Source organism: Polaromonas sp. YR568 (assembly GCF_943369415.1).
GTDB lineage: Bacteria > Pseudomonadota > Gammaproteobacteria > Burkholderiales > Burkholderiaceae_C > Polaromonas.
Map to the genome: position 1 here is coordinate 1 of NZ_CALRNF020000009.1, position 109,740 is coordinate 109,740.

Annotated in this window: 112 protein-coding genes and 1 other RNA gene; 56 read left to right on the forward strand and 57 right to left on the reverse strand. The window is 64.4% G+C overall.

Translation table 11 applies throughout. The features are described from left to right. Positions 1-251: 251 nt before the first annotated feature. The 4 genes from ACLV74_RS07860 to ACLV74_RS07875 all read left to right on the forward strand — a co-directional run bounded on the left by ACLV74_RS07860 (position 252) and on the right by ACLV74_RS07875 (position 4,240). Positions 252-629 carry a DUF2946 family protein gene (locus ACLV74_RS07860; protein ID WP_411878823.1) on the forward strand — a complete coding sequence of 126 codons (378 nt, stop codon included), beginning with the start codon at positions 252-254 and terminating at the stop codon, positions 627-629. An 85-nt stretch (positions 630-714) separates the two neighbouring features. After that, positions 715-3,057 carry a TonB-dependent receptor gene (locus ACLV74_RS07865; protein WP_411878824.1) on the forward strand — a complete coding sequence of 781 codons (2,343 nt, stop codon included), beginning with the start codon at positions 715-717 and terminating at the stop codon, positions 3,055-3,057. Positions 3,058-3,120: 63 nt separating this feature from the next. Next, positions 3,121-3,696 (forward strand): YcnI family protein, encoded by a 576-nt coding sequence (locus tag ACLV74_RS07870; protein ID WP_411878825.1) that lies wholly within the window; start codon positions 3,121-3,123, stop codon positions 3,694-3,696. Between the two features lie 58 nt (positions 3,697-3,754). Beyond that, positions 3,755-4,240 carry a copper chaperone PCu(A)C gene (locus ACLV74_RS07875; protein WP_411878826.1) on the forward strand — a complete coding sequence of 162 codons (486 nt, stop codon included), beginning with the start codon at positions 3,755-3,757 and terminating at the stop codon, positions 4,238-4,240. A gap of 9 nt (positions 4,241-4,249) precedes the next feature. Here the strand turns inward: ACLV74_RS07875 and ACLV74_RS07880 are convergent, their stop codons facing one another. Together ACLV74_RS07880 and crcB are read right to left on the reverse strand one after the other, a co-directional pair. Continuing rightward, complete coding sequence (locus ACLV74_RS07880; RefSeq protein ID WP_411878827.1) at positions 4,250-5,410, reverse strand: GAF domain-containing protein; 1,161 nt, start codon at positions 5,408-5,410, stop codon at positions 4,250-4,252. 84 nt (positions 5,411-5,494) lie between these two features. Further along, a complete protein-coding gene (gene crcB / locus ACLV74_RS07885) occupies positions 5,495-5,881 on the reverse strand; it encodes a fluoride efflux transporter CrcB (protein WP_411878828.1) in 387 nt (128 codons plus the stop codon). A gap of 48 nt (positions 5,882-5,929) precedes the next feature. On the opposite strand from crcB, the gene ACLV74_RS07890 reads away from it, so the two are divergent. Beyond that, a complete protein-coding gene (locus ACLV74_RS07890) occupies positions 5,930-6,643 on the forward strand; it encodes an aspartate/glutamate racemase family protein (protein WP_411878829.1) in 714 nt (237 codons plus the stop codon). Positions 6,644-6,658: 15 nt separating this feature from the next. On the opposite strand, the gene ACLV74_RS07895 is transcribed toward ACLV74_RS07890, so the two are convergent. From ACLV74_RS07895 to ACLV74_RS07905, 3 genes are read right to left on the reverse strand one after another with little or no spacing between them, the layout of a single operon-like run. Next, entirely contained in the window at positions 6,659-7,954 is a 1,296-nt protein-coding gene (locus ACLV74_RS07895; RefSeq protein WP_411878830.1) for a TRAP transporter large permease, read from the reverse strand. Between the two features lie 18 nt (positions 7,955-7,972). Further along, the gene (locus tag ACLV74_RS07900; protein ID WP_411878831.1) at positions 7,973-8,482 is read right to left on the reverse strand and encodes a TRAP transporter small permease; all 510 of its coding nucleotides are present in this window, start codon (positions 8,480-8,482) and stop codon (positions 7,973-7,975) included. Between the two features lie 2 nt (positions 8,483-8,484). Next, positions 8,485-9,468 (reverse strand): TRAP transporter substrate-binding protein, encoded by a 984-nt coding sequence (locus tag ACLV74_RS07905; protein WP_411878832.1) that lies wholly within the window; start codon positions 9,466-9,468, stop codon positions 8,485-8,487. 121 nt (positions 9,469-9,589) lie between these two features. Here ACLV74_RS07905 and ACLV74_RS07910 point away from each other — a divergent pair, with 121 nt between their 5' ends. The 10 genes from ACLV74_RS07910 (at position 9,590) to ACLV74_RS07955 (ending at position 21,640) form a co-directional block, all read left to right on the forward strand. Beyond that, positions 9,590-10,543, forward strand: a complete 954-nt coding sequence (locus tag ACLV74_RS07910) for a LysR family transcriptional regulator (RefSeq protein WP_411878833.1) — start codon at positions 9,590-9,592, stop codon at positions 10,541-10,543. 121 nt (positions 10,544-10,664) lie between these two features. Continuing rightward, positions 10,665-11,930, forward strand: coding sequence for an ABC transporter substrate-binding protein (locus ACLV74_RS07915; RefSeq protein ID WP_411878834.1), 1,266 nt, complete (start codon positions 10,665-10,667; stop codon positions 11,928-11,930). 34 nt (positions 11,931-11,964) lie between these two features. Continuing rightward, complete coding sequence (locus ACLV74_RS07920; RefSeq protein WP_411878835.1) at positions 11,965-12,831, forward strand: branched-chain amino acid ABC transporter permease; 867 nt, start codon at positions 11,965-11,967, stop codon at positions 12,829-12,831. A gap of 29 nt (positions 12,832-12,860) precedes the next feature. Next, entirely contained in the window at positions 12,861-13,853 is a 993-nt protein-coding gene (locus tag ACLV74_RS07925) for a branched-chain amino acid ABC transporter permease (protein WP_411878836.1), read from the forward strand. Continuing rightward, positions 13,850-14,560, forward strand: a complete 711-nt coding sequence (locus ACLV74_RS07930; protein ID WP_411878837.1) for an ABC transporter ATP-binding protein — start codon at positions 13,850-13,852, stop codon at positions 14,558-14,560. The genes ACLV74_RS07925 and ACLV74_RS07930 overlap by 4 nt, the downstream gene beginning before the upstream one ends. Positions 14,561-14,562: 2 nt before the next feature. Beyond that, the gene (locus tag ACLV74_RS07935; RefSeq protein ID WP_411878838.1) at positions 14,563-15,267 is read left to right on the forward strand and encodes an ABC transporter ATP-binding protein; all 705 of its coding nucleotides are present in this window, start codon (positions 14,563-14,565) and stop codon (positions 15,265-15,267) included. A gap of 46 nt (positions 15,268-15,313) precedes the next feature. Next, a complete protein-coding gene (locus ACLV74_RS07940; protein WP_411878839.1) occupies positions 15,314-16,081 on the forward strand; it encodes a putative hydro-lyase in 768 nt (255 codons plus the stop codon). A 63-nt stretch (positions 16,082-16,144) separates the two neighbouring features. Then, positions 16,145-17,122, forward strand: a complete 978-nt coding sequence (locus ACLV74_RS07945; protein ID WP_411878840.1) for a TRAP transporter substrate-binding protein — start codon at positions 16,145-16,147, stop codon at positions 17,120-17,122. Positions 17,123-17,224: 102 nt separating this feature from the next. After that, on the forward strand, positions 17,225-20,884 hold the full coding sequence (locus ACLV74_RS07950; protein WP_411878841.1) for a hydantoinase B/oxoprolinase family protein: 3,660 nt from the start codon (positions 17,225-17,227) through the stop codon (positions 20,882-20,884). Positions 20,885-21,094: 210 nt separating this feature from the next. Continuing rightward, entirely contained in the window at positions 21,095-21,640 is a 546-nt protein-coding gene (locus ACLV74_RS07955; protein ID WP_411878842.1) for a DinB family protein, read from the forward strand. Between the two features lie 49 nt (positions 21,641-21,689). Here ACLV74_RS07955 and ACLV74_RS07960 read toward each other — a convergent pair whose 3' ends face one another. From ACLV74_RS07960 to gyrA, 13 genes are all read right to left on the reverse strand, one after another. Beyond that, on the reverse strand, positions 21,690-22,226 hold the full coding sequence (locus ACLV74_RS07960; protein ID WP_411878843.1) for a ComEA family DNA-binding protein: 537 nt from the start codon (positions 22,224-22,226) through the stop codon (positions 21,690-21,692). 143 nt (positions 22,227-22,369) lie between these two features. Continuing rightward, positions 22,370-23,374: an ADP-glyceromanno-heptose 6-epimerase gene (gene rfaD, locus ACLV74_RS07965; protein WP_411878844.1), complete on the reverse strand. Its 1,005-nt coding sequence runs from the start codon at positions 23,372-23,374 to the stop codon at positions 22,370-22,372. 36 nt (positions 23,375-23,410) lie between these two features. After that, positions 23,411-24,355 carry a D-glycero-beta-D-manno-heptose-7-phosphate kinase gene (rfaE1, locus tag ACLV74_RS07970; RefSeq protein WP_411878845.1) on the reverse strand — a complete coding sequence of 315 codons (945 nt, stop codon included), beginning with the start codon at positions 24,353-24,355 and terminating at the stop codon, positions 23,411-23,413. A 156-nt stretch (positions 24,356-24,511) separates the two neighbouring features. Further along, entirely contained in the window at positions 24,512-25,657 is a 1,146-nt protein-coding gene (gene lapB / locus ACLV74_RS07975; RefSeq protein ID WP_411878846.1) for a lipopolysaccharide assembly protein LapB, read from the reverse strand. Continuing rightward, entirely contained in the window at positions 25,647-25,928 is a 282-nt protein-coding gene (locus ACLV74_RS07980; RefSeq protein ID WP_411878847.1) for a lipopolysaccharide assembly LapA domain-containing protein, read from the reverse strand. Before ACLV74_RS07980 ends, lapB begins: the two co-directional genes overlap by 11 nt. A gap of 62 nt (positions 25,929-25,990) precedes the next feature. Then, positions 25,991-26,305 (reverse strand): integration host factor subunit beta, encoded by a 315-nt coding sequence (locus tag ACLV74_RS07985; RefSeq protein WP_007869491.1) that lies wholly within the window; start codon positions 26,303-26,305, stop codon positions 25,991-25,993. Positions 26,306-26,368: 63 nt separating this feature from the next. Continuing rightward, positions 26,369-28,054 carry a 30S ribosomal protein S1 gene (gene rpsA, locus ACLV74_RS07990; protein WP_411878848.1) on the reverse strand — a complete coding sequence of 562 codons (1,686 nt, stop codon included), beginning with the start codon at positions 28,052-28,054 and terminating at the stop codon, positions 26,369-26,371. A 151-nt stretch (positions 28,055-28,205) separates the two neighbouring features. Continuing rightward, positions 28,206-30,188, reverse strand: a complete 1,983-nt coding sequence (locus tag ACLV74_RS07995; RefSeq protein WP_411878849.1) for a bifunctional 3-phosphoshikimate 1-carboxyvinyltransferase/cytidylate kinase — start codon at positions 30,186-30,188, stop codon at positions 28,206-28,208. 10 nt (positions 30,189-30,198) lie between these two features. Next, entirely contained in the window at positions 30,199-31,077 is an 879-nt protein-coding gene (locus tag ACLV74_RS08000) for a prephenate dehydrogenase (protein ID WP_411878850.1), read from the reverse strand. Positions 31,078-31,110: 33 nt separating this feature from the next. Further along, positions 31,111-32,193 (reverse strand): prephenate dehydratase, encoded by a 1,083-nt coding sequence (gene pheA, locus ACLV74_RS08005; RefSeq protein WP_411878851.1) that lies wholly within the window; start codon positions 32,191-32,193, stop codon positions 31,111-31,113. An 82-nt stretch (positions 32,194-32,275) separates the two neighbouring features. After that, positions 32,276-33,382 (reverse strand): 3-phosphoserine/phosphohydroxythreonine transaminase, encoded by a 1,107-nt coding sequence (serC, locus tag ACLV74_RS08010; protein WP_411878852.1) that lies wholly within the window; start codon positions 33,380-33,382, stop codon positions 32,276-32,278. Further along, positions 33,379-33,948 carry a DUF2059 domain-containing protein gene (locus tag ACLV74_RS08015; protein WP_411878853.1) on the reverse strand — a complete coding sequence of 190 codons (570 nt, stop codon included), beginning with the start codon at positions 33,946-33,948 and terminating at the stop codon, positions 33,379-33,381. The genes serC and ACLV74_RS08015 overlap by 4 nt, the downstream gene beginning before the upstream one ends. After that, positions 33,948-36,596 carry a DNA gyrase subunit A gene (gene gyrA / locus ACLV74_RS08020; protein WP_411878854.1) on the reverse strand — a complete coding sequence of 883 codons (2,649 nt, stop codon included), beginning with the start codon at positions 36,594-36,596 and terminating at the stop codon, positions 33,948-33,950. Before gyrA ends, ACLV74_RS08015 begins: the two co-directional genes overlap by 1 nt. A gap of 254 nt (positions 36,597-36,850) precedes the next feature. On the opposite strand from gyrA, the gene ompA reads away from it, so the two are divergent. The 4 genes from ompA (at position 36,851) to ssrA (ending at position 39,360) form a co-directional block, all read left to right on the forward strand. Next, positions 36,851-37,486, forward strand: coding sequence for an outer membrane protein OmpA (gene ompA / locus ACLV74_RS08025; RefSeq protein WP_411878855.1), 636 nt, complete (start codon positions 36,851-36,853; stop codon positions 37,484-37,486). Positions 37,487-37,552: 66 nt separating this feature from the next. Next, on the forward strand, positions 37,553-38,260 hold the full coding sequence (gene ubiG / locus ACLV74_RS08030) for a bifunctional 2-polyprenyl-6-hydroxyphenol methylase/3-demethylubiquinol 3-O-methyltransferase UbiG (protein ID WP_411878856.1): 708 nt from the start codon (positions 37,553-37,555) through the stop codon (positions 38,258-38,260). A gap of 35 nt (positions 38,261-38,295) precedes the next feature. Beyond that, positions 38,296-38,961: a phosphoglycolate phosphatase gene (gene gph / locus ACLV74_RS08035; RefSeq protein WP_411878857.1), complete on the forward strand. Its 666-nt coding sequence runs from the start codon at positions 38,296-38,298 to the stop codon at positions 38,959-38,961. A 12-nt stretch (positions 38,962-38,973) separates the two neighbouring features. Beyond that, positions 38,974-39,360, forward strand: a transfer-messenger RNA (tmRNA) gene (ssrA, locus tag ACLV74_RS08040). Between the two features lie 131 nt (positions 39,361-39,491). On the opposite strand, the gene ACLV74_RS08045 is transcribed toward ssrA, so the two are convergent. Next, positions 39,492-40,910: a PLP-dependent aminotransferase family protein gene (locus ACLV74_RS08045; RefSeq protein ID WP_411878858.1), complete on the reverse strand. Its 1,419-nt coding sequence runs from the start codon at positions 40,908-40,910 to the stop codon at positions 39,492-39,494. Between the two features lie 207 nt (positions 40,911-41,117). Here ACLV74_RS08045 and ACLV74_RS08050 point away from each other — a divergent pair, with 207 nt between their 5' ends. The 5 genes from ACLV74_RS08050 to ACLV74_RS08070 all read left to right on the forward strand — a co-directional run bounded on the left by ACLV74_RS08050 (position 41,118) and on the right by ACLV74_RS08070 (position 47,241). After that, complete coding sequence (locus ACLV74_RS08050) at positions 41,118-42,401, forward strand: hydroxymethylglutaryl-CoA reductase, degradative (RefSeq protein ID WP_411878859.1); 1,284 nt, start codon at positions 41,118-41,120, stop codon at positions 42,399-42,401. A 75-nt stretch (positions 42,402-42,476) separates the two neighbouring features. After that, positions 42,477-43,688 carry an ABC transporter substrate-binding protein gene (locus ACLV74_RS08055; RefSeq protein ID WP_411878860.1) on the forward strand — a complete coding sequence of 404 codons (1,212 nt, stop codon included), beginning with the start codon at positions 42,477-42,479 and terminating at the stop codon, positions 43,686-43,688. Positions 43,689-43,789: 101 nt separating this feature from the next. Further along, the gene (locus ACLV74_RS08060; protein ID WP_411878861.1) at positions 43,790-44,707 is read left to right on the forward strand and encodes a branched-chain amino acid ABC transporter permease; all 918 of its coding nucleotides are present in this window, start codon (positions 43,790-43,792) and stop codon (positions 44,705-44,707) included. Between the two features lies 1 nt (position 44,708). After that, positions 44,709-46,523: an ABC transporter permease subunit gene (locus ACLV74_RS08065; protein WP_411878862.1), complete on the forward strand. Its 1,815-nt coding sequence runs from the start codon at positions 44,709-44,711 to the stop codon at positions 46,521-46,523. Positions 46,524-46,530: 7 nt separating this feature from the next. Beyond that, on the forward strand, positions 46,531-47,241 hold the full coding sequence (locus ACLV74_RS08070; protein WP_411878863.1) for an ABC transporter ATP-binding protein: 711 nt from the start codon (positions 46,531-46,533) through the stop codon (positions 47,239-47,241). A 126-nt stretch (positions 47,242-47,367) separates the two neighbouring features. On the opposite strand, the gene ACLV74_RS08075 is transcribed toward ACLV74_RS08070, so the two are convergent. Continuing rightward, on the reverse strand, positions 47,368-48,306 hold the full coding sequence (locus ACLV74_RS08075; protein WP_411878864.1) for a LysR substrate-binding domain-containing protein: 939 nt from the start codon (positions 48,304-48,306) through the stop codon (positions 47,368-47,370). Positions 48,307-48,427: 121 nt separating this feature from the next. On the opposite strand from ACLV74_RS08075, the gene ACLV74_RS08080 reads away from it, so the two are divergent. The 4 genes from ACLV74_RS08080 to ACLV74_RS08095 all read left to right on the forward strand — a co-directional run bounded on the left by ACLV74_RS08080 (position 48,428) and on the right by ACLV74_RS08095 (position 51,871). Continuing rightward, positions 48,428-49,201: an Asp/Glu racemase gene (locus ACLV74_RS08080; RefSeq protein ID WP_411878865.1), complete on the forward strand. Its 774-nt coding sequence runs from the start codon at positions 48,428-48,430 to the stop codon at positions 49,199-49,201. A 93-nt stretch (positions 49,202-49,294) separates the two neighbouring features. Beyond that, on the forward strand, positions 49,295-50,287 hold the full coding sequence (locus tag ACLV74_RS08085) for a Bug family tripartite tricarboxylate transporter substrate binding protein (RefSeq protein ID WP_411878866.1): 993 nt from the start codon (positions 49,295-49,297) through the stop codon (positions 50,285-50,287). A gap of 141 nt (positions 50,288-50,428) precedes the next feature. Continuing rightward, positions 50,429-51,166: a pseudouridine synthase gene (locus ACLV74_RS08090; RefSeq protein WP_411878948.1), complete on the forward strand. Its 738-nt coding sequence runs from the start codon at positions 50,429-50,431 to the stop codon at positions 51,164-51,166. A gap of 108 nt (positions 51,167-51,274) precedes the next feature. Next, positions 51,275-51,871 (forward strand): molybdopterin-dependent oxidoreductase, encoded by a 597-nt coding sequence (locus ACLV74_RS08095; RefSeq protein WP_411878949.1) that lies wholly within the window; start codon positions 51,275-51,277, stop codon positions 51,869-51,871. 4 nt (positions 51,872-51,875) lie between these two features. On the opposite strand, the gene ACLV74_RS08100 is transcribed toward ACLV74_RS08095, so the two are convergent. Beyond that, positions 51,876-52,673: an alpha/beta fold hydrolase gene (locus tag ACLV74_RS08100; protein WP_411878867.1), complete on the reverse strand. Its 798-nt coding sequence runs from the start codon at positions 52,671-52,673 to the stop codon at positions 51,876-51,878. Between the two features lie 193 nt (positions 52,674-52,866). Between ACLV74_RS08100 and ACLV74_RS08105 the strand changes: the two genes are divergently transcribed. The 9 genes from ACLV74_RS08105 to ntrC all read left to right on the forward strand — a co-directional run bounded on the left by ACLV74_RS08105 (position 52,867) and on the right by ntrC (position 62,618). Continuing rightward, positions 52,867-53,832, forward strand: a complete 966-nt coding sequence (locus tag ACLV74_RS08105) for a YncE family protein (RefSeq protein ID WP_411878950.1) — start codon at positions 52,867-52,869, stop codon at positions 53,830-53,832. After that, on the forward strand, positions 53,798-54,655 hold the full coding sequence (locus ACLV74_RS08110; protein WP_411878868.1) for a polysaccharide deacetylase family protein: 858 nt from the start codon (positions 53,798-53,800) through the stop codon (positions 54,653-54,655). Before ACLV74_RS08105 ends, ACLV74_RS08110 begins: the two co-directional genes overlap by 35 nt. A gap of 5 nt (positions 54,656-54,660) precedes the next feature. Further along, positions 54,661-55,719: a sterol desaturase family protein gene (locus ACLV74_RS08115; protein WP_411878869.1), complete on the forward strand. Its 1,059-nt coding sequence runs from the start codon at positions 54,661-54,663 to the stop codon at positions 55,717-55,719. Between the two features lie 43 nt (positions 55,720-55,762). Further along, positions 55,763-56,692, forward strand: coding sequence for an EI24 domain-containing protein (locus tag ACLV74_RS08120; RefSeq protein ID WP_411878870.1), 930 nt, complete (start codon positions 55,763-55,765; stop codon positions 56,690-56,692). Between the two features lie 12 nt (positions 56,693-56,704). Next, complete coding sequence (locus ACLV74_RS08125; protein WP_411878871.1) at positions 56,705-57,529, forward strand: competence/damage-inducible protein A; 825 nt, start codon at positions 56,705-56,707, stop codon at positions 57,527-57,529. A 228-nt stretch (positions 57,530-57,757) separates the two neighbouring features. Further along, positions 57,758-59,173 (forward strand): type I glutamate--ammonia ligase, encoded by a 1,416-nt coding sequence (glnA, locus tag ACLV74_RS08130; protein ID WP_411878872.1) that lies wholly within the window; start codon positions 57,758-57,760, stop codon positions 59,171-59,173. Between the two features lie 175 nt (positions 59,174-59,348). Beyond that, positions 59,349-59,870 (forward strand): hypothetical protein, encoded by a 522-nt coding sequence (locus tag ACLV74_RS08135; RefSeq protein ID WP_411878873.1) that lies wholly within the window; start codon positions 59,349-59,351, stop codon positions 59,868-59,870. A 30-nt stretch (positions 59,871-59,900) separates the two neighbouring features. Further along, the gene (glnL, locus tag ACLV74_RS08140) at positions 59,901-61,004 is read left to right on the forward strand and encodes a nitrogen regulation protein NR(II) (RefSeq protein WP_411878874.1); all 1,104 of its coding nucleotides are present in this window, start codon (positions 59,901-59,903) and stop codon (positions 61,002-61,004) included. 93 nt (positions 61,005-61,097) lie between these two features. Further along, on the forward strand, positions 61,098-62,618 hold the full coding sequence (gene ntrC, locus ACLV74_RS08145) for a nitrogen regulation protein NR(I) (RefSeq protein ID WP_411878875.1): 1,521 nt from the start codon (positions 61,098-61,100) through the stop codon (positions 62,616-62,618). A gap of 329 nt (positions 62,619-62,947) precedes the next feature. On the opposite strand, the gene xth is transcribed toward ntrC, so the two are convergent. From xth to ACLV74_RS08175, 6 genes are all read right to left on the reverse strand, one after another. Next, positions 62,948-63,724 (reverse strand): exodeoxyribonuclease III, encoded by a 777-nt coding sequence (gene xth / locus ACLV74_RS08150; RefSeq protein WP_411878876.1) that lies wholly within the window; start codon positions 63,722-63,724, stop codon positions 62,948-62,950. A gap of 39 nt (positions 63,725-63,763) precedes the next feature. Further along, complete coding sequence (locus ACLV74_RS08155; RefSeq protein WP_411878877.1) at positions 63,764-64,366, reverse strand: DUF4337 domain-containing protein; 603 nt, start codon at positions 64,364-64,366, stop codon at positions 63,764-63,766. Between the two features lie 38 nt (positions 64,367-64,404). Next, positions 64,405-64,875 carry a dihydrofolate reductase gene (locus ACLV74_RS08160; protein ID WP_411878951.1) on the reverse strand — a complete coding sequence of 157 codons (471 nt, stop codon included), beginning with the start codon at positions 64,873-64,875 and terminating at the stop codon, positions 64,405-64,407. A 32-nt stretch (positions 64,876-64,907) separates the two neighbouring features. Next, positions 64,908-65,738: a thymidylate synthase gene (locus ACLV74_RS08165; RefSeq protein WP_411878878.1), complete on the reverse strand. Its 831-nt coding sequence runs from the start codon at positions 65,736-65,738 to the stop codon at positions 64,908-64,910. 73 nt (positions 65,739-65,811) lie between these two features. Beyond that, complete coding sequence (locus tag ACLV74_RS08170) at positions 65,812-67,233, reverse strand: FAD-binding oxidoreductase (protein ID WP_411878879.1); 1,422 nt, start codon at positions 67,231-67,233, stop codon at positions 65,812-65,814. A 15-nt stretch (positions 67,234-67,248) separates the two neighbouring features. Beyond that, entirely contained in the window at positions 67,249-67,623 is a 375-nt protein-coding gene (locus tag ACLV74_RS08175; protein WP_411878952.1) for a DUF2069 domain-containing protein, read from the reverse strand. A 33-nt stretch (positions 67,624-67,656) separates the two neighbouring features. On the opposite strand from ACLV74_RS08175, the gene ACLV74_RS08180 reads away from it, so the two are divergent. The 5 genes from ACLV74_RS08180 to ACLV74_RS08200 all read left to right on the forward strand — a co-directional run bounded on the left by ACLV74_RS08180 (position 67,657) and on the right by ACLV74_RS08200 (position 70,227). Beyond that, a complete protein-coding gene (locus ACLV74_RS08180; protein WP_411878880.1) occupies positions 67,657-68,871 on the forward strand; it encodes a YihY family inner membrane protein in 1,215 nt (404 codons plus the stop codon). A 107-nt stretch (positions 68,872-68,978) separates the two neighbouring features. Continuing rightward, positions 68,979-69,215 carry a hypothetical protein gene (locus tag ACLV74_RS08185; RefSeq protein WP_411878881.1) on the forward strand — a complete coding sequence of 79 codons (237 nt, stop codon included), beginning with the start codon at positions 68,979-68,981 and terminating at the stop codon, positions 69,213-69,215. Positions 69,216-69,389: 174 nt separating this feature from the next. Next, positions 69,390-69,542 carry a hypothetical protein gene (locus tag ACLV74_RS08190; protein WP_411878882.1) on the forward strand — a complete coding sequence of 51 codons (153 nt, stop codon included), beginning with the start codon at positions 69,390-69,392 and terminating at the stop codon, positions 69,540-69,542. 236 nt (positions 69,543-69,778) lie between these two features. Next, entirely contained in the window at positions 69,779-69,988 is a 210-nt protein-coding gene (locus ACLV74_RS08195; protein WP_411878883.1) for a DUF3606 domain-containing protein, read from the forward strand. 5 nt (positions 69,989-69,993) lie between these two features. Next, positions 69,994-70,227, forward strand: a complete 234-nt coding sequence (locus tag ACLV74_RS08200; RefSeq protein ID WP_411878884.1) for a hypothetical protein — start codon at positions 69,994-69,996, stop codon at positions 70,225-70,227. A gap of 1 nt (position 70,228) precedes the next feature. On the opposite strand, the gene ACLV74_RS08205 is transcribed toward ACLV74_RS08200, so the two are convergent. Next, on the reverse strand, positions 70,229-70,597 hold the full coding sequence (locus tag ACLV74_RS08205; protein WP_411878885.1) for an Mpo1-like protein: 369 nt from the start codon (positions 70,595-70,597) through the stop codon (positions 70,229-70,231). Between the two features lie 103 nt (positions 70,598-70,700). On the opposite strand from ACLV74_RS08205, the gene ACLV74_RS08210 reads away from it, so the two are divergent. Continuing rightward, positions 70,701-71,105, forward strand: a complete 405-nt coding sequence (locus ACLV74_RS08210) for a thioredoxin family protein (protein ID WP_411878886.1) — start codon at positions 70,701-70,703, stop codon at positions 71,103-71,105. Here ACLV74_RS08210 and ACLV74_RS08215 read toward each other — a convergent pair whose 3' ends face one another. Genes ACLV74_RS08215 through ACLV74_RS08225 form a run of 3 tightly spaced genes read right to left on the reverse strand, consistent with a single transcriptional unit; the run spans position 71,106 to position 74,526 of the window. Beyond that, a complete protein-coding gene (locus ACLV74_RS08215; protein ID WP_411878887.1) occupies positions 71,106-72,392 on the reverse strand; it encodes a cytochrome P450 in 1,287 nt (428 codons plus the stop codon). Beyond that, complete coding sequence (locus ACLV74_RS08220; RefSeq protein ID WP_411878888.1) at positions 72,389-73,198, reverse strand: alpha/beta fold hydrolase; 810 nt, start codon at positions 73,196-73,198, stop codon at positions 72,389-72,391. Before ACLV74_RS08220 ends, ACLV74_RS08215 begins: the two co-directional genes overlap by 4 nt. Positions 73,199-73,200: 2 nt before the next feature. After that, positions 73,201-74,526 carry an O-acetylhomoserine aminocarboxypropyltransferase gene (locus ACLV74_RS08225; RefSeq protein WP_411878889.1) on the reverse strand — a complete coding sequence of 442 codons (1,326 nt, stop codon included), beginning with the start codon at positions 74,524-74,526 and terminating at the stop codon, positions 73,201-73,203. A gap of 154 nt (positions 74,527-74,680) precedes the next feature. Here ACLV74_RS08225 and ACLV74_RS08230 point away from each other — a divergent pair, with 154 nt between their 5' ends. Both ACLV74_RS08230 and ACLV74_RS08235 read left to right on the forward strand, forming a co-directional pair. Continuing rightward, positions 74,681-75,136 carry a CBS domain-containing protein gene (locus tag ACLV74_RS08230; RefSeq protein WP_411878890.1) on the forward strand — a complete coding sequence of 152 codons (456 nt, stop codon included), beginning with the start codon at positions 74,681-74,683 and terminating at the stop codon, positions 75,134-75,136. A 74-nt stretch (positions 75,137-75,210) separates the two neighbouring features. Continuing rightward, positions 75,211-76,398 carry an MFS transporter gene (locus ACLV74_RS08235; protein ID WP_411878891.1) on the forward strand — a complete coding sequence of 396 codons (1,188 nt, stop codon included), beginning with the start codon at positions 75,211-75,213 and terminating at the stop codon, positions 76,396-76,398. A 646-nt stretch (positions 76,399-77,044) separates the two neighbouring features. On the opposite strand, the gene ACLV74_RS08240 is transcribed toward ACLV74_RS08235, so the two are convergent. After that, positions 77,045-78,265 (reverse strand): polyhydroxyalkanoate depolymerase, encoded by a 1,221-nt coding sequence (locus ACLV74_RS08240; RefSeq protein ID WP_411878892.1) that lies wholly within the window; start codon positions 78,263-78,265, stop codon positions 77,045-77,047. A gap of 158 nt (positions 78,266-78,423) precedes the next feature. On the opposite strand from ACLV74_RS08240, the gene ACLV74_RS08245 reads away from it, so the two are divergent. Continuing rightward, positions 78,424-79,080 carry a glutathione S-transferase gene (locus tag ACLV74_RS08245; RefSeq protein ID WP_411878893.1) on the forward strand — a complete coding sequence of 219 codons (657 nt, stop codon included), beginning with the start codon at positions 78,424-78,426 and terminating at the stop codon, positions 79,078-79,080. 123 nt (positions 79,081-79,203) lie between these two features. Here the strand turns inward: ACLV74_RS08245 and ACLV74_RS08250 are convergent, their stop codons facing one another. Further along, positions 79,204-79,626 (reverse strand): cupin domain-containing protein, encoded by a 423-nt coding sequence (locus tag ACLV74_RS08250; protein ID WP_411878894.1) that lies wholly within the window; start codon positions 79,624-79,626, stop codon positions 79,204-79,206. A gap of 126 nt (positions 79,627-79,752) precedes the next feature. Here ACLV74_RS08250 and aroC point away from each other — a divergent pair, with 126 nt between their 5' ends. After that, positions 79,753-80,853, forward strand: a complete 1,101-nt coding sequence (gene aroC, locus ACLV74_RS08255; protein ID WP_411878895.1) for a chorismate synthase — start codon at positions 79,753-79,755, stop codon at positions 80,851-80,853. A gap of 10 nt (positions 80,854-80,863) precedes the next feature. On the opposite strand, the gene ACLV74_RS08260 is transcribed toward aroC, so the two are convergent. Genes ACLV74_RS08260 through ACLV74_RS08270 form a run of 3 tightly spaced genes read right to left on the reverse strand, consistent with a single transcriptional unit; the run spans position 80,864 to position 82,854 of the window. After that, positions 80,864-81,391 carry a chromate transporter gene (locus ACLV74_RS08260; protein WP_411878896.1) on the reverse strand — a complete coding sequence of 176 codons (528 nt, stop codon included), beginning with the start codon at positions 81,389-81,391 and terminating at the stop codon, positions 80,864-80,866. Next, the gene (locus tag ACLV74_RS08265; RefSeq protein ID WP_411878897.1) at positions 81,388-81,957 is read right to left on the reverse strand and encodes a chromate transporter; all 570 of its coding nucleotides are present in this window, start codon (positions 81,955-81,957) and stop codon (positions 81,388-81,390) included. The genes ACLV74_RS08260 and ACLV74_RS08265 overlap by 4 nt, the downstream gene beginning before the upstream one ends. A gap of 12 nt (positions 81,958-81,969) precedes the next feature. Beyond that, complete coding sequence (locus ACLV74_RS08270) at positions 81,970-82,854, reverse strand: DMT family transporter (RefSeq protein ID WP_411878898.1); 885 nt, start codon at positions 82,852-82,854, stop codon at positions 81,970-81,972. 187 nt (positions 82,855-83,041) lie between these two features. Between ACLV74_RS08270 and ACLV74_RS08275 the strand changes: the two genes are divergently transcribed. Then, positions 83,042-84,076: an SDR family oxidoreductase gene (locus ACLV74_RS08275; RefSeq protein WP_411878899.1), complete on the forward strand. Its 1,035-nt coding sequence runs from the start codon at positions 83,042-83,044 to the stop codon at positions 84,074-84,076. Between the two features lie 81 nt (positions 84,077-84,157). Here the strand turns inward: ACLV74_RS08275 and arfB are convergent, their stop codons facing one another. The 14 genes from arfB to ACLV74_RS08345 all read right to left on the reverse strand — a co-directional run bounded on the left by arfB (position 84,158) and on the right by ACLV74_RS08345 (position 96,247). Beyond that, a complete protein-coding gene (gene arfB, locus ACLV74_RS08280) occupies positions 84,158-84,571 on the reverse strand; it encodes an alternative ribosome rescue aminoacyl-tRNA hydrolase ArfB (protein WP_411878900.1) in 414 nt (137 codons plus the stop codon). A gap of 28 nt (positions 84,572-84,599) precedes the next feature. Then, complete coding sequence (gene aroQ / locus ACLV74_RS08285; protein ID WP_411878901.1) at positions 84,600-85,049, reverse strand: type II 3-dehydroquinate dehydratase; 450 nt, start codon at positions 85,047-85,049, stop codon at positions 84,600-84,602. Further along, entirely contained in the window at positions 85,046-86,176 is a 1,131-nt protein-coding gene (locus ACLV74_RS08290) for a Gfo/Idh/MocA family protein (protein ID WP_411878902.1), read from the reverse strand. The genes aroQ and ACLV74_RS08290 overlap by 4 nt, the downstream gene beginning before the upstream one ends. Position 86,177: 1 nt before the next feature. Further along, a complete protein-coding gene (pcaD, locus tag ACLV74_RS08295; protein WP_411878903.1) occupies positions 86,178-86,960 on the reverse strand; it encodes a 3-oxoadipate enol-lactonase in 783 nt (260 codons plus the stop codon). A gap of 34 nt (positions 86,961-86,994) precedes the next feature. Further along, positions 86,995-87,402: a carboxymuconolactone decarboxylase family protein gene (locus ACLV74_RS08300; protein WP_411878904.1), complete on the reverse strand. Its 408-nt coding sequence runs from the start codon at positions 87,400-87,402 to the stop codon at positions 86,995-86,997. Next, positions 87,399-88,631: a 3-carboxy-cis,cis-muconate cycloisomerase gene (gene pcaB / locus ACLV74_RS08305; protein ID WP_411878905.1), complete on the reverse strand. Its 1,233-nt coding sequence runs from the start codon at positions 88,629-88,631 to the stop codon at positions 87,399-87,401. The genes ACLV74_RS08300 and pcaB overlap by 4 nt, the downstream gene beginning before the upstream one ends. A gap of 128 nt (positions 88,632-88,759) precedes the next feature. Continuing rightward, positions 88,760-89,653, reverse strand: coding sequence for a sugar phosphate isomerase/epimerase family protein (locus tag ACLV74_RS08310; protein WP_411878906.1), 894 nt, complete (start codon positions 89,651-89,653; stop codon positions 88,760-88,762). 17 nt (positions 89,654-89,670) lie between these two features. Beyond that, positions 89,671-90,573, reverse strand: a complete 903-nt coding sequence (locus ACLV74_RS08315; protein WP_411878907.1) for a 4-hydroxyphenylpyruvate dioxygenase — start codon at positions 90,571-90,573, stop codon at positions 89,671-89,673. 13 nt (positions 90,574-90,586) lie between these two features. After that, positions 90,587-91,351, reverse strand: coding sequence for an ABC transporter ATP-binding protein (locus ACLV74_RS08320; protein WP_411878908.1), 765 nt, complete (start codon positions 91,349-91,351; stop codon positions 90,587-90,589). Between the two features lies 1 nt (position 91,352). Next, positions 91,353-92,111, reverse strand: a complete 759-nt coding sequence (locus ACLV74_RS08325) for an ABC transporter ATP-binding protein (RefSeq protein WP_411878909.1) — start codon at positions 92,109-92,111, stop codon at positions 91,353-91,355. After that, positions 92,108-93,121 carry a branched-chain amino acid ABC transporter permease gene (locus ACLV74_RS08330; protein WP_411878910.1) on the reverse strand — a complete coding sequence of 338 codons (1,014 nt, stop codon included), beginning with the start codon at positions 93,119-93,121 and terminating at the stop codon, positions 92,108-92,110. The genes ACLV74_RS08325 and ACLV74_RS08330 overlap by 4 nt, the downstream gene beginning before the upstream one ends. Further along, positions 93,118-93,993, reverse strand: coding sequence for a branched-chain amino acid ABC transporter permease (locus ACLV74_RS08335; RefSeq protein WP_411878911.1), 876 nt, complete (start codon positions 93,991-93,993; stop codon positions 93,118-93,120). The genes ACLV74_RS08330 and ACLV74_RS08335 overlap by 4 nt, the downstream gene beginning before the upstream one ends. Positions 93,994-94,100: 107 nt before the next feature. After that, positions 94,101-95,249: an ABC transporter substrate-binding protein gene (locus ACLV74_RS08340; RefSeq protein WP_411878912.1), complete on the reverse strand. Its 1,149-nt coding sequence runs from the start codon at positions 95,247-95,249 to the stop codon at positions 94,101-94,103. Positions 95,250-95,284: 35 nt separating this feature from the next. Next, the gene (locus ACLV74_RS08345) at positions 95,285-96,247 is read right to left on the reverse strand and encodes a shikimate dehydrogenase family protein (RefSeq protein WP_411878913.1); all 963 of its coding nucleotides are present in this window, start codon (positions 96,245-96,247) and stop codon (positions 95,285-95,287) included. Positions 96,248-96,415: 168 nt separating this feature from the next. Here ACLV74_RS08345 and ACLV74_RS08350 point away from each other — a divergent pair, with 168 nt between their 5' ends. Next, the gene (locus ACLV74_RS08350) at positions 96,416-97,231 is read left to right on the forward strand and encodes an IclR family transcriptional regulator C-terminal domain-containing protein (protein ID WP_411878914.1); all 816 of its coding nucleotides are present in this window, start codon (positions 96,416-96,418) and stop codon (positions 97,229-97,231) included. Between the two features lie 161 nt (positions 97,232-97,392). On the opposite strand, the gene ACLV74_RS08355 is transcribed toward ACLV74_RS08350, so the two are convergent. Continuing rightward, positions 97,393-98,418 carry a zinc-binding alcohol dehydrogenase family protein gene (locus ACLV74_RS08355; protein ID WP_411878915.1) on the reverse strand — a complete coding sequence of 342 codons (1,026 nt, stop codon included), beginning with the start codon at positions 98,416-98,418 and terminating at the stop codon, positions 97,393-97,395. Positions 98,419-98,532: 114 nt separating this feature from the next. On the opposite strand from ACLV74_RS08355, the gene ACLV74_RS08360 reads away from it, so the two are divergent. Continuing rightward, a complete protein-coding gene (locus ACLV74_RS08360; RefSeq protein WP_411878916.1) occupies positions 98,533-99,435 on the forward strand; it encodes a LysR family transcriptional regulator in 903 nt (300 codons plus the stop codon). Between the two features lie 188 nt (positions 99,436-99,623). Beyond that, on the forward strand, positions 99,624-99,992 hold the full coding sequence (locus ACLV74_RS08365; protein WP_411878917.1) for an HPF/RaiA family ribosome-associated protein: 369 nt from the start codon (positions 99,624-99,626) through the stop codon (positions 99,990-99,992). Between the two features lie 6 nt (positions 99,993-99,998). Here ACLV74_RS08365 and ACLV74_RS08370 read toward each other — a convergent pair whose 3' ends face one another. Continuing rightward, a complete protein-coding gene (locus ACLV74_RS08370) occupies positions 99,999-100,478 on the reverse strand; it encodes a GNAT family N-acetyltransferase (protein ID WP_411878918.1) in 480 nt (159 codons plus the stop codon). 4 nt (positions 100,479-100,482) lie between these two features. Beyond that, a complete protein-coding gene (locus ACLV74_RS08375; protein ID WP_411878919.1) occupies positions 100,483-100,989 on the reverse strand; it encodes a DUF1993 family protein in 507 nt (168 codons plus the stop codon). Between the two features lie 145 nt (positions 100,990-101,134). Here ACLV74_RS08375 and ACLV74_RS08380 point away from each other — a divergent pair, with 145 nt between their 5' ends. Together ACLV74_RS08380 and ACLV74_RS08385 are read left to right on the forward strand one after the other, a co-directional pair. Beyond that, complete coding sequence (locus ACLV74_RS08380) at positions 101,135-101,887, forward strand: metallophosphoesterase family protein (RefSeq protein ID WP_411878920.1); 753 nt, start codon at positions 101,135-101,137, stop codon at positions 101,885-101,887. Next, complete coding sequence (locus tag ACLV74_RS08385; protein WP_411878921.1) at positions 101,884-103,317, forward strand: protein kinase domain-containing protein; 1,434 nt, start codon at positions 101,884-101,886, stop codon at positions 103,315-103,317. The genes ACLV74_RS08380 and ACLV74_RS08385 overlap by 4 nt, the downstream gene beginning before the upstream one ends. Here ACLV74_RS08385 and ACLV74_RS08390 read toward each other — a convergent pair. Further along, the gene (locus ACLV74_RS08390) at positions 103,314-103,871 is read right to left on the reverse strand and encodes a LuxR C-terminal-related transcriptional regulator (RefSeq protein ID WP_411878922.1); all 558 of its coding nucleotides are present in this window, start codon (positions 103,869-103,871) and stop codon (positions 103,314-103,316) included. The two genes, ACLV74_RS08385 and ACLV74_RS08390, sit on opposite strands and share 4 nt — an antisense overlap. Positions 103,872-103,978: 107 nt before the next feature. Here ACLV74_RS08390 and ACLV74_RS08395 point away from each other — a divergent pair, with 107 nt between their 5' ends. After that, entirely contained in the window at positions 103,979-104,686 is a 708-nt protein-coding gene (locus ACLV74_RS08395; RefSeq protein WP_411878923.1) for a CoA transferase subunit A, read from the forward strand. 1 nt (position 104,687) lies between these two features. Then, positions 104,688-105,323 (forward strand): 3-oxoacid CoA-transferase subunit B, encoded by a 636-nt coding sequence (locus ACLV74_RS08400; RefSeq protein WP_411878924.1) that lies wholly within the window; start codon positions 104,688-104,690, stop codon positions 105,321-105,323. A 77-nt stretch (positions 105,324-105,400) separates the two neighbouring features. On the opposite strand, the gene ACLV74_RS08405 is transcribed toward ACLV74_RS08400, so the two are convergent. Genes ACLV74_RS08405 through ACLV74_RS08415 form a run of 3 tightly spaced genes read right to left on the reverse strand, consistent with a single transcriptional unit; the run spans position 105,401 to position 108,194 of the window. Continuing rightward, complete coding sequence (locus ACLV74_RS08405; protein ID WP_411878925.1) at positions 105,401-106,009, reverse strand: MarR family winged helix-turn-helix transcriptional regulator; 609 nt, start codon at positions 106,007-106,009, stop codon at positions 105,401-105,403. Then, on the reverse strand, positions 106,006-107,205 hold the full coding sequence (locus ACLV74_RS08410; RefSeq protein WP_411878926.1) for a Gfo/Idh/MocA family protein: 1,200 nt from the start codon (positions 107,203-107,205) through the stop codon (positions 106,006-106,008). Before ACLV74_RS08410 ends, ACLV74_RS08405 begins: the two co-directional genes overlap by 4 nt. Next, entirely contained in the window at positions 107,202-108,194 is a 993-nt protein-coding gene (locus tag ACLV74_RS08415; protein ID WP_411878927.1) for a PDR/VanB family oxidoreductase, read from the reverse strand. The genes ACLV74_RS08410 and ACLV74_RS08415 overlap by 4 nt, the downstream gene beginning before the upstream one ends. Positions 108,195-108,351: 157 nt before the next feature. Between ACLV74_RS08415 and ACLV74_RS08420 the strand changes: the two genes are divergently transcribed. Next, positions 108,352-109,659 carry a Rieske 2Fe-2S domain-containing protein gene (locus ACLV74_RS08420; RefSeq protein ID WP_411878928.1) on the forward strand — a complete coding sequence of 436 codons (1,308 nt, stop codon included), beginning with the start codon at positions 108,352-108,354 and terminating at the stop codon, positions 109,657-109,659. Positions 109,660-109,740: the final 81 nt, after the last annotated feature.

The window sequence follows — 109,740 nt, forward strand, 5'->3', positions numbered from 1 at the left end:
AGCACCCTAACCATACAAGCGAAGCGCAGCGTAGCGAGTTTAGCCAGACCCCGGCTGGACCGAGCACCGCAGGTTGCCCGTAGCGAAGCGGAGGGACGCAGGAGCCAGGGTCGCCTTTTCTTTTGCTTACTTTTCTTTGGCGAAGCAAAAGAAAGTTACTGGCCGCCGGGCCACTCCCGGCCAGCAAGCCCATGCAAAGGCCACATGCGCGCAAAGGCCGGCGCAAGACCCGGCCTGCCTATAATTGCCCCGTGCCCCACCACCCCGCCACCCGCCTGACCCTGCCCGTATGGGAACGCCTTGCCGCCTGGCTGGCCTTCCTGGCCGTGCTGTCGGCGCTGTGGGCGCCGCTGTCCATGCTGGCGCAGGACGTGAAAACCGGCAAGCTGGGCGGTATTTGCAGCGTCAACACCGCTTCCTCCCATGCCGGTGGTGATGCCGCCGATGACGACGCGTCCACCGGCTTGCGCTGCGACCTCTGCGGCTCGCTGGGCCTGGTGCTGCCGCCTTTGCCGGTGGCCGCTTCACCTTGTTTCGCCGGCACCGCTGTTGCCGTGGCGGATGTCCCGGCGGCCGCCGGCGCCGCCGTGCCGGGGCTGCCTTTCAGCCGTGGGCCTCCCGCACTCTGAGCTGAACCGCCTCGCCTGAGGCATTCCCGCGTGCGGGCCTGGCGGCCTGTGCGCCCGTCCGTTCAATTCAAAGTGTGAGTTTTCCATGAACCTTTCCCGCACACCGTGCGCGCTCGCCTGGCGCGGCGCGACTGCGCTGGCCTTCCCCCTGGCGGCGTTCGCGCAGGCGCCGGCAGCCGAATCACCGGTCAAATCCCTGGGTGTGGTGACCGTCAACAGCGGCCAGCCGACTTCCCTGCCCACGCAAATTCCCACCACCATTGAGGGCATCACGCGCGAGCAGATCGCGCAAACCATCAACGCCACCGACAGCGAAGACGCGCTCAAGTACTTCCCCAGCCTGCTGGTGCGCAAGCGCTACATCGGCGACTACAACCATGCCATCCTGTCCAGCCGCGCCTCGGGCACCGGCAACAGCGCGCGCTCGGCGGTGTATGCCGACGGCATTTTGCTGTCCAACTACCTGGGCAACGGGATTGCCAACGGCACCAACTTTGCGCCGCGCTGGGGCCTGGTATCTCCGGAGGAGATCGAGCGCGTCGACGTGCTCTACGGCCCGTTCTCGGCCGCTTATCCTGGAAACTCGGTCGGGGCGGTGGTCGACTATGTCACCCGCATGCCCACGCAGCTGGAAGCGCACGCCAAGCTCAGCGGCTTTACGCAGAATTTCAAACTCTACGGCACCGACAGCAGTTTCAGCGGCAGCCAGGCCAGCGCCTCGCTCGGCAACCGCAATGGCGACTGGTCGTGGTTCGTCAACGTCAATCGCACCAAAAGCGCAGGCCAGCCTCTGACATTTGCAACCAGCCCCGTCAGCACCACGGCAGCGGCGCCGGGCGCGCAGGCTGTCACGGGCGCCGTGCCCGGCCTGAACACGAGAAACGTGCCGTGGCTGCTGCTGGGCGGCGCAACGCAGTACGACACCACGCAGGAGCACGCCAAGCTCAAGGTGGCCTATGATTTTTCGCCCACCATCCGTGCCAGCTACACGCTGGGCTATTGGTCGACCGACACGCAGAACCGTTCGGAGTCTTACCTGCGCAATGCCGCCGGTGCGCCGGTCTACAGCGGCAATGTCAGCATCGACGGCCGGGGGTATGCGCTGGCACCAACGCTGTTTGGCGTGAGCAACGAGACGCTGGAGCACGTGATGCACGGCTTGTCGGTCAAGTCCAACACCCAGGGCGTGTGGGACTGGGAAGTGGCGGCCAGCCTCTACGACTACCAGAAGGACCAGGCTCGCGCGGCAGGCACCGCCTTGCCGGGCGCTCTCAATGGCGGTGCCGGCACCCTCCAGGACCAGGACGGCACCGGCTGGAATACCCTGGCGCTCAAGGGCATCTGGCGGCCCGAAGGCATCAAGGGCGCGCACATCGTCGATTTCGGCTTCCAGCAGGACAGCTACAAGCTCAGGATCCTGAAATCCAATACCGTCGGCAGCTGGCTCACGGGCGGCGCCGGTACGGTGGTCAGCGACGTCGGGGGGAAGACCCAATTGCGCAGCCTTTATGCGCAGGACGCCTGGTCGTTTGCGCCCAAATGGAAGACCGTGTTGGGTGCCCGTGTCGAGAACTGGACCGCCTCCAGCGGGTTCACCAATTTTGGGCCCGGCAACGCGGCCAACACGAACTACGCCTCGCGCAGCGACAGCGCCGTGTCACCCAAGGGCGCGCTGTCTTACCAGTGGTCGGCGGATACGGTGCTCAAGGCATCGGTAGGCCGCGCGGTGCGCTTTCCGACGGTCGGGGAGTTGTATGGCGCGACGGCCACGGTCAATTCCCAGTACATCAACGACCCGAACCTCAAGCCGGAAAAGTCCTGGACGACGGAACTCACCGCGGAGAAAGACCTCGGCAGCGGGATCTTGCGCTTCACCTTCTTCGCGGAAAACACACGCGATGCGCTTTACTCCCAGCAGACTTTTGATGCGGCGGCCAATACCAATATCAGCCGCGTGCAGAACGTCGGGCGGATCGCTACCCAGGGCGTTGAAGTGGCCTACAGCGGCAATGACGTGTTCCAAAAAGGCCTGGACCTGAGCGGCAGCGTGACTTACGCTGATTCACGCATCAAGGAGAACAAGGGCTTTGTGCTGGTGGCCGGTGATACGGTCGGCAAGTACCAGCCGCGGGTGCCGGTGTGGCGCGCCACGGCCCTGGCCACCTACCGCTTCACGCCGCAGCTGTCAGGCACTTTTGCGGCCCGCTACAGCGGCAACCAGTATTCCAGTCTCGACAACGCCGACGTGAACGGCTTTGCCTACCAGGGCACCAGCAAGTACTTCACCACCGACGTGCGCGTGCGCTACCAGGTGAACAAGCAGTGGAGCGCGGCGGTCGGCATCGACAACCTGAACAACTACCAGTACTGGAATTTCCACCCCTATCCCCAGCGCACCTTCATGGCCGAACTCAATTTCAGCCTTTGAAGCCGCCGTTTTTTGCTTTTTTGATTTTTGATTTTTGATTTTTATCGCCACCAAGGATGAACCATGAAACACCCCAACGCTTTTAAAACCATCGCTGCCTGCGCGCGTCCCTGCCTGGCGGGCGCCCTGTTCCTCGCGGCCTCGCTGCCTGCCGCGGCCCACGTCACCCTGGAATACCAGGTGGCCAATGCCGGCAGTTATTACAAGGGGACCTTCAAGGTCGGGCACGGTTGCGGCAGCTCGCCCGTCAAGCAGATCGTGGTGACGATTCCCGCGGGTGTGCAGGGCGCCAAGCCCATGCCCAAAGCCGGCTGGACGCTGGAAGTCACGCGCGAAAAATTGGCCCAGCCGCGGCAGGACCACGGGAAAGCCATCACCGAAGAGGTGGCGCGCATCAGCTGGACGGCCAAAACACCCGCCGACTATTTGCAGGACGACTGGTATGACGAGTTTGTGCTGCAAGCCAAACTGCCCGCCAGGGCCGGCATGCTGTACTGGCCGGTTCTGCAGGTTTGCGAGGGCGGCAAGGTCGACTGGGCGGAAGTGCCCAAGCCGGGCCAGAAACTTTCGGAGCTGAAAAACCCCGCCGCCGCACTGGAACTGATGCCGACGGACGGTGGCGGTGAGCACAATCACTGATCGCGCCGGCTGCTTCCCGCTGTTAAATCCCCTTCATCGCTTCAAGGAGCACTTCGACATGACATCCGCAAAATTTTCCAAAGCCGCACTCGCACTCTCGTTGCTGGTGGGCAGCATGGCCGCCCTGGCGCAGTCCGCCGCCGTCCAGGTCGATGGCGCCTGGGCACGCGCCACCGTGCAGGGACAAAAGGGCACAGGCGCCTTCATGAGCCTCACCGCCAAGGACGCCACCCGGCTGGTTGGCGTGTCCTCACCGGTGGCAGGTGTGGCCGAAGTGCATGAAATGAAGATGGAAGGCGACGTCATGAAGATGCGCGCCGTGCCGTCGCTTGACCTGCCCGCAGGCAAGAAAGTGGAGTTCAAGCCGGGCGGTTACCACGTCATGCTGATGGACCTGAAAGCGCCGCTGGCCAAGGACAGCACCATTCCCGTGACTCTGCTGTTCAAGGATGCCAAGGGCGTGGAAAGCAAGCTGGAGCTGAAACTGCCGGTGGCAACTGCGGCGCCGGGTGCGGCGGGTGGCACGGCTGAACACAAACACTAGTGCTGGGCCTTAGCCGCGTTTGCCCGGGCTCAGCCGCCGGTACACCGTGGCCCGGCTCACGCCCAGCGCCTTGGCGGCCTGCAGCACGTTGCCGCGCGCGTCGCTGACGGCCTTGCGGATCAGTGCTGTCTCGAGTTCCTTGAGCGGCCGGCCGCAGTCGCTGGAAGGCGGCAGCGGCAGCGAGGCGGACGTGGCGTCCCGGCCCGCCATCACCGGCATCGCATGCAGGCGCAGGCCCGACCACAGCGGCGCCTCCAGCACGCCGCCGCTTGCGGGGCTGCGGCGCTGGGCCGCGTCGAACAGCATCTCAAAGGGCATGGCGAACAGTTCGCTGCAATGCGGCGCATCGGCGGCCGTTGTGCCCAGGCGCGGGAGCATTTGCCGCGCCGCCGGGTTGGCGCCGGTGATGCAGCCGTCGGCATCCACGCAGACCAAGCCGTCGGTGTCGTCGCCCAGCACCCGGCCCGGCCAGTTGAGGCGGATCAGGAGGGCATGGGGCCGGCCCAGCGTGAGCGCGTTTTCGATGCTGCGGGCGGACTGGGTGACCAGGTGCTTGAGTTCGGGCCGCTCGGCCGCTTCTATGCCCGTCAGGTCCAGCATGCCGGCGCAGCGCCCGTCGGGGCCGAACAACGGCGCGCCGGCGCAGCTGTAGACCGAGGTCGCGTCAAAAAAGTGTTCGCCCCGGTGCAGCCAGACCGGCTGCTGCTCGGCCAGCGCCGCGCCTATGGCGGAGGTGCCTATGCGCGATTCCGACAGGTCGGTGCCTATGCGCGTGATCACGTCGGCGCGGCTGTCGCTGCGGTCTATGGGGCCGTTCACGTCGACCACCACGCCGGCCTGGTTGGTCAGGATGGCGAAGTAACGGGTGTCTGCAATCGCGCGGCCCAAGCGCTCCAGCGCGGGCCTGGCGGCTTGCACCAGCAGATGGTTGGCCTCGCGGTGGCGCCGCATCGCGGCAGCCGGCACCACATCGAAGGAGGGTGATTGCTCGGGGCGCTGGCCGACGGCCAGGCAGCGCTGCCAGGAGCGTTCTATCCAGGCCTCCAGGGCGGGTGCGGCAGGGTCACGGGTTTCACCGTACAGCACTGCCTGGCGCGCGCGCCCTATGCGTGCCAGCCGGTCCTGGCCGCCGGTTGGCGGCGCCGGGTGAAAAGGGGTCATGGAAGCCATGGCCCATTGTGGCCAATTCCGGCGGCTTGCGGTAGCTGGGGGTTTTGCCTGGCTGCGCCGTTGCGGAAAACCCGGTGAGCCGGCTCAGCGCGCGTGGGCGGCGATCACGAACATGGCGGACTTGAGCCCGGCCACCGTCAACAGCAGCGAACCCAGCACGTGCACCGTGGCCGTGAAGGCCGCCAGGCCGTAGCGCGCGTCCATCAGGAAGATCACCACCTCGGCCGAGAACGAAGAAAAAGTGGTCAGCCCGCCCAGGAAGCCGGTCACCAGCGCCAGGCGCCAGACCGGGTCCAGCTGCGGCATCGCCTGGAACACCGCGATGCAGATGCCGATCAAATAGCCGCCTATGAGGTTGGCCGCCAGCGTGCCCCAGGGGATGACGCCGCCGGGCGTGAGCCAGAGGCCGAGGCCCCAGCGGGCCAGCGCGCCCAGCGAGGCGCCTATGGAGATGGCAAGGACAGTCAGCATGGTGTGTACCGGGGCTAGGGGTGGTTTGTTTGGCGGGACAATGCAGCCATGACTTTAACCGCAGCCCCGGCCACAGGCGCTCCCGGCTTCCTGGGGGTGGTGATGCTCGATACCCGCTTTCCGAGGCCGCCCGGTGACGTGGGCCATCCCGGCGCCTTTGGCGTGCCCGTGCGCCGGCATGTCGTGCAGGGTGCCTGGCCCGGCACGATTGTGCAGACGGCGGCCGGCCTGCGCGCCGCGGGTGTGGCGCCGGCCTTTGCGCGGGCCGTGCAGGCGCTGCAGGCCGAGGGCGCGCGGGCCGTCACCACGAGCTGCGGCTTTCTGGTGCTGCTGCAGGACGAGTTGCAGGCTGCAGCGCAGGTGCCCGTCATCACCTCCAGCCTGCTGCAATTGCCGGCGCTGCTGGCGCGGCATCCCAAGGTCGGCGTGCTGACCATCAGCGCGGCCGCGTTGGGGCCTGAGCATCTGCTTGCGGCGGGCGTGCCGGCGAATCGCCTTGGCGACGTGGTGGTTCAGGGTGTTGAGCCGGCGGGTGAGTTTGCGACGGCCATCCTGGGCAACCGCGACACCATGGACCTTGAACGGGCCGGCCGGGATGTGGTGGATGCGGCGATGGCGCTGAAGCGGCGCGAGCCTGCGCTGCAGGCCGTGGTGCTGGAGTGCACCAACATGCCGCCCTACCGGCAGGCCGTGGAAGCGGCCACAGGCCTGAAGACCTGGGCGCTGGCCGATGATGAAAGATTGTTGCGCCCGTGGAAATGAGGGCGCCGCGGGCCCCTACATCTTGCCCGGCAGCCAGGTGGCGATCTGCGGGAAAAACCAGAGCAGCAGCACCATGCCGCACATCAGGAAGAAAAACGGCAAGGTCACGCGCGCGATGTAGGTGATTTCTTTCTTGGTCATGCCCTGCAGCACAAACAGGTTGAACCCCACCGGCGGCGTGATCTGCGCCATCTCCACCACGATGACGATGAAGATGCCGAACCAGATCAGGTCCAGCCCGGCAGCCTGCACCGTCGGCAGGATGACGCCCATGGTCAGCACCACCATCGAAATGCCGTCCAGAAAGCAGCCCAATACGATGTAGAAGATGCTCAACACGACGATGAGCATGAAGGGGCTGAGCCCGAGGCCGGAGACGAATTCCGCCAGGTGTCGCGGCAGCCCGATGTAGCCCATGCTCAGCGTCAGGAAGGCGGCGCCGGCCAGGATCAGCGCGATCATGCAGTACAGCCGCGTCGCGCCCAGCAGGGATTCCTTGAAGGTGTTCCAGCTCATGGATCTCTGCACGACGGCCAGCACCAGCGAGCCGACGACACCGATGGCCGCGGCCTCGGTCGCGGTGGCCACGCCGGTGTAAATGGAGCCCAGTACGGCGCCGATGAGGAGCACGACCGGTATCAGGTGGCGCGACTCGTAGATTTTTTCGCCAAAAGTCATTGCGGCATCGGGCGGCGGGATCTTGCCCTTGTTGAGCAGGGCCCAGACGATGAGGTAACCCGAGAAAAGAGAGGCCAGCAGCAGGCCGGGAAAAACACCGGCGATGAACAGCCGGGCAATCGACACGTCGGCGCTGACGCCGTAGACGATCATGATGATGGACGGCGGGATCAGAAGGCCCAGCGTGCCGGCGCCCGCGAGGGAGCCTATCGTGATGTCCTCCGGGTAACCGCGTTTGGCCAGTTCAGGAAGCGTCATCTTGCCGATGGTGGCGCAGGTCGCCGCCGAGGAACCCGAGACGGCGGCAAAGATGGTGCAGCCGATGACGTTGGTATGCAGCAGGCCGCCCGGCAGCCGGCTGACCCAGGGGGCAAGGCCCTTGAACATGCTTTCGCTGAGCTTGGTGCGAAACAGGATTTCGCCCATCCAGACAAATAGAGGCAAGGCCGTCAGTGTCCAGCTGGACGACGACCCCCAGATGGTCACGGCCATGGCGTCGCCGGCGGCGCGTGAAGAGAACAGCTGCATGCCTATCCAGGCCACACCTGACAGCGTGAGGCCGATCCAGACACCGGAACCCAGAATCAGGAAAAGCGAAAGAATCAGCAGCGAAGTGATGGCGAGATCGGACATGAAGGTCTTTTTTGTTATTTATTCGTGATGCAGTGCTTCATCGCTGCCGGCCTGGGTGCGCTGGCCCCTGATTTCCAGCACCAGCTCGTCGATGAAGGCGATCATCAGGATGACGGCGCCCACACCCATGGTGATCTGCGGAATCCACAGCGGCGTGGCGTCATTGCCGGTGGAAATGTCGTGGTAGGCATAGGAGTTGACCGACAGCATGACGCTGTACCAGGCGAACAGCATGGAAAGCGCGGTGGCCGCGGCCAGGGCCCAGATTTCCAGCGCGCGCCGGGCGCCGCCGCGAAGGCCGTTGAGGATCAGCGTGACCCGGATGTGTTCACCCTTCTTGAGGGTGTGGGCCAGCGCCAGAAAGCCGCTGGCCGCCATGCAGTAACCGGCATACATGTCGGTGCCGCGCAGCGACCACGCGAACTGGCGGTCCAGCACGCCGGCCAGCACCGACACCAGCGTGCCGACCATGAACAGGGCGCCCAGCCAGGCCGCGCCGTCGTACAGCGCATCGAGCATGCGGCGCATGCTTACTTCTTCGCCGCGTTGGATTTGTCGAAAGCCGACAGCAGGGCTTCACCCTCGGGGCCGGCGCGCTTGATCCAGTCGGCCTTCATGATGCCGCCCACCTGGCGCAGGTCGGCCACCAGTTTGGGCGAGGGCGTCATGATCTTCATGCCTTTTTCGGCCAGGGCTTTTTTGTAGAACTCGTTTTTTTCCTCGCTGACTTTCCAGCCGCGGGTCTCGGCGTCCGCGGCGGCCTTCAGCACGGCGGCCTGGGTGGCCGCATCAAGCGCATCGAAAGATTTTTTGTTGACGATGACCGCATTCTTGGGCAGCCAGGCCTGCACGTCGTACCAGTACTTGATGCTTTCATAGGTCTTGGTGTCGTAGCCAGTCGATCCCGAGCTCATGTAGCTGTTGACGACGCCGGTTGCCATGGCCTGGCTCAGTTCCGCCGCCTGGACGGTCACAGGCTGCGCGCCCACCAGTTCGGCAATCTTGCTGGTGGCCGGGCTGTAGGCGCGCCACTTGAGGCCTTTCATGTCGGCGACGGCCGAGATTTCCTTGTTGACATAGATGCCCTGGGGAGGCCATGCCACGGTATAGAGCAGCTTCATGCCCTGCGCGCCCAGCAGCTTTTCAAGCGCGGGCTTTTGCGCTTCGGCCAGCTTGTGGGCCGACGCATAGCTGGAGGCCACGAAGGGCAGGCCGTCCACACCGTAAATCGGGTTCTCGTTTTCAAAATTGACCAGCAGCACCTCGCCGATCTGGGCCTGGCCGCCTTGCACCGCGCGCTTGATTTCGTTGGCCTTGAACAGCGAGGCGTTGGCGTGCACCGTGATCTTGAGCTTGCCGCCGCTGGCCTTGTCGACGTCGGCCGCGAACTGCGTGAGCGTTTCGGTGTGGAAGTTGCTGGCCGGGTAGGCGGCGGGAAGGTCCCACTTGGTCTGGGCGAAAGCATTGGCGCCGAAGGCAAGGGCGGCGGCCGTCAGGGTGATCTTGAATTTCATGAAAGGCTCCAGGGCGAAGAATTGGTAAGTGGTAATAGGATAGACGCAAATCCCGCGCCAGTTCCCCGGACATACCCCGAAAAACTGCGCCCACCTGTTTCCCGTGATGCCGAGGCCCGCCATGAACCTGCGTTTTGTTGAAGCTTTCTACTGGGTGGCCTCGCTCAAAAGCATCTCGCGCGCGGCCGACAAGCTCTACCTCACGCAATCGGCCATGTCCAGCCGCATCGCCACGCTGGAGGAGGAACTGGGCATCCTGCTGCTGGACAGGCGCGACAAGCAGTTCAAGCTCACGGTGGCGGGCGCGCGCTTCCTGGTCTATGCGCAAAAACTGCTGGACCTGCAGCGCGAGGTCAAGCAGGAGATGGGCTCGGGCGCGCCCATGGCCGTCTCCATGCGCATAGGCGCGATCGAGTCGGTGCTGCATTCGTGGCTGATCCCCTGGCTCGAAAAACTGCGCGGCGACCATCCGGGCCTGGAGCTGGAACTCACGGTGGAAACCACGCCCATCCTGATGGACCAGATACAGCGCGGCACGCTGGATCTGGTGTTCGCGGTGCTGCCCGCGTCGGCCGACGGCGTGCGCAACCAGGCCCTGCCGCCCATGGACATGGCCTTTGTGGGCAATCCGGCACTGCACAAAAAAAGAAATTACCGGCTCGACGAGCTCGCCGAGATGGAGTTGCTGACCTTCCAGAAGGGCTCGCAGCCGCATGTCACGCTGCTGGACCTGTTCAAGCAGAACCGCATGGAGCCCAAAAAGGTGCACGCGATTTCCTCGATCTCTGCCATGGTCCAGCTGGTGCAGGGCGGCTTCGGCGTGGCCCTGCTGCCGCGCGCGGCGGTGCAGCGGCTGACGGGCTTTGCCAGCCTCAAATTGCTCACCTGCGACAAGAAGCTCAAGGCCCTGCCCATCCATGCCAGCTACCGCACGGACCCGACCTCGTCGACCGTGGAAACGGTGGTGAAGTCGGCCGTGGAATTCGCCGGCGAGGGATCGGGTGGCGGCACCAAAACAGGTCGCAGGCCGGCCGCCAAGCTTGCAAAAACCGCCAAAAAAGGTGCATCAGGGTAAATCCTGAGCATCGAAAAAATCGATGACGTAAGCAAAAAATTACTTGTTTGATTTCGTCATTTGCTGATCGCACACTTCGCCACATGTCATCCATCTGTCATGTTTTTACGAGGAGTGCGAAATGAAGAAGTCATGGTGGGCCCGAGTGGCCGCGGTACTGGCCGGTGCGGGTTTCTGCCTGTGCGCGCAGGCGCAGCAGGAAATCAAGATCGGCGTGCTCTATCCGCTGACCGGCCCCGGCGCCTCGGTGGGCGCCGAGCTGCGCAGTGCGCTGGAGCTCGCCGCCGACATCATCAATAACGGCGCACCGGGTGTGTCCGAGCTGCCGCTGTCCGCCGGCAAGGGCCTGCCCAACCTCAAGGGCGCGAAGATCAAGCTGGTGTTCGCCGACCACCAGGCCAACCCGCAAACCGGCGCGACGGAAGCCGAGCGCCTGATCACGCAGGAAAAAGTGGTGGCACTGGTCGGCGCTTACAACAGTGCCGTGACCGCAACGGCCAGCCAGGTCGCCGAGCGCGCCGGCATTCCTTTCCTGAACCCGGAATCCTCGTCGGCCTCGCTCACGCAGCGCAACTTCAAGTGGTTCTTCCGCACCACGCCGCATGACGACCTGTTCGTGCACAACGCCTTTGACTTCCTGAAAGAACTCGAAGCCAAAAAAGGCATCAAGGCCGGCGTGGTCGCCAGCCTCAATGAAAACGGCCTGTGGGGCACGGAAACCACCAAACTGCAGAGCAAACTTGCACCCGAGTTCAAGCAGAACCTGGTCAAGCAGGTGATGTACCCGGCCAAGACCACGCAGCTGACCTCCGAAGTGCAGACGCTCAAGGCGGCGAATCCCAACCTGGTGCTGCAGTCGTCTTACACGGCCGATGCCATCCTGTCGATCAAGACGTATAAAGAACTGGGCTTCTCGCCGGACATGATCCTGGCCAACAACGCCGGCTTCACCGACACCGACTTCATCAGGACCCTGGGCAAGGATGCCGACTACATCATCACGCGTGAAGTCTGGGCGCTGGACCTGGCCAACCGCAACCCGCTGATCAAGCAGGTCAACGACCTTTTCAACAGCCGCTACAAGATCAACTTCACCGGCAACTCGTCGCGCACTTTCACCGGCCTGATGGTGATGGCCGATGCCATCAACCGCGCCGGCTCCACCGAGCCCGAGGCCATACGCAAGGCGCTGGCCGCCACGGACATGCCGGGCAGCAAGCTCATCATGCCGTGGAAGGGCGTGAAGTTCGACGCCACCGGCCAGAACACCCTGGGCCAGGGCATCCTGGTGCAGATCATGGGCGGCAAGTACAACACCGTCTGGCCTTTCGACATGGCCTCGCGTGAGGTGACCTGGCCCATGCCCAAGTGGGACCAGCGCAAGTAAGCCGCGCGCATTGACTTAAAGCCAGGAGAAAACCATGACCACGGACATATTGCTTCAGACGCTGGCCTCCGGCGTCCTGATCGGGCTGATCTACGCGCTGGTGGCTATCGGCCTGACCATGATTTTCGGTGTCATGGATATCGTGAACTTCGCGCACGGGGAGTTCCTCATGCTCGGCATGTACTCGGCCTTCTGGCTGTTTTCGCTGTACGCGCTGGACCCGATGCTCACCCTGCCGCTGACGGTCCTCATGCTGTTCGCCTTCGGCGTGCTGCTCTACAAGCTGGTGATCGTGCGCATCATCAACGCGCCCATGCTGTCGCAGATCTTCACCACCTTCGGCATCATGATTTTGCTGCGCGGCGTGGCCCAGTTCCTCTGGAAACCGGACTTCCGCTCCATCGAGAACTCGGCCGTCAGCGGCACGGTCAAGCTGCTGGGCATACAACTGGGCAAGCCGCAGCTGGTGGCGGGTGTCGGCGCCATCGTGGTCACCGGCCTCATCTACTTCTTCCTGAACAAGACCCGGCTGGGCGCGGCGCTGGAAGCCACCGCCTCCGACAAGGAAGCCGCGCGCCTCATGGGCATCGACTCGCACAAGATGTTCTCGCTGGCCTGGGGCATAGGCGCGGCCTGCGCCGGCGCGGCCGGGGTGCTGCTGTCGACCTTCTTCCCCATCTTTCCGGACGTCGGCGCCAACTTCATCCTGCTGGCCTTTGTGGTGGTCAACCTGGGCGGCTTCGGCAGCGTCACGGGTGCCTTCTGGGCCGGCATTCTGGTCGGTGTGATTGAAGTCATGGGCGGGCTGCTGCTCGGGCCGCAATACAAGACGGCCATCGTGCTGGTGCTCTTCCTCGGTGTGCTGATGTTCCGGCCCCAGGGCCTGATGGGTAAAGCATGAACACCACGAAGCATTTTATTTTCGCAGGCATGGCCCTCGTCGCGGCGCTGCTTGTGCCGGCGCTAACGGACGCCTCGCACCTGAACATGGCCATCCTGGTGCTGATGGCGGCGCAGGCCGGTGTCGCCTGGAACATGGTGGGCGGCTACGCCGGCCAGGTGTCGCTGGGCCATGCGGCTTTTTACGGGCTGGGCGCCTATGCCTCGACGCTGCTGCTGGTCAAGTTCGGCGTCAACCCGTGGATAGGCGTGCTGGCCGGCGGTTTCATCGCCGCGTTGCTGAGCCTGGGCTTTGGCTGGTCCTGCTTCCGGCTCAAGGGCCACTACTTCGCGATGGCCACGATCGCGGTGGCGGAGCTGGTGCAGATTTTCTTCACCGAATGGGAGTACGGCGGCGCGGCGGTGGGTTTGTATGTGCCCATGGACAGGCAGGGCTGGCTGTGGATGAACTTCGCCACCAAGCTGCCTTACTACTGGCTGGCACTGGGCCTGCTGGTCATCACGCTGGCCGCCAACTGGTGGATAGAGCGCAGCTACCTGGGTTACTACTTCCGCGCCATCAAGGACGAACCCGACGCGGCGCGCAGCATAGGCGTCAACATCGCGCGCTACAAGCAGGTGGCGCTCTCCGTCAGCGCTTTCTTTACCGCCGCCGGCGGCAGCCTCTATGCGCAGAAGGAGCTCTACATCGACCCGAACTCGGTGCTGTCGACGGCCCTCTCGATCAAGATGGCGCTGGTGTCCATCCTGGGCGGCGTCGGCACGCTGTTCGGCCCGGTGATAGGCGCCGTGGTGCTGACCAGCATCGAAGAGTTCACCCGCATCGCCTTCGGCGGCACCGGCCGCGGCACCGACGTCATCATCTACGCCAGCCTGATCATCGTGATCGCGGTGTTCTACCCCACGGGCCTGATGGGCTGGCTGCGCAGTTTCCGCGAACGCCGCGAGGCGCGCGCCCATGCCGATCGCCAGATGGCTGCGCCATCGGCCGCGGTACAAACCCTGGGCAAGGAGGCCTCATGAAGCTGCTTGAAGTCAAGAGCGTCAGCAAGCAGTTCGGCGGGCTGACGGCCAACCAGGACGTTTCCTTCAGCGTGGAGACCGGCCAGGTGGTCGGGCTGATAGGCCCCAACGGCGCGGGAAAGACCACGATGTTCAACTGCGTGGCCGGCTATTTCGCGCCGACGGCGGGCAGCATCGTGCTGGGCGGGCGCAACATCGCCGGCCTGCCGCCCGAGGCCTGCGCCCGCGCCGGTGTGGCGCGCACTTTCCAGATCGCGCGCACCTTTGCCAGCATGACGGCCTGCGAGAACGTGATGACGGCCGCCATGCTGCTGCAGCACAACGTGGCCAGGGCCCGCAAGGCGGCGCTGGAGTGGCTGGCCTTCGCCAACCTGGAACGCTTTGCCGACCGCCCCGCGGCCAGCATGACCATCAGCGAGCAGCGGCGCCTGGCCGTGGCGCGCGCGCTGGCGATTGAGCCGCGCATCCTGCTGATGGACGAAGTCATGGCGGGGCTCAATCCCTCGGAAGTTCGCGAAGCCGTGGACGTGGTGCTCAAGATTCGCGACAAGGGCATTGCCTGCCTGATCGTGGAGCACGTGCTGGAAGGCATCATGCCGATTGCCGACAAGATCGTGGTGCTGGACCGCGGCGTGAAGATTGCCGAAGGCACGCCGAAAGAGGTCTCCAGCGATCCCGTTGTCATTACCGCTTACCTGGGGGATTGAAGATGCTGGAGATCAAAAACCTCAAGGTCTGCTACGACGACGTGCTGGCGATTTCCGACGTCAGCCTCAAGGTGGAGCCCGGGAAAATCGTGGCGCTGGTAGGCGGCAACGGCAACGGCAAGTCCACCACCCTGCGCGCCGTGGCGGGGCTCAACGCCGCCGCGGCCGGCAGCATCAGCTTCAACGGCGTGGACATCCAGCGCATGCCGGCGCACAAGCGGGTGCCGCTGGGCCTGTCGCTGGTGCCCGAAGGCCGGCGCCTGTTCCCGCGGCTGACGGTGCTGCGCAACCTGGAGCTGGGCGCCTTCACGCGCATGGACAAACATGAAGTCGCCGGTGGCATCGCCGAGATGCTGGCGCTGTTTCCCATCCTCAAGGAGCGCGCCGCGCAGCTGGCCGGCACCATGAGCGGCGGCGAGCAGCAGATGCTGGCGATCGCGCGCGGTCTGATGGCACGGCCCAAGCTGCTGATGCTGGACGAGCCCTCCTGGGGTATCGCGCCCAAGTTCGTCACTAAGGTGCTGGAAGTGATTCAGCAGGTCAACGCCACCGGGGTGTCCATCCTGCTGGTGGAACAGAACCTGCAGAAAGCCCTCAACATTGCGCATTACGGCTACGTCATCCAGACCGGCCGCATCGTGATGCAGGGCAGCGGGCAGGATCTGCTCAACGACGACAGCATCAAGAAGGCTTACCTGGGACTGTGATTCCCTTGAAACCACGAAACAACAACCCGATTCACGATTTGACCGTATGACCAAGATCTTTGACATTCCCGCGGACCTCCGCCTGGCCAGCCGCAGCGGCGGCTTCACATTGCCCACGGCGGGCCACGCGCCCGGCTATATCCAGGCCAACCTGATGATCGTGCCGCAGGCCCAGGCTTTTGACTTTCTGCTGTTCTGCCAGCGCAACCCCAAGCCCTGCCCGCTGGTCGAGGTGCTGGAGCCCGGCCAGTGGGAGCCGGCCTGCGCGCCGGGCGCCAACCTGGCGACCGACCTGCCGGGCTACCGCGTCTACCGCGACGGCGAGTTTGTGGAAGAGCGGGGCGACATCTCGGCGCTGTGGCAGAAAGACTTTGTGCCTTTCCTGATCGGCTGCAGTTTTTCGTTTGAAGACGCCGTCATCCGCGAGGGCGTGCCGCTACGCCATGTGGCGCAGGGCCGCAACGTGGCCATGTACCGCACCAGCCTGGCCTGTGTGCCGTCGGGCCCCTTCCACGGTGACATGGTGGTCAGCATGCGGCCCATCAAAAGCCGCGACGTGGCCAAGGTGGTCGAGGTGTCGGGCCGCTTCGCGCTGGCGCACGGCGCGCCGCTGCACATCGGCAACCCGGAAGAGATAGGCATACAGGACCTGTCCAGGCCCGACTACGGCGACGCGGTGGACATCATGCCGGACGAGGTCCCGGTGTTCTGGGCCTGCGGCGTGACACCGCAGTGGATCGCGCAATCGAGCCGGCTGTCGCTGTGCATCACACATGCGCCCGGCAAGATGTTTGTCACCGACACCCGGGGCTGAGCATGCGCTTCGCCTGTTCCAGCCCGCCTTCGAGCCAGCCTCCTTAACCTCCCGGGAGTTCCCATGAAACCCATTTGGACAGCCGCGCTGTGCGCGGTATTGGCAAGCCACGCCCCTGCGCTTCTGGCGCAGACCACCTGGAAGCTCGCCACGGGCTACCGGGCCGAGTCTTTCCACACGCAGAACATCTACCAGTTTGCACGCGAGGTCGAAAAAGCCAGCGCCGGCCAGCTGGTGATCGAGGTGCACCCGAACAACACCCTGTTCAAGCTGAACGACATCGGCCAGGCGGTGCAACAGGGCAAGGCCGAGGCCGGCGAGACCATCATGTCCAGCATGGTGAAGGACATTCCCATTGCGGGCGCGGACTCCATCCCCTTTGTGGTGGGCTCCTACAAGGACGCGCAGCGCCTGTGGAAGCTGCAGCGCCCCGGCATTGAAAAGCACTTCGCCGCGCGCGGCATGAAGCTGCTCTACGCCGTGCCCTGGCCGCCCCAGGGTCTGCATTCGAGCAAGCCGGTGCGCGGCCTGGCCGACTTCAAGGGCACGCAGATGCGCACCTACAACCAGACCACCACCCGCATTGCCGAAATGCTGGGCGCCAGGCCGGTGGACGTGGCCATGGTGGACGTGGGCAAGGCGCTGGCCGAAGGACGCATGGACAACATGATCACCTCGGCGCTGACCGGGGTGGAGAACAAGGTCTGGGGGCCCATCAAGTACTACTATGAGATCAACGCCTGGTTTCCCAAAAATGTGGTGTTTGTGGGCAGCAAGGCTTTTGAGGCCCTGACGCCGGAGGCCCGGGCCAGTGTGCTGAAGGCGGCGGCCGACGCGGAAGCCCGCGGCTGGCAGGCCAGCCAGGCGCTGGCCTACGGCGCCACCGAGGAATTGCGGCAGAACGGCATCAAGATAGAGCGCATTCCGCCCGATCTGGACCAGGAAATCAAGCGCATGGGCGAGAAGTTCTCGCGCGAGTGGATACGATCCGTGGGCAACGAGGCCAATGATATTTTTGTGCCTTACTACATGCCGCAGTAAGCGGCAAGCAAGCAGCAATCACACAGCCAAAAACAGGCAAGCAGCCCGGCCAGGCCCGCAAGGCGGATTTGCCGGTATTCTTCAGACAACAGTTTTAAAAACATGACGCAAAACAACACATCGAAAACGGGCGGCACGGGCACGACGGGCACGGGCAGCGGGCGCTGGCAGTTCTGGATAGACCGCGGCGGCACCTTCACCGACATCGTGGCCAAAAAGCCCGACGGATCGCTGCTCACGCACAAGCTGCTGTCGGAAAACCCCGAACAATACCGCGATGCGGCGGTGGCCGGTATACGCCACCTGCTGGGCCTGAAGCCCGGCGAGCCGATACGCGCCGACGTGGTCGACTGCGTGAAGATGGGCACCACGGTGGCCACCAATGCGCTGCTCGAACGCAAGGGCGAGCCCACGCTGCTGGTGACCACGCGCGGCTTCCGTGACGCGCTGCGCATCGCCTACCAGAACCGCCCGCGGCTGTTCGACCGCCACATCGTGCTGCCTGAGCTGCTGTACAGCGCCGTGGTCGAGGCCCAGGAGCGCGTGGGCGCGCAGGGCGAGGTGCTGCAGGCGCTGGACGAGGCTCTGCTCAAAAAAGAACTGCTGGCGCACTACCAGAAGGGCTTGCGCAGCCTGGCCATCGTGTTCATGCACGGCTACCGTTTCACCGGGCACGAAAAGGCTGCCAAGCGCATCGCGGCCGAGGTGGGTTTCACGCAGATCAGCACTTCGCATGAAACCAGCCCGATGATGAAGTTCGTGAGCCGCGGCGACACCACCGTGGTCGATGCCTACCTGTCGCCCATCCTGCGCCGCTATGTGGAGCAGGTCGCCGCCGAGATGCCGGGCGTGCGCCTGTTCTTCATGCAGTCCTCGGGCGGCCTGACCGATGCGCACGTGTTCCAGGGCAAGGACGCCATCCTGAGCGGCCCGGCCGGCGGAATTGTGGGCATGGCGCGCACGGCGGCGATTGCCGGCCATGCCAAGGTCATAGGCTTCGACATGGGCGGCACGTCCACCGACGTCTCGCATTACGCCGGCGAGTTCGAGCGCGAGTTCGAAACCCAGGTGGCCGGCGTGCGCATGCGCGCGCCCATGATGAGCATCCACACCGTGGCGGCGGGCGGAGGATCCATCCTCAAGTTCGACGGCGAGCGTTTTCGCGTCGGCCCGCAGAGCGCGGGCGCCAATCCCGGCCCGGCCAGTTACCGCCGCGGCGGCCGCCTGGCGGTGACCGACGCCAACGTGATGGTCGGCAAGGTCCAGCCGCGTTACTTTCCCAAGGTGTTCGGCCCGAATGCCGACGAGCCGCTGAGCTACGAAGCGGTCGAGGCCCAGTTCAACGAGCTGGCCGGCCAGACCGGCCGCAGCGCCGAGGTGGTGGCCGAGGGCTTCATCAACATCGCGGTGCAGCAGATGGCCAATGCCATCAAGAAGATTTCAGTCGCGCGCGGCTACGACGTGACGCGCTACACACTGCAGTGCTTTGGCGGCGCGGGCGGGCAGCACGCCTGCCTGGTGGCCGACGCGCTCGGCATGACCAAGGTGTTTGTGCACCCGCTGGCGGGCGTGCTGAGCGCCTACGGCATGGGCCTGGCCGACCAGAACGTGATCCGCGAACAGGCGGTGGAGCTGAAGCTTTCCGGCGCCGCGCTGCCCGAGATCGCCGGCAAGCTCGAGGAACTGGCCTCGCATGCCGGGGCCGAGCTGCAGCGCCAGCAAGTCAGTACCGGGAACATCACCACGCACAGGCGCGTGCACGTGCGCTATGAGGGCAGCGACTCCGCGTTGATCGTTCCTTTCGGCACGCTGGACCAGATAGAGGCCGGCTTCGAGGCTGCCTACCGCCAGCGCTTCGCCTTTTTGATGCAGGGCAAGGGCCTGGTGGTGGAGGCGGTGTCTGTCGAAGCCGTGGTGGCCGGCGACGCGCCGGCCGAGCCGCGCCATGCCACGCACGAGCCGCGCGAAGTGCCGCGCCGCGAAACCGTGCGCATGTATTCGGGCGGCCAGTGGCACGATGCGGCGCTTGTGGTGCGCGAAGACCTGCGGCCCGGCGACATCATTTCGGGCCCGGCCATCATTGCCGAGAAGAACGCGACCACGGTGGTCGAACCGGGCTGGGAGGCGGCGCTGACGGCGCTGGACCACCTGGTGCTGGACCGCCGGGCAGAGCGCGCCGTCACCTTCGCCGCCGGCACCACGGTGGACCCGGTGCTGCTGGAGGTCTTCAACAACCTCTTCATGAACATCGCCGAGCAGATGGGCCTGCAGCTGCAGAACACCGCCTACTCGGTCAACATCAAGGAGCGGCTGGACTTCAGCTGCGCGCTCTTCGACACCGAAGGCAACCTGATCGCCAACGCGCCGCACATGCCGGTGCACCTGGGCTCCATGGGCGAGAGCATCAAGACGGTGATCCGCGAGAACGCGGGCAGCATGCAGCCGGGTGACGTCTATGTGTTGAACGACCCGTATCACGGTGGCACGCATTTGCCCGACATCACGGTCATCACGCCGGTCTACCTGGGCACCGCCACGCAGCCGACGTTTTATGTTGGGTCCCGTGGTCATCACGCCGACATCGGCGGCATCACGCCGGGTTCCATGCCGCCGTTCTCCACGCTGATCGAGGAGGAGGGCGTGCAGATCAACAACGTCAAGCTCGTGGAGCGTGGCGTGCTGCGCGAGACCGAAATGATTGCGCTGCTCAAAAGCGGCAAATACCCCAGCCGCAATCCGCAGCAGAACATGGCCGACCTGAAGGCGCAGATCGCCGCCAATGAAAAAGGCGTGCAGGAGTTGCGCAAGATGGTCGACAGCTTCAGCCTGGAGGTGGTGCTGGCCTATATGCGCCACGTGCAGGACAACGCCGAGGAGTCGGTGCGCCGCGTGATCACGCGCCTCAAGGACGGCGAGTTCACGCTGCCGCTGGACAACGGCGCGCAGATCAAGGTGGCGATCCGCGTCAATGCGAAAGGCCGCAGCGCCGAGATCGATTTCACCGGCACCTCGGCGCAGCAGAGCAACAACTTCAACGCGCCGACGGCGGTGTGCATGGCGGCGGTGCTGTATGTGTTCCGCACGCTGGTGGACGACGACATCCCGCTGAACGCGGGTTGCCTCAAGCCGCTCAAGGTCATCATCCCGGCGGGCTCCATGCTCAACCCGAATCCGCCGGCCTCGGTAGTGGCGGGCAATGTGGAGACCTCCACCTGCATCACCAACGCGCTCTACGGCGCGCTGGGCGTGATGGCGGCCAGCCAGTGCACCATGAACAACTTCACCTTCGGCAATGCGCGCCACCAGTATTACGAGACCATCTCTGGCGGCTCGGGCGCGGGCGGCAAGCTCGACGAAGCCGGCAAGCTGGTGTCGGGTTTTGACGGCACCAGCGTGGTCCAGACCCATATGACCAACTCGCGGCTGACCGACCCCGAGGTGCTGGAGTTCCGCTTCCCGGTGCGGCTGGAGAGCTATGAGATCCGTGAAGGCTCGGGCGGCGCGGGCCGCTGGCATGGCGGCAACGGCGGCGTGCGCCGCGTGCGCTTCCTGGAGGCCATGACGGCCAGCATTTTGTCCAACGGCCGCAAGCATGGCGCCTTCGGCATGGCCGGTGGAGAGCCCGGCCAGGTGGGGCGCAACCTCGTGGTGCGAGCCCAGGGGCAGGTCGAGGCGCTGGACCACATAGGGCAGGCCGACATGCAGCCGGGCGACGTGTTTGAAATCCACACGCCGGGCGGCGGGGGATTCGGCAAACTGTAGACCACCCCCGTCCAGACTCACTTCGTGTAGTCTGTTCCCCCCTTCCAGGGGGCGGCGCCTGCGGTCTGGCAGAGCCAGTCCCGCGGCCCCCGTTGGTTGCCCCTTTGTGGCGCTTCATCCCAGCATGAGCCGTGGACCCGGCAGCAGATGCAAAATACCGTGAATCTGGTGACAACGCACCCGCAGTCACCCTTTTCTGGAGCGCTTCCCATGACCCGCGAGTTCTGCGACAACTACCGCCTTATGGCCCGCTACAACCGCTGGATCAATGAGCGCCTGTACGAGGCCTGCGAAGCCTTGACGGACGAAGCGCGCAAGCAGGAGCGCGGCGCTTTTTTCGGCTCGATCCACCGCACGCTGGGCCACCTGCTGGTGGCCGACCAGGTCTGGCTCAGGCGCTTTGCGCAGTGTGGTGTGGAGAACGCCATCGCTTTCGCGTCGCTGGGCCCGGATGTGCTGGACATGCCCGAGGCTTATACGCTGGACATGGTGCTGTTTCAGGACTGGGCGGGCCTGAAGGCCAAGCGCGCGCAACTGGATGCTGCGATTGAACAATGGGTGGCCGACATGCCGGATGCCTATCCGCAGTTGACCATGCGCTACGCCAATTCAAAAGGCGTGCAGCGCGAGCACGCGGCCTGGAAGGCGATCACGCATTTTTTCAACCACCAGACGCATCACCGGGGCCAGGCCAGCACGCTGATCACGCAGGCGGGCGGCACGGTGGGTGTGACGGACCTGATCGCATTGTTGTAGCGCGCAAGAAAAAACCCGCGCAAGGCGGGTTTTTTGGGGGCGGGCCGGTTTACTTCTTGGCGGCGCTGGCGGCGGGCTTGGCAGCCTCCACCTTGACTTCGGCTTTGGTTTCCTTCTTGGACGTCACGGCTGCCTTGGCATCCTTGGCCGTTTCTTTCACGGCGTCTTTGGTGGCGATGGCCGCGCCCTTGACGGCGTCCTTGGTGGCCACTGCGGCATCTTTGGCTTTTTCCGTCACGGGCTTGTCGGTTTTCTTGTCCGCTTTGGCATCGGCCTTGGCCTCCACCTTGGCTTTTGCCTTGGCATCCGCCGCGCCCGCGCCGGTGTAGGCGGCGCCACCTACCGTCAGGCCCGCGGCGGAAAATTCGGCTGCGCGTTTTTCCCCGACGCCTTTGACGCGGGTGATGAAGTCTTCCCAGTTTTTGAATTCGCTTTTCTTGCGTTCGGAAATGATCAGCTTGGAGGTGGCGGGGCCGATGTGCTTGACGCTATCGAGTTCGGCCTCACTGGCTTTGTTGACGTCGACGGCGGCAAAGGCCGCGGCGAGGGACATGGCGGCGAAAAACGCCAGTACTTTCTTGAACATGGGAAGCTCCTCAAAGATGGATGAGACGGGGCGCGTGATGCATCCTGTTAAACAGGATGCTGCTTTGACAACGGCCTGGACTCACCCCGGGTTGACCACCCGAAGATCCGTTTGAGATGGGGAAACCCTAGGGTTTCAGTTGCTCAGCTGTTCTTCGCCAGCCACTGCATGTAAGCAGTTACACCTGTTTGCACGTCGGCAAAAACATGGTCGCAACCGGCCGCGCGCAGGGCGCGTGGATCGGCCTGGGTGTAGCTCTGGTATTTGCCGACCAGCGCGGGCGGGAAGGGGATGTAATCGATCATGCCGCCGCGCACGGCTTCTTCGAGGCTCAGGGGCGCGGCGTTTTGCCCCTTGCGCAAGGTGTTCACGACGGCAATGGCCACGTCGTTGAAAGGCTGCGCCTTGCCGGTGCCGAGGTTGAAGATGCCCGACTTTCCGGGGTTGTCGAAGAACCAGAGGTTCACGGCCACCACGTCGTCGATGAAGATGAAGTCGCGCATCTGGCCGCCGGCGCCGTAGCCGCCGTATTCGCCGAAGAGTTTCACCTTGCCTTCGGCCTGGAACTGGTTGAACTGGTGGAAGGCGACGCTGGCCATGCGGCCCTTGTGCTGCTCGTGCGGGCCGTAGACGTTGAAATAGCGAAAGCCCGCGACCTGGGTGGCGGCGTTCTCGAACCGGGCGCCGAGTTCGCGCCGCAGCCGCTGGTCGAACAGCAGCTTGGAGTAGCCGTAGACGTTGAGCGGGCGCTCGAACTCGGGCGATTCGGTGAAGGTGTCGGACCCGCCGTAGGTGGCGGCCGAGGAGGCGTAGAGCAGGCGCGTGCCCTGGTCCTGGCAGGCATGGAACAACTCGCAGGACAGCGTGTAGTTGTTGTCCATCATGTATTTGCCGTCGGTTTCCATGGTGTCGCTGCAGGCGCCTTCATGGAACACCGCCTCGACCTCGCCGTAAGCGCCTTCGGCGAACAGTTCGTAGAAATCGTCGCCGTCGACGTAGTCGGCGATCTTCAGGCCGGCCAGGTTGCGGAATTTGTCGCCTTGGGTCAGGTCGTCGACAGCGATGATGTCATCAATGCCGCGGGCGTTAAGGCCCTTGATGATGTTGCTGCCGATAAACCCCGCGGCGCCGGTGACTACGATTTTCATGATGGATCCTTGGCTTGTGCTGTGATGCGCGATGGCTCAGTGCGCGGCGAACAGCTCGCTGTAATTGACGGTGGCGGTGCCGAACTTGCCGACCACGATGCCGCCCGCGCGGTTGGCGATCGGCACGGCATCGCGCAGGCGCATGCCGGTGGCGGTCATCGCGGCCAGCGTGGCGATCACGGTGTCACCGGCGCCGGTCACGTCGAACACTTCGCGCGCCACGGCGGGAACGTTGAGTTCGCCTTCGGCGTCGAACAGGGTCATGCCCTCTTCACTGCGCGTGAGCAGCAGGGCTTCCAGGTTGAGCGCGGCGCGCAGGTTGTGCGCCTTGGCGCGCAGGTCGGCTTCGCTGCTCCAGGTGCCGATCACGTGCTCGAGTTCGGCGCGGTTGGGCGTGATGACGCTGGCATTTTTGTAGCGCGCGTAGTCCGAGCCCTTGGGGTCGACCAGCACCACTTTCCCGGCGGCACGGGCCTGGGCGATCATCAGCACGATGTGCGCGAGGCCGCCTTTGCCGTAGTCGGAAAACAGCACGGCGTCGTGCTGCGGGTACAACTTTTCAAAGGCCGCGGACTGCGAGGCCAGCACTTCGTTTTCCGGTGTGTTCTCGAAATCCAGGCGTATCAGCTGCTGCTGGCGGCCGATGACACGCAGCTTGACGGTGGTCTTGAGCTGCGCATCGCGGCCGAAGTAGGGGGTGATGCCGGTCTTGGCGACCAGCGCCTCCAGCTGGTGGCTGGCTTCGTCCTCGCCCACCACGCTCAGCAGCGAGGCTTGTGCGCCCAGCGTGACGATGTTGTAGGCCACGTTGGCGGCGGCGCCTATGCGCTCCTCGGTGCGCGTGACACGCACCACGGGCACGGGCGCTTCGGGCGAGATGCGGTCCACCGCGCCGTACCAGTAGCGGTCCAGCATGGCGTCGCCGACCACGAGGACGCGGGCTTTGGCGATCTGTTGAGGGGAGAGTGAGGGTGTTGTCATGTCTGCTTGTTCTATACGGATGAACGCTGCGCTACCGCTTTGTCTTTTCCAGCGGGCGCCGCGGAACTGGCTTTGCCAGGCCTCAGGCGTCGCCCCTTGCAAGGGGGAGGGAGGCGAAGCCTCCACGGGGGTGTGCCAAACCTGTCCACGGGGTGTTCATAATTCTTCAATACGGCGTGTCGGGTAACTGTCCCAGGCCTGGCAGCCGGGGCAGTGCCAGAAGTGCTGGGTGGCCTCGAAGCCGCAAGCGGCGCAGCGGTAACGCATCAGCGGTTTGGTGGCTTGGTCGAGGGCACGCTGGACCAGCGCGTGGTGCTGCTCGTCCTGCAGCTTTTCGCCGGCGATCCATTTGCCCGCCGCGACCAGCGAGGCCTGGCGCTCCAGGTGCTTCACATACCACTGCCGTGCCGAAGCCGGGTCTTTTTCGAGCTTGACGATGGCCTCGATCACGTCGATGGACGGCACGTTGGCGTAACTGGTCTTGAGCAGTTCCAGCGCGGTGGCTTCCTGGCCGCTGGCCTGCGCGATGTTGGCCAGCAGGCCGGCGGCCAGCGGCAGGCCTTGCGGTGCGGTTTTTTCGAGCTTGAGCAGGGTTTGCAGGGCTTCCTGATGCCTGCCTAGCTGGTTCTGCAGCTTTGCCAGGTCGATCAGAGGGCGGGCCAGGGCGGGTGCCATGGCGATAGCTTCCTGCAGTGCGCCCAAGGCGTGGGTGGTATCGCCGGCGGCGACGGCGGCGCCGGCCTGCTCGCACAGGTAGTGCGCCTGCCGGGTGCTGAAGCTGCCGTGGCTGGAACTGCCCAGGCGGGCCGCGATTTCGGTGGCATTGGCCCAGTCGCGCGAGCGTTCGTAAATCGACAGCAAGGCCAGCCGGGCCTCTTCTTCAAAGGGCGTGCCTTCAAGCTTGCGCAGGGCGGCCTCGGCGCGGTCCAGCAGGCCGGCCTTCAGGAAGTCGAGCGCCAGGGCGTGCTGGGCGCGGTCGCGCTCGGGCTGCGTGAGGTCGCCGCGCGACATGAGGTGCTCGTGCACGCGCACGGCGCGCTCGTACTCGCCGCGGCGGCGAAACAGGTTGCCCAGGGCGAAGTGAAGCTCGGAGGTGTCCGGGTCGTTCTGCACCGCCTCGATAAAGGCGTCTATGGCCTGGTCCTGCTGCTCGTTGAGCAGGAAGTTCAGACCCTTGAAATAGGCCTTGGGCGCCTGGCGGTTTTCAATGCGAAGCTGCCGCAAGTCCAGCCGGGAGGCCAGCCAGCCGAGGGTGAAGGCGATGGGGAAGCCGAGCAAGACCCAGGTGAAGTCAAATTCCATGGTGGAGTGTGGAGGGGTCGTCTGTCACGGTATGGGGGCCGCCGGATGAGGTGTGTTTGGCCGATCTGCGTTTCTTCCACCAGCGCGGCATCATGACAAAAATGCCGAGCGCCAGCCCGCAGGCGAAGGCCGCCAGGACGACCAGCACCAGGGGTGCCTGCCACATGGTGCCAAAAAAGAAATACACCGAAACCGTTTGCTGGTTATTCAGTGCAAAAGCGAAGAGTGTAAAAAAAATGGCTGCTTTAAGCAGCCACATGAGGTATTTCACTTGGTAATCCCCCGGGTGGTCTGGCGATTGTAGCCAGCCCACCGAGGGAAACCAGTAATGCCCTATTTGGGTTCCGTGACCGCCAGCAATTCCTGGGTGCGGGCATCGACGGCTTCGCGCAATGCCTTCCCGGGCTTGAAGTGCGGCACCCGTTTTTCCGGGATCGCCACGCTTTCGCCGGAACGCGGGTTGCGCCCCATGCGGGGCGGGCGCCGGTTGATGGAAAAACTGCCGAAACCACGGATTTCAATGCGATGGCCGCGCACCAGCGCGTCGCTCATGGCGTCAAGAATCGTCTTGACGGCATATTCGGCGTCGCGGTGCGTCAGCTGGCTGAATCGGGCCGCCAGTTCTTCGACGAGGTCGCTTCGGGTCATGGATAAAGTAGCTGCACAGAGATGCGACCCGCCCGGGGCGCGTCACACCGCTGCACGATTGCCTTACTTTTCGTTGTTGTCCAGCTTGGCGCGCAGCAGTGCGCCCAGGCTGGTCGTGCCGGCGTTTTCGCGCGAAGACTGCTGGCTCAGGCTGGCCATGGCCTCCTGCTGGTCGGCGTTGTCCTTGGCCTTGACCGACAGCTGGATGTTGCGGGTCTTGCGATCCACGTTCACCACGACTGCGGAAACTTCGTCGCCTTCCTTCAGCACGTTGCGCGCGTCTTCGACGCGGTCACGGCTGATTTCGCTGGCGCGCAGGTAACCGATGATGTCTTCGCCCAGGTCGATTTCAGCGCCCTTGGCGTCAACCGTCTTGACCTTGCCGGTCACGATCGCGCCCTTGTCGTTGATCGACACGAAGGTGGTGAACGGATCGGAATCCAGCTGCTTGATGCCCAGGGAGATGCGCTCGCGGTCGACGTCAACTGCCAGCACGATGGCTTCCACTTCCTGGCCCTTTTTGTAGTTGCGAACGGCGGCTTCGCCGGGTTCGTTCCACGAGAGGTCGGACAGGTGCACCAGGCCGTCGATGCCGGCAGCCAGGCCCACGAAGACGCCGAAGTCGGTGATCGACTTGATCGGGCCCTTGACGCGGTCGCCGCGCTTGGTTTCCTGCGCGAACTCTTGCCATGGGTTGGCCTTGCACTGCTTCATGCCCAGGCTGATGCGGCGCTTGTCTTCGTCGATCTCGAGGACCATGACTTCGACTTCGTCGCCCAGCGCCACGAGCTTGCTCGGGGCCACGTTCTTGTTGGTCCAGTCCATTTCGGACACGTGGACCAGGCCTTCGATGCCGGGTTCGAGTTCCACAAACGCACCGTAGTCGGCGATGTTGGTGATCTTGCCGAACAGGCGCGTGCCTTGGGGGTAGCGGCGGTTCACGCCCATCCATGGGTCGTCGCCCATTTGCTTCAGGCCCAGCGAGACACGGTTCTTTTCGGTGTCGAACTTCAGGATCTTGGCAACAATTTCCTGGCCGGCCGTCACCACTTCGCTTGGGTGACGCACGCGGCGCCATGCCATGTCGGTGATGTGCAGCAGGCCGTCGATGCCGCCCAGGTCAACGAACGCACCGTATTCGGTGATGTTCTTGACGATGCCCTTGACGGCAGTGCCTTCCTTGAGGGTTTCCATCAGCTTGGCGCGCTCTTCGCCCATGCTGGCTTCGACCACGGCGCGGCGGCTCAGCACCACGTTGTTGCGCTTGCGGTCGAGCTTGATGACCTTGAATTCCATGGTCTTGTTCTCGTACGGAGACAAGTCCTTGATGGGGCGGGTGTCGATGAGCGAGCCGGGCAGGAAGGCGCGGATGCCGTTGACAAGGACGGTAAGGCCGCCCTTGACTTTGCCGCTGGTCTGTCCGGTGACGAACTCGCCGGATTCCAGGGCTTTTTCCAGGCTCATCCACGAAGCCAGGCGCTTGGCCTTGTCGCGGGACAGCAGGGTGTCGCCATAGCCGTTTTCGACAGAGTCGATGGCCACGGAAACAAAATCGCCGACCTGGACTTCGAGTTCGCCCTGGTCGTTCTTGAATTCTTCGAGGGGGACGTAAGCCTCGGATTTGAGTCCGGCGTTCACAACGACGTGGTTGTGATCGATACGCACTACTTCGGCGGTGATGACTTCGCCGGTACGCATTTCAGAGCGTTGCAGCGATTCGTTAAATAGGTCGGCAAAAGATTCAGACATGATTTTCCTAGTCCACACAACAGGATTCCAATAGCGGGATTGCTACTGTTTTTATAGCTGCTTGCGGCGGTTTTGTGCGGCCGGACGTCTAGCGTGGCCGCGGGTTACGTTATTGAACCTGCTGACCCAAGCGCAGGTCGCGCGTCGGGGGTCAGAAGGGCCGGGTGCCTTGCCACCAGTCAATCACCTGGCTCACCGATTTTTCAATCGACAGGTAGGAGTTGTCCAGGAGGCGGGCGTCATCAGCAGGCTTCAAAGGTGCGGCTTTTCGCGACGAATCGCGCGCATCACGTGCCTCTAAATCTTGCTGAATCTCGGCGATTGTAGCCGAATTTCCCTTTGAAATCAACTGCTTATGCCGACGTTCCGCCCGGTGAAGGGCGCTGGCCGTCAGGAAGATTTTCAGCGGGGCATCGGGAAAAATCACGGTTCCCATGTCGCGGCCGTCGGCGACCAGCCCGGGCAGCTTGCGAAAGCTGTGCTGGAGCTCCAGCAGGGCGGCGCGAACTTCCGGATGCGCCGACACCCGGGAAGCAGCCATGCCGGCAGCTTCGGTGCGGATGGCGTCGGAGACGTCATGGGCGCCGAGGAAGATGTGGTTATGGCAAAATTGCACCGGCATGGTGCGCGCCACGAGGGCTACACCGGCGCCGTCGTCCAGCGAGACGCCGGCCAAGGCTGCGGCATGGGCGCTCAGGCGGTACAGCGCGCCCGAATCCAGGTAGTGATAGCCCAGCCGCTGGGCCGTCAGGGCCGCCAGCGTGCCCTTGCCGGAGGCGGTCGGGCCGTCGATGCAGATGACGGGAATACGGGCGATGCCGGCCTGTGCCACTTCAAACAGGGCTTCGAAGTAGTCGGGGAAGGTCTTGGCGACGCATTTGGGATCCACGATGCGTACCGGAAGTTGCGCCGGGTTGAAAGCCGCCAATGAAAAGCACATGGCCACGCGGTGGTCGTCGTAGGTATGGATCGCGCCCGTCGTCCACTGGACCGGTGGGGTGATCTTGAGGTAATCAGCCCCTTCTTCGACCACCGCGCCGAACTTTTGCAGTTCGCAAGCCATGGCGGCGATGCGGTCGGTCTCCTTGACGCGCCAGCTCGCGATATTGCGCAGGGTGGTCGTGCCGTCGGCATACAGGGCCATCACGGCCAGGGTCATGGCGGCGTCGGGGATGTGGTTGCAGTCGAGGTCAATGGCTTTGAGCGGCCAGGCGCCGCGTGAGATGCGCAGCGAGTTTGGCGAGCTCTCTACCCGCGCGCCCATCATTTGCGCGGCCTCGATGAAGCGGATGTCGCCCTGGATGGAGTCGGCGCCCACGCCCAGGATTTCGATGCCGGCGTGGCCCGGGGACGCTGCCGCGATGGCGCCCAGCCCGACGAAATAGCTGGCGGAAGAGGCGTCGCCCTCGACATGGATTTCGCCGGGCGACTGGTAGCGGCTGCCGGCCGGGATGGTGAAACGTTCCCAGCCGTCGCGCCGGACGTCTATGCCGAAGCGCTGGAGCAGCTTGAGCGTGATTTCAATATAGGGCCGGGAGATCAGTTCGCCGACCACTTCGATGCGGATGTCCTGTTGGGCTACCAGCGGCAGGGCCATCAACAGGGCTGTCAGGAACTGGCTGGAGACGTCGCCGCGCACCCGTATGGGCTCCTGCAGTTTCAGTTGCCCGGGGCGCAGGCGCAGCGGCGGAAAGCCTTCATTGCCGAGGTAGTCGATGGCGCAGCCGAGTTGCCTGAGCGCGTCGACCAGGTCGCCTATGGGCCTTTCGTGCATGCGCGGCACGCCGGACAGCTCGAACTCCCCGCCCAGCAGCGCCAGCGCGGCCGTCAGGGGTCGCATGGCCGTGCCGGCATTGCCCATGAAGAGCTTGGCCGGGGACTGCACGGGCCGGCCGCCCAGCCCGCTGATGACGGCGGTGTTGCCGTCCTGCGTGACGCTGCAGCCCAGTTGCCTCAGCGCGACCAGCATCACGGCGGTGTCGTCGGAGGCAAGAAGGTCGTGGACCGTGGTGTCGCCGTGGCTCAAGGCGGCCAGCAGCAGCACACGGTTGGAAATGCTTTTGGAGCCGGGCAGGCGGACCGTGCCCCCCGCGCTGCTGAGGGGCGGAATGTCCAGGAACTCGATATCGAACATGGAGCGCGGATTATTTGTGCGATTTCGGCGAGGAGATGCGCCAGTTGGCGCGGGTCTCGCTGGCTTGCTCGATCAGTGCTTCCAGGGCATCGCCGCTGCCGGTGGAAATCAACTTCTCGAGGGATTGCAAGGTTTCCTGGAAAATCTTGGACTGGGCCAGCAGCTCCTCGCGGTTGGCGGTCAGGATGTCGCGCCACATTTTTGGGTCGCTCGCGGCGATGCGCGTGAAGTCGCGAAAGCCCGGGCCGGCCAGCGACATGTAGTCTTTGCCGTGGTCCTGCCCGGTGATGCCGTTGATCAGGGCGAAGGCGATCAGGTGGGGCAGGTGGCTGACGGCGGCATAAGCGGCATCATGGGCCTGGGGCGACATCTTGAGGACGTTGCAGCCCAGTGCCGTCCAGACGTCCACGGCTTTCTGGAGCTGGACCGTGAAGGTGCGCTCAATCGGCGTCAGGATGACCTGCTTGCCGGCATAGAGATCCACGTCGGCATGCTCGACGCCCGAGACTTCCTTGCCGGTGATCGGATGGCAGGGCACGAAGGAGCCGACGTTGTCGCGCAGCACGCGGCGGGCGGCATCGACGACGTCGCGCTTGGTCGAGCCAACGTCCATGATCAGCGTGTTCGGGCCGACCAGATGCCGGATCGCCTTGAAAGTGGCTTCGGTCGCGGAAACCGGCACGGCCAGCAGCACGATGTCCGCACCGGAGACCGCCAGCAGCGCCGAGGGGGCTTCCACGTCGATCACGCCCATCTGGCGTGCCCGTTCCGTGGTGGAGGGGGATTTGCTGTAACCGACGACGCGCTTGACCAGGCCGGCGCGTTTGAGCGCCAGCGCGAAAGAGCCACCCATCAGGCCGCATCCAATGAGACCTAATTGTTCAAACATGTCGTGGCACCAGGAGGTTGGTAAGTCGTTGCATTAATCGCCAATGGGATAGGTTCCGAGGACCTTGTAAAAGGCGCACAGGCGCTGCAGGTCGGCCAGCGCGGCTTTGACATGGTCCTGGGACGGGTGACCTTGAAGGTCAATATAAAAGTAGTATTCCCACTGGCCCGAACGTGCCGGGCGGGATTCAAAGCGGGTCATGGAGACGCCGTGGGCCTTGAGCGGCATCAGGATGTCGTGGACGGCGCCGGGGCGGTTGGGCACGGACACCACCAGGCTCACGCAATCCTTGCCGGAGGCCGGCGGGGAGGGCAACGTCTGCGGCAGGCACACCACGGCAAAGCGCGTGCGGTTGAAAGCGTCGTCCTGGATGGCGTGGGCCGCCGTGTAAAGGCCGAACTGGGTGGCGGCGCGCTCGCCGGCAATGCCTGCCCAGGCCGGGTTGGTCGTGGCCAGGCGCGCGCCTTCGGCATTGCTGGAGGCGGTGCGGCGTTCCACATGGGGCAGGTGCGTGGTCAGCCAGCCCTGGCACTGGGCCAATGCCTGTGGATGCGCATAGACGGCTTCGATGCCTTCGAGGGACTCCGAAAGCCGCAGCAGGTTGTGTCGCACCATCAGGCTGATTTCGCCGACGATATGCAGCGGAGAGTTCAGGAACAGGTCGAGTGAGCGCGATACCACGCCTTCGGTGGAGTTCTCCACCGGCACGACGCCATAGCTGGCGCTGCCGGCCGCCGTCGCGCGAAAGACTTCGTCAATGCTGATGCATGGCACATGTTCGATGCTGGCACCGAAAAACTGCAGCGCGGCCTGCTCGCTGAAGGTGCCCGCGGGGCCCAGGTAGGCCACCCGGACAGGGGACTCCAGGGCCAGGCAGGCAGACATGATCTCGCGCCAGACCGCGGCCACATGTTCGTTTTTGAGAGGCCCCGTGTTGGCTTTCTGGATTTGCTCGATCACCTGGGCAACCCGGTCGGGGCGGAAGAAGGGCGTGCCTTCAAGTTTTTTGACCTCTCCGACCTGCTCGGCGACCTGGGCGCGGCGGTTCAGGAGGGCAAGCAGTTCCCTGTCCAGGGCATCGATCTGGACGCGTAAATCAGCAAGGTTGGCAGTCATATCAGAGGCCGTTCGGCTGCGCCGGGAGCACTGGGCACCCCTTCAGGGGCCGTGAACGCGGCGGGCATGCAGGCATTTTTTCCTAGGCGTGTTTTTGTTCGAATTCTCGCATGTACGCCACCAGCGCCTGCACGCCGGCCAGCGGCATGGCGTTGTAGATGCTGGCCCGCATGCCGCCCACCGACTTGTGGCCCTTGAGCTGCAGCAGGCCGTTGGCCTTGGCGCCGGCCAGGAAAGCGTCGTTGCGCGATTCGTCGCGCAGGAAAAACGGCACGTTCATGCGCGAGCGGCAGTCCTTGCCGACCTTGTTCAGGTAGAACTGTGACCCGTCAATGGCGTCGTAAAGCAGCTGCGCCTTGGCGAGGTTGCGGCTTTCCATGGCGGCGATGCCGGTGGCCGCGCCTTCTTTCTGGCGCTTGAGCCACTGGAAGGTCAGGCCCGCGATGTAGATGGCATAGGTGGGCGGCGTGTTGTACATCGACTGGTTGTCCGCCACCGTCTTGTAGTCGAAAGCGCTGGGGCATATCGGCAGGGCGTGGCCTAGCAAATCTTCACGGACGACCACCAGCGTCATCCCGGCGGGACCGAGGTTTTTCTGCGCCCCGCCGAAAGCCAGGCCCACGCGGGACCAGTCGACGGGACGGGAGGCCACATGGGACGAAAAATCAATCACCAGGGGCGCATCGCTTCCCAGTGCCTTGAGGTCCGGCAGGCTGTGGAATTCCACACCGTTGATGGTTTCGTTGGTACACAGGTGCACGTAGGCCGCATCGGGCCGCAGTTTCCAGGCCGATGGCGACGGCAAAAGGGTGTGGCCGTTGTCCGCATTGCTGGCGGCGACCTGCACGTCGCAGTACTTGCGCGCTTCCTTCTGCGACTTGTCGCTCCAGCTGCCGGTCACCACAAAATCGGCGGAACGCCCGTGCGAGAGGTTCAACGGAACGATGGCATTTTCGGCCAGTCCGCCGCCCTGCATGAACAGGATCTTGAACTCGGGCGGGACGGCCATGAGTTCGCGAAAATCGGCTTCAGCGGCTTCATAGATGGAGATGAATTCCCTGCCGCGATGGCTCATCTCCATCACGCTCATGCCGCTGCCGTGCCAGTCCAGCATTTCGCCCGCCGCCTGCTGCAAAACCTCCTCGGGCAGGTTTGCCGGGCCGGCGGAAAAATTGAAGGGCCGGGTCATTTCTTCGCAGGTGGCTTGGCTGCTCCCGGGGCGGGGCTGGTGCCGACGATTTTCACCGCCGTGTCGTCGAATTGCTTGATGCGCGAGACCACGTCGGCGCGCGAGGCTTCCACCAGTTTCTGCACGAAAAGACTGCCGAGTTCAGGCGCCGCAGCCTGGTATTTCTTGATCGCGGGAGATTCAAAGAAGGCGACAAGCTGCTGGAGTTCCTCCTGGGTGAAACGCTCCGCGTAGGCGGGCACCAGCGAGTCGGCGCTGACCGTGGCGACCTGCTTGCCGATGAGCTGGCTGGCGTCATCGGCGTACTTTTTGAGTTCGGCATTGAGGTCTTCGGAGGCCTTGGCCTGCTTGGCTTTGGGCACATTGGCTTGCAGTTGCGGCCCCCATTTGTTGATCAGGTCCTGGGCCGTGCTGCCGGCCAACTGGCTCACCAGCCGGTCGAGCTCGGGCCCCTGCTGCAGCGCGACCACTTTTTTGGCCAGTTCGGTCTTGGCGTCCGCCTGGGCGTGGACGGCGGTGGCACAGGCCATGCCGGCGATCGCGAGTGCGGTGATCAGTTTTTTCATCAATTGCTTTCGGTGTTGGAGGCGTCTGTGCCGGTGTCGTTTTCGGTGTCGATGTCGTCCAGCGTGGCATCGTTTTCGACGATGCGCTGAAGGCCGCTCAATTGTGAGCCTTCATCCAGGCCGATCAACGTAACACCCTGTGTAGCCCTTCCCATCTCGCGGATTTCGCTGACGCGCGTGCGCACCAGGACGCCCTTGTCGGTGATGAGCATGATCTCGTCGTCGACGTGGACCAGCGTGGCGGCCACGACCTTGCCGTTGCGCTCACTTTGCTGGATGGCGATCATGCCCTTGGTGCCGCGGCCGTGGCGTGTGTACTCGGTGATGGAGGTGCGCTTGCCGAAGCCGTTCTGGGTGGCGGTCAGCACGCTTTGCTCCTCGTCCTCGGCCACCAGCATGGCGATCACGCCCTGGCCGTCTTCGAGCATCATGCCGCGCACGCCGCGCGCAAGGCGGCCCATGGGGCGCACGTCGTTCTCGTCGAAGCGCACGGCCTTGCCGCCGTCGCTGAACAGCATCACGTCGTGCTTGCCGTCCGTCAGCGACGCGCCTATCAGGTAGTCGCCCGCATCCAGGTCCACGGCGATGATGCCGGCCTTGCGCGGGTTGTTGAACTCGTCCAGGGCGGTCTTCTTCACGGTACCCATCGAGGTGGCCATGAAGACGTACTGGTCGGCAGGGAAGCTGCGCTTATCGCAGGTCAGCGGCAGGACCACGGTGATTTTTTCGCCTTCCTGCAGCGGGAACATGTTCACGATCGGCCGGCCGCGCGAGCCGCGCGAGCCCGCGGGAACTTCCCAGACCTTGAGCCAGTAGAGCCGGCCGCGGTTGGAGAAGCACAGGATGTAGTCGTGCGTGTTCGCGATGAAGAGCTGGTCGACCCAGTCGTCTTCCTTGGTGGCGGTGGCCTGCTTGCCGCGGCCGCCGCGTTTTTGCGCCCGGTATTCGGACAGCGGCTGGCTCTTGATATAGCCGGTGTGCGAAAGCGTCACCACCATGTCGGTGGGAGTGATCAGGTCCTCGGTGCTGAGGTCGAAGGAGCTGTGCTCGATCAGGCTGCGGCGTGCGCCCAGCTTGGTCTGGCCGAACTCCAGTTTGATCGCGGAGAGTTCTTCGCCAATGATGATGGACACGCGCTCGGGCTTGGCCAGGATGTCGAGCAGGTCGTCGATCTCGGCCATGACTTCCTTGTACTCGGCCACGATCTTGTCCTGCTCCAGGCCGGTCAGGCGCTGCAGGCGCATCTGCAGGATTTCCTGGGCCTGGGTTTCCGAGAGCCGGTACAGGCCGTCGTTGCCCATGCCGAATTCCTTTTCGAGGCCGTCGGGACGGTAATCGTCGGCATTGACGACACCTCCGTCGGCGCGCGTGCGGGTCAGCATTTCACGCACCAGGGTGCTGTCCCAGGGGCGCAGCATCAGTTCGGCCTTGGCCACCGGCGGCGTGGGCGCGTTGCGGATGATGGCGATGAAGTCGTCGATGTTGGCCAGGGCGACCGCGAGGCCTTCGAGCACGTGGCCGCGCTCGCGCGCCTTGCGCAGCGTGAACACCGTGCGGCGGGTCACCACTTCGCGGCGGTGCGACAGGAAGACCTGGATCAGGTCCTTGAGATTGCACAGTTTGGGCTGGCCGTTGACCAGCGCCACCATGTTGATGCCGAAGGTGTCCTGCAACTGGGTCTGCTTGTACAGGTTGTTCAGCACGACTTCGGGCACTTCGCCGCGCTTGAGATCGATGACCAGGCGCATGCCGGATTTGTCGCTCTCGTCCTGGATGTGGCTGATGCCTTCGATTTTTTTCTCGTGCACCAGTTCGGCCATGCGCTCCTGCAGCGTCTTCTTGTTGACCTGATAGGGCAGCTCGTCGACGATGATGGACTGGCGCTGGCCCTTGTCGATGTCCTCGAAGTGGCATTTTGCGCGCATCACCACCTTGCCGCGGCCGGTGCGGTAACCGTCCTTGACGCCGTTGATGCCGTAAATGATGCCGCCCGTGGGGAAGTCCGGCGCCGGGACGATTTCCATCAGCTCGTCGATGGAGGCCTCGGGGTTCTTCAGCATGTGAAGGCAGGCGTCGACCACTTCATTGAGGTTGTGGGGCGGGATGTTGGTCGCCATGCCCACCGCAATGCCGCCTGATCCGTTGACCAGCAGGTTGGGCAACCGGGTCGGCATGACCAGCGGCTCCTGCTCGCTACCGTCGTAGTTGGGGCCGAAATCGACGGTCTCCTTGTCCAGGTCCGCCAGCAGTTCGTGGGCGATTTTCGCCAGCCGGATCTCGGTGTACCGCATGGCCGCGGCGTTGTCCCCGTCGACCGAGCCGAAGTTGCCCTGGCCGTCGACCAGCAGGTGGCGCAGGGAAAAATCCTGCGCCATGCGCACGATGGTGTCGTACACCGATTGGTCGCCGTGCGGGTGGTATTTGCCGATAACGTCGCCGACGATACGCGCTGACTTCTTGTAAGGGCGGTTCCAGTCGTTGTTCAGCTCGTGCATCGCGAACAGCACGCGCCGGTGCACCGGTTTCAGGCCGTCCCGCGCATCGGGGAGCGCCCGGCCCACGATCACGCTCATGGCGTAGTCGAGATAGCTGCGCCGCATTTCCTCTTCAAGACTGATGGGCAGGGTTTCTTTAGCGAACTGGGTCATGAGCGGCCTGGTTGGGATTTCGGGATTCTTGAGGGAAAGCCTGCAATTTTAAGGCTTGAGTTTATAGCGGGCACTTGTGGCGGGCCAGCAACAAATGCTCAAGAATCTCATGTCTGTGTCAGACGAAGCCGATAGCGTGCTTGAAGGTTCGAACAGGTGTGGCACAATCGATGTAACGCTTTGAGTGATGGTCACTTACGGCGTGTAATATTACTAATCGCAGCAAGTCTGCGGCTTTTCTCTAGAGGAGAACCATGAAGAAACTCAACAAAGTGGCAATGTTGTTTGCTTCCGCAGCGCTTGTTACCGCCGCTGGTGCACAAACTATCGACAACTGGAAAAACGGCAACAACGAACTGGTCTGGAAAAACGGCACCAACGAACTGTGCTGGCGTGATGCCAACTGGACGCCTGCTACTGCAGCGCCTGGTTGCGACGGCGCAATTGCCCCTGCGATGGCTCCTGCTCCTGCCGCTACTCCTGCTGCCCCTGCGGCAGTTGCTCCTGCGGCTCCTCAGCCTCAAGTGACGGCATCGAAAGTCACCTACGCTGCTGACGCGTTCTTTGACTTTGACAAGTCCGTGCTGAAGCCAGAAGGCAAAGCCAAGCTGGATGACCTGGTCGGCAAGATCAAGGACATCAACCTGGAAGTCATTATCGCCGTGGGTCACACCGACTCCGTTGGTAGCGATGCTTACAACCAGAAGCTGTCGGTCCGCCGTTCGGAAGCTGTCAAGGCATATCTCGTGTCCAAGGGCATCGAGAAAAACCGCGTCTACACTGAAGGCAAGGGCGAGAAACAGCCAGTTGCTGACAACAAGACCGCTGAAGGCCGCGCCAAGAACCGTCGCGTGGAAATCGAAGTGGTCGGTACCCGCGCCACCAAGTAATTCTTCGGAATCACTTCAAAAACCGCGCTCAGGCGCGGTTTTTTTATGCCTCAACGATAATGACCCATGTCTACAAGCGATAACTTTGATCCTGCCGAGCTCGCCAAATTCTCCGACCTGGCCCACCGCTGGTGGGACACCGAGAGCGAATTCCGTCCCCTGCACCAGATCAACCCCCTGCGCCTGGGCTGGATTGACGGCCAGATTCCCCTCAGAGGGCAGCGCGTTCTGGACGTGGGCTGCGGCGGCGGCATCCTGGCGGACTCGATGGCCCGCAAGGGCGCCGACGTTTTGGGCATAGATCTGGCCACCAAAGCCCTGAAAGTCGCCCAACTCCATGCGCTGGAGGCCCAGACAGAAGGCGTGCAGTACCGGGAAATCAGCGCCGAAGCGCTGGCGGCCGAGCAGCCGGGCAGCTTTGACGTCGTCACTTGTATGGAAATGCTCGAACACGTGCCCGATCCCTCTTCCATCGTCAAAGCCTGCGCGGCGCTGGTCAAACCCGGTGGATATGTGTTTTTCTCCACCATCAACCGCAACGCCAAGGCTTTTCTGTTTGCCATCGTGGGCGCGGAATACGTGCTGAACATGTTGCCCCGCGGTACCCACGAGTACGCCAAACTGGTCAAACCCAGCGAATTGGCCGGTTACTGCCGGGCTTCCGGCCTGTCGCTGCAGCAGACCCGCGGCATGGAATACAACCCGCTGACACGCCATTACTGGCTCAGTGCCGATACCAGCGTCAACTACCTGCTGGCCACCCAAAAAAGCTGAATTCCGGCGAATTCAACCTAATTCATAACCCTGACATGTTCAAAGATGTAGCGGCCGTGCTGTTCGACCTGGACGGCACCCTGATAGACAGTGCGCCCGACCTGGGCGCCGCAGCCGACAAAATGCGCACCGACCGGGGGCTGGAATCGCTTCCTTTGGCGCTTTATCGTCCCATGGCGGGTGCCGGCGCGCGCGGCATGATCGCTGTGGCCTTCGGCCTGACGCCGGACGATGCCCGCTTCGCTGAACTCAAGGAAGAATTCTTTCGCAATTACGAGTCGCGCATGACTGAACACACGACGGTGTTCGACGGAGTGGCTGAATTGATCGGCCAAATTGGCCGGGCCGGCTTTAAATGGGGTGTGGTCACCAACAAATCTGCCCGTTTCACCCTGCCACTGACCAAGGCCATGCCGCTGTTCGACACGGCCCAGACCATCATCAGCGGCGACACCACCCCGCATTCCAAGCCGCATCCGGCACCCTTGCTTGAGGCGGCACGCCAGCTTGACGTGGCGCCGAATCGCTGCATTTACGTCGGCGACGACGAGCGCGACATCGTTGCGGGCCGCGCCGCGGGCATGCCGACGGTAGCTGCCGCTTACGGTTATCTGGGTAAAACCGCCGATACCGGGGGCTGGAAAGCCGATGCAACCATCGCCGCGCCCGGCGCGCTCTTGAATTTGCTGCGAATGGCGTAAACTAGTCCTCCTGGGGCTGCATTGGTTTCGACGTGGGTTCGGACGCGGTGTGGTGCATGTCGAGCTGAGTGCGCTCGTAAAACAGATTCAAACAAACTAACTGCAAACGACGAACGTTTCGCACTCGCTGCTTAATTGCCAGTGAGCTTTACAACAGCAGGCCGATGGGCTGGGCAAGGGGTGTTTAGCGCAAGTTAAACGCTCCCGGCTGTAAAGATAATTTCATCGGCTGGCTCCGGGCTGGGTACCTTAACCCGGGGCAAGAAAATAGGGTGCTGGCGTCCTGTGTAGCGTGCGACTGCGCGACACAGGTGGCGAGACTCAAATCAGACCGCTAAACATGTAGATCTGCCCGAACAAGGCTTGCGGACGGGGGTTCAAATCCCCCCAGCTCCACCACCATCACGACCAAGGCCGCTTGCTGAATTCAGCAAGCGGCCTTTTTCTTTTGGCGCATCGCTATTTCACGCATGGACAGCTTGCCGGGACCGCACTCCATGCCCGAACGCGCGCCGCATGCGGGCGAATGCTCATCCGGTTTCATCCAGCCTGCGCAGGACCACTCGCAGTGCTTTTGCAAAACGTGGGTCTGCGACCGCTCCCACGTTGAAGCGCGACCACTTAGAGCGTTGCGACGAGTCCACGCAGAACACCTTGCCCGGGGCTGAAACGATTTTCTCGCTGAGCATCTCCTGCGCCAGCTTCAATGAATCCGGCACGCCCGGCAGCGCGGCCCACAAATAAAGTGTCTGCGGCGGCTTGGCGAAAATTTCGCCGCCCACACCCTCGAACAGGCGGACCGCCTTGGCGGTGGCTTCGGTGATGCGGTCGCGCAAGCGCGCCAGGTGGCGCTGGTAATGGCCTTCGCTCAGGATGACATCTACCGTGCGCTCGCAATATTCCGAACTGCTGACGTGGATCAGCGCCTTCAGGTCGGCCAGGTCGCTGGCCAGGTCGGCGCCGCAGGCGATGAAACCCACCCGCAGCGCGGCGGAGAAAGACTTGGAGAAACTGCCGATGTAAATCGTGCGGTTGAGCTGGTCGAGCGCCGACAGCCGCGGCATGGACATGGGCTTGAAATCGGCCAACGGGTCGTTTTCAACCAGCAGCAAGTCATATTTTTCGGCCAGCTGCAGAACACGAAACGCCTTGGCGGCGCTGATGTCCGACCCCGTCGGGTTGTGGCCCACCGACTGCGTGAAGAACAGCCGCGGCCGGTGCGTGATGAGCAACTGTTCCAGCGCCTCGAGGTCGGGCCCGTCGGCCAGGCGCGGCACGCCGACGATGCGGGCGCTCGCCAGCTTGAGTTTGCCGAACAGCGGGTAATAGCCCGGGTCGTCCGCCAGCACCGTGCCGCCTGGCGGCACAAAGTAGCGGATGACGATGTCCATGGCCTCGTTGGCGCCGTGCGTCAGCACGATCTGCCGCGCTTCTGCGCCTATGCCCAGGTCGGCCAGCTTGCGCACCAGGTGGTGGCGCAGCGGTTCATAGCCGAAGCGGCTGCCGTAGCGGAAGAGGGCGCCCAGCCCGGTGCGCACGACCTTGTGGTGAAACTTGTCCAGCCGCGCGCCGGCCAGCCATTCCACAGGCGGAAAACCGTCGCCCACGCTGAGCTGGTCGGCCTCCCACTTGAGCTGTTCGCGCATCAGCCAGACGATGTCCATCGCCCGGCCCAGCGAGCCGGCTTCTTCTTCCGCCGGCTTGGGCGCCGCGGCGCCCAGCACGTAATAGCCCGAACCCCGCCGCGGCTCGACGATGCCGCGTGCCACCAGCAGTTCAAAGGCCGCCACCACGGTGTTTTTTGCGTAGCCGTGCAGCTCGGCCAGCTCGCGCAGCGACGGCAGCTTTTCGCCGGCCTTGAAAGCGCCTTCCGCGATCTGCCTTTCCAGCGACGCGGCCAGTGTGGCGGCAATGGTGGTGGGCTGCGGTGGTGATTGGGTTCTGGGCATGGACGCTGTGAGCAATCGTGTTGGATCGTGATGAATGGGTCCCGACGCCACTATCGCCGCCGGCGCCTGTCCGGCGCCGTTAGAGGCCGCTGTCCCGCCAAACTGTACCTTTATCTGATGGTACAGATTACCTACAGTGTCCTGACCGTACTGCTTCCCCGAGCCCGATTTTTGCGGGCAATGCCGTGACACCAGGAAAAAAGAGACATGACCGTTGATTCCCGCCTCCCCAACTTTCGCGCCCTGAGCCCCACCGGGCGGCTCGCGCATCTCGTGCGCGCCGCCGGCCTGACCGAAGCCGATGCGGCCTTGCTGGCCCAGCCCGGCGCGCTGGGCGTGGACCGCGCCAACGGCATGATTGAAAACGTCATCGGCACCTTCGAGTTGCCCTTTGGCGTGGCCGGCAATTTCACGGTCAACGGCAAGGACGTGCTGGTGCCCATGGTGGTCGAAGAGCCGTCGGTCGTGGCCGCGGCCTCCTTCATGGCCAAACTGGTGCGGGAATGCGGCGGCTTTGAAACGTCGAGCAGCGAGCCGCTCATGCGCGCGCAGGTCCAGGTGCTGGGCTGTACCGACCCCTATGGCGCGCGCCAGGGCTTGCTTAAGCGCCGGGCTGAAATCCTTGAGGTCGCCAACAGCCGCGACAAGGTGCTCATCGGCCTCGGCGGCGGCTGCAAGGACATCGAGGTGCACGTCTTCCCCGACACCGCGCGCGGGCCAATGGTAGTGATGCATTTGATTGTGGACGTGCGCGACGCGATGGGCGCCAACACCGTCAACACCATGGCCGAATCCGTCTCACCGCTGGTGGAAAAAATCACCGGCGGCACGGTCCGCCTGCGCATCCTCTCCAACCTGGCCGATCTGCGCCTGGCCCGCGCCCGCCTGCGCGTCACGCCCGAAGCGCTGACGACTCCTGAGCGCCCAGGCGCCGAGGTGATTGAAGGCATCCTCGATGCCTACACCTTCGCCGCCATCGACCCCTACCGCGCCGCCACGCACAACAAGGGCATCATGAACGGCATCGACCCCGTCATCGTCGCCACCGGCAACGACTGGCGCGCGGTGGAAGCCGGCGCCCATGCCTGGGCCTGCCGCAGCGGCCAATACACCTCGCTCACCACCTGGGAAAAAGACCGCAGCGGCGCACTGGTCGGCACGATTGAAATGCCGATGCCGGTGGGCCTGGTCGGCGGCGCGACCAAAACGCATCCGCTGGCGCAGCTCTCGCTGAAGATCATGAAGGTGCGGTCGGCCCAGGAGCTTGCCGAGATCGCCGTCGCTGTGGGCCTGGCGCAGAACATGGGCGCGTTGCGCGCGCTGGCCACCGAGGGCATACAGCGCGGCCACATGGCACTGCACGCCCGCAACATTGCCCTGGTCGCCGGCGCCACCGGCGATGAAGTCGACAAAATCGCCAGCCGCATGGCCGGCGAAAAGGATGTCCGCACCGACCGCGCCCTGCAGCTGCTCGCAGAGATCAGGGCTTAGACCGCGGTTTTTTTGCTTTTTTGTTTTCCGTCCCGCTTCCCCTTGCATCAATAATCAAATCAGGAGACAAGCATCATGTTCAAGCAGTGGATTCAGTCCAGGACCCTTTCCGTGCTGGCCGCGGCCCTCACGGCCGCCTATGCGCTGGCCGCTCCGGCGCACGCGCAGGACATCAAGGTCGGCTTCAACGCCGACCAGTCCGGCACGGCCGTGGCCGAACTCGGCATTGCCGCGCGCCACGGCTTTGACCTGGCCATCGAAGACATCAACAAGGCCGGCGGCGTGCTGGGCCGCAAGCTGGTGGGCGTGATCCGCGACGACACCGGCGCGCCGCCCAAGTCCATCCAGAACATGACCGAGCTCATCGACAGCGAAAAAGTGGTTGCCGTCCTCGGCCCCGCCAATTCGGGCAACGCACTGGCTTGGCTGCACCTGCCGCAGCAAAAGAAAATTCCGGTGATCGTTCCGGTGGCCACGGCTACCGACATCACGCGCCGATATGCCAACGAGTCGCAAAACTACATCTACCGCATCTCCATGGTGGACCGCGAGCAGGTGGCGCTGCTGCTGGCCTACGCCGTCAAAGCCACCAGGAACAAAAAGATCGCCTTCATCGCCGACTCCACCGGTTTCGGCCAGCAGGGCGTGAAGGACTTGACCGAAGTGCTCGCCATGCATGGCCAGCAACCGGTCGCGGTGGAGAAGTTCGGCCCCAAGGACACCGACATGACCTCGCAGCTCGCCAAGATCCGCGATTCGGGTGCCGACACCGTCATCGTCTACGGGCTGGCCGACGCCAATGCGCAACTGCTGCGCAGCATGGAGAAGATCAATTATTTCCCGACCACGCTGGGAACCTGGGGCAATATGAGCACGCCGCTGCTCAACATCGCCGGCAAGAAGCTCTCCGAGCACATCATCTTCGCGACCTCCACCGCCGAAGACAGCAATCCGCGTGCGGTGGCCCTGGCCGCCCGCGTGCGCGAGCGCTACCCGCAAATGCCGACCTTCGTGGCCGCCGCGCAGTCTTACGATTCGATGATGCTGCTGGCCGCCGCCATCAAGCAGGCCGGCACGACGGACGGCGCCAAAGTCGCCGCCACGCTGGACGCCGGCGTGCCCGACACGCAAGGCATCATCAAGCTCTACAAAAAGCCCTTCAGCAAGACCGAGCATGACGCGCTGTCCGTGTCCGACTTCAACCTGGCGCGCTGGAAAGACGGCAAGGTCACGGCATACAGTGACGCCATCACCAAGGCCATGACGCCCGCGGACCTGAAGAAGTAAGCGGGTTTTCCAGCCGTCAAGCCGCGGCAGCCAGGCTTGCCGCGGCGGCACAATCAGGCAACTTCGCCAGGCCGGCGGCGTTGCCACAGGAGACATACCGGATGATCAACTTGCTGCAGGCACTGCTCAGCGGACTGGCGCTTGGCGGCATTTACGCCCTTGTCGCGCTGGGCTTCAGCATCACGCACACCACCACCAAAACGCTGAATTTCGGCCAGGGCGAATTCCTGGTGGCCGGGTCGCTGGTCGCGGTCGGCACGCTGCTTTTGATTTCCGGCAAGAGCCAGACCGGCGTGCTGACCAGCGCCGACGTGAGCCTGCTGAATTACGGCGTGGCCTTGCTGGTGTCGCTGGTCGTGCTGGGGGTGCTGGGCGTCATTCTTTATTTCACGGCGGTGCGGCCTTTCTTCGGGTCGGCCGGCATGTCGTGGGTGATGAGCACCATAGGCTTCGGCATCATCCTGCAGAACACCGCACTGGCGATCTGGGGGCCTGGGTCCATGAGCATGCCTTCGCCGCTCGGCGAGTCGGTGATTCGCATTGGCGGGGCGGGGATCAGGCCGCAGGAGATATTGGTGCTGGTGGTCACGGCCGTTGTCATGCTTGCGCTGGACCACGTGCTGCGCCGCACCCGCATCGGCAAGGCGGTGCGCGCTGTGGCCGCCAACCGGCAGGCGGCGGCATTGATGGGCATCAACGTGGCGGCCATCGTGGTGCTGGCCTTTGTGGTGTCCTCAGGCCTGGCCGGGCTGGCGGGGCTGCTGATTGCACCCATCACCACGGCCTCGGTGTTCATGGGCCTGTCGATTGCGCTCAAGGCTTTTTCAGCCGCCATCGTCGGCGGTTTGACCAGCCCGCGCGGCTGCATCGCGGGCGGCTTTCTGCTCGGTTGCGTCGAGGCGCTGGTGGGTTTGTGGCGCGCGGAGATGCGCGAGATCACGATCTTTGCGCTCATCATCCTGGTGCTGGTGATCAAGCCTGAAGGCCTGTTCGGCCAAAAACCGTTCGAGAAAGTCTGACGTGAAACCGCACTCCATCGGACTGGTGATCGCCGCCGTGCTGGCCGCGGCGGTGCCGGCTTTGCTCACCAACGAGTTCTACCTCAAGATCATCTTCACGGCCGGCCTGTATTACCTGGCCGCCTGCGGCCTCAACGTGCTGGTCGGCTGGAGCGGGCAAAAGTCGCTGGGCCATGCCGGGCTGTTCGCGGCCGGTGCTTATACCGTCGCATTGCTGACCACAAAGGGCGGCTGGAACCCCTGGCTGGCGCTGGCGGCCTCCGGGGTGGCTGCCGGCTTGTTTGGTGTATTGATCGCCTTGCCCTCGCTGCGCGTCAAGGGCCCGTCGCTGGCCATGGTGACCATAGGCTTCGGCATCGTGGTCGAAAAAATCGTCACCGAATGGCAGGACGTCTTCGGTGGCCAGCAGGGAATTTACGGTGTGGTGCCGCCCAGTTTTGCCGGCCACATGCTGGGCACGCGTGAATGGGCCTGGCTGGTGCTGGCGTTTGCTTTTTCCGCCCACCTGCTGCTGCGCACGCTGCTGTCCGGCAAGTACGGCCGCGCGTTCCAGGCCGTGCAGGCCGCCGAGGTCGCGGCTGAAAGTGTGGGCATCAATGTCTACCGCATGAAGGTGCTGGCTTTTGTCATCAGCGCCGTCACCTGCGGGCTGGCCGGCGCCTTGCTGGCGCAGCAGAACCAGTACATCAACTCCGACTTCATCACCTTCAACCTGTCGATCTTCCTGCTGCTCATCGTGCTGTTCGGCGGGCCGTCCTGGTACGGCCCGGTGCTCGGTGCGGTGGTGCTGACGCTGCTGGATGCTTTCCTCGCGCGCTGGCCGCACCTGCAGCATTTCACTTACGGCGCTCTGCTGCTGTTTGCGCTGTACGCCATGCCGCAAGGGCTGGCGGGCGCGCTGTCGAAAGCGGTGCGCAAGCTCTGGCCCCGGCATTCCGCGGCCTTACCGCCGGCGCCCCCGCAGGGCGAATGGCAGCCGAAGTTCGCGTCCGCGCGCGACGAAGCCGGCGTCATGCTGCGCGCCCAGGGTTTATGCAAGGCCTATGGGGGCGTGGTTCCCACCAACGATGTCAGTTTTGAATTGCGGCCCGGCCACGTGCATGCGCTGATAGGCCCCAACGGCGCGGGAAAGACCACGCTGCTCAACATCCTGTCGGGCGTGATTCCGGCGGACAGCGGGCGCATCGAGTTTTGCGGCGCAGACATCACCCGCACCGGCCCGAGCGCCGTCTGCGCGCTCGGTGTAGGGCGCACCTTCCAGAACCTCAGGCTCTTCCCGCACATGAGCGTGCTCGACAACGTGCTGTCGGGCCTGCACCCGCACCTGAAGGTGGGCTTCTGGGCCAGCCTGCTGGGCCTGCCCGCGGCGCGGCGTGAAGAAGCCTGGGCGCGCAGCGAGGCAGTGCGCCTGCTGGAGTTCGTCGGCCTGCTGGCACGCGCCGGCGACGAGGCCGGCAGCCTGCCGTACGGCCTGCAGCGCCGGCTTGAACTGGCGCGCGCCCTGGCCACCCATCCGCGTCTCTTGCTGCTGGACGAACCGGCGGCCGGATTGAACCCGCAGGAAACGCAGGACCTGACCCGCCTCATAGGCCGCATCCGGGACAAAGGCATGACGGTGCTGCTGATCGAGCACCACATGGACCTCGTGATGGAGGTGTCAGACCACGTGCTGGTGCTGGACTACGGCGCCAAAATCGCCGAGGGAACTCCCGCCGCCGTGCAAGGCAATCCACGCGTGATTGCCGCCTACCTTGGCGTGGAGGACGATGATGACGGCGACCTTCTGCCATCCACCGCCAACCTGCAGCCTGCCTGAGCCCACCATGCTGAAGATCAATAACCTGGCCGTGCGTTACGGCGCGATTGAAGCCCTCCGGGGCGTGAGCCTGGAAGTGAAGATCGGCGAAGTCGTCACCATCATAGGCGGCAACGGCGCCGGTAAAAGCACGCTGATGAAAGCCATCTCCGGCCTGGAGCCCGCCTTTGCGGGCGGCATCGCGTTTGAAGGTCGCGACATCACCCGCATGCCGGCGCACCACCGCGTAGCGCTGGGCATTTCGCAGTCGCCCGAAGGCCGGCAGGTGTTCGCCGACCAGAGCGTGCGCGACAACCTGCTGCTGGGCGCTTACCTGCGCAAGGCTTCCGACCCGTCGATAGCCCTTGATGTCGAGACGCAGTTCACCACCTTCCCGCGCCTGCGTGAGCGGCAGCATCAACTGGCCGGCACGCTGAGCGGCGGCGAGCAGCAGATGCTGGCGATTGCACGTGCCTTGATGGCGCGGCCGCGCCTGCTGCTGCTTGATGAACCTTCGTTGGGCCTGGCGCCGCTCATCGTCAAGGAAATCTTTGCCGTGATCCGCGCGCTCAAGCAAAGCGGTGTGACGATTCTGCTGGTGGAGCAGATGGCCAACCAGGCGCTCAAAGTCGCTGATCGCGCCTATGTGCTCAAGACCGGCGAGATCACCTCATCGGGCGGCGCACGCGCCATGCTGGACGATCCCGCGGTTCGCGAAGCCTATCTGGGGAAACACTGAGCCAGTTGTCCCGGGATACTGTGGGCTACGTTGTGGATAAGTTTGTGAACAGGACGCCAAGGCCGCGCCGGCGCTGGGTTTGCCGGGGCTGCCTGTTTTTGTCGCATTCACCGGCCCGGCGCCCGCTTAAGGTGAAAGGCCGCCAGCCCACTCCACCAGCAGCCTGGTGAACTCCGCCACGGCCGGCGCGACGTGGTCGGTGCGCCAGAGCACATACACGTCCCCATTGATATCCGGCGCTTTTGTCCGGCGGGTTCGCGATTCTTTGGCATCGGGCTGTGACGTGGGGCCGAGCCGGCAAATGCCCACGGCATCGGACCTCAGTTGCGCCATCGACGCGGGCACCAGCGCCACCCCCAGGCCGGCGGCCACCAGGTTCAGCGCCGCCGGCACCTCGACCACCTGTTGCGCGATGCGCGGCGCAAAACCCGCCCACAGGCAGGCTTCGAACAGGCGTGCAGCAAAAGGCGAGGAGTCCAGCCGCAAAAACACAAAGTCCTCGTCGCGCAAATCGGCCAGGCTGAGCCGGCGGCGGCTGGCCAGCCTGTGGCCGGGCGGCAGGGCCACCACGACGGGGTCGCGCCACAGCAGGGCGGCGCTGACCTGCGTGTCGCTGAGCGGGTTGCGCGAGACGCTCAGGTCCAGGCGCCCGTCGCGCAGGGCCTGCAAATGGTCGGACGGTTTCATCTCATGCAGCACGACCTCGACGGCAGGCCGCTGCAAACGAAATTGCTGGATGAACTTGGGAAACGGCCCCAAAAAATGCGAGCCCGCCAGCCCGACTTGCACCCGTCCCTGCAGGCCGCTGGCCACGCGTGTCACGTGGCTGCGCGCTTCTTCCAGCCGTGCCAGCACCGCTTGCGCATGGGGCAAAAAGGCTTTGCCGGCTTCGCTGAGCACCACGCTGCGGCTGGTGCGCTCAAACAGCCGCGCGCCCAGCTCGGCTTCCAGGCTGGCGATCTGGAAACTCAGGGGCGGCTGCGACACATGCAAACGCTTTGCCGCGCGGGTAAAGCTGAGTTCGTCGGCGAGCGCGGTGAAATAACGGATCTGGCGCAGTTCCACGTGTGGCCCTTCAGGAGAGGATCTATCTGGTTTTGGTATGGGTCTATCCTGATTATGTATTTGTTTGTATGGATCAGGCGGCAAAGAATCGGGGGCTTGAACCCGCCACCAGGAGACATGCATGCAAGCCGCTGAAGGCCAGACGCCAAAAAACTACCGGATCGGGCTGATCGTGCCCAGCTCCAACACCACCATGGAGACGGAAATCCCGGCCATGCTGCGCGCGCGCGAACAGGTTTTGCCCGAGCGCTTCACCTTTCATTCCAGCCGCATGCGCATGAAGTCGGTGACCAAAGAGGAGTTGGCGGCGATGGACCGTGATTCCGACCGCTGCGCGCTGGAGCTGTCGGATGCGCGCATGGACGTCATGGGTTACGCCTGCCTGGTCGCCATCATGAGCATGGGCAGGGGCTACCACCGCGAGTCGCAGCGCCGCTTGCACGAAGTCACCGTGGCCAACGGCCTGCCCGCGCCTGTCATCACCAGCGCCGGCGCCCTCGTCGAAGGCCTGCAGGCCCTGGGGGCCAAGCGCGTGGCCATCATCGCGCCTTATATGAAACCACTGACGCGCATGGTGGTCGACTACATCGAGAACGAAGGCATCGAAGTGATCGACAGCATTTCGCTGGAAATCCACGACAACCTCGCCGTGGGCGCGCGCGATCCCAAGGCGCCCGCCGAACTGTGGAAGCAGCTCAACGTCAAGGGTGCCGACGCCATCGTCGCCTCGGCCTGTGTGCAGATGCCTTCGCTGGCCTCGGTGCCGTTGATCGAGGCGGCCAGCGGCCTGCCGGTGGTGTCCAGCGCCGTGTGCACCACCTACGCGCTGCTCAAAAGCCTGGGGCTGGAGCGGCGTGTACCCGGCGCGGGTACGCTGCTGTCGGGCCGCTATTAATCTTTTGTGAGTGACCGGCCGTTAGTCATTCACCATTCATCACCATTCATCGATATCAATCGATACCACTCATCACAACAAGGAGGCTGAACCATGAACGCTTTTTCCCCGACATCCTTTCGCCGCCTGCTTGCCGGCACCGGTGCCGCGCTGCTCGCAGGCCTCGTCACCGGCGCCGCGATGGCCCAGGCCTATCCCAGCAAGCCGGTCACGCTGGTGGTGCCCAACCCGCCGGGCGGCTTTGTCGACGCTTCGGCCCGCATCCTGTCGGACTCGCTGGCCAAGGTCACCAGCCAGCCCGTCATCGTCGACAACCGCGGCGGCGGCAGCGGCAACGTGGCCTACCAGTACGTGGCGCGCGCCAACCCCGACGGCTACACGCTGCTCAACTCCTACTCGGCCTACCACGTCGGCAACCCCAACCTCACCCCCAAGCTGCCGTGGGCGCAAAAGGACTTCGTGCCGGTCGCGCTGATCACGGTGGCCACCAACGTGATTGCCGTGCACCCGTCGATCCCGGTGAACAACCTGGCCGAGTTCATCAAATACCTCAAGGCCAACCCCGGCAAGCTCAGCTACGCCAGCCAGGGCAACGGCTCGCTCTCGCATATCGGCACTGAAATGTTCAAGCTGCAGACCCAGACCAGCATGGTGCACATCCCCTACCGCGGCTCCGGCCCGGCGCTGCAGGACGTGCTCTCCGGTCAGGTGCAGGTCTTCATCACCACGCCGCCTTCGGTGATGGGCCAGGTGCAGATGGGCAAGCTCAAGGGCCTGGCCGTTGCTGGCAAAGCCCGCCACCCCGGCCTGCCCGGGGTGCCCACCACGGCCGAGGCGGGTTTGAAAGGTTTTGAGCTCGAGGCCTGGGTCGGCATCTTCGCCCCCGCGGGAACGCCTGCCGACGTCGTGACCAAACTCAGCAGCCAGATCAAGGCCGCCCTGGAGTTGCCGGAGACCAAAACCCGTGCCGACGGCGCCGGCGTTGAGCTGCGCTACCAGCCGCCCGCCGCGCTGGACGCCCTGGTCAAAAAAGACACCGAATTCTGGGCCAAGACCATCAAGACGGCAGGCATCAAGGCTGAATAGGTTTCAGTCGGCCAACCCACCACAGCCCAACCCTTGCCGGTTGGGCTTTTTTCTGTGCGCTCGCGGTTTGCATCCCGATGGCGTCGGACCATGTCTGCCGGCCCCCCCTGGCTGCCCGGCGACAATACGCCCATGTCAAGCATGCAACTTCAGGAAATCCTCTTCTCCCAAGGCTTCGGCACACGGCGTGTGTGTGCGGGGCTGGTTCAACAGGGCCACGTGGCCGTGGACGGTGTGCCTTGCACCGACCCGGCCGCCGAATTCGAGGCTATCGAAGGCCTGCGCTTCACGGTGCAGGGCGTGGCCTGGGAGTACCATGAAAAAGCCTATTTGATGCTGCACAAGCCGGCGGGTTATGAGTGCTCGCAAAAACCCAGCACCTACCCGAGCATCTATACGCTGCTGCCGGCGCCGATTCGCCAGCGCGGCGGCGGGGCGGCGGCGGGGGTGCAGGCGGTGGGGCGGCTGGACCAGGACACGACGGGCTTGCTGCTGCTGTCGGACGACGGCAAGTTCATCCACCGCATGAGCTCACCCAAGCACCATGTGCCCAAGGTCTACGAAGTGCTCGCCAAGCACCCGGTGGACGACCAGCAGGTGGCCAAATTGCTGGCGGGTGTGGTGCTGGACGACGACCCCAAGCCGGTGCGGGCCGCGGCCTGCGAAAAGACCGGTGAAAACCGGTTGAGCCTGACGCTGACCGAAGGCAAATACCACCAGGTCAAGCGCATGATCGCCGCCGTGGGCAACCGGGTCGAAGAGGTGGGCGGCCTGCACCGCTCGCGCATAGGCTCGCTGGGCTTGCCGGCTGACTTGAAACCCGGCGAATGGCGCTGGCTGACGCTGGAAGACATGGCCAGCATTTCGGCGAAAACCTGAAGCAGAAGGCCTGAAACCCGGGGAAGACCTGAGTCGCCCGCGCGCAAGAGGTGGTTAGGCTGGCGGCCTGGGAATACACACACCACTCTGAGGAGCTGATTCATGACCATGAACAAACGCCGTCAATTCTTTCTGGGCGCCGCCGCGCTGGGGGCCGTCAACCTGCCGTCCGCAGCACTTGCGCAGAACGCGCCCAAGGCGCAAAAGGGGCCGACCCTGCTGACCGTCAGCGGCCTGATAGGGGCGGGCAACCGCGGCGCGCTGGACCCGTTGCTGGACCGGATGATGGCCAAACAGAAGATCAAGTTCGACAAGGCGCAGGCTTTTGACTTTGCCGCGCTGGCCGCGCTGCCGGCCGTCACCATCAAGCCCACGCTGGAATACGACAGCAAGCCGCACACGCTCAAGGGCCCCCTGCTGGCCGACGTGCTGAAGGCCGGCGGCGTGAAGATGACCGACAAGACCACGGTGTTCCTGCGCGCGGTGGATGGCTATGCCGCCCAGGTGACGGCCGCCGAGATTGCCAAATACCGCTTTATCGTCGCCACCCACATGGACGGCCAGCCGCTGTCCTTGGGCGGGCTGGGCCCGCTCTGGGCCGTGTATGACGCGGACCGTTTCCCCGACATGGCGGCCAAGCCGCTGCCTGCGCGTTTTGCCTGGTGCCCGTGGGCGACCTATCACATCGAGGTCAAGGAAGCCTGAAGGTTCAGTCCGCCGCCTTCAGGAAGTCGGCGATCGCCTCCACGGTCTGGCCGGGCTGGTCGCGGTGCGGGGAGTGCCCGCAGGCAGCCAGCCGCAGTTGCCGGGCATGGGGCGCGGCCAACGCGATCTCGTCGAGCTGGCGCAGGGTGCCGTATTCGTCGTCCAGGCCCTGGATGAGGAGCAGCGGCGCGGTGATGCGGCGGCATTCCTCGCGGATGTCGAAGCGGCGAAAAGCCTCGGACAGCCAGACATCGTTCCATTGCCAGAAAGCCACGTCGACCTCGGCGTGGTAACGCGCCAGCCGCTCGCGCAGGCCGCCCGACTCATAGGCCGCCCTGGCTTCGGTGATGGCCTGCACGGCAATGTCTTCCACCAGCACGTGCGGCGCCATCGCGATGCAGGCCGATACGGGATGGCGGCTGGCGTGGAGCAGGGCGATGGTAGCCCCGTCGGAATGGCCCACCAATACCGGTTGACTGATTTCCAGGGCCTGCAGTAGCGCGGGCAGCACCTCCCAGGCCTCGCGGTGCATGTAATCCGGCGGCAGCCGGCCGGCGCCGCGCACGTCGGGCACGGGCGCCGACTGGCCGTAGCCGCGCCGCGAATACACCACGCCGGCCCGGCCTGTCGCGGCGCAGACGGCCTGCGGCCAGTCCAGGCCGCGCTGCGTCCACAGGGCGACCGAACCCAGGCCTTCGTGCAGGAAAACGATGGGGGCCGGGGCGTCCGGCCTGGCAATGCGCCTGATTTCGAGGGCTACCCCGCCAATCTCCACCGTCTTTGCCGTCGCCGTTGAATTCATCGTTGGATCGTAAGGGATGTAAACGAATCGGGTATTCCGCGCATTAGGAGGCTAAGGGGGGGTATTTGCCTGCCCTTGGTGGTTTTGCGGCAACTTCGCGCCGCTACACTAGTCCATTGCCCGTAGAAAGACCGTTTTTGTGAATGTTTCCGCCCGCTTTGCAGCCTCCTGGCTGTGTGCCTTTGCCGCCTTGATGAGTTTCCCGGCTTCTGCCCAGACCGCGGCGGCGCCTTCGGCTTCGGTTTCCGGCATCACCACGCCCGTCTTTGTGCTCAACTCGCTGGAGGACAGCGTCAGCGTGATCAATCCGGCCACCTGGACCGAGACCAAGCGCATCGCCACCGGCAAGCAGCCGCACCACCTTTACCTCACGCCCGACGAAAAATCGGTGATTGTGGCCAACGCGCTGTCGGACTCGCTGACCTTCATAGACCCGAAAACCGCCGAAGTGCAGCGCACGATACGCGGCATCATCGACCCTTACCAGCTGCGCTTTTCGCCCGACATGAAATGGTTCGTCACGGCCGCCAACCGCCTGAACCACATCGACATCTACAAATGGGACGGCAAGGACATCACGCTGGCCAAACGCGTGGCCACCGGCAAGACGCCCAGCCATCTGTGGATAGACAGCAAAAGCACGACGATCTACTCCACCATGCAGGACAGCGACGAGCTGATCGCCATCGACCTGGGCACCCAGTCCATCAAATGGCGCACCAAGACCGGCTCCATCCCGGCCGACGTCTACGGCACCGCCGACGACAAGTTCCTGCTGGTGGGCCTGACGGGCGGCGACGCCGTCGAGGTCTATGACGTGAGCGGCGCCCAGCCCCAGCGCACCAAGGTCATCAAGACAGGCGCCGGCGCCCACGCTTTCCGCGCTTTCGGCGACAAGCGCCACGTGCTGGTCAGCAACCGCGTGGCCAACACCATCAGCCGCATAGACCTGCAAACCCTGGAGGTGGTAGACCACTATCCCGCGCCGGGCGGCCCCGACTGCATAGACGTGAGCCGCGACGGCAAGCAGATACTGGTGACTTCGCGCTGGGCGCGCAAGCTCACGGTGATCGACGTGGCCAGCCGCAAGGTGGTGCGCCAGGTCAATGTTGGAAAGAGCCCCCATGGCGTCTGGACGTTGGACCATTCCCCAAGGTAGGCCAGCCCGGGCGGCTGCGCTTGCCGTTGTTGCGGCGCTTGCCTGCCTGCAGCCGGCCCTGGCCGCGGCGCCGTGCAAACCCGTCTACCTGACACTGGACACCGGCCACATGGCCGTTGCGCCCCTGATGGCCGAGGTGCTGAACAAATACCAGGTCAAGGTCACGTTCTTCGCCGCCAACGAGCGCACGCAGGCCGGCGACGGCAGCCTGGGTACCCATTGGGCGCCCTGGTGGAAGGCGCGGGCCGCGGAGGGCCATGAGTTTGCGTCGCACACCTGGGACCACGTGTACTGGCGCGCCGACCTGCCGGCCGCGGCCGGCGATGCGCCCCAGTTCAGGATGCGGCCTTCCGCGGGCCCCTCGGAGGGCAAGGACCTGAACTGGACGGCCGCGCAGTATTGCGAGGAAATCAGCAAATCCAGCAAGCGCCTGGAAGCCATTACCGGCAAAAAGACGCTGCCGCTCTTCAGGGCGCCGGGCGGCAAGACCTCGCCCGCGTTGCTGGCGGCCGCCAAGGCCTGCGGCTATGAGCATGTGGGCTGGTCGCCCGCCGGCTTTCTGGGTGACGAGCTGGCCAGCGAGAAATACCCCAACGACTTCCTGCTCAAGAAAGCACTGCGCGACGTGCGTTCCGGCGACATCCTGCTGGCGCACCTGGGCATCTGGTCGCGCAAGGACCCGTGGGCGCCCAAGGTGCTGGAGCCGCTGATCGCCGGCCTGCAGTCGCGCGGCTTTTGCTTCAAGACCCTGCGCGAGCATCCCCAGTACAAGGACTGGATTGAGGCGCAGCCTGGCCCGGCGCCGGCCAAGCCTGCAAAATAAGCGGCATGGACTGGCTCAGCGATATTTTTTCAACGGCGCAGCAATGGCTGTTCGAGGCGGCCGTGCAGCCGGTCATGTTCGCGCTGGGCATGGGCAACCTGCTGGAAGACGCCTATGACGCCACCGCCTGGTTCATGGCGGGCGTCATCCAGATCGTGATTTTGCTGGCCATCATCGGTCCGCTGCAGCGTTGGCGACCCGTGGAACCGGTGACTGACCGCGCCACCATACGCACCGACGTGCTTTACACGCTGATCCACCGGCTGGGCCTGTTTCGCATTGCCCTCTTTTTCACGCTGGAGCCATGGTTCGACGAAGCCTTCGGCGCGCTGCGCACCGCCGGCTACGGCACATTCCACCTCGACCAGCTCTGGCCCGGCGTGACCGACAACGCGCTGGTCAGCTTCCTGATCTACCTGGTGGTGTTCGACTTTGTTGCCTACTGGACGCACCGCGGCCAGCACCAGATCGAATGGTGGTGGCGCCTGCATTCGCTGCACCACGCGCAGCGCCAGATGACGATGTGGAGCGACAACCGCAACCACCTGCTCGACGACATCCTGGTCGACATCATCGTGGTTGTGGTGGCCCAGTTGATCGGCGTGCCGCCCGGCCAGTTCATCGCCATCGTCGCCTTCACCCAGCTCAGCGAAAGTTTCCAGCATGCCAACGTCCGCCTGTGGTTCGGCCGCATCGGCGAGCGCCTTTGGGTAAGCCCGCGCTTTCACCGGCTGCACCACAGCATTGGTATTGGGCATGAGACGCCCGTCAAGGTGAAGCCGGGGCAGGACGGACAATTTTCCGCCGGGCCGCCCCAAGGAAAATTAGCCCCCCCGGGGGGCAGCGTATTACACGAAGTGAAAAGCGTGGGGGCCGTCAGGCTCGGCGGGCACAACTTCGGCGTGCTGCTGCCCTGGTGGGACGTGCTGTTCGGCACCGCGAATTTTGAGCAGCGCTATGACCCAACCGGCATCCGCGACCAGGTCGAAGCCAACCGTGATTACGGCAAAGGCTTCTGGTCGCAGCAGTGGGTTGGCCTCAAGCGCCTGTTCGGCAAAGCCTGAGCCTGCAATCGCCCTGACGCCTAGTCGGGGTATCCTTGCTTTTATGAGCAAACTTTTAGACGCCTTCTGGCGCGCCGCGATGTACTGCCTGCACCCGCGGGTCATTGCGCTGTCGGTGCTGCCCCTGGTCATCATGGTGGCGATCTCGCTCGGGCTGGGCTACTTTTTCTGGAGCGACGCGGTCGAGGCCATTCGCTCGCAGGTCGGCAACTACGAGCTCGTCAACACCCTCGTGCGCTGGCTCGAAGCGCTTGGCCTGGGTGGCCTTCGCCTGGTGCTGGCGCCCGCGCTGCTGCTCTTCCTGGCCATTCCCGTGATCGTGATCGTTTCCATGCTGTTTGTGGCGATGCTCATGACGCCGGCCATGGTGTCGCTGGTGGGCGAGCGGCGCTTTCCGCAACTCGAACGCAAACTGGGCGGCTCGATGATGGCCAGCCTGTTCTGGTCGCTGGGCTCTACCTTGCTGGCGGTGGTCGCGCTGGTGGTGTCGATTCCCCTTTGGCTGATTCCGCCCTTGATCCTGGTGCTGCCGCCGCTGATCTGGGGCTGGCTCACCTATCGCGTCATGTCTTACGACGCGCTGGTCGACCACGCGAGCAGCGAAGAGCGCCGGCAGATTTTCAAGGAGCACCGCGCGCCCTTGCTGGCCATCGGCGTGCTCAGCGGCTACCTGGGCGCCGCGCCCAGCCTGATCTGGGCCTCCGGCGCGATGTTCGTGGCCATGGCGCCCATCCTGGTGCCGGTGGCCATCTGGATCTACACCCTGGTGTTTGCTTTCTCCTCGCTCTGGTTTGCCCACTACACGCTGGCCGCGCTGGAGCAGTTGCGCAAGAAGAACAATGCGCTGGCCCCTGATCCGCTGGCGCAGGCCGCCGTTACATCGATGGCGACCGAACTGGCCCCCGAAGCCTTGCCGGGGCCCGCGCCCAGCTTCGGCTCGCTGGGCGGCAAGCCCGATTTACCCCTGCCTTGAGCCTCTAAAAATATGACCCCCCACTTCGGCCTCATCATCGTCGGCGACGAAATCCTCTCGGGCAAACGTGCCGACAAGCACCTGCCCAAAACCATTGAACTGCTGGGCGCGCGCGGCCTGCAACTGGCCTATGCCGATTACGTGGGCGACGACCCGGCGCGCATCACGGCCACGCTGGCGCGCGCCTTCGCGGCGGCCCGTGAGAGCGGCGACGTGGTGTTCTCCTGCGGCGGCATAGGCGCCACACCGGACGACCACACCCGGCAATGCGCGGCCAAGGCGCTGGGCGTTGAGCTGGCTTTGCACCCCACGGCGAAAACCCTGATCCTGGAGCGTATGGCCGACATGGCCAAAGAGCAGGGCAAGCCCTATGAGCCAGACCGGGACGACAACATCCACCGCCTGAACATGGGCGTGTTTCCGGTCGGCGCCGAGATCATCCCGAACCCGTACAACAAGATTCCCGGCTTCACCTGCCGCGCGGGGCAGGGCGCGGTTCACTTCGTGCCCGGCTTCCCCGTGATGGCCTGGCCGATGATTGAGTGGGCGCTGGACACGCACTACGCCCATTTGCACCAAAAGTCGCCCAACGTCGAAAAGTCGGTGATCATTTTTGGGTCCATGGAAGCCATGCTCACGCCCCTCATGCTCGCCATTGAGGCGGCGCACGCCGGCGTCAAGGTTTTCAGCCTGCCCAGTGTGGACCACCCGGAATACGGCCGCCATATTGAGCTTGGCGTCAAAGGGGCGCCGGAGGCGGTGAGTCTGGCCTATCCGGCCATGCTGGCGGGCCTGCGCGAGTTCGACCTCAAATTCGGCCCCGAATTGGTGCGCTGATGTTTTGCACTGTATCGGTGCATTTTGGTGACGCCCTTTTATGGTGCAATCGTTACCGCCGGGTGTTTTTTCTCTTTTCAGCACTGCCCACAGCTGGAAGTACCGCCAGATGGCGGCACAATCCGTGGCTTGGCAGGAATCTGAGCCGCCATCGGCTTTGGCACAAAAAGTGCATTCGACAAGCCTGAAGATAATTTTTCAACCACCCATCCAGCACAGGAGATTTTGATGGCAAAGACCGTCGCAGACGTCATGAAAATGGTCAAGGAAAACGAAGTCAAGTTCGTCGACTTCCGTTTCACCGACACCCGGGGCAAAGAACAGCACGTGACCGTGCCCGTGTCCCACTTTGACGAAGACAAATTCACGTCGGGCCATGCGTTCGACGGCTCCTCGGTTGCCGGCTGGAAGGGCATTGAAGCCTCCGACATGCAGCTGATGCCTGACCCCAAGACGGCCAACATCGATCCTTTCTTCGAAGAAACGACGCTGTTCATGAGCTGCGACGTGCTCGAGCCCGCCGACGGCAAGGCCTATGACCGCGACCCGCGCTCCATCGCGCAGCGCGCCGAAGCCTACCTCAAGGCCTCCGGCCTGGGCGATACCGCTTATTTCGGCCCTGAACCCGAATTCTTCATTTTTGACGACGTGCGCTGGAACACCGACATGTCGGGCACCTTCTTCAAGATCGAAGAGTACGAAGCCCCGTGGAATTCGGGCGCCAAGCTCGAAGGCGGCAACCGCGGCCACCGCCCGACCGTCAAGGGCGGCTACTTCCCCGTTCCTCCCGTCGACAGCACGCAGGACATGCGCGCCGAAATGTCCCTGATCCTCGAATCCCTGGGCATCCCGGTCGAAGTGTTCCACCATGAAGTCGCCGGCGCCGGCCAGAATGAAATCGGCACCAAGTTCAGCACGCTGGTCCAGCGCGCCGACTGGACGCAGATCCTGAAATACGTAGTGCAGAACGTGGCCAACGCCTACGGCAAGACCGCGACCTTCATGCCCAAGCCCATCGTCGGCGACAACGGCTCCGGCATGCACGTTCACCAGTCCATCTGGAAAGACGGCAAGAACCTGTTCGCCGGCGACGGCTACGCGGGCCTGTCCGATTTCGCGCTGTACTACATCGGCGGCATCATCAAGCACGCCCGTGCCCTGAACGCCATCACCAACCCCGGCACCAACAGCTACAAGCGCCTGGTTCCTGGTTACGAAGCCCCGGTCAAGCTGGCTTACTCGGCCAAAAACCGTTCGGCCTCCATCCGCATCCCTTACGTCGCCAACCCCAAGGGCCGCCGTATCGAAGCGCGTTTCCCGGATCCGCTGATGAACCCTTACCTGGGTTTCTCGGCCCTGATGATGGCCGGCCTGGACGGCGTGGAAAACAAGATCCACCCCGGCGAAGCCGCCACCAAGGACCTGTACCATCTGCCGCCCGAGGAAGATGCCAAAGTGCCGACCGTGTGCCACAGCCTGGACCAGGCGCTGGACGCCCTCGACGTGGGCCGCAGCTTCCTGACCAAGGGCGGTGTGTTCACCGACAGCATGATCGACGCCTACATTGAACTGAAGATGGGTGAAGTGACCCGCCTGCGCCAGGCGACCCACCCCATCGAATTCGAGATGTACTACTCCCTGTAATCAGGGGGCGAAAGCTCACCGCTTACTGTTTTTTACAGTTTGTGGCCAAAAAAGGACGGCAACTGCCGTCCTTTTTTATTGCCCCTGCTGTTGTGGGTGTGCTGGCTTTGTGTTTTTGATCCTTTGCCGCATACTGATAGACCATCCCAGCCCTTACCGGCACCGGAAGTTTCCTATGAAAAACACCTTTTTGCTTTCTGCCTTTTCCCTGCTGCTGGCCGGCGCGGGAAATGCCGCGTGGGCGCAGCAGGTTTTCCGTTGCGCCGGCACCGGGGGCGCTGCGCCCGAATACATCAATAACGCCAAAGAGGCGCAGACGCGCAGCTGCAAGCTGGTTTCGGGAGGCAACGTGACGGTGGTCCAGAGCACGCCCACACCCAAGCCTGCGGTTCGCGTGGCGGCCGCAGCCGGCTCAGGCGGGCCTCGCACCGACGGCAGCCCCGAGCAGCGTGCCCGCGACAGCGATTCGCGCGCCATCCTGGAAGCCGAGTTGAGGAAGGCGGAGGCCAAACTGGCCGAACAGGAAAAAGAGTTCAACAACGGCGAGCCCGACAAGCAGGGCATCGAAGGCCGCAATTACCAGCGTTACCTTGACCGTGTGGCCGAACTCAAGGACAACATCGCCCGCAACCAGAGCGATATCGCCGGCCTCAAGCGCGAGATTTCCCGGCTTCCCTCGGCTCCCGCCGCCAATTAAGCGCCGCGGCATGCCGGCTTCTGGGTGAAAATGGACGGCTTGAACAAGCCCTTCTTACGCACCCTTTCCTCCGCCCCTGTTTCGGGGCTCCCCCGCTTCCAGGCCTTCGACTTGCTGGCCACACTGGTCGCGGTCGTCCGCACCAACGGCACCGTGGTGTTCGCCAATGCCGCGCTTGAAGATGCGCTGGGCACCTCGCGGCGAACCATCGAAGGCTCGCAGCTTCCTGACTGTTTCACCGAACCGCTGATCCTGCAAAATGCGCTGGAAGGTGCGGGCAGCAACGAGTTCGCGGCTTTGCGCTATGACGCCTGGCTCAGGCGCCTGAACCACGAACCCATGCCGGTTCACGTGGTGGTGGCGCAAACCGATACACCGGGCGAGGCCATCGTGGAGTTGTTGCCGCTGGAGCAGCAAGCCAAGCAGGAGCGCGAAGAGCGCCTGATCGACCAGGCACAGGCCAACAAGGAGCTGATCCGCAACCTGGCCCACGAGATCAAGAACCCGCTGGGCGGGATTCGCGGCGCGGCGCAGTTGCTGCAGATGGAAATCGGCAAGGACCTGACGGAATACACCCAGGTCATCATCCACGAGGCCGACCGGCTGCAGACGCTGGTGGACCGGCTGCTGGCGCCGCACCGCCGCCCTCACCTGGTGGGCGACGTGAACATCCACGAGGTTTGTGAGCGCGTACGCTCCCTGATCCTGGCGGAGTTCCCTAAAGGCCTGAAGGTCACGCGGGATTACGACATCTCGATTCCCGATTTCCGCGGCGACCGCGAGCAGCTCATCCAGGCGGTGCTGAACATCGCGCACAACGCCGCGCAGGCGCTGGCCGAACGCGTTGCGGCAGGCGATGCGCACATCACTTTCAAGACAAGAATCGCCAGACAGGTAACTTTTGGCAAGCAGCGCTATCGCTTGGCACTGGAATTGCATGTTATCGACAATGGACCGGGCGTGCCGGACTCCATCAAAGACCGCATCTTCTATCCCCTGGTCTCGGGGCGTGAAGGCGGTTCGGGGCTGGGGCTGACATTGGCGCAAACTTTTGTCCAGCAACACCACGGTTTGATCGAGTGCGACAGTGTGCCGGGCCGTACAGATTTCAAGCTGCTCATACCGCTTCCTTGAAATGTGTCTCCTCCATATTGATACATAACGCAATCGGTGAGGAGGGCCTCAAAAGGGCCCTGCGCTGAAAGCACGAAAAAAGGGACTGCATACATGAAACCGATCTGGATCGTTGATGATGACCAGTCCATCCGGTTTGTTCTGGAAAAGGCCTTGCTCCGCGAGGACCTTCCGACGCGCAGTTTCACCAACCCCCGCGAAGTGCTTGCCGCGCTGGAAAACGCGACGGAAGAAGACGGCCCGCAAATCCTGGTGAGCGACATCCGCATGCCCGGCGGCTCGGGCCTGGACCTGCTCGAGAAGGTCAAGGAAAAACTGCCCGGCCTGCCGGTCATCATCATGACGGCGTTCTCCGACCTGGACAGCGCGGTATCCGCCTTCCAGGGCGGGGCTTTTGAATACCTGCCCAAACCGTTCGACCTGCCCAAGGCGGTGGAACTGATCCGCCGCGCGGTGGAAGAGAGCCAGCGCGAGGAGGTGGCCGAAGAGCGCATGGCCTCCGCGCCCGAAATGCTCGGCCAGGCGCCGGCCATGCAGGACGTGTTCCGCGCCATCGGCCGCCTGAGCCAGAGCATGGTGACGGTGATGATCACCGGCGAATCGGGCTCGGGCAAGGAGCTGGTGGCGCGCGCGCTGCACAAGCATTCACCGCGCGCCAACGGGCCTTTTGTCGCCATCAACACCGCCGCCATCCCCAAGGACTTGCTGGAAAGCGAACTCTTCGGCCATGAGCGCGGCGCCTTCACCGGCGCGCAGACCATGCGGCGCGGCCGCTTCGAGCAGGCCGAGGGCGGCACGCTCTTCCTCGACGAAATCGGCGACATGCCCTTCGACCTGCAGACGCGGCTTTTGCGTGTGCTCAGCGACGGGCATTTCTACCGCGTCGGCGGGCACAACGCCGTCAAGGCCAATGTGCGCGTCATCGCCGCCACCCACCAGGACCTGGAGCAGCGCGTCAAGGAAGGCGGTTTCCGCGAGGACTTGTTCCACCGCCTCAACGTGATCCGCCTGCGATTGCCCGCACTGCGCGAACGCCGTGAAGACGTCTTCATGCTGACGCGGCATTTCCTGCAGCAAAGTGCCAAGCAGCTGGGCGTGGAACCCAAGCGCATATCCGACACCGCCCTGCAGCAACTGAGCAACTTCGGCTTCCCCGGCAATGTGCGCCAGCTCGAAAACATCTGCCACTGGCTGACCGTCATGGCGCCGGCCCAGGTAATTGAGCCCAAGGATCTTCCGCCGGAAGTACTGGGCATGATCCCCGAGCCCGCCGCCAAGGCCAGTATCCAGGCCCCGGCTGAAAAGGCCGAATCCCCTCGTGTGGAATGGGCCGCCGGCGCTGACAAAACGCCTGCGGCGCATGCGCCCGAAGCGGGTTCACCCGTGCTCGCCGGCCTGGACCACAGCTGGGAAAGCGGCCTCGAAGCCGAAGCCCTGGCCCTGCTTGCCACCGGGCGCAGCGACGTCTGGGACGTGCTGACGCGCCGCTTTGAATCCAAGCTGATCCAGACCGCGCTGGCCAACACGCGCGGGCGCCGCATAGAGGCGGCCCAGAAGTTGGGAATAGGGCGCAACACCATCACGCGGAAAATCCAGGAACTCCACCTGGAATAAGAGCCCCCACGCTCCCCACTGCGTGTGGTTCGCTGCCCCCCGAGGGGGCGCTGCGCCTGCGGCCCGGCGAAGCCGGTTCCGCGGCCCCTGCTGGTGAAGAGGGCCCCCACGGTCGCTCACTTCGTGTAGCTCCCTGCCCCCCGAGGGGGCCGCTGCGCCTGCGGTCTGGCGAAGCCAGTCCCGCGGCCCTGGCTGGGTTGAAGAATTCAGTGGCGTAAACGGCGGGGGTATTCACCAGTGGGGGCCGAGGGTCCGGCTTCGCCGGCCCCAGGCGCCGCCCCCTTGAGGGGGGAACGGGCTACACGCAGTGAGCCCGGACGGGGGTGGGCCTACTTCAGTTCCACCGTCACCGGCGCATGGTCGCTCGGCTTTTCCCATTTGCGCGGGACACGGTCTATGCTGCAGCCTTTTACTTGAGGCTTGAGCGCTTCGCTGACCAGGATATGGTCTATGCGCAAGCCCCGGTTCTTCTGGTAGCCCAGCATGCGGTAGTCCCACCATGAATAGCTTTTCGGCAGCTGCTCAAACATGCGGAAGCTGTCCGTCAGGCCCAGCGCCAGCAATTGGCGGAAATGCTCGCGTTCTTCTTTCGTATGGTGGATGGTGTCGCGCAGGCCTTCCGGGTCGAAGGAGTCCTGGTCTTCCGGCGTGATGTTGAAGTCGCCCAGCAATACCAGCTGCGGGTGCGCCGCCATCTCGGCGCGCACATAGGCCTGCAGGCCGTCCAGCCAGCGCATCTTGTAGGCGAATTTTTCGCTGCCGGGCTCCTGCCCGTTGACGAAGTAGCCGTTCATCACGCGTATGGGGCCCGCCGGGCCGTCCACCGTGGCGGCGATCACACGCGAATGCTCGTCTTCAAAACCGACGATGTTCTTCACCACCTCGCGCATGGGCGCGCGCGACAGGATGGCCACGCCGTTGTAGGTTTTCTGTCCGAAGGCGGCGGCTTCATAACCGGCGGCCTTGAGTGCCTCCAGCGGAAACTTGTCGTCCGTCATCTTGAGCTCCTGCAGGCACAGCACGTCGACGGGATTGGCCGCCAGCCAGTCCAGCACGTGGGCCAGCCGCGCGGTCAGCGAGTTGACGTTCCAGGTCGTGATCTTCATGGTTTCATGCTCCGGCCCGCAGGAGGGCTTCAATAGCGATCAGATATGCAGCGCGGCCAGCGCGCCCACGACCAGCCCGATTGCCGCCATGGCGAACATGCCGTATTCCAGCCACTTCTTGCGCGTCAGCAGGGCAATCGCCGCCAGGGCAATCGACACCTGCAATACCGTCGTCGCCTGGGCCCAGCGGTGGTGCTGGTGCATCTGCTCGTCCGAGGACTTGTCCCAGGTGGCGGCTTCGGCTTCCAGCTTCTCGGCGCCCACCTTGATCTCGTTCTTTTCTTTTTCGTAACGCTCTATCTTGCCTTGGTAGCCGGCCTTTTTGTCTTCGGGCGCCAGGTCGCGGGCGAACTCGGCCAGCGACTGCTTGGTGCTCTTGGCCTGGAAATAACTCCACTGGTTGGCCGCCTCGGTCTTGCGGATGGCCGCGTTGTTTTTATAGAGGCCCGCATTGGCCTGCGTGGCGCCGCCCATGTAGGAAAAAATGGCGCCCACCGTCGCGATGATGGCGGTGATGACCGCGATCTGCGCGATCATGCCGCCGCTTTTTTCGTGGCCGTCATGGCCGCCGTGGCCGCCTTGCGCCGCATGTTCGAGCTCATGGTCGTGGGGCCCGTGCACGTGAAATCCGCCTCCTGACATATCAGTTCCCTTGTGTGTAGTTATACGTTGTGGCTGGTCTATTTTTGGTAGGTGATGAAGCTGAACTTCATACCGGTCGCCGATACATGGTCTTCGCGCGCGGCTTGCCGCCATTCAGGGCCGAGCGGCGGCGCGTACGCGTCGCCTTCAATATCTTCGGCAATCTCGGTCACTTCAATGCGCTCGGCCAGCGGCATCGCCTGCGTGTAAATCTGGGCGCCACCTATGATCCACACCTCGGCCGACGAGGCACACAGCGCCAACGCGTCGGCCAGGCTCGCGGCCGTCGTGGCGCCGGTGTCTTTCCAATCAGGCTGCCGGGTGATGACGATGTTGGCGCGGCCCGGTAGCGGCCGGAATTTCACCGGCAGCGAATCCCAGGTCTTGCGCCCCATGATGACCGGCCAGCCGTGGGTCAGGCGCTTGAAACGCGCCATGTCTTCCGGCAGGCGCCAGGGGATGGCGTTGTCGCGGCCAATCACGCCGTTGGCGGCGCGGGCGAAGATCATGTGGATGCGCGTCACGGCTTTGATTTCCTGGGCTAGACGGCTACTGGCGCTTTAATGGCCTCGTGATGCTGGTAGTCCAGGAACTCGAAATCTTCAAACTGGTAGTCGAAGATCGATTCGGGCTTGCGCTTGATCTGCAGCGTGGGGTAGGGGAAGGGCTGGCGGCTCAGTTGCAGCGCGACCTGGTCATGGTGATTGCTGTAGATATGGCAGTCGCCGCCGGTCCAGATGAAGTCGCCCACGCCCAGGTCGCATTGCTGCGCCACCATGTGGGTGAGCAGGGCGTAGCTCGCGATGTTGAAGGGCACGCCCAGGAAAATGTCGGCGCTGCGCTGGTAGAGCTGGCAGCTGAGTTTGCCGGGCTGGCCCTGCACCTCGGAGGGAGCCACGTAGAACTGGAAAAACGCGTGGCAGGGCATCAGCGCCATCTTGGAGAGGTCGGCCACGTTCCAGGCGCTCACGATGATGCGGCGCGAATCGGGGTTGGTCTTGAGCGTCTTGATGACTTCGCTGATCTGGTCGATATGGCCGCCGTCTGGCGTGGGCCAACTGCGCCACTGCACGCCGTAGACCGGGCCGAGATCACCATCGGGCCGCGCCCATTCATCCCAGATGCTGACGCCGCGTTCCTTGAGCCAGTTGTTGTCACTCGACCCCTGCAGAAACCACAGCAGCTCATGGACGATGGATTTGAGGTGCACCTTCTTGGTGGTCACCAGCGGAAATCCCTCGTTCAGGTCAAAGCGCATCTGGTGGCCGAACACGCTTTTGGTGCCGGTGCCGGTGCGGTCGGCCTTGAAGACGCCGTGGGCGTCCACGTGGCGCATGAAATCTTCGTATTGGGAGCGGATGGGGCGGGTCATTGGAAACCAGTCGGCAGGGGTTCAGGAGGGCAGTGGCCGTGGCCGGCGGGGTAGCGGCCAGGCAGAAGTTTAATTATGCCTTCAGCACCCGCCCCGGGTTCATCAGGTTCAGCGGGTCCAGGCCCTGCTTGATGGCGCGCATCATGTCCAGCGCCACAGGTGATTTGTGCTTGGGCAGCGAGTCCACCTTGAGGCTGCCGACACCGTGCTCGGCCGAGATCGAGCCCCTGTAGCGGTCCACCGCTTCGTAGACCAGCGCATTCATGGGCGCCTCCTGCTCGTTGAGGAAACGCGCCTGGTCCTGGTTCTCCGGCGCCTGCACGTTGTAGTGCAGGTTGCCGTCGCCCAGGTGGCCGTAGACGACCATGCGCGCGCCGGGAAAACGCTCGAGCAGCAGCGCGTTGGTTTCACTGACGAACTCGGGGATGCGCGACACGTTGATCGAGATGTCGTGCTTGATGTTCAGGCCCTCTTCGGCCTGCGCCATCGGGATGCTCTCGCGGATGTGCCACAGCGCGTGCGCCTGCGCCATGCTCTCGGCGACCACGGCATCGACCACGCAGCCGGCCTCCATGGCGGCCTCCAGCAGGCGTTCAAAGCATTCACGCGCATGGGCTTCGGATTCGTTGTCGGAGTTCTCCAGCACCACGCACCAGGGGTGCTCTTGCCAGAAGGGCACGCGTTGCTGCGGGAAATGTTTGGCCACCAGGCCGAGTGCGAACTGGCCCATGACCTCAAAACCCGTCAGGCCCGAACCGAGGTGCTCATGCGCCAGGCCCAGCAACTGCACGGCGGCGTCGAGCGAGGGCACGGCGGCAAAGGCAGTGAGCTGGGACTTGGGCATGGGATACAGCTTCATGGTCGCGCCGGTGATCACGCCCAGCGTACCTTCGCTGCCGATGAACAGGTGGCGCAGGTCGTAACCGGTGTTGTCCTTGCGCAGGCCGGTGAGGCCGTCCCAGATTTCGCCCTGCGCGTTCACGACTTCCAGCCCCAGGCAGAGGTCGCGCGTGTTGCCGTAACGCACGACCTGGGTGCCGCCGGCGTTGGTGCCGAGGTTGCCGCCTATGGTGCAACTGCCCTCCGAGGCCAGGCTCAGGGGAAACAGGAAACCGGCTTTTTCGCAGGCTTCCTGCAGGTTTTGCAGCACGCAGCCGGCGTCGACGGTAATCGTCAGGTTGCCGGCATCGAGCGTGCGCACCTTGTTCATGCGTGTCAGGCTCAGCACCACCTGCGTGCCGCTGGCGTCGGGCGTCGACCCGACCACCATGCCGGTATTGCCGCCCTGCGGCACGATGCTCACCCGCGCCGCGGCGCAGGCTTTCACCACGGCCGCGACTTCCGGTGTGGAGCCCGGGCGCACCACGGCCAGGGCTTTGCCGGTTTCGCGCTTGCGCCAGTCCTGCACCCAGGTCGTCAGGTCGCCCTCGGTCAGGACATTGGGCGCGCCGACGATCTGGCGCAGGGATTCAATCAGTGGGTTGTGCGTGCTCACGAGGTTGGCTTCAGGTTAGAGGGTTGATGGGGCTGGGGCATTTTTCAGGCGCACGCGCACATGCAGCGCGCAGGCCGCGAACAGCGTGAGGCACAGGAACACCTCGCTCAGGCCCAGGTAGTTGCCCGGCGCGCGGTCGCTCCAGGCCCGCACCACGCCTTCGGTGAAGTACAGCCACACCAGCAGGCTGACCCAGCGGTAGGTGTACATGCGGTTCTTCAGGATGCCGGCCAGCGGGATGCACAGCGGCAGCACCTTGAGCGCCAGCAGCGAGCCGCCGGGCCGGATCGGCGCCAGCCACATTTCCCAGGCCAGGCCCAGCACGATGAGGCCCAGCAGGCTGGCCAGCGCGAGGCGGCGGGTGAAGTCGATCTGCTCAGTTTTGTTCATAGTCATAGGAATCTCAGTGGCATGATACCGGGGATGAAATTCCAGCAATACCTGCAGGACCTCCTTGAAGACCTGTCGCGCTTCCCGTGGCGCGGCACGGCGCTCACCTTGCGCGACCGTTTCCGCGAAGACCACATGGGCCTGACGGCCAGCAGCCTGACCTTCACCACCTCGATCGCGCTGGTGCCTTTTTTCACCGTGGCACTGGCGGTTTTCACGGCCTTCCCGATGTTCTCGAAGCTGCAGGGTGCGCTGCAGGCATGGCTGATCCAGAGCCTGATCCCCGACAACATCGCGCGCCAGGTGCTGGGCTACCTCACGCAGTTCAGCCGCCAGGCCAACAAGCTGGGCATCGCCGGCCTGGCCGTGCTGCTGGTCACGGCCATCGCACTCATCCTCACCATAGACCGCACGCTCAACGGCATCTGGCGCGTCAAGAAAGCGCGGCCGCTCACGCAGCGCGTGCTGATCTACTGGGCCGCCATCACCCTGGGGCCGCTGCTGCTGGCGGCCAGCCTGGCGGTCACATCCTATGTGCTGTCGGCCTCGGGCGGCCTGGTGGGCGCCTTGCCGACCAGCCTACGCTTCCTGCTCAACATCCTGCAATTCTTCCTGGTGGCCGGCGGCATGGCGGCGATGTACCGCTATGTGCCCAACACCTTTGTGAAATGGACGCATGCCTGGGCCGGAGGCCTCTTTGTGGCCGCCGGCATCGAGGTGGCCAAGCGGGTGCTCAGCCTGTACCTCAGCGCGGTGCCGACCTATTCGCTGGTCTACGGCGCCTTCGCGACCCTGCCGATTTTGCTTGTGTGGATTTACGTCTCCTGGGTCATCGTGCTGATGGGCGCGGTGATTGCTGCCTACCTGCCCAGCCTGCTGGCCGGCGTGGCGCGCCGCGGCAGCGCCCATGGCTGGTATTTCCAGCTGGCCATTGAAGTGCTGCAGCAACTGCACAAGGCGCTTTCCAGCCCGAGAAAAGGCGTGAGCGCCTCGCAGCTGGCCGAAATGCTGCGGGTGGACGGCCTGCAACTGGAGCCGGTGCTGGAAACCTTGGTGGCGCTGGACTGGGTGGGACAGCTCAACGAGGCGGAAGGCGAGACCGAGGCCCGCTACCTGTTGCTGGCCGACCCGGATGCCACGGCGCTGGAGCCCTTGATCCAGCAGCTTCTGCTCGACAAGGCCGACGCGGTGCAAAACCTGTGGGAAAAAGCCCGCTGGCCCGCGCTGCGGCTGCGCGACGCATTGTAAAAACACAGGCCTGCCGGGGAAAACCGATAAGGTGCGAGGGGAATTCTTGTTGGCGATCCGGCGTTGTAACAAAATCAAAGCCCTTTGTTTTTTCTACGCACAAGAAGATGCCAGCAAAAACCAATGCCCGGGAAAAGCTTGACGGCGCCATCGCCCAGGAGCGCCGGGAGCAACGCGACGCCAGGCAGATGTATGAGGAACTGACGGCCAGGATGTGGGCCTACCAGACCGGCAACGGGCCGGCGCCCACCAACGAGGACTTCGAGCGATGGAGCCTCGCCGTGGAGCAGCGCGTCAAGATGAAGCAGCTCGGCATTCGTGTGGACGGGGAACCTGACGCCTGAGCTTTGCCGCCCCTACCCGGCTCCCATTCCGGTAAGACAGGCCGCACACGCGTTTGCGGCATAGGCGCACTTCTGCGCCGCCATGAAATTCCTACGATGTGAACCTGGCCTGCAGAGGGCGGGCCGGGTGCAAGCCGCACCTGAACATTCACTTCACTTCAATGGAGATTTCTCATGCTGAAAAAACTGCTGGTGTTTGCCATCACCTCCGGCCTGGCGGCCAAGCTCTACAAAAGCTACACCGAAAAACAGGCAGCTTCCCGCTCGCCGGCTTCGGCGGGTAAAAAACCCGTCGCACGCAAAGGCGGGACACCTAAACAGGCTTGAACGATTCGCGATGGAACTTGATGCCGCCTGATCGACCCCATTGCGCGAAAGCTCATAAGCTCAGGTTTTAAGGGCGTCAAGTTTTTGTCAACCTTGTTAAGTCCCTGTCACCGCAGCCACGTTTCGTTGCGTCTCTTTCACGGGACTTCATGCAGGCGGGCGGGATTCTTACAAGGCATCCGCGAAGCCTGGGACAAGATTCCTTCCATGCCTTATCAACCTAGCTGGAGAAAATCGTGACATCACCCGCCTACGCCTCTGCTGATACATCCAACCACTCCAACACGTCGGACACGTCGATTGACCCCATCGACATTACCCAGGAAGACTCTTTGAACTATTGGGTCGCGGCGCTGGACTGCAGCGAACTGGAGTTGCGCGTCGCCGTGGCCGAGGTGGGTCCCGCAGCCAAAGACGTCAGCAATGAATTGGGGAAGATGCTGTGAGCGCCATGCCCCCTTCCTTTCCCTTGCAGCCAGGACCGCTTGCCGTTCGTGTCAAAGAGCCGTCGGCCGGCCTTTTTTACTGGGTGGTCACCCAGCTGTCGGCCGATGAGCGCATGGCCGACCTTCGCATTGAGGCCTCCGACCATCCCTATCCGACGCACGAAGCCGCCCTGCATGCCGGCGCGGCCTGCCTGAAGGAACTCAAGGCCAGCGTGTTCCAGCCCCAAGGTCCGCACTGAGTCAGGTGTGGGTGGCCCGTTTAAAGGCCTGCACCCACATGTCGCGGTACATCACCCAGTCGCCCATGAAACTGTAGAGCGGCCGCTTGAACGAAGCCGGCTTGTTCTTTTCAAAGCCGAAGTGCCCCACCCAGGCAAAGCCGTAACCGCAGAGCAGGCCGGCCAGTAGCCACCAGGGGTTGCGCGTGGCCGCCAGCGCCACCAGGCACAGCAGCGTGAGGCTGGAGCCTACAAAGTGCAGGCGGCGGCAGGTGGGGTTGCGGTGCTCGTTCAGGTAGAACGGATAAAAGCTTGCAAACGAATCGAAGCTGCGGGGATCCGTAGGTGTGGCTGGGCCGGCTTGCGCGGCCTCGCTTTGCGTGGCATTCATCGTGTTGTCTCCTGTGCCGGGGTTTGTCCCCGTGTCGCTCACCATTTTGCGGCGCTGGCCATAATAGTCAATCCTTTGCTGTCACCCCTGTTTCGTTCACTGCATGCATCTCCCCATAACGCCGATAACGGCATCCTTCAGTCCGCCGGATCTTGGGGTGCGCTGGGTCGTCTGCCTGTGCGCGGACTGGTGTGGCCTGTGCCGGGACTACGGCGAGCTTTTCAGGCAGATGGCGGCGCGTTATCCCGGCAGCCGCTTTGCCTGGCTGGACATCGAGGACCACGCGGAGCTGGTCGGCGACATCGAGGTGGAAACCTTTCCCACGCTCCTGATTGCCGATGCGGGCGGCACGCGCTTTCTGGGCCCGTTGCCGCCGCATGCGCAAACGCTCTCGCGCCTGCTCGATTCGCTGGCGCAGGCAGGTGAGCCCGCTACGCCGCACTCACCTTCCACGCAGGCCTTGCTTCAGGCCTTGCAGGGTGCGACGCAGCACTGGATAGCCCACTGATCAACCGATGGAAAACGGCGCTTTCAGGAAACCCCTGAAGCGCGCACGCCCGCCGCGTGTGGGGCTGGCGCTCAGGCGGTAGCCCGGAAAGCGCTGAAGAAAGCGGCCGATGGCGATACGGCCCTCCAGCCGCGCCAGGCTCAGGCCCGCGCATTGGTGGATACCAAAGCCGAATGCCAGGTGGCGGTTGTTTTGCCGCGCCAGGTCCAGCTCGTCAGGGTCGGCAAACTGCGCCGGGTCGCGATTGGCCGCGCCTATGCACAGCGTCAACAGGCTGCCGGCGGGTAGCTGAACGCCGCCTATGTTCGCTTCCACCAGCGCGCGCCGGTTGCTGAGCTGGTTGGACGATTCGAAGCGCAGGAACTCGTCGACCGCCGGCGTCATAAGCGCTTCCATACCCTGTGGATCGTCCGCAAGCCGCTGCAGGCCCGGCAGCAAGCCGGCCAGAGCCGCAGGCCGCTCCTGCAGCGCGACCAGCGCATTGCCGATCAGGTTGGTCGTGGTTTCATGGCCGGCGTTGAGGATGAACACGCAGTTTTGCAGCAGCTCGCTTTCGCTGAGCTTGTCCGCGTTCGCCTCGTCGCCTATGAGCCGCGTCAGCACGTCATGCTCCGGGTCGCCCGGGTGAAGGCGCCGGTCGGCCACCAGGTCCTTGAGGTAGGCCGTGAACTCGCGCACGCCCTGGTTGCCCAGGGCCTCCTGCTCCGGTGTCAGTTTGGGTTCGAGCGCGCCCAGAATCGCCAGCGACCAGCCGCGCAGCGGCGCGCGGTCCGCATGCGGCACGCCCAGCAGGTTGCCGATGATCTCCACCGGGATGGCCGAGGCGAAATCCTCGACCAGGTCGCCGCCGCCCCTGGCTTCAACCGCATCGAGCAGGCCGTCGACCAGCGTGACCAGGCCGGGCTCCATGTCGGCAATCGCGCGCCGCGTCAGCGCGCCCATGATGAGCTTGCGCACGCGCGTGTGCAGCGGCGGGTCGTTGAAGACCAGGCTGGTGGTGTGGTGCTCGAACAGCGCGGACGCCGCGCCGTACTTGGGTTCAAATTCCACCTTCTTGTCGGAACTGAAGGCTTGCGCGTCACGGTAGACGGCCACCAGGTCGGCATGGCGCGTCAGGAAGAAGGAGCCGTCGGGCATGCGCCTGACCGGCTCGGCCTCGCGCAGCGCGGCATACACCGGGTAAGGGTTGGCGTAGAAGTCGGCGGGCAGGGCGCGCAGGTCCAGGCTGGCGGCGATGTCCCGCGCGCGTTCGCGCGTCATGGGCGCCGTACTCACCGGCCCGTTCATGGCTGGAGAAAATCGCGGATCGCAAACAGCGTCGCTTCCGGCGCCTCGCTCATCTGGTGGTGACCCACGGGCAGGCTGGCGACGCTGACCTTCTTGCCGCTGTCCCTGGCCTTGCCCAGCAGCGCCTGCGCGGCTTTTTCGGTCGTCATCTGGTCCAGCGCCCCCAGCACAAACAACACCGGGCAGGTGACCTGGCTGATCGCGGCATCGCCGTTGGCATAGCTGTCGCAGGCCTTGAAGCCGCGGTGGAAGACGTTGACTTTGGTGTTGCTGGCCAGCACTCGCCGGCCCAGCGCCATGCTGGCGCCGTGCACCCAGCTGCCCGCGCCCAGCGGCGGCGCCAGCGTGCTGCGTGAAAACACATTCACCATGGCCAGCGCCTTCATCGGTTCGTTCAGCGCCGCATCGAGCAAGGCCTGCGAGACCTTCATCGGGAAGGCCGTGCCCACCAGTACCAGGTGGCTTACGCGCTCCTTCAGCCGGGAGGCCGCTTCCAGGGCGATCAGCGAACCCCAGCTGTGGCCGACCAGCGCCGCGCGCTGCACGCCGGCGGCGTCCAGCAGTGCGGCCACGAAACCGGCCGCTTCCTCCACCGAGGCGGGCGCGTCGCCCGCGCTTTTGCAGTGGCCCGGCAGGTCCACCGCGAGCACGTTCCAGCCATGGTTGGCCAGGTAGCGCGTCTGCAAAATCCACACGCTGTGGTCGTTGAGCACGCCATGGATAAACACCACGGTGGGTTTGGCCGCATCAAACGGCTTGCCGCCGGTGTAGCAATAGGTTTTATGGCCCTGGACGTCTAGGTACATGCTCAGCCCCTCGCTTTCACGGCCGGGTTCACGCCCGCTTTTTCGGCCGCCTTGAGCGCGCGCTTCAAGTCGTCGATCAGGTCGTCCGGGTCTTCCAGGCCTATGGACAGGCGTATCGTGCCCTGCGTGATGCCGCCGGCCGCCAGCGCCTCGTCCGTCATGCGGAAGTGGGTGGTGCTGGCCGGGTGTATCACCAGGCTGCGGCAGTCGCCCACGTTGGCCAGGTGGCTGAACACCTTGAGCGCTTCGATAAAGGCCTTGCCCTGCTCGCGGTTGCCCTTGATGTCGAAGCTGAAGACCGAGCCCGCGCCGCGCGGCAGCAGTTTTTTGGCGAGGGCATGGCTGGCATGGGATTCAAGCATGGGATGGCCCACGCGCGACACCAGCGGGTGGCTGGCCAGGAATTCGACCACTTTTTCGGTATTGCCCATGTGCCGCGCCATGCGCAGCGGCAGGGTTTCAATGCCCTGCAGGATCAGCCAGGCCGTGTGCGGGCTCATGCAGGCGCCGAAGTCGCGCAGGCCTTCGCGCCGCGCGCGCAGCAAAAACGCGCCCACCGTGCTTTCCTCGCTGAACACCATGTTGTGGAAGCCGTCATAGGCCTCGGTCAGCTCGGCGAATTTGCCGGACTTTTCCCAGTCGAAGCTGCCGCCGTCCACCACGATGCCGCCTATGACGGTGCCGTGCCCGCTCAGGAATTTGGTGGCCGAGTGGTAGACCAGGTCGGCGCCGTGGTCAAAAGGCTTGATCAGCCAGGGCGAGGTCAGGGTGGAATCCACCAGCAGCGGCACGCCCGCTTCGTGGGCGATGTTTGATACGGCCTCAATGTCCAGCACGTCCAGCCCCGGGTTGCCCACGGTTTCGCCGAAAAACAGCTTGGTGTTGGGCCGCACGGCCGCGCGCCAGCCGTCGATGTCGCCGGGCTTGACGAAGGTGGTGTCTATGCCGAAACGGCGCATCGTGTAATGCAGCAGGTTCTGGCTGCCGCCGTAGAGCGCGGTGGAGGCTACGATGTGCGAGCCCGCGCCCATCAGCGTGGCGATGGCCAGGTGCAGCGCGGCCTGGCCGCTGGCGGTGGCGATCGCGCCTATGCCGCCCTCCAGCGCGGACACCCGCTGCTCCAGCACCGCATTGGTCGGGTTGCTGATACGCGAATAGACATGGCCCGCGCGCTCCAGGTTGAAGAGGCTGGCCGCATGCTCGCTCGATTCGAAGACGAAAGAGGTGGTCAGGTGGATGGGCACGGCGCGCGCGCCCGTAGCCGGGTCGGGCGCGGCGCCCGCGTGCAGCGCCAGGGTGTCGAAACCGGGGTCGGAATAACCGGGCATGGGTTTGTCTCCAGTCAGAAAAAAGTGGCCGTACGCGGGGAAATTGTTGCAACCAGCCGTTTGATTGTGGGCTATATTTAAACTGAATTCGCCCTCTCGCCGCGCCGCGGTGGGACAATGGGGTCATGCTGGCAGCACAACCGAGGAGACGGCCATGAAGGTTCTAGACATACTGCGCGTTAAAGGCAACACGCTCTACACCGTCCAGCCCGACGAACCCCTTGCCAAGGCGGCCCAGATCATGGCCGAAAAAGACATAGGCTCGCTGGTGGTCATGGAGCACGGTGACCTGGTCGGCATGCTGACCTTCCGCGAGGTCATCGTCTGCATCGTCAAGAACGGCGGCGAGATCGGCACCACGCTGGTCCGCACCGCCATGGACGACCACCCGCTCACCTGCACTTCCGAGACCGAGCTCGACGAAGTCCGCCGCATGATGCTGGAGCGCCACGCGCGCTACATGCCTGTGATGAACCAGAAGGTCATGATGGGCGTGATCAGCCTCTACGACGTCGCCAAGGCCGTGGTCGACAGCCAGAACTTCGAAAACAAGATGCTCAAGGCCTACATCCGCGACTGGCCCACCGAAGACGCCGCCGACCACAACTGAAGCGGGCGCCTCGCATTTTTTAAACAACAACCGCCCGGTGCGCAAGGCATCCGGGCCTCAGGTGGGAGCAGGGGGTGAGCGACAAGCGTGATGCAGGCGGGCTGCTGTTTTATGCCTCGCTGTTTTTCTCCCGGCTGGCCGACCAGATCCTGCTGTTCCTCGTGCCGCTGGTGGTGTTTGAAACCACCGGCAGCGTCGCCTGGTCCGGCATCGCCTTCACACTCGAAACCCTTCCGCGCTTCCTGGCTTTTCCGGTCTGCGGTGCGCTTTGCGACCGCGTCTCGCCCCTCAAGCTGCTGCGCATCAGCCAGCTTTACCGCGCGCTGGTCTGCATCGCCGGCGTCATCGCCTTCCAGTGGGCAGGCGGCGTCGGCTGGCTGATCGCGCTGTCGGCCGTCTGCGGCGTGCTCACCACCCAGGGCCTGATGGCCCGCGAGGTCATGCTGCCGCAGATATTCCGGCAGCACCGCTTTGAAAAAGTGCTGGCCCACGCACAGATCGCCGACCAGCTTGGCATGGTGCTGGGCCCTTTGCTGGCCTCGCTGCTGCTGCGATGGATGCCCTGGCCCATGGTCGTTGGCGCGACGGCGGGCTTTTTCCTCATTGCCGACGGGGCAGTGACCTTGTGGAAGCGCCAGAACACCGTCACGCTCGCCGCGCCTGAACCCGCACCGGGCCACTGGGCCGCACCCGTGCGCACCGCGTTCTCGCAGGTGCTGCACCTGCCCGGCCTCAAAAAAGTCATCGCACTGGCAGCCGGCGTCAACCTCGTCATAGGCGTCACGCTGGCGACTTCGGCCGCGATGGTCACCGGGGTGCTGCAGCGCACGGCGGGCGATTACGCCGTGCTGCAAACCGCAGGCGCCATCGCCACCGTCGTCATCCTGCTCTTCATCGCCCGAAGCGTGCTGCCCTTGCGCACCCTGGGCCTGGTGTCTTACAGCGTGATGCTGGCCGGCGGCCTGCTCACCGGGCTGGCCGGCAACTTCTGGGTCTACACCGCCGGCTTCCTGCTGGTCATCGGCTTTGACAAGATGTTCAACGTCTACATCCGCAGCCTGCGGCAAAAGCTGATCCCGCCGCGCGATCTCGGCAAGACCACCGGTGTGATCGTGATGCTCAACAATTTGTCGCAGCCGCTGGCTGGGATGCTGGTGGGGGTGTTTGCGGGGGTGATGGAGGGGAGGGGGGTGATTTTGGGACTGGTTTTGGTGATGGGGTTGATTGGGGTTCTTGCTGCCTGGAGTGGAAGAGGGCGGTAGCCGGGTCTTGCGCCGGCTTGCGCGCTCTTGCCCTCTGCATGGGCTTGCTGGCCGGGAGTGGCCCGGCGGCCAGTAACTTTCTTTTGCTTCGCCAAAAGAAAGTCACCAAAGAAAAGGCGACCCTGGCTCCTGCGTCCCCTGCGCTTCGCTCCGGGCAACCTGCGGTGCTCGGTCCAGCCGGGGTCAAAAACAACTCGCTTCGCTCAAACAAGTTTTTGCCCTGATCCGTCTGGACCTCCGCTCCTCGGCGCATCCACAAGGGGCAATCGGGAGCGGGGGCGGGGACAGAAGACAAAGAACCAATACAAATACCAACGAGGACACGCCACGGCGTGTCCTTGTTTCTTCAGGTATTCGGTATTGGTATTTCTTCCCCACCCCTTGTGGATGCGCCGAGGAGCGCAGGTTCAGGCGGATCAGGGATCGCGTTGTCTGAGCGTAGCGAGTTTAGCGAGACCCCGCCTGAACCGAGCACCGCAGGTTGCCCGCAGCGAAGCGGAGGGACGCAGCAACCAGGGTCGCCTTTTTTTGCTTACTTTTCTTTTGGCGAAGCAAAAGAAAAGTGAGTAGCTGCCGGGCTACCCCCGGCCAGCAGGCCTACGCAGAGGGCAAGAGCGCGCAAGCCGGCGCAAGACCCGGCGAAGTCTCACCCCATGCTCGCATGAATCATCTCCCTGACCCGGGGATAAATCTGCTGGTTCCACTTGCGCCCGCTGAAGACGCCGTAGTGCCCCACACCCGTCTGCACGTGGTGTGTTTTCATGTAGGGCCGTATGCCGGTGCATAGGTCTTGCGCCGCCACCGTCTGCCCGACGGCGCAGATGTCGTCGCGCTCGCCTTCCACAGTCATCAACGCCGTGCGCCGGATGGCGGCGGGTTTCACGAGGCGGCCGCGGTAGCTGAGTTTGCCCAGCGGCAGGTCGTAGGTCTGGAACACTTTCTCGACGGTCTCCAGGTAGAACTCGGCCGGCAGGTCGTTGACGGCCAGGTACTCGTCGTAGAACACGCGGATGACATCGGCTTTTTCCACGTCGCCTTCGAGCAGGTGCTGGTACATATCCTGGAAGGATTTTTTGTGCCGCTCCAGGTTCATGCTCAGGAAGGCGCTCAGTTGCACAAAGCCCGGGTACACACGCCGCATGTAGCCTACATGCGGCAGCGGCACATGGCTGATCAAATTTTTCTCGAACCACTCAATCGGCTTGCTGGTGGCCAGGGTGTTCACGCCGGTCGGGTTCACGCGGCAGTCCACCGGGCCGGCCATCAGGGTCAGGCTGCGCGGCTGGGCGGGGTCGTCGTCTTCGGCCATGATGGCCGCGGCGGCCAGCGCCGCCACGCAGGGCTGGCACACCGCCACCACATGGGTGCCCGGGCCTATCGCCTGGGTGAAGCGGATCATGTGGTCGATGTAGTCGTCCAGCGCGAAAGCGCCGTGGCGCAGCGACACGTCGCGCGCGTTGTGCCAGTCGGTGATGTAGACGTCGTGGTCCTGCAGCAGCGTGCGCACGGTCTCGCGCAGCAGCGTGGCGAAATGGCCCGACAGCGGCGCCACCAGCAGCACCGGCGGCTGGTAGGGCAGATCGGCCGGCGCTTCTTTCTTGAAGCGCAGCAAGGTGCCGAAAGGCATGGTGAGGACGGCCTCCTCGGTCACGGCAAGTTCGCGCTCGCCCACCTTCACCGAGGTGATGCCGTAAGCCGGGCGTGAATGCGTCAGGCGCAGGCGCGAAAACACTTCCATCGAGGCCGAAAACTTGCGCAGCAGGCTGCCTTCGGTTTTGCCCAGCCAGAGCGCCGCGCTGCCGCCCTGCGCCAGCAGGCGAAGCGGGGACATCAGGTCGGACTGGAGTTGGTAGGCCTGGTAAAGCATGGGTTTCCTGGCTTGATTCGGGCTTGTGGCCCAGGTAGCCTGGATGCAGGCAAGTTACGGGCCAGTCGCCGCGTAAAGCTTTCGCTGGCACAACCCTTGCGGAGGTTTTGGCAGCCCCGGGCGGTGGGGACCAACTTTGCGGTTCAAGGAGCAATCTCATGGCCAAGGCAGTCCTGACGATCAGCAGCAAAAACTACGGCGCCTGGGCGCTGCGCGGCTGGCTGCTGGCGAAGTTTGCCGGGCTGGAATTCACCGAAAAAGTGATCTCCCCCGACGACCCGGCCATGAAGGCCGAAATGCTGCTGCTCTCCTCCAGCATGCTGGTGCCCTCGCTGCAGCACAACGGCGTCAAGGTCTGGGACACGCTGGCGATTGCGGAATACCTCAATGAAATCAAGCCCAAGGCGCAGTTGCTGCCGGCGGATATCAAGGTGCGCGCGCACTGCCGCGCGGTCTGCGGCGAAATGCATTCGGGCTTTGCCTCCTTGCGCGCGGCGCTGCCGATGAACATCAAGGCCCATTTTTCCAACTTCAAGGTCTGGTCGCGCGCGCAGGCCGACATAGACCGCGTGCTGGAGATCTGGAAGGAATGCCTGGGGTCTTATGGCGGGCCTTACCTGTTCGGCAAGGAGCTGTCGGTGGCCGATGCCATGTATGCGCCGGTGGTCACGCGGTTTTTGACTTATGACGTGCCGCTGGACAAGGCTTGTACGGCTTATTGCAAGCGGATCATGGAGTTGCCGGCTATGAAGGAGTGGGTTGCTGCGGCCAAGAAGGAGCCGGATGACATTGATGAACTCGATGCAGAATTTTGAACACCCCCGTCCAGGCTCACTGCGTGTAGCCTGTTCCCCCCCTTGCAGGGGGCGACACCTGCGGCCCGGCAAAGCCGGTTCCGCGATGTCACTGGAGTAAGGCAGGCCCCTGTCAGAGGACGGTTATTTCCATGGAGTGGGAGGCGGGATATCGCAGACCGGGTCCACGTCAATCGACTTGAAATCCGCCGGCCCGACGATTTCCAGGTATTCCATGTCGGGGGAGTAGTCGAACAGGAAATGTTTGATGCCCGGCCGCTGGTGCACCACGTCGCCGGCTTCGACCAGGGTTTCCTTGTCTTCGTACATGAAGCGGGCCCAGCCCTTGACCATGATGACGATCTGGAAATCCGCCTCATGACGGTGCCATCCCGTGCCTGTTTCTGGTGCCATGTTCGCCTTGACAAGGTGCGCGATCACCTTGCCGTTGGTCGCGTCGGCAATGCCGAGGTCACGGTACAGAAAGAAATCGCGCAAACCGCCGGAAACAAACTGCGTGTCGCCGGGCTTGACGTGGGAAAACTTGGTCGTGGTGCGGTCCAGCATGGGGTGCTCCTGTTCAATCAAGACATCCAGATCGGGATTGGTGCGGTGCAGCAAGCAGGAAGTGTTCCAGAGTCTGCCGCGATGCCTGCGCAAAGGTCGCCCACGCTCTCGGGGATAATCAGCCCCATGAGCGGAAATACCCTAGGCACCCTATTCGCGGTCACCAACTTTGGTGAATCCCACGGCCCGGCCATTGGCTGCGTGATTGACGGCTGCCCGCCGGGCATGGAACTGAGCGAGGCGGACATCCAGGCCGACCTGGACCGCCGCCGCCCGGGCACCAGCCGCCACGTCACCCAGCGCAACGAGCCGGACGCCGTCGAGATCCTCTCCGGCGTTTATGAAGGCAAGACCACGGGCACGCCGATCTGCCTGTTGATCCGCAACACCGACCAGCGCAGCAAGGACTACAGCAACATCCTCGAAACCTTCCGGCCCGGCCACGCCGACTACGCCTACCTGCACAAATACGGCCTGCGCGATCCGCGCGGCGGCGGCCGTTCGTCGGCGCGGCTGACCGCTCCCACGGTGGCGGCCGGCGCCGTTGCCAAAAAATGGCTGGCCGAAAAATACGGCACGGTGTTTCGCGGCTGCATGACGCAGGTGGGCGATGAGGTCATTCCCTTTGAGTCGTGGGACCATGTGCCGAACAATCCCTTCTTCGCGCCTGTGGCCGATGTGTCCAGGCTGGAAGACTATATGGACGCCTTGCGCAAGGCCGGCGACTCCTGCGGCGCGCGCATACGCGTGACGGCTTCGGGTGTGCCGGTCGGCCTGGGCGAGCCGCTGTATGACAAGCTCGACGCCGACATCGCCTTTGCCATGATGGGCATCAATGCGGTCAAGGGTGTGGAGATAGGCGCGGGTTTTGCCAGCGTCACGCAGCGCGGCACCACGCATGGCGATTCGCTGACGCCCGAAGGTTTCCTCTCGAACAACGCCGGCGGCACGCTGGGCGGCATCAGCACCGGCCAGGACCTGGAAGTGTCGATTGCGATCAAGCCGACGAGTTCCATCATCACGCCGCGCCAGTCCATCGACACGGCGGGCAACCCGGCGGAAGTGGTGACCAAGGGCCGCCACGACCCTTGCGTGGGCATACGCGCCACGCCGATCGCCGAGGCGCTGCTGGCGCTGGTGGTGATGGAGCATGCGCTGCGCCAGCGCGCGCAGAACGCCGACGTGGTGGTCGGCACGCCGGACATCGAGGCCCGGCACAGGGCCTGAGCCGCGCCCCTCAGGGCATCACAAGTAAAAACACGGCGCCGCCCAAAGCCAGCATCAGCAGCGGGCTGACGCGCGTCCACATCAGCACCAGCGTGGACAGCGCGGCCACCGACCAGGCCCAGACACCGCCTTCGGCCGCCCGCAACACGGTGCAGGACGCCGCCAGAATCATCCCGGCGGCGACGGGTGCGAGGCCCGACTCAATCGCGCGCGTGGCCTTGTGCGTGCGATAGCGCGACCAGACCGTTGCCAGGCCGTACACCAGCACCGAGCTGGGCACAAAAATCGCGGCGGACACCGCCAAGGCACCCCACACCCCCGCTACCTGCCAGCCCACCAGAGTGACCAGCAGCGCGCCCGGCCCGGGTGTCAGGCGCGACAGCGCGAACAGGTCGAGGAATTGGCCGTCGCTCATCCAGCCGTGCACGCTGACGGACTGCCGGTGGACGTCCGCGACGATGCTCTGGCCGCCGCCCACGGTCAGGAAGGACAGCGGCACGAATACCGCCAGCAACTGGCCCAGCAGCGGCAGGTTCATGGCTGCCGGTCCTCGCGGCCTATCCGTTGCCAGGCCAGCGCAATGGACAGCGGCGCCATGACGCCCACCACCCACAGCAGGGGCAGGCGCCAGATAAAGATGGCCGCGAAGGTGGCGGCCAGCACCAGCGCCCGGGCGACACCTTTTGCCGCATGGCGCGCGGCACGCAGGCTGGTCTGCAGCGACAGGCCCACCGCCGCAGCCGCCACGCCGGCAAGAACCAGATGGACCCGGTGGGAATTGCCCACGGTGGAAAACACGGATGCCAGAAGAATGGCCACCACCATGGGCCCCAGCACAATGCCCAGGGCCGACGCCAGCGCGCCCGGGCCGCCGCGCAGGCGGTAGCCAATCCAGATGGCCAGGTTCACCACGTTGACGCCGGGAAAGGCTTGCGCCAGCGCCAGGCCGCTGAGGAACTCCTGCTCGGTCAGCCAGGCGCGCTGCTGGACGAACTCGCGCATCATCCAGCCGCTGAGGCCGCCGCCAAAACTCGTCAAGCCGATTTTGGAGAAGGCCAAAAACAGGGTGCGCAGCCGGGGCGCGGCAGAGGGCAATGGCGTCATGGCGGAAGGACCTCAAGGCTCCGGCGGCGCGGCCCGGAAGGGGTTGAAGCCCGTGATCAGCGCGGTGGCCGACAGCACCAGTACGCAGCCGGGCAGCATGCTGGCCGTGACCGGCTCACCGAGGAAAAGCCCGCCCCATGTCACGCCGAACAGCGGGATCATGAAAGCGGCCGAGGTGGTGGCGCTGGCCGGGATCTCGCGCATCAGCCGCATGCTGATCCAGTACATAAAGCCTGAGGTGAGCGTGCCCAGCACCGCGACCGCCGCCACGGCGCCCGGCGTCAGGACGGCCGAAGGCGCGGTGATGCCGCCCGGTATCACCAGGATCAGGGCCGCGGCCACGTGCACCACCGCCGACGAAGGCAGGGGCGAATAGGCCATGGTCGCGCGTTTCATGAGGATGGCGCCAAAGCCGTAGCTGGCCGATGCGGCCACGCAGGCCAGCGCCGCCAGCACCACCGTGGGCGTGACGGCGACGGGCCCCAGCTGCACCAGCAGCGCGACGCCGGCAAAGCCAACCGCGCAGCCCAGCAGGCGGACACGGGTGAGCCTTTCCTCGCCGGCCAGCGCGGCCGCCATCACGCCGAACAGCGGCGCGGTGGCATTGAGCACCGCCGAGTAACCCGAGGGAATGATCAGCGCCGCCCAGTTGAACAGCACAAAGGGAATCACCACCGACAGCATGCTCAGCAGCGCCAGGCGCGGCCAGGCGCTGCGCGGCGGCCAGCGGTCGCGCAGCGTGCTCATCAGCAGGCTCAGCACGATGGCCGCCAGGGTACATCGGGTGGCGGCCACCACCCAGGGGCCGAGGGCCGGGCTGGCAATGCGCAAAAGGGGAAATGATGCGCCCCAGAGGGCGGACATCGCGATGAGCTGGAGGAAGTGTCGGGTTTGCATGAAACGCCGCGTGGGCGGCAATGAAAAGCGGCGATGGGAGGTGGCTTGATTGTGCAAGATTCGGGCGAAAGCTGCAGGGGCCCCAAGGCTTCGCTGGGGTGGAAGCGCGAATTTTTCCTACACCGGGGACGGCCCGGTTCGCTCCAAATGGACGTTTTCATTTATCCCACCGTTGAGGAAAAACGCCATGCCCAAAGCCAGCAAACCGTCGTCGTCATCCTCCACGCGCCCCGCCGCGCGCGGCGAGCCCGTCACCGCCAAACAACAAAAAATCCAGCGCGAGCAGGATAGCAAGGACACCGCCAACCGCGCCAAACGCGAAGCCGCCGCCGGCAAGCCCAAAAAAGCCGTGCAGGCCGGCCAGCAGGACTATCCCGAGCCGCCGCTCCCGAATCAGCATTTGCGCAAACCCGGCCTGGAAGCGGAGATGGAACTCAAGCCGCAGTTCATGGCGCCCGGCTACCAAGGCAGCGGCAAGCTTGAAGGCCTGACCGCGCTGGTCACCGGCGCCGACTCGGGCATAGGCCGTGCCGTCGCCGTGCTGTTCGCACGCGAAGGCGCCGACGTGGCCGTGGCGCATCTCAGTTCACACCAGGACGCGAAAGAAACCAAACGCTGCGTGGAGGCCGAGGGCCGGCGCTGCCTGCTGATCGCGGGCGACGTGAAAGACGCGGCCTTCTGCCGCAGCGCGGTGAAAAAAACCGTCAAGTCACTCGGCAAGCTCGACATCCTGGTCAACAACGCCGCCTTCCAGGAACACGCCGATTCGATTGAAGACCTGACGGAAGAGCGTTTTGACGAAACCCTGCGCACCAATGTGTATGGCTACTTCCACATGGCCAAGGCCGCGGTGCCACATTTGAAGAAGGGCTCCTGCATCATCAACACCGGCTCGGTGACAGGGCTGGAGGGCAGCGCCAAACTACTCGACTACTCGGCCACCAAGGGTGCGATCCATGCGTTCACCAAGGCGCTGGCCAGCAACCTGCTTGACAAGGGCATACGCGTGAATGCCATTGCGCCCGGCCCGGTGTGGACGCCGCTGAACCCGGCCGATGCACCGCCCGACATGATCCAGGACTTCGGCAAGAAAACCGACATGCGCCGGCCGGCTCAACCTGAGGAGCTGTCTCCTGCGTACGTGTTTCTGGCGTCGCCGGTGTGTTCGAGCTATATCACAGGGATTGTTTTGCCTGTGACGGGGAGTGTGGGGGCAGGGTGAGCCTTTTTGTCCACGGCCGGCAACCTCAGCAAAAGGCACGCCCCCAAGCACAAAAACCGACGCCAGGCCCGAACGGCCAGTTCAAGAATCCCGAACCGGCCCTCTCAACCCCTTGGTAACCGACCTCTGACTCTTCCCCTCCAGCCTGCGCTGCTTCGACCCATACGTAGGCTTGGTCGCCCGCCGCGCCTTGGGCGGGCTGGACACGCCGTCGACGACCTCCTGCAACCGCGCCAGGGCGTCGGCACGGTTCATCTCCTGGGTGCGGTGCTGCTGCGCCTTGAGCACCAGCACGCCTTCCTGCGTGATGCGGCTGTCGGACAGGCACAGCAACCGTTCCTTGATGACCTCGGGCAACGAAGAGGCGTGGATGTCAAAGCGCAAATGAATCGCGCTGGACACCTTGTTGACGTTCTGCCCACCCGCGCCTTGCGCGCGTATGGCGCTGAACTCGACCTCGCGTTCGTCGACCGGGAATTTGGGTGGCGCGGCCATGGTCAGTCTTGTCCGCGCCGTGTCCGCTTCAGCCGGCCAGTTCGGCCAGGCCGGCAATCGCCAGGGCATAACCCTTGACGCCGAAACCGGCCATGACGGCCTTGGCGGCCGGCGAGATGTAGGAGTGGTGGCGAAAAGCCTCGCGCGCATGCACGTTGCTGATGTGCAGCTCGATCAGGGTCACGCCCGCGCCCTTGATCGCGTCGTGCAGGGCCACGCTGGTGTGGGTATACGCGCCGGCATTGAGCACCACGCCGGCCAGCGTGCCGGCGGCCTGGGCGCGGCCCGCTTCATGGATCGCGTCGATCAGCGCGCCTTCGTGGTTGCTCTGGCGAAAGTCGAGCTTGAAACCGTGGGCCTTGCAGGCATCGGCGCACAGCGCCTCAACGTCGGCCAGCGTCTGCGAGCCGTACACGGCGGGCTCGCGCGTGCCCAGCAGGTTGAGGTTGGGACCGTTGAGGACCAGGGCTGTTTTCATGAAGCGAGTCTTTCCAGGGTTTCTTCAGGTTGTCCGGGGTTGAGGGCGAGGTCCCGCAGCGCGATGGTCTTGCCGGTGGCGATCGAGCGCCGCACGGCTTCCACGGCCAGCAGGCTTTGCAGGGCGTCCGCGACGGTGATTATCGGCCCTGCCTTGCCGGCGATCAAATCACAGAAATGGTCCAACTGCGCCTGCAGGGGGTCCACCGCGTCCAGGGCGATGTTTTTTTCGGTGAAAGGCGTCATCCAGCCGGGTTCGCCCTGGCTCTGCGGGTCGTAATTCCAGATGTGCATGGTGGGCACGGCCAGTGAGCCCTGTGTGCCGGCGATGAAGTAGCAGTCTTGCGAGGCATCACGCGCATAGGCGGTGTTTTCGCCCGAGGTCTGCTCCCAGCTGCGCGGCGAGGCCACGGTGTCCGAGAGCGTGAAGCTGCCCAGCGCGCCACTGGCGAATTTCAGCGTCATCACGGCGGTGTCTTCCACCGCGAACTGCCGCACGGCATTGGACGCGACGGCGTGGACCGATTCAAGCTCGCCGCAGAGGTAACGCAGGTTGTCCATTTCATGGATCAGGTTGATCAAAATGGGACCGCCACCGGCCTGCGTGCGCCAGGGGCCTTGCTCGAAGTAGCTGTCGGGCTTGTAGAACTGCGCGCTGCCCGTCACCGTGACCACGCGGCCCAGCATGCCGGATTCAATGGCGCGCCGCGCCGCCTGCAGCGTGCTGCTGTGCCGCCGGTGGTGGCCGACCAGCATGGGCACGGGTTGCTTTGCCAGCGTCTCGGCCAGTTGCAGGCCGGCCTGCAGCGAATCGGCCACGGGTTTTTCAATCAAGGCCGGCAGTCCTTGCCGCGCACAGGCCAGCGCGCCAGGCACATGCAAATGGTTGGGCGTGGCCAGGATGACGCCGTCGGGTTGCGCCTCGGCGGGCCCGGCGAACAATTCATCGAGGCTGGCAAAGTGCGGCACGCCCAGGCCGGCGGCGAAGTCCCGCGATGCGGCCTGCGGATCGACCACGGCGCACAAACGCGTGCGCGGGTTGGCCTGGATCAGCTCGATATGGCGCCGGCCTATGACGCCGGCGCCCGCGACGGCAATGCCCAGCGGTGCCGTGCCGGGCGCGCTCATGTCAGCGCTGGCCTTCGAAAAAACGCTCCAGCAATGCGGCGAACGCGGCCGGCTGCTCAACCGCGCTCAGGTGCGCGGCCGGCAGGGTTTGGAGCTGGGCGCCCGGAATGCTTTGGCAGATCGCTTCGGACATGGCCGGTGGCGTGGCCTCGTCGCGCGTGCCGGCAATCACCAGCGCGGGGCACCGGATGCTGACGTTGCTGGCGCGAAAGTCTATGCCGGCCACCGCTTCGCAGCTCGCGGCATAGGCGGCCGCGTCGGTGTTTACCAGCCGCTCGCGCAGCACCGCCACGCGCTGCGCGCCGCCGCCGGTTTCGTCTGCGCGGAACCCGGGCGTGAACCAGCGCTGCAGCGCGCCGTCGGCAATCGCCTCCATGCCCTGGGCCAGCACCGTCTTCACGCGCGCGGCCCACATGGCGCGCGCCGCCTCGTCGTAATACATGGCCGCATTGGCAACGGTGATGCTTTTGACCAGCTGCGGGTACTTCGCGGCCAGCGCCTGCGCGGTCATGCCGCCCATGCTGAGGCCGACAAAATGCACGGGGCGGCCGCCCTGCGCTTCAATGAGGCCGGCCACGTCATCGGCCAGCATGTCCATGGTGTAAGGGCCGGGCACGGCTTCCGAGCGGCCGTGGCCGCGATGGTCGTGGCGCAGCACGGTGTAGCGGCCCTTGAGCGCGGCGGCCACGCCGTCCCACATGCCGAGTTCACAACCCAGCGCGTGGCTGAGCACGACGACGGGGCCGCTGCCTTCCCGGACCGAATGCAGATGAGGTTTTTTCATGTTGGTTTTTCAAAAGGAAAACGTGGACAGCGGTTCAGGCCGCGGGCAGCAGGCCTTTTTCACGCAGGATGTCGCCGGCCAGCGCGAAGGCATGGTTGGCCGCGGGCACGCCGCAGTAGATGGCGGCCTGCAAAATGACTTCCTTGATCTCGTCGGGCGTGAGGCGCGACTCGGGCGGTCCGTCGAGCGCGGCGCGCACGTGCATCACGAATTCCTCGTAAGCCTTGAGCGCGATCATGGTCGACAGCACCATGAGGCGGCGCGTCTTGTCGCCCAGCGCGGGCCGGCCCCAGACTTCATTCCAGGCATAGCGCGTGATCAGGTCCTGGAATTCACCGTTGAAGGCATTGCTTTTGGCGATGGACTTGTCCACCCAGGCGTCGCCCAGCACGCGGCGGCGGTTGATCATGCCCTTGTCATAGTCATTCATGGAGTCGCTCATGGGGTCACCTTGGTCCGTTTGTTGTCGTCGGTCTGCGAAACCAGTGCCTGTACGGCATCGGCCTGGGCATGCGCCTGGCCGGCGGCCAGCCCGGCCAGTTCAGGGTTGAACCATTCGTCGGCGGCGTCCTGCGGCAGTTCGGCGCGCAGGGTGTCGAGGTTGGCGCGCATGCGCTTCGTATCCACCTGCAGGCCGGGCAGTGCGTGCGCCATGGCGCGCACCGAGCCATGGGCCGACATCAGCAGCCCCGGCCATTCGGCAAGCTCGGCCTGCCAGTTGCCCAGCGCGCGTTCGTGCTCCTGCGGCATGGTGGCCAGCAAGGCGGCCACGCGCTGCGGCGCGCGCGCGGCGGCGGCCAGCGCCACCATGCAGGCGACGGGATTGCGTTTGTGCGGCATGGCCGACGAGCCGCCGCGCCCGGGTTCGGCCGGCTCGGCTAGCTCGCCGACTTCATACTGGCCCATCAGCGAGATGTCCTTCGCGATCTTGCCCAGGCTGCCCACCAGCAAGCCCAGCTCGCAGCCCAGCGCCACCCATTCGTCGCGCTGGGTGTGCCAGGGAAATGCGCTGGCCTTGAGCTTGAGGTCGGCCGCCATGTGCGCGGTGACCTGCGGGCCCTTGCCCTTCATCTGTGCCAGCGTGCCCACCGCGCCGCCCAGTTGCACGGCCAGCGCGTTGTCGCCGGCGGCCCGCAGGCGCAGCAGGCTGCGCGCCAGCGGCGCGGCCCAGCCGGCGCACTTGAAGCCGAAGCTGGTGACAGAGGCCGGCTGCATCAGCGTGCGGGCCAGCACCGGGTCGGCCGCATGGCGGCGTGCCAGCACCAGCAGGGCCGCCACCGCCTTGCGGATGTCGGCCTCGATCAGGTTGACCGCATTGCGCGTGACCAGCGCCAGCGCCGTGTCTATCACGTCCTGCGAGGTGGAGCCGAAGTGCACATAGCCGGCGGCGTCCTTGTTGAACAGCCCCACGGTTTCCTTCAGGCTCTTGACCAGCGGAATCGCAATGCTGCCCGCGCGCCCGCTTTCGCGCACGATCTTGGCGACGTCGAACAGCTCGACCTTGCAGGTGCCGATGATGGACTGGGCGGCCGCCTCGGGGATCAGGCCCACGCCGGCCTGGGCGCGCGCCAGCGAGGCCTCGAAGCGCAGCATGGCGTCAAGGAAGTTGCGCTCGCTGAACGCGTCCAGGATCTCGGGTGTGGAGAGAAAACCTTCAAAAATACTGCTCATTCGATTTGAGTTCCTCTCAATAAAGGTGACAAAATGTTTTTCCGCCGGGCCGCCCCAAGGAAAAATGCGCCCCATACAAGGAGAAAAGGGGCAGCGCGCCGTAGGCATGAAGTGACGAGCGTGGGGGCTCATCGCTTTAGGCGCATCTGGTTGGGCAAAGGTACGGAACGGCGCAGGACATCTTCACCCAGCCACAGCGCCGAGCGCCACGCGCGCTCCGCCACAGAGGGCAGCGGCATCTGCTGGTAATCGTCGTTGAACACCTCAAAACTGTAGTCGCCGCGGTAGCCCAGGCCGTGCAGCCGGCTCACCAGGGTCGCCAGCGCCTCGCTGTGCACGCCCTCGCCGGGGAAAACGCGGAAATGCCGGGCGGTGGCGATGCGCTCCTCGACCGACTTGATCTCGGTCCACATGAAGTCGGCCAGCTGCACCAGGAAAATCTTGTCCGGGTCCAGGATGTCGAGCTCGTCCAGCGAGGTGCCGGTGGCGAACATATGGTAGGAATCAAAGCCCAGGCCCAGGTTGGGCATGTCGGCCTGGCAGATGATCTCCCAGGCCTGCGGGAACTCGTTGATGACGCGGCCCCAGGACAGGGCTTCGTAGGCGATCCTGATGTTCATCGGGATCGCCAGCATGGCCAGCTTGCGCAGGTCCTTGACCAGCGCGGCGGTCTCGCCCGTCGCATGCACCGAGGTCGACGAGCAGACCAGCAGCAGCCGGCAGTCCAGCGCGTGGCACATGTCCAGCATGGACTTGGCGATGTCCATCTTGTAGTCGTGCAGGTGGCCCGACAGGCCCTCGAAGTCGCGCAGCACCTGGAAGCCCGTGACGCGCAGGCCGCTGGCGCGCACCGCCGCGACGGCGGCTTCCATGCCGTCCGGGTGGCCGACGATGTCCCTGGCGGCCAGCATGATCTGCGTGAAGCCGGCGCCCTTCACGGCCTTGAGCTTGGCCTCCAGCGGCCCCGCGAGCGAGATGGTATCCATCCCGAAGTCGTCAATGTTTCCGCTGTAGTGGCTCATGGTGTTTGCCGCCCGCTTCAGCGTTCGTTGTGGACCAGCTCAAAACTCACGCTGCCCATCCAGGTGCGCGTGAGCGCACCGCGGTCCTCGGTGTGCACGCCCCGCGACTCGACGAATTCCACGCCGCGTTTGGTGAGCTCGGCCACCGAGGCCAGCACGTCGGGGCTGCCCAGGCCCACGCGCTGCAAGGCTTCGTCGCCCTCCACGTCCAGCACGCTGGCTTCGGGCTCTATCAGCTGCAGGTAAAAGCGCGAGGCCTCCGGGCACGGGCTGCGCAAGATGCGGCCCTTGGGCAGGATGCCGAAGCGCTGGTCGTCGGGCAGGTCCGTGAAGCCGAAAAGCTCGCGGTAGAACTCGGCCCAGTCCTCGGTGCGGTCGTTGCCGATGTATTGCACGACGCCGAAAAAATGCAGGCCGGCCACGGCGGGCGGGTGCGGCTCCACCGTCGGGATGGGCACGAAGTCCACGTCGTAGATCGAAAAGGTTTCGTAGCGGTCCACGAAATAGATGCGGCTCTTGCCCACGCCGTGAATGGCCGGGATGTTGAGTTCCATCACCTCGACGCGCGAAGGCACGGCCCAGGCGCCGCGCGCCAGCGCGCGGTGGTAAGCCGCGGCCGCGTCGCGCACGCGCAGTGCGACAGCGGCGATCACCGGTTTGTCGGTGGGCGCGGCGCCGTCGGGCAGGGAAGGAATATGGGCGTTGACGATGACGTTCATGCCGCCCTGGCGGTACAGCATGACTTCGCGCGAACGGTGCCGCGCCACCGGCCTGAAGCCCATCATTTCCAGCACCTGGCCCAGGGCCTGCGGCTTGGCGGTGGTGTATTCGATGAACTCTATGCCGTCCATCCCCAGGGGGTTGGCGACCTCGGGGATGGCTTCGCGGTCGGCGGTGGGCGCTTGCGTGGCAGTGCTCATGGTGTTCTCCGGTTCAAGGGATCTGCGCGGCGGCCGGCGCCACGGCCGCGCCCGGCGCGTGGCCGCCGCCCAGGAACAGGCGTTCGATGTTGGGGTCGGCCAGCAGCTGCGCGGCCGGCTTGTGCAGCACCAGCTGGCCCGACTCCAGCGCGATGGCGTCGTCGGATATCTTGAGCGCGCTCTTGACGTTCTGCTCCACCATCAGCACCGTCGTGCCCTGGGCCGCCAGCCTTTGCAGCAGCTTGAACACGTCCTGCACCACCATGGGCGACAGGCCTATGGAGGGCTCGTCGATCAGCAGCACCTTGGGCCGCAGCAGCAGCGCGCGGCCGATCTCAAGCTGCTTTTGCTCGCCGCCCGACAGCGCCGAGGCCTGCGAATGCAAGCGCTCCTTCACGCGCGGGAAAAACTCCAGCACTTCGGGAATGCGTTCGTGTGTGGTCTTGGTGCCCAGCGTGATGCCGCCCAGCTCCAGGTTCTGGAACACGGTCAGTTGCCCAAACAGGTTGCGGCCCTGCGGCACAAAGGCGATGCCCCTGGCCAGCAGCTCTTTCTGGCTGGCGCCTGAGATGTCCGCACCGTCCAGCAGGATGCGGCCCTGGCGCGGCTTGAGCAGGCCGAACAATGTTTTGAGTACCGTGGACTTGCCCGCGCCGTTGGGGCCCAGCAGCAAGGTGATGGAGCCGCGCCTGACCTTGAAGGACAGGTTGTTGAGGATCATGAAGTCCTTGTAGCCCGCGACCACGTCGTCGAATTCGATGCAGATGTCGTTTGCCATGTCAGTTCCCGAGGTAAGCGTCCAGCACTTCCCTGTTGGCGCGAATTTCCGCCGGTGTTCCTATGGCCATCACGCGCCCTTCGACCATCACCATGATGCGGTGGCACAGGTCCATCACAAAATCCATGTTGTGCTCGATCACCACAAAAGAGCTCTTGCGGCCGAACTTCGGGTTCTGGTTGAGTTCCTTGAGCAGCGAGGAGATGCCGCCCACCAGGCTGGGGTTCACGCCGGCGCAGGGCTCGTCGAGCAGCACCAGGTCGGGCTCGGCCATAAAGGCCATGGCGATGTCCACGAGTTTTTGCTGGCCGTAGCTCAGCGTGCCGGCCAGCTTGTCGGCCACGTGGCGTATGCGGAACTGGTCGATCAGCGCGTCAGCCTTGCCGCCCAGGCCCGAATCGCCCGGCGCGAACATGCGGCTGAACATGCTGCCCTTGTGTTCCTGCGCGGCGACGATGAGGTTGTCGCGCACCGTCATCTTGCCGAAGACCTGCAGGGTCTGGAAGGTGCGACCGACGCCGCGCCGGCTCAGTTCCAGCGGCGACAGGCCGGTGATGTTCCGCCCGTTCAGTTCTATGGAGCCCTCGTTGGGCGAAATCTGCCCCAGCACGCTGTTGAACATGGTGGTCTTGCCCGAGCCGTTGGGCCCGATGACACCGAAGATCTCGCCCGGCATCACTTCAAAGGACACACCCGCCACGGCCTGGATGGCGCCGTAGGATTTTTTCAACCCGCTGACCTTGAGCAAGGCGCCGCTCATGACGACACCCCCGCACGGCCGGCCGCTGCTGCCGCGGCGCTGCGCGCGGCCGAGGCTTCACGCGCCGCGCGCCGGTCGCGGATGCGGGTGGGAATGCTGAGCAGTCCGTCGGGCAGCCACACCATCAGCACAACCACCGAGGCACCGAACATCGGCAGATACCAGTTAGACACGCCGGGCACGTCGCGCAGCCATTCAGGCAGCACCACACCCACGGCGGCGCCGACCACCGGCCCGAGGAAATATCCCGCCCCGCCGACCACCACCATCAAATACAGCATGATGGACGCCGCCACGTTGAAGGGCCCCGGCTCGATGAATTGCACCAGCGAGGCGAACAGCGCGCCGGCGATGCCCGCATACACCGCGCCTATGGCAAAACTCAGCAGCGTGTAGTTGCGGATGTTCACGCCCAGGCTTTCGGCGCGTATCGGGTTGTCGCGCAGGGCGGTGAAGGCCTTGCCCCAGGGCGAGCGCAGCAGGCCCCACAGCAGGCCCGCCAGCAGCACGGTGACCGCCAGCACGAAGTAGTAGTAAGCAAGGTTGCCTTCCAGCGAATAGCCCAGGAGCGACGGCCGCGCGATGTTGTTGATGCCGAAAGTGCCGCCCGTGAGCCATTCTTCGTTGCGCATCACCAGCCAGATCGCGGTGTTGAAGCCCAGCGTGGCGAAGGCCAGATAAATCGCCTGCACGCGCAGCGCCGGAAAGCCCAGGATCAGCCCGACGATGAAGCAGATCAGCGCGGCGGCCGGCAGGCCCAGCCAGAAGCTGAAGCCGGCTTTCATCAAAATCGCCACGGTGTAGGCGCCTATGCCGAAGAAGGCCGCATGGCCCAGCGACTTCTGGCCCGCGTAGCCGATGGTCAGGTTCAGCCCCATGGTGGCAATGATGAACACCAGCCAGTAGGTCAGCAGGTAGATGCCGTAGTTCTTGAGGAACTGCGGCGCCACCAGCACCAGCAGCGCGGAGAGCGCGGCCAGCACCAGGGAAATGTTGCCGGGCCGCTTCATACCTTGCGCTCCTCTTTTTTGCCGAGCAGGCCCTGCGGCTTGAACAGGATCACGACCATGAAAATAACCAGCGCCACCGCGTCCTTGTAGGCCGGCGAGATGTAGGCCGAGGCCAGGTTCTCGCAGACGCCCACGATGAGCCCGCCCAGCAGCGCGCCGCGCGAGTTGTTGAAGCCGCCAATGATGGCCGCGAAAAACGCCTTGGTGCCCAGGCCCTCGCCCATGTCGAACTTGGCAAGGTAGGTCGGCGTGACCAGCAGCGCGGCCACCACCGCCAGCACGGCGTTGATGGCGAAGGTGTAAAAAATCATGCGCGGCACGTTGATGCCGAGCACGGAGGCGCTTTCGGTGTTCTGCGCGACGGCCTGCATGGCGCGGCCCGTCACGGTTTTGGCGAGGAAGGCCTGCGTGGCCATCACCACCACCAGCGCCAGCACGAAGGTGCCGATGTCCTGCAGGGTCACGGTGACGCCGGCGATGTTGAACAGCCTGTCGGGGAACAGGCTGGCAAAGGGATGCGCCTCGGCGCTGTAGCCGGCGCGCACGCCGTTGCGCATGGCGATCGACAGGCCTATGGTGGCCACGACGATGGGCATCATGCCGTACTTGAACAATGGGTCCACCACGCCGCGCTTGAACAGCCAGCCCAGCACCAGCACCGCCAGCAGCGCGGTCAGCACAAAACTCACCAGCATGGGGGCGCCCAGCGAGATGAAGCCCAGCATCATGAAAGCCGGCAGCATCACGAATTCGCCCTGGGCGAAATTGATGGTGCCCGACGCCTGCCACAGCAAGGTAAAGCCCAGGGCCGCCAGCGCATAGATGCTGCCGGTGGCCAGGCCCGAGAAAAAGAGTTGCAGAAAATCCGTCATGGCAGTGCGTGCGTGGAGTTTGAAAGAAGACAGCGACAGAAGACAGAAGACAGAGGAGGCCGGTGCCGTGCCGCCATCGCGGCATGGCACCGGCGCCCGCCCGTGCCTTACTTCTTGCCCAGCGCCGGCAGGATGGCCACCACTTCCTGCTTGCCGTTCTTCACCTCGATCATGAAGCTTTCACGGTCCAGGTCGCCCTTGCTGTCGAAGGACACGTCCATCAGCACGCCGGGCTGGTCGGCGGCCTTCACCTTCAGCGTATGCAGGGCCGCGGCCACGGCCTTGCGGTCCAGCTTGCCGACTTTTTCAATCGCGGCCTTCAGCACGTAAATGCCCGAATAGCCTTTCATGCCGTTGTGGTCGGAGACGTATTTGTATTCCTTCTCGAACTTGGCGCGGAAGGCGCGAATCGCCGGCTGCGGCGCGTCGACCGTGAGGCCCACGTGCGCCACGGCGCCGTTGGCGGCGTCGCCCGCGAGTTCGATGACCTTCTGGCCGGTCAGCGTGGTTTCGCCGATCACCGGCTTGGTCCAGCCCTGCTTGCGCAGCTCGCGCAGCAGGCGCGCGGACTCTTCCTCGTTGGAATAGGCGAACAGGCCGTCGGCATTGCTTTGCTTGGCGCGCAGCACGGCGGCCGAGAAGTCCACCTGGCCGGATTCGCTGGAGATTTCAGCGACGACCTTGGTGTCGGTCTTGGCCAGCGCCTTCTTGATGGCGTCCAGGCCGCCCTTGCCGAAGTCGTTGTTCACGTAAATGATGGCGATGCTCTTGAGCTTGGCCTGCTGGTTGATGTAGCGCGCCACCTTGGGCATGGCGTCGGCCTGCGTGAAGCTGGTGCGGAACACGTAGGGGTTGCCCTGCTCGGTGATGCTGGAAGCCTCGCCGCCGGTGAAATTGGGCACCTCGGCGCGGCGCGACTCGGCCATGCTGACCATGATGGAGCCGGAGAACACCGGGCCGAAGATGGCGAACACGTCGTTGTCGATGGCTTTTTGCGTCAGGCCCTTGGCGATGCCCGGGTTGCTTTGCGTGTCGGTGGTGGTGGTCTGTATCTTCTTGCCCAGGATGCCGCCGGAGGCGTTGATTTCCTTGACGGCCAGTTCCACCCCGTTCTTGAAGTTGGTGCCGGCCGTGGCGCCGCCGCCGGACAACTCGACAATGTTCGCGATCTTGATCACGTCTTGCGCGAAGCCGGCCGTGGCGCCCATGGCCAGCGCGCAGGCGGCTATCAATTGAAGGGCGAATCGTTTTTTCATGTTTGTCTCCTCTGGTTAAAAATCAATGCAGCCGGTCAAAGGGCGCTCAACGGCGCACTTGCGTCCGCCCCGGACACCGGCGCCCGGCCGTCCGCCGGGATGCGCCGGATTTCACCCGCCATCGCGGCCGGGTACAAATGCTCGCGGATGAAAGTCGCGTCGCGGCGCACCGCTTCGGCCGCCTCGGTGTAGCCGAAAAATTCCAGGTAATCCGGCGCCTGCTGGATCAGCATTTCAAAACCCGGCTGGGCCACCAGCCCGCGGCCGCGCACCGCGCGCACGAAAGGCGTGGGCTGGTTCTTCATGAGGATGTCGATGACCGCCGCATGCGGCGCCAGGCGCGCGACATCGCAGGGCATCGGATCGGCGGCCTGCATTCCGAGCGGTGAGGCATTCACGACGAGGTCGTAGCCCGAAGGATCGCTGCCTGCGGCTGCCAGCACACGCGTGCCGGAGGCCTGCGGCGCCGAGGCGATATGCGCCGCGATCGCTTCGGCCTTGCCCGGCACCGGGTCGTAAAGCGAGATCTCGGCGGGCGCGCGCTTGCCGGCAATCGCCAGCGAGGCGGCAATGGCCGAAGCGCCGCCGCCTGCGCCCAGCACCAGCACGCGCCTGCCGGCGTAGGGCACGCCGAAGTAGTCGAGTGAAGACACAAAACCCTTGCCGTCAAACAACCCGCCTTCGAGTGTGCCGTCGGGGTTGCGGCGTATGCCGTTGACGGCGCCGGCCACGCGGCCGTAGTCGTTGCAGTGCGACAGCAGGCCCATCACCAGCGATTTGTGGGGAATGGCCAGGAACATGCCCTTGATGTTCTTCGCCAGGAAGGCGGCACGCACAAAGGTTTCGATGTCGCCCGCCGCCACATGCACCGGCACCAGCACGGCATTGATGCCCAGGGTTTTGAAGATCAGGTTGAACACATCCGGTGCCCTGACCTGCTCCACCGGATCGCCGGGAATCAGGTAGACATCGGTATTGCCCTGGACGGTGGGAAGCATGTCGAAGTTCGCCTTGTTGTTTCGCCGAATTGTTCGATCATCGATTAATCGGCGGTAGTGGGAGCGAACTTTATCGATCTCCACACCGATTTCAAAGCAATATTCTTGATATTTGTTCGATCATCGATCAATAATGATCGGCAATCGAACGAAACAAGGGTTTGACCTATGACGACAGCCGTTCACCATCTCCCGCAGCCCGATGCCCTGCAGGCACCCAGCCCGCCCGCCCTCGACAAGCGCGACTGGATCGCCGGCCTTGAAAAAGGCTTGTCCATCATTGAGTGTTTCGACGACGCCAACCCACGCCTGACCGCCAGCCAGGCCGGTGCGCGTTGCGGCATGACGCGTACCGCCGCGCGCCGCTACCTGCTGACGCTGGAGCATCTCGGCTACGTCGCCGGCGACGGCAAACTCTTCTGGCTCACGCCGCGCGTGCTCAGGCTGGGCCAGTCCTACCTCGAATCGGCCCGCCTGCCGCGCATCGTCCAGCCTTTTTTGCAGCGCGTGACAGCCGGCACCCAGGAGAGCGCGTATGTCAGCGTGATGGACGGCGACGACATCGTCTACATCGCGCGCAACGGCTCCAGCCGCGCGATGAACACCGGCTACGTGCTGGGTTCGCGCGTGCAGGCCCAGGTCACCGCCGCCGGCATGCTGATGCTGTCCATGCGCGAACCAGCATGGCTGGAAAACTGGTTCGCCGGCCACGAACTCAAGGCCTACACCTCCTTCACCATCGCCAGCAAGGAGCGCCTGCGCGTCGAACTGGCCCGCGTGCGCGCGCAGGGCTGGGCGATTTCCGAACAGCAGCTGGAGCTGAACTACCGCGGCATCGCCGTGCCGCTGCGCGACCGGCATGGCGACGTGGTGGGGGCGCTCAGTGTCACCATGCCCATGGGGCATGAGTCGAGCGAAGAGGCGGCGGGGAGGGTTTTGTCGGTTTTGCGCGAGACGGCGCAGGCGATGAGGAACTTGATTTGACCTTGCCCGTCGGGCTGGGGCGGTTCTTGTTCTTAAGGCGTGTTTTCAGCTGAGGCTTGCTGGCCGGGAGTGGCCCGGCCAGCAAGCCTCAGCAAAGAGAACCCTCGAAGAACAAGCAAAGACTGCGAAAAATCCAGCCCGTCCGGCAAGGACAAAAAAAATTAAACCCATCCCTCCAACACTAGCTTCCCGCGCGCCTTGCCGGACTCAACCAACTCGTGCGCCCGCCGCAAATTCGCCGCATTGATCGCACCAAAGGTCTGCGTCAAGGTCGTGCGGATCAAACCCGAATCGACGAGCTGGGCCACCTCGTTGAGCAGGCGGTGCTGCGCCACCATGTCGGGCGTGCCGAACAGGGGCCGGGTGAACATCAATTCCCAGTGGATGGAGGCGCTCTTGCGCTTGAACAGTGTGATGTCGAAGTTCACCGGGTCGTCGATCAGGCCGAACTTGCCTTGCGGTGCGATGGCTTCGGCGATCTGCGCCAGGTGGCTGTCGGTTTGCGTGAGGCCCACGATGTAGTCCACCGCGGGAATGCCGATGCGCTTGAGCTCTTCGGCAATCGGCCGGCTGTGGTCGATGACGTGGTGGGCGCCGAGTTCCTTCACCCAGGCCTGCGTTTCGGGCCGTGAGGCCGTGCCGATGACGGTGAGCGAGGTCAGGCGCGTGGCCAGCTGCGTCATGATGGAGCCGACACCGCCCGAGGCGCCGATGATCAGCAGTGTTTTGTTGTTCGGTGTTTTGCCTGGCGCGATGCCGAGGCGGTCGAACAGCATTTCCCAGGCGGTGATGCTGGTCAGCGGCAGGGCGGCGGCCTCGGCAAAGCCCAGGCTTTGCGGCATGCGGCCGACGATGCGTTCATCGACCAGGTGCAGTTCGCTGTTGGTGCCGGGCCGGGCGATGGAGCCCGCGTACCAGACCTTGTCGCCGGCCTTGAACAGCGTGACCTCGGGGCCGACGGCGCGCACGACGCCGCTGGCGTCATAGCCCAGCACCTTGTAATCGGGGCCGGCGCTGCGGGCCGCGCTGGCGCGCACTTTGGTGTCCACCGGGTTCACCGACACCGCCTTGACCTCGACCAGCACGTCGTGGCCCGCGGGCGTCGGGTCGGGCAGGGTGATGTCGGTAAGGCCGGCCTGGCCTGGGGCGTTCAATGCGTGGGCCTCGATGTAGCCAATGGCTTTCATGGTGTTTCCTTTGCGGGTCAAGTTTGATCAAAAAGCAATGCCTGAACTGTAGAGCCTTTGAAAATCAAGATAAACAAGCCACCAATTGAAGGCATTTACAAATAAAATTTGTAAATGAAAGCCCTCCAGGACCTGGAAATCTTTGTCCGCACCGTGGATTCGGGCAGCCTGTCGGCCACCGCCCGCAGCCTGGACCTGACGCCGGCCGCCGCCAGCGCCGCCCTCAAGCGGCTGGAGCAAGAGTTGCAGGCGCCCCTGTTTGTGCGCTCCACGCGCAGCCTGCGCCTCACGCGCGAAGGCGAGGTCTTCCTCGCGCATTGCCGGCCTGCCTTGGCCGCCTTGCGCGATGCGCAGCTGGAACTGGCCAGCGGCCGGCAGCAGGTCAGCGGTGTGCTGCAATTGGCCGCGCCTTCGGATTTCGGCCGCAACCTTTTGCTGCCCTGGCTGGAAGAGTTCCAGCAACTGCACCCCGGCATCCAGTACCGGCTGCATTTGTCGGACCGCGTCACCAACGTCTACAGCGACCTGGTCGATGCCGCCTTCCGACAGGGCGAGCCGCCCGAGTCGAGCATGCTGGCGCTACCAGTGCACCTGACGAATCGCCGCGTGCTGTGCGCATCGCCCGCTTACCTGAAAGCGCGCGGCACGCCCGAAACGCCGCAGGCCGTGGCCGGGCACAGCTGCCTGTGCTTCATGCTCGGTGAGGATGTGTATGACCGCTGGAAGTTCTGGCGCGACGGCGAGGAAGTCACGGTGCGCGCCGGCGGCGGCAACGTCGCGAATGACGGCGACGTGGTGCGCCTGTGGGCGCTGGCCGGCCGCGGCATCATCTACAAATCGCGGCTGGATGTGACGGCGGACCTGGCCGCGGGCCGACTGGTGGCGCTGTGCACTGAGTGGCAAACGGAAGCCTCGCCCATGTACATGGTGTTACCGGGGCGGCGGCAATTGACGCCGGGGCTGCGGTTGCTGCGGGAGTTTATCGAGGGACGTTGCGGGGCACTGGCCAGGACCTAGTTTGCAACCGGGTGTCTTTGTTGGCAAGCAAAGCCTTCAAACCCGCCCTTACCCAAGGGTTGCGTTCAGGACTACAGACCTGCATCGCGCTTGCGCGCACAATGAATTTTCAGCCGCCACCCTGGCGGATCGCAAAGGCAGCCCGGCCCGCAGGCCCCCGCGCTGCAAATCCTGAAAGGAAAAACTCCATGCAAATCCAGGTCAATTCCAAGCACACGATGCACACCGGCGAATCCTTCGAGCGCTGGGCCAGCGACGAACTGCATGAATCACTGAGCCGCTTCAAGGGCGACATCACGCGCATAGAGGTGCACATGAGCGACGAGAACGGGGACAAGACCAGCCCCGACCAGAAGCGCTGCGTGATGGAGGCGCGCCTGGCGCACCACGACCCGCTGGCCGTCAACCACCAGGCGCCCAACCAGGACCTGGCGTTTCGCGGCGCGAGCGACAAGCTCAAGCGCGTGCTGGACCACACCCTGGGAAAACTGCGCGACCATCACCGCGACCGCGACACCATACGGCGCGAACCCGAGCCCGAAGGCGGCACGCTGTAAGCCGGTTCAAGTTTTTTCCAGCGCCTTGACCATCGCAAAGCGGCGGAACTGCGCGCCGCGCAACTCGATGTGCTGTTCTTCTTTCACGGTGAAGCCCTGGCGCGCAAAAAACGGCCGGCCCAGCAGGCTGGCTTCGGTGTAAAGCCTGGCAACGCCGAGTTCGCGCAAGGCGGCCTCAGCGCGGCCCAGCAGCTGCGAGGCCACGCCGCGCCGCGCCGCCAGCGGCGAGGTGAACATCAGGTCGATGTGGCCGTCTTCTTCATAACCGACAAACCCCAGCAGCGCCTCGCTGTTCTGCGCATCCTGCGCCAGCAGCACTTTGAGCGGCTTCAGTCGCCTTTCCCAGATGCCCAGGTCGGGCGGCTGCGGCGCCCAGGCCTTGCGTTGCGCTTCGTCATAGTGAGTGACAGCCAGGCCATGGATCGCATCGGTGAAAAGCTGTGCAACGGCGGCGAGATCCTTGTCGCTGTAAGCCCTGATCCGCATGCGTTTAAAAACTTCCGAGGTAATCCATCTTGCCCAGTGGCACGCCCTGGTTGCGCAGGATGGCATACGCCGTGGTCAGATGGAAGAAGAGGTTGGGCAGCACGAAGTTCAGCAAATACGGCTCGCACTCGAAATTCATTTCCTTGCCGCGGACCTTGAGCGTCACGGTGCCGCCGGCGCGCGCATTGATCTGCGCTTCGTTCACGGTCTTGAGGAAATCCACCGTTTTGGCGATGCGGGCCTGCAGTTCTTCGAACGTGGTTTCGGTGTCGGCAAAGCTGGGCGGGGTGACGCCCGCCAGGCGCGCCGCGCCGAACTTGGCGGCGTCGCTCGCGCCCTGGACCTGGCCCGAGAGCGGGTACATGTCGGGCGCCAGGCGGGCATTGACATAAGTGGAGAGGTCGACCTTGTTCGCTTCTGCATGCGCTTTGGCTTTTTCGAGCACGGCCGACAGGTTGGTGAAGCCGCGGATAAAGACGGGAATGGAAGCCTGGTAAAGGGTCAGCGGCATAAAAACTTTCTGGGGTTGGAGGGTGTTCGGGGCGGCGCCGGAAACGCCGGCCCCGATTTTGTTCCTGTTGCGAAAATCTTGCTGGCATGGTGCAAACTTGCGAAAAGCGTGTTTCGCGCTCCATTGATGACTTCACGTTGAACCCATGAAAATCGCCCTGCTGTCGGATGTGCACGCCAACCTGCGCGCGCTGGAGGCTTGCCTGGCCCACGCCGCCGCGCAGGGCGCCGGCCGGCTGGCCGTGCTGGGAGACCTGGTGGGCTATGGCGCGCAACCGGCGGAGGTGGTGCGGCGCATCCGCGGCCTGGCGGGCGAGGGCGCCATCGTGCTCAAGGGCAACCACGATGAGTACGCCGTTGCGCCGCCCGCCCAGGCGCTCTCGCTCGACCAGAGCGGCGCCGCCTGGACGCACGAGCGGCTGGACAAGGATGCGCTGGATTTCCTGGCGGCGCTGCCGTTGACCGCCGCCATCGATACGGCGCTGCTGGTGCACGCCAGTGCAGACGCGCCCGAGCGCTGGCACTATGTCGACAACGAGCGCCGCGCCGAAGCCAGCCTGGACGCCGCCTGCCTCAACCCCGCCGTGCGTTATGTGTTTTGCGGCCACGTGCATGCGCAGACGCTTTATTTCCGGGGTGCGGGGCAGGGGCTGATGCGCTTTGAGCCCACGCCGGGTGTGCCCATCCCGGTGCCGCAGCACCGGCGATGGATCGCCACCGTGGGTTCGGTGGGCCAGCCGCGCGACGGCAACACCCGGGCCATGTATGCGCTGTTCGACGCCGCCCGGGCCGAATTGACTTTTCACCGCGTGGCCTACGACCACCTGGCCGCCGCGGCCGATATACGCGCGGCGGGATTGCCCGCCTATTTCGCCGAGCGGCTGGAGGCAGGCCTGTGAAGCTGATGGCGCCCGGCACTGTGGTCGACGGCTTTGTCGTCGGTGAATGCCTGCATGCCGGCGGCATGGCGCATATCTACCAGGTGGGGTATGCCGATCCGTCGCGAACCGCGCCTTTCCCCATGGCGATGAAGGTGCCGCGCATGACGGCCGGCGACGGCGCGGAAAACATCGTGGGCTTCGAGGTCGAGTTGCAGTTGCTGTCGGCATTGACGGGGCCGCACGTGCCGCGGTTCGTGGCGGCGGGAGACCTGGAAAAACTGCCCTACCTGGTGATGGAGTACGTGCCCGGCCGGACGCTGCAACAACTGCTGGACGACACCGAGGGGCCGCTGCCCGCGCAGGACATCGCCCGGCTGGGTGCGGCCATGGCCCAGGCGGTGCACAGCCTGCACCTGCAGGATGCCTGCCACCTGGACCTGAAGCCGGCGAACGTGCTGCTGCGCGCGGGCGGCAGCGTGGTGCTGCTGGACTTCGGGCTGTCCTGCCATGCGCATTACCCGGACCTGCTGGCAGAGGAATTGCGCCCCGCCGTCGGCTCGCCCGCCTGGATGGCCCCGGAGCAGGTGGTGGGCGTGCGGGGCGATCCGCGCAGCGATATCTTTGCCGTCGGCGTGATGCTGTACGAATTGGCCACACGCGAGTTGCCTTTTGGCAACCCGCAAACCCGCGGCGGCCTGCGGCAACGCCTGTGGATGGACCCGGTGCCGCCGCGCGCGTTGCGGCCGGAGGTGCCCGAGTGGCTGCAGGAGGTGATCCTGCATTGCCTGCAGGGCGAAGCAGGCCGGCGCTATGCCTCGGCCGCGCATCTGGCGCTGGACCTGTCGGACCCGGCCCAGATCGCCGTGACGGAACTGGGGCGGCGCCTGCGGGCCACCGGCTTCTGGCCGCACTTCAAACGCTGGCTGCGCGCGGCGGGCAAGGATTACCAGCCCAGCGCGCTGCCGTCGCGGCAGATCGACGCGGCGCCCATCGTCATGGCGGCCGTGCCTCACCTGGATGTGAGCGACGCCACGCTGTATTCGCTGCGGCGCGCGGTGATGCGCGTGCTGGGCACGGCGCCCGGCGCCCGGCTGGCCTGCGTGACCGTGATAGACCCCGGGCAGGCGGCGGGCCACGACACGCAGACGAGCGAAACCACGGTGCACAGGCGCTACCTGGGCATGCTCAGTCAGTGGGCCCAGCCGCTGGGCCTGGACAGCCGCACGCTGTCCTTCCACGTCATTGAATCAGGCGACGTCGCGCAGGCGCTGCTGCACTATGCCCGGGGCAACCAGGTCGGCATCATCGTCATGGGAGCGGCGACGCACGGCCTGCAGATGCAGCGCCTGCTGGCGACCGTGCCGATCAAGGTCGCGATGGCGGCGCCCTGCACGGTGATCCTGGTCAAGCAGGCGCTGCCGTTCGACCGGCTGGCGAGGGAAGCCTAGGAGCCTGCCATCAGCTTGTGCACCAGGTCGGCCGTGGTGGACGCCTTGTACTTGCGCATCAGCCGCGCGCGGTAAATCTCGACGGTGCGGTGGCTGATGATGAGCGCGCGGCCGATTTCCTTGGAGGTCATGCCGTCCATCAGGTGGGCGGCCACTTCGCGTTCGCGCGCGGTGAGCTCGGCCGTGACGGGGCGGCGTGAACTCAGGTCTTCAAAGGTCCAGATGCCGGCCTCGTGCGGCGCGCTGCGGTTGAGCGCGCGGCCGGTGACGTGGCACCAGAAGGTCTCGCCCTTGTTGCGGCCGTCCACGCGCTTCATGATGCGGTCGTCGGAGTACAGGCCTTTGGCATTCAGGATGGGGATCATGCGCGCGCCTATGCGCTCGTACTCGTCCACGCTGGGGTAGAGGATCAGGAAGGACTGGCCGGCGAGCTGTTCGCGCGTGGCGCCGAACATCTCGCACAAATGCTGGTTGCAGTCCACAATCGAGCGGTTGCGGGACAGCACCAGTCCCACCGGCGCCAAGTCGAATGCGAGCTGGTAATCGACTTCCACAGTACTTACCTTTAGGGAAAACTACGTAACTTGATAAGTAGTATCGTAATGGATTGCTGAAGGAACATCCGGAACATCCCAGCCTCATGACACAAGGAGACAATTTTGTGAAGAAACTTTTTCCCTCAGCGGCGGAGGCCCTCAAGGGCATCGTCCAGGACGGCCAGCTGCTGGCCGTGGGCGGCTTCGGCCTGTGCGGCATTCCCGAGGCGCTGATCGACGCGCTGAAGGCCAGCCAGGTGAAGAACCTGACGGTGATCTCCAACAACGCGGGCGTCGACGGCTTCGGCCTGGGCAAGCTGCTGGAAACGCGGCAGATCAAAAAAATGATCTCGAGCTACGTCGGCGAGAACAAGGAGTTCGAGCGCCAGTACCTGGCCGGCGAACTCGAACTGGAATTCACGCCCCAGGGCACGCTGGCTGAAAAGCTGCGCGCCGGCGGCGCCGGCATCCCGGCCTTCTTCACCAAGACCGGCGTGGGCACGCAAGTGGCCGACGGCAAGGAACTGCGCGACTTCGACGGCGAGACCTATGTGATGGAGCACTCGCTGGTGCCCGACGTGGCGCTGGTCAAGGCGCATGTGGCCGACAAGTCCGGCAACCTGCGCTTCAACCTCACGGCCCGCAACTTCAACCCGGCCGTCGCCATGGCCGGCAAGGTCTGCATCGTCGAGGTGGAGAAGATCGTCGAAGTCGGCGAACTCGCGCCCGACGACATTCACCTCCCGGGCATTTATGTGCACCGCATCGTGCTCAATGCGAATCCTGAAAAACGCATCGAGAAGCGCACCATCACCGAGAAAGCGGGAGTTTGATATGCCCTGGACCCAAGACCAGATGGCGGCACGCGCCGCCCAGGAACTCGAAGACGGTTTTTACGTCAATCTCGGCATCGGCATCCCGACGCTGGTGGCCAATTTCACCGGCGACAAGGAAGTGTGGCTGCAGTCGGAAAACGGCATGCTGGGCATAGGCCCGTTTCCCACCGAAGACCAGGTCGATGCCGACCTGATCAACGCCGGCAAGCAGACCGTCACCACCATCAAGGGCTCGGCCATCTTCGGCAGCCATGACAGCTTCGCGATGATTCGCGGCGGCAAGATCAACCTGTCCATCCTGGGCGCCATGCAGGTCAGCGAAAAAGGCGACCTGGCCAACTGGATGATCCCGGGCAAGATGGTCAAGGGCATGGGCGGCGCGATGGACCTGGTGGCCGGCGTCAAGCGCGTCATCATCCTGATGGAACACGTCGCCAAAAAGAAGGACGGTACCGAGGACATGAAAATTCTGCCCAAGTGCACCTTGCCGCTCACCGGCGTGGGCGTGGTCGACCGCATCATCACCGACCTGGCCGTGATGGACGTGACACCCGAAGGCCTCAAGCTGGTGGAGCTGGCGCCGGGCGTGACGCGCGAAGCGTTGCAGGCCAAGACCGGCGTGACGCTGATTTAAGAAGCTGTTCCCGCAGGCCCATGAAAAAAGCCGCCGCCCTGAAAAGGCGGCGGCTTTTTTTGCGCCGGTTTTTCCGCTTATTTTGTGGCGGACGGCCTGCCGGGTTTTTGCCTGTCCGGCGTTGCCGACTTTTCGGCTTTCGCTTTGGCCGCATGTTTTGCCCCGACGCTGGCCGCCGCGGCTTTGCGCCTGGCCGGCGTGGCTTTTTCCTGCTGCAGTTCGTCGCGGGCCAGGTTTTCAATCATCGCCAGCAGCACGGTGCGCGTCAGCTTGATGTGTTCGGGCGCGATGCCTTCGATGCTCACGTTGTTGGTCTCTTCGGCCAGCGGCACCAGAAGCTTCTTGAGCGCACGGCCCTTGTCGCTCAGGTGCACGTACATGTTTTTCTTGTTGGTGGGAATCTGCCTGCGTTCGATGTAGCCCAGCGACTCCATGGCCTTCATGGCGGTGAAGGTGGTGGGCTCCATCACGCCGGCGCGCTCGCTGAGTTCCTTTTGCGTCAGGCCGTCGCACTCCCAGAGGATGCGCAGAAAGGTCCAGTGGCCGAAGGGCACGCCATGCTGCGCCAGCCGCACTTGCAGCGCGCGGTGGAAGGCGCGCGAGGCATCGCGGATCAGGTGTGCGAGGCGGTCGTTGGGGACGGCTTCACGCCAGTGGCGGATGATGTTTTGGGTGTCATTGCTCATGAAATGACATTGTGACTGACTTGGTGCGCCGGGGTGCAATCCCGCCCGGTCCGGGCGGATTCCAGCAGCGCCAGGCAGACCGCCGTGGTGGCGCGGGCCCATTCGCCGCTGTGCACCGCCGGCTTGCCGTCCACCACCGCGGCATACAGCTCGTCAATGACTTCCTGGCGCGGGATGGCCGGGGCGGGGAGAAGCTCCACGGTTTTTTCGCTGTCGGTATAAATGCTTACTTCCGAGGGCCCGGGCCGCAGGTCGGCTTTTTCGCAGCTGACGATGACCTGGCCGAAATGCTGGTGCCGCAGGCCCGTGGGCAGGGCGCTGCCGGCCGTGTACAGGCGGCCGCCGTAGTTGCGGGCGGCCTTGAGCGCGCTTTCTTCGGCGGACGTCGCCGCCCCCAGGAGCCGCTTGCGCGCCGCGCCGTAATCGGCCGGGTTCTTGGCCTGGCCCATCTCGCCGATGTTGCCCAGCAGCTCGTCCGAGTCGTAGTGGCCGTAGCCGCTGTAGGTGACCGAGGCAAAGGCCCCGCCTTCAAAGCCCAGCAGCGCGCTGTAGGCGCCTTCGGTGGGGCGGCTCGCGTCCCAGGCGCCGGTGTGGGCGCGCACGCTGCGCACCAGCCCGCCGCCCAGCAGGCGCACGATGTCCATCTGGTGCGTGGCCTGGCTGTGGATCACGCCGCCGCCGGCGGCCGTGTCCAGCTCTTCGGGCCGGCGCGGGCGGTAGAGGAAGTCGGTGAAATTGAGCGCATGGATCATCTTCACCGCGCCGTAGCGGCCGCTGGCTATGAGCTCGCGCGTGCGGCGTATCGGCGTGTTGAAGCTGTGGCTGTGGCCCACGATGAGGTGCACGCCCGCGCCGCGCGCCGCGTCAATCATGCCTGTGCATTCGTCCACCGTCAGCGCCATGGGTTTTTCGACCATCACGTGCTTGCCGAAGGAAGCCGCCAGGCGCACGTGTTCGGCATGGAACTGGTGCGGCGAGGCGATGTAGAGCGCCTCGACCACGGGGTTGGCACACAGCGCCTCGATGGAGTCGTAGCTGGGCGCGCCGAAGTCTTTTTCAAACTGCGCGCGGGCGGCGGCGATGGGGTCGGTGGCGCCCACCAGCTTCACCCGGCCGTCATGCGCAAAGGTGGGCAGCATCAGCGTGAAGGCCCGCCCCAGGCCGACGATGCCGAGTTTCAAAGTGCGCTGTGTCATAAGTCCAGTACCAGTTCGGGCGATTTTGCACGCGAGACGCAGACCATGATGTGGTCGGCCTTTTCCTCGTCGCTCAGCACCATGTCGCGGTGCTCGGCTTCGCCGGCCAGCAGATGGGTCTTGCAGGTGCCGCAAGTGCCGCTTTCGCACGAGCTGGCCACGCGCAGGCCGCTGCCGCGCAGGGCTTCGAGGATGGTCTGCTCCGCGCTGACCTCCACCGTCTTTCCGCTTTTGGCCAGGCGCACGTTGAAGGGCGTGTTCTCGGCATAGGCCTTGGCATCGACGCCGAAGCTTTCGAAATGCACGTTGCCCGAAGGCCAGTGGCCCGACATGTCGGCCACGCTGTCCATCAGGCCCTTGGGGCCGCAGCAGTAGACGTGGGCGGCAGCGGGTTTTTCGAACACCGGCCACAGGTCCAGCGCTTCGTCGATGTTGCCGTTGTCGTGGTGTATCTGCACCTGGCCGGGGAATTCGGCCTGCAGCTCCTGGCTGAAGGCCGTGCCGGCGGCATCGCGCGTGCAGTAATACAGCTTGAACTTGCCGGCCTGCGTGCGCTTGAGTTGCCGCATCATCGACAGGATGGGCGTGATGCCTATGCCGCCGGCGACAAAAACAAAGTCATTCGCGTGCGCGGCCAGCTCGAAGTTGTTGCGCGGCGCGCTGACCTGCAGCATCTGCCCGGCCTGCACCTCGTCGGCCATGCTGACGGAGCCGCCGCGGCCGCGCTCGTCGCGCTTGACGGCGATCTGCCAGGCGCTGGTGTCAGCCGGGTCGCTGCACAGCGAGTAATTGCGGCGCACGCCGCTGGGAACCTGCACCGTCAGGTGCGAGCCGGCCGTGAAGGCGGGCAGGGGCGCGCCGTCCGGGTCGCGCAGCTCGAACAGGTAAATGCCTTGCGCGACTTCTTCTTTGCGCGCAACCTTCAGGGGGAAGAAATCGGGCTCCGCCGCGGGCAGGTCTCCTGCGGGGGCGCTAGGGTTAACGCTCATTCTTGTCTCCACAAATTTTCTTGACAAAACACAAAATAACGATATTCTTAGACGTCTAAGAATAATCCGCCTGCAGCGCATTGGCAAGCTGTTTTTAAACCCGTTTTGACTGAAGGGCCCAAGCCCGGGGCCCTCACTGATTTGAAGGACATTCCTGATGTTGACCGCCGAGGAAAATGATCTCTTGTGCCGCGTTGAAGGCCAGGCCCCCATGGGCCAGCTGATGCGCCGCCACTGGACACCCGTCTGCCTGATCGAGGAGGTCAGCGAGCCCGACGGCACGCCCGTCAAGGCGCGCGTGTTCGGCGAAGACCTGGTGGTGTTCCGCGACACCAAGGGCCGCGTCGGCGTGATGGACGAATACTGCCCGCACCGGCGCGTCTCGCTGGTGTTCGGCCGCAACGAAGACTGCGGCCTGCGCTGCCTGTATCACGGCTGGAAGATGGACGTCGAAGGCAACGTGCTGGAGATGGTCTCCGAGCCCGCCGCCAGCGGCATGGCGCAAAAGGTCAAGCACCTGGCCTACCCGGTGAAAGAGTGGGGCGGTTTTGTCTGGGCCTATATGGGCCCGAAAGAAACCCAGCCCGAATTCGTGCCGCCGGCCTGGGCGCCCACGGCCGATGCCAAGGTGACGATTGCCAAGGCCTTGATCCCCTGCAACTGGGCGCAAATCCTCGAAGGCGCGATCGACTCGGCGCACAGCTCCAGCCTGCATTCGTCGGACATGGTGCCGGCGCGTGTCGAAGGCGCCGAGGCCACCGGCACCAACTGGCTGCGCCCCTCGACCGACAAGGCGCCGCGCATGCAGGTGGAGCGCGGCAGCTACGGCTTTCGTTATGCCGCCATCCGCCGCCCCATCAAGAACGCGGCCGCCAACGACTACATCCGCTCGACGGTGTTCGTCGCGCCGGCCACCGCCCTGATCCCGCCCAACAACCTCTACAACGTCGCCAACATCAACGTGCCGATGGACGACACCAACACGGCGTTTTATTTCATCGCCTGGGGCCACCCATCCCAGACGCCCGACACCGACAGCTGGCGCAAATTCCTGGGCCAGCAACTGGGCCCCGACCTGGACGCCAACTATGCGCCGCTGCGCAACCGCGGCAACAATTTCTGGCAGGACCGCGAAGCCATGAAGGCCGGCAACTTCACCGGCATCACCGGTTTCCCCAACCAGGACATCGCCATGTGGGTGACCATGGGTCCTATCGCCGACCGCACGCACGAGCGCCTGGGCGCCAGCGACATGGCGGTGGTCGAATTCCGCAAGCAGATGCTCGAAGCCGTGCGCGCCTTCCAGGCCGGCGAAACCGCCATCGGCACGGGCGACTTGCGCATCCCGTCCAGCGTGGTCGCCTTCCAGGCCATCGTGCCCAAGACCACGGACTGGCGCGCCTACCAGGCGAACTACGTCTGGGATACACGCGAGCCAGCGCTGGAGCCGTCGTACTCGACCTGAGCCCCAGGCCGCCCATGCGGCCTTTTTGTTTTTTCCTTTTTCGCCGTTCTTCTTTATCCTTACCGCTTTCCGTTCCGCGTC

What these genes read in the sequence shown, in the direction of transcription:
- ACLV74_RS07865 (WP_411878824.1), top strand. Translation starts at nt 715, where the DNA reads ATGAACCTTTCCCGCACACCGTGCGCGCTCGCCTGGCGCGGCGCGACT.
- ACLV74_RS07870 (WP_411878825.1), top strand. Translation starts at nt 3,121, where the DNA reads ATGAAACACCCCAACGCTTTTAAAACCATCGCTGCCTGCGCGCGTCCC.
- ACLV74_RS07875 (WP_411878826.1), top strand. Translation starts at nt 3,755, where the DNA reads ATGACATCCGCAAAATTTTCCAAAGCCGCACTCGCACTCTCGTTGCTG.
- ACLV74_RS07880 (WP_411878827.1), bottom strand. Translation starts at nt 5,410, where the DNA reads ATGGCTTCCATGACCCCTTTTCACCCGGCGCCGCCAACCGGCGGCCAG.
- crcB (WP_411878828.1), bottom strand. Translation starts at nt 5,881, where the DNA reads ATGCTGACTGTCCTTGCCATCTCCATAGGCGCCTCGCTGGGCGCGCTG.
- ACLV74_RS07890 (WP_411878829.1), top strand. Translation starts at nt 5,930, where the DNA reads ATGACTTTAACCGCAGCCCCGGCCACAGGCGCTCCCGGCTTCCTGGGG.
- ACLV74_RS07895 (WP_411878830.1), bottom strand. Translation starts at nt 7,954, where the DNA reads ATGTCCGATCTCGCCATCACTTCGCTGCTGATTCTTTCGCTTTTCCTG.
- ACLV74_RS07900 (WP_411878831.1), bottom strand. Translation starts at nt 8,482, where the DNA reads ATGCGCCGCATGCTCGATGCGCTGTACGACGGCGCGGCCTGGCTGGGC.
- ACLV74_RS07905 (WP_411878832.1), bottom strand. Translation starts at nt 9,468, where the DNA reads ATGAAATTCAAGATCACCCTGACGGCCGCCGCCCTTGCCTTCGGCGCC.
- ACLV74_RS07910 (WP_411878833.1), top strand. Translation starts at nt 9,590, where the DNA reads ATGAACCTGCGTTTTGTTGAAGCTTTCTACTGGGTGGCCTCGCTCAAA.
- ACLV74_RS07915 (WP_411878834.1), top strand. Translation starts at nt 10,665, where the DNA reads ATGAAGAAGTCATGGTGGGCCCGAGTGGCCGCGGTACTGGCCGGTGCG.
- ACLV74_RS07920 (WP_411878835.1), top strand. Translation starts at nt 11,965, where the DNA reads ATGACCACGGACATATTGCTTCAGACGCTGGCCTCCGGCGTCCTGATC.
- ACLV74_RS07925 (WP_411878836.1), top strand. Translation starts at nt 12,861, where the DNA reads ATGGCCCTCGTCGCGGCGCTGCTTGTGCCGGCGCTAACGGACGCCTCG.
- ACLV74_RS07930 (WP_411878837.1), top strand. Translation starts at nt 13,850, where the DNA reads ATGAAGCTGCTTGAAGTCAAGAGCGTCAGCAAGCAGTTCGGCGGGCTG.
- ACLV74_RS07935 (WP_411878838.1), top strand. Translation starts at nt 14,563, where the DNA reads ATGCTGGAGATCAAAAACCTCAAGGTCTGCTACGACGACGTGCTGGCG.
- ACLV74_RS07940 (WP_411878839.1), top strand. Translation starts at nt 15,314, where the DNA reads ATGACCAAGATCTTTGACATTCCCGCGGACCTCCGCCTGGCCAGCCGC.
- ACLV74_RS07945 (WP_411878840.1), top strand. Translation starts at nt 16,145, where the DNA reads ATGAAACCCATTTGGACAGCCGCGCTGTGCGCGGTATTGGCAAGCCAC.
- ACLV74_RS07950 (WP_411878841.1), top strand. Translation starts at nt 17,225, where the DNA reads ATGACGCAAAACAACACATCGAAAACGGGCGGCACGGGCACGACGGGC.
- ACLV74_RS07955 (WP_411878842.1), top strand. Translation starts at nt 21,095, where the DNA reads ATGACCCGCGAGTTCTGCGACAACTACCGCCTTATGGCCCGCTACAAC.
- ACLV74_RS07960 (WP_411878843.1), bottom strand. Translation starts at nt 22,226, where the DNA reads ATGTTCAAGAAAGTACTGGCGTTTTTCGCCGCCATGTCCCTCGCCGCG.
- rfaD (WP_411878844.1), bottom strand. Translation starts at nt 23,374, where the DNA reads ATGAAAATCGTAGTCACCGGCGCCGCGGGGTTTATCGGCAGCAACATC.
- rfaE1 (WP_411878845.1), bottom strand. Translation starts at nt 24,355, where the DNA reads ATGACAACACCCTCACTCTCCCCTCAACAGATCGCCAAAGCCCGCGTC.
- lapB (WP_411878846.1), bottom strand. Translation starts at nt 25,657, where the DNA reads ATGGAATTTGACTTCACCTGGGTCTTGCTCGGCTTCCCCATCGCCTTC.
- ACLV74_RS07985 (WP_007869491.1), bottom strand. Translation starts at nt 26,305, where the DNA reads ATGACCCGAAGCGACCTCGTCGAAGAACTGGCGGCCCGATTCAGCCAG.
- rpsA (WP_411878848.1), bottom strand. Translation starts at nt 28,054, where the DNA reads ATGTCTGAATCTTTTGCCGACCTATTTAACGAATCGCTGCAACGCTCT.
- ACLV74_RS07995 (WP_411878849.1), bottom strand. Translation starts at nt 30,188, where the DNA reads ATGTTCGATATCGAGTTCCTGGACATTCCGCCCCTCAGCAGCGCGGGG.
- ACLV74_RS08000 (WP_411878850.1), bottom strand. Translation starts at nt 31,077, where the DNA reads ATGTTTGAACAATTAGGTCTCATTGGATGCGGCCTGATGGGTGGCTCT.
- pheA (WP_411878851.1), bottom strand. Translation starts at nt 32,193, where the DNA reads ATGACTGCCAACCTTGCTGATTTACGCGTCCAGATCGATGCCCTGGAC.
- serC (WP_411878852.1), bottom strand. Translation starts at nt 33,382, where the DNA reads ATGACCCGGCCCTTCAATTTTTCCGCCGGCCCGGCAAACCTGCCCGAG.
- ACLV74_RS08015 (WP_411878853.1), bottom strand. Translation starts at nt 33,948, where the DNA reads ATGAAAAAACTGATCACCGCACTCGCGATCGCCGGCATGGCCTGTGCC.
- gyrA (WP_411878854.1), bottom strand. Translation starts at nt 36,596, where the DNA reads ATGACCCAGTTCGCTAAAGAAACCCTGCCCATCAGTCTTGAAGAGGAA.
- ompA (WP_411878855.1), top strand. Translation starts at nt 36,851, where the DNA reads ATGAAGAAACTCAACAAAGTGGCAATGTTGTTTGCTTCCGCAGCGCTT.
- ubiG (WP_411878856.1), top strand. Translation starts at nt 37,553, where the DNA reads ATGTCTACAAGCGATAACTTTGATCCTGCCGAGCTCGCCAAATTCTCC.
- gph (WP_411878857.1), top strand. Translation starts at nt 38,296, where the DNA reads ATGTTCAAAGATGTAGCGGCCGTGCTGTTCGACCTGGACGGCACCCTG.
- ACLV74_RS08045 (WP_411878858.1), bottom strand. Translation starts at nt 40,910, where the DNA reads ATGCCCAGAACCCAATCACCACCGCAGCCCACCACCATTGCCGCCACA.
- ACLV74_RS08050 (WP_411878859.1), top strand. Translation starts at nt 41,118, where the DNA reads ATGACCGTTGATTCCCGCCTCCCCAACTTTCGCGCCCTGAGCCCCACC.
- ACLV74_RS08055 (WP_411878860.1), top strand. Translation starts at nt 42,477, where the DNA reads ATGTTCAAGCAGTGGATTCAGTCCAGGACCCTTTCCGTGCTGGCCGCG.
- ACLV74_RS08060 (WP_411878861.1), top strand. Translation starts at nt 43,790, where the DNA reads ATGATCAACTTGCTGCAGGCACTGCTCAGCGGACTGGCGCTTGGCGGC.
- ACLV74_RS08070 (WP_411878863.1), top strand. Translation starts at nt 46,531, where the DNA reads ATGCTGAAGATCAATAACCTGGCCGTGCGTTACGGCGCGATTGAAGCC.
- ACLV74_RS08080 (WP_411878865.1), top strand. Translation starts at nt 48,428, where the DNA reads ATGCAAGCCGCTGAAGGCCAGACGCCAAAAAACTACCGGATCGGGCTG.
- ACLV74_RS08085 (WP_411878866.1), top strand. Translation starts at nt 49,295, where the DNA reads ATGAACGCTTTTTCCCCGACATCCTTTCGCCGCCTGCTTGCCGGCACC.
- ACLV74_RS08090 (WP_411878948.1), top strand. Translation starts at nt 50,429, where the DNA reads ATGCAACTTCAGGAAATCCTCTTCTCCCAAGGCTTCGGCACACGGCGT.
- ACLV74_RS08095 (WP_411878949.1), top strand. Translation starts at nt 51,275, where the DNA reads ATGAACAAACGCCGTCAATTCTTTCTGGGCGCCGCCGCGCTGGGGGCC.
- ACLV74_RS08100 (WP_411878867.1), bottom strand. Translation starts at nt 52,673, where the DNA reads ATGAATTCAACGGCGACGGCAAAGACGGTGGAGATTGGCGGGGTAGCC.
- ACLV74_RS08105 (WP_411878950.1), top strand. Translation starts at nt 52,867, where the DNA reads ATGAGTTTCCCGGCTTCTGCCCAGACCGCGGCGGCGCCTTCGGCTTCG.
- ACLV74_RS08110 (WP_411878868.1), top strand. Translation starts at nt 53,798, where the DNA reads ATGGCGTCTGGACGTTGGACCATTCCCCAAGGTAGGCCAGCCCGGGCG.
- ACLV74_RS08115 (WP_411878869.1), top strand. Translation starts at nt 54,661, where the DNA reads ATGGACTGGCTCAGCGATATTTTTTCAACGGCGCAGCAATGGCTGTTC.
- ACLV74_RS08120 (WP_411878870.1), top strand. Translation starts at nt 55,763, where the DNA reads ATGAGCAAACTTTTAGACGCCTTCTGGCGCGCCGCGATGTACTGCCTG.
- ACLV74_RS08125 (WP_411878871.1), top strand. Translation starts at nt 56,705, where the DNA reads ATGACCCCCCACTTCGGCCTCATCATCGTCGGCGACGAAATCCTCTCG.
- glnA (WP_411878872.1), top strand. Translation starts at nt 57,758, where the DNA reads ATGGCAAAGACCGTCGCAGACGTCATGAAAATGGTCAAGGAAAACGAA.
- ACLV74_RS08135 (WP_411878873.1), top strand. Translation starts at nt 59,349, where the DNA reads ATGAAAAACACCTTTTTGCTTTCTGCCTTTTCCCTGCTGCTGGCCGGC.
- glnL (WP_411878874.1), top strand. Translation starts at nt 59,901, where the DNA reads ATGGACGGCTTGAACAAGCCCTTCTTACGCACCCTTTCCTCCGCCCCT.
- ntrC (WP_411878875.1), top strand. Translation starts at nt 61,098, where the DNA reads ATGAAACCGATCTGGATCGTTGATGATGACCAGTCCATCCGGTTTGTT.
- xth (WP_411878876.1), bottom strand. Translation starts at nt 63,724, where the DNA reads ATGAAGATCACGACCTGGAACGTCAACTCGCTGACCGCGCGGCTGGCC.
- ACLV74_RS08155 (WP_411878877.1), bottom strand. Translation starts at nt 64,366, where the DNA reads ATGTCAGGAGGCGGATTTCACGTGCACGGGCCCCACGACCATGAGCTC.
- ACLV74_RS08160 (WP_411878951.1), bottom strand. Translation starts at nt 64,875, where the DNA reads ATGATCTTCGCCCGCGCCGCCAACGGCGTGATTGGCCGCGACAACGCC.
- ACLV74_RS08165 (WP_411878878.1), bottom strand. Translation starts at nt 65,738, where the DNA reads ATGACCCGCCCCATCCGCTCCCAATACGAAGATTTCATGCGCCACGTG.
- ACLV74_RS08175 (WP_411878952.1), bottom strand. Translation starts at nt 67,623, where the DNA reads ATGAACAAAACTGAGCAGATCGACTTCACCCGCCGCCTCGCGCTGGCC.
- ACLV74_RS08180 (WP_411878880.1), top strand. Translation starts at nt 67,657, where the DNA reads ATGAAATTCCAGCAATACCTGCAGGACCTCCTTGAAGACCTGTCGCGC.
- ACLV74_RS08185 (WP_411878881.1), top strand. Translation starts at nt 68,979, where the DNA reads ATGCCAGCAAAAACCAATGCCCGGGAAAAGCTTGACGGCGCCATCGCC.
- ACLV74_RS08190 (WP_411878882.1), top strand. Translation starts at nt 69,390, where the DNA reads ATGCTGAAAAAACTGCTGGTGTTTGCCATCACCTCCGGCCTGGCGGCC.
- ACLV74_RS08200 (WP_411878884.1), top strand. Translation starts at nt 69,994, where the DNA reads ATGCCCCCTTCCTTTCCCTTGCAGCCAGGACCGCTTGCCGTTCGTGTC.
- ACLV74_RS08205 (WP_411878885.1), bottom strand. Translation starts at nt 70,597, where the DNA reads ATGAATGCCACGCAAAGCGAGGCCGCGCAAGCCGGCCCAGCCACACCT.
- ACLV74_RS08210 (WP_411878886.1), top strand. Translation starts at nt 70,701, where the DNA reads ATGCATCTCCCCATAACGCCGATAACGGCATCCTTCAGTCCGCCGGAT.
- ACLV74_RS08215 (WP_411878887.1), bottom strand. Translation starts at nt 72,392, where the DNA reads ATGAACGGGCCGGTGAGTACGGCGCCCATGACGCGCGAACGCGCGCGG.
- ACLV74_RS08220 (WP_411878888.1), bottom strand. Translation starts at nt 73,198, where the DNA reads ATGTACCTAGACGTCCAGGGCCATAAAACCTATTGCTACACCGGCGGC.
- ACLV74_RS08225 (WP_411878889.1), bottom strand. Translation starts at nt 74,526, where the DNA reads ATGCCCGGTTATTCCGACCCCGGTTTCGACACCCTGGCGCTGCACGCG.
- ACLV74_RS08230 (WP_411878890.1), top strand. Translation starts at nt 74,681, where the DNA reads ATGAAGGTTCTAGACATACTGCGCGTTAAAGGCAACACGCTCTACACC.
- ACLV74_RS08240 (WP_411878892.1), bottom strand. Translation starts at nt 78,265, where the DNA reads ATGCTTTACCAGGCCTACCAACTCCAGTCCGACCTGATGTCCCCGCTT.
- ACLV74_RS08245 (WP_411878893.1), top strand. Translation starts at nt 78,424, where the DNA reads ATGGCCAAGGCAGTCCTGACGATCAGCAGCAAAAACTACGGCGCCTGG.
- ACLV74_RS08250 (WP_411878894.1), bottom strand. Translation starts at nt 79,626, where the DNA reads ATGCTGGACCGCACCACGACCAAGTTTTCCCACGTCAAGCCCGGCGAC.
- aroC (WP_411878895.1), top strand. Translation starts at nt 79,753, where the DNA reads ATGAGCGGAAATACCCTAGGCACCCTATTCGCGGTCACCAACTTTGGT.
- ACLV74_RS08260 (WP_411878896.1), bottom strand. Translation starts at nt 81,391, where the DNA reads ATGAACCTGCCGCTGCTGGGCCAGTTGCTGGCGGTATTCGTGCCGCTG.
- ACLV74_RS08265 (WP_411878897.1), bottom strand. Translation starts at nt 81,957, where the DNA reads ATGACGCCATTGCCCTCTGCCGCGCCCCGGCTGCGCACCCTGTTTTTG.
- ACLV74_RS08270 (WP_411878898.1), bottom strand. Translation starts at nt 82,854, where the DNA reads ATGCAAACCCGACACTTCCTCCAGCTCATCGCGATGTCCGCCCTCTGG.
- ACLV74_RS08275 (WP_411878899.1), top strand. Translation starts at nt 83,042, where the DNA reads ATGCCCAAAGCCAGCAAACCGTCGTCGTCATCCTCCACGCGCCCCGCC.
- arfB (WP_411878900.1), bottom strand. Translation starts at nt 84,571, where the DNA reads ATGGCCGCGCCACCCAAATTCCCGGTCGACGAACGCGAGGTCGAGTTC.
- aroQ (WP_411878901.1), bottom strand. Translation starts at nt 85,049, where the DNA reads ATGAAAACAGCCCTGGTCCTCAACGGTCCCAACCTCAACCTGCTGGGC.
- ACLV74_RS08290 (WP_411878902.1), bottom strand. Translation starts at nt 86,176, where the DNA reads ATGAGCGCGCCCGGCACGGCACCGCTGGGCATTGCCGTCGCGGGCGCC.
- pcaD (WP_411878903.1), bottom strand. Translation starts at nt 86,960, where the DNA reads ATGAAAAAACCTCATCTGCATTCGGTCCGGGAAGGCAGCGGCCCCGTC.
- ACLV74_RS08300 (WP_411878904.1), bottom strand. Translation starts at nt 87,402, where the DNA reads ATGAGCGACTCCATGAATGACTATGACAAGGGCATGATCAACCGCCGC.
- pcaB (WP_411878905.1), bottom strand. Translation starts at nt 88,631, where the DNA reads ATGAGCAGTATTTTTGAAGGTTTTCTCTCCACACCCGAGATCCTGGAC.
- ACLV74_RS08310 (WP_411878906.1), bottom strand. Translation starts at nt 89,653, where the DNA reads ATGAGCCACTACAGCGGAAACATTGACGACTTCGGGATGGATACCATC.
- ACLV74_RS08315 (WP_411878907.1), bottom strand. Translation starts at nt 90,573, where the DNA reads ATGAGCACTGCCACGCAAGCGCCCACCGCCGACCGCGAAGCCATCCCC.
- ACLV74_RS08320 (WP_411878908.1), bottom strand. Translation starts at nt 91,351, where the DNA reads ATGGCAAACGACATCTGCATCGAATTCGACGACGTGGTCGCGGGCTAC.
- ACLV74_RS08325 (WP_411878909.1), bottom strand. Translation starts at nt 92,111, where the DNA reads ATGAGCGGCGCCTTGCTCAAGGTCAGCGGGTTGAAAAAATCCTACGGC.
- ACLV74_RS08330 (WP_411878910.1), bottom strand. Translation starts at nt 93,121, where the DNA reads ATGAAGCGGCCCGGCAACATTTCCCTGGTGCTGGCCGCGCTCTCCGCG.
- ACLV74_RS08335 (WP_411878911.1), bottom strand. Translation starts at nt 93,993, where the DNA reads ATGACGGATTTTCTGCAACTCTTTTTCTCGGGCCTGGCCACCGGCAGC.
- ACLV74_RS08340 (WP_411878912.1), bottom strand. Translation starts at nt 95,249, where the DNA reads ATGAAAAAACGATTCGCCCTTCAATTGATAGCCGCCTGCGCGCTGGCC.
- ACLV74_RS08345 (WP_411878913.1), bottom strand. Translation starts at nt 96,247, where the DNA reads ATGCTTCCCACCGTCCAGGGCAATACCGATGTCTACCTGATTCCCGGC.
- ACLV74_RS08350 (WP_411878914.1), top strand. Translation starts at nt 96,416, where the DNA reads ATGACGACAGCCGTTCACCATCTCCCGCAGCCCGATGCCCTGCAGGCA.
- ACLV74_RS08355 (WP_411878915.1), bottom strand. Translation starts at nt 98,418, where the DNA reads ATGAAAGCCATTGGCTACATCGAGGCCCACGCATTGAACGCCCCAGGC.
- ACLV74_RS08360 (WP_411878916.1), top strand. Translation starts at nt 98,533, where the DNA reads ATGAAAGCCCTCCAGGACCTGGAAATCTTTGTCCGCACCGTGGATTCG.
- ACLV74_RS08365 (WP_411878917.1), top strand. Translation starts at nt 99,624, where the DNA reads ATGCAAATCCAGGTCAATTCCAAGCACACGATGCACACCGGCGAATCC.
- ACLV74_RS08370 (WP_411878918.1), bottom strand. Translation starts at nt 100,478, where the DNA reads ATGCGGATCAGGGCTTACAGCGACAAGGATCTCGCCGCCGTTGCACAG.
- ACLV74_RS08375 (WP_411878919.1), bottom strand. Translation starts at nt 100,989, where the DNA reads ATGCCGCTGACCCTTTACCAGGCTTCCATTCCCGTCTTTATCCGCGGC.
- ACLV74_RS08380 (WP_411878920.1), top strand. Translation starts at nt 101,135, where the DNA reads ATGAAAATCGCCCTGCTGTCGGATGTGCACGCCAACCTGCGCGCGCTG.
- ACLV74_RS08400 (WP_411878924.1), top strand. Translation starts at nt 104,688, where the DNA reads ATGCCCTGGACCCAAGACCAGATGGCGGCACGCGCCGCCCAGGAACTC.
- ACLV74_RS08405 (WP_411878925.1), bottom strand. Translation starts at nt 106,009, where the DNA reads ATGAGCAATGACACCCAAAACATCATCCGCCACTGGCGTGAAGCCGTC.
- ACLV74_RS08410 (WP_411878926.1), bottom strand. Translation starts at nt 107,205, where the DNA reads ATGACACAGCGCACTTTGAAACTCGGCATCGTCGGCCTGGGGCGGGCC.
- ACLV74_RS08415 (WP_411878927.1), bottom strand. Translation starts at nt 108,194, where the DNA reads ATGAGCGTTAACCCTAGCGCCCCCGCAGGAGACCTGCCCGCGGCGGAG.
- ACLV74_RS08420 (WP_411878928.1), top strand. Translation starts at nt 108,352, where the DNA reads ATGTTGACCGCCGAGGAAAATGATCTCTTGTGCCGCGTTGAAGGCCAG.